107 protein-coding genes, 1 tRNA gene and 1 rRNA gene (1 of these 109 only partly in view) are annotated in these 113,304 nt (G+C 67.1%); 66 read left to right on the top strand and 43 right to left on the bottom strand.

Annotated elements, in window-relative coordinates:
- Positions 1-818, top strand: partial view of a lactonase family protein gene (locus tag CFB49_RS12780; RefSeq protein ID WP_089491514.1) — the 3' portion only. It extends 430 nt beyond the left edge of the window; 818 of the gene's 1,248 nt are visible here — the last part of the coding sequence; the start codon falls outside the window, past its left edge; the stop codon is at positions 816-818.
- A gap of 118 nt (positions 819-936) precedes the next feature.
- Here the strand turns inward: CFB49_RS12780 and CFB49_RS12775 are convergent, their stop codons facing one another.
- Both CFB49_RS12775 and CFB49_RS12770 read right to left on the bottom strand, forming a co-directional pair.
- Complete coding sequence (locus CFB49_RS12775) at positions 937-4,146, bottom strand: DNA translocase FtsK (RefSeq protein ID WP_212195575.1); 3,210 nt, start codon at positions 4,144-4,146, stop codon at positions 937-939.
- A gap of 1,470 nt (positions 4,147-5,616) precedes the next feature.
- Positions 5,617-6,162 (bottom strand): META domain-containing protein, encoded by a 546-nt coding sequence (locus CFB49_RS12770; protein ID WP_069618106.1) that lies wholly within the window; start codon positions 6,160-6,162, stop codon positions 5,617-5,619.
- 216 nt (positions 6,163-6,378) lie between these two features.
- Here CFB49_RS12770 and purT point away from each other — a divergent pair, with 216 nt between their 5' ends.
- The 4 genes from purT to CFB49_RS12745 all read left to right on the top strand — a co-directional run bounded on the left by purT (position 6,379) and on the right by CFB49_RS12745 (position 10,192).
- Positions 6,379-7,593 (top strand): formate-dependent phosphoribosylglycinamide formyltransferase, encoded by a 1,215-nt coding sequence (gene purT / locus CFB49_RS12765; protein ID WP_089435420.1) that lies wholly within the window; start codon positions 6,379-6,381, stop codon positions 7,591-7,593.
- An 18-nt stretch (positions 7,594-7,611) separates the two neighbouring features.
- Positions 7,612-7,797, top strand: a complete 186-nt coding sequence (locus tag CFB49_RS12760; protein ID WP_089435419.1) for a DUF6726 family protein — start codon at positions 7,612-7,614, stop codon at positions 7,795-7,797.
- A 94-nt stretch (positions 7,798-7,891) separates the two neighbouring features.
- Complete coding sequence (locus CFB49_RS12755; RefSeq protein ID WP_069618109.1) at positions 7,892-8,272, top strand: MliC family protein; 381 nt, start codon at positions 7,892-7,894, stop codon at positions 8,270-8,272.
- A gap of 384 nt (positions 8,273-8,656) precedes the next feature.
- Positions 8,657-10,192 carry a DEAD/DEAH box helicase gene (locus CFB49_RS12745; RefSeq protein WP_089491512.1) on the top strand — a complete coding sequence of 512 codons (1,536 nt, stop codon included), beginning with the start codon at positions 8,657-8,659 and terminating at the stop codon, positions 10,190-10,192.
- Between the two features lie 248 nt (positions 10,193-10,440).
- Here the strand turns inward: CFB49_RS12745 and gluQRS are convergent, their stop codons facing one another.
- On the bottom strand, positions 10,441-11,337 hold the full coding sequence (gluQRS, locus tag CFB49_RS12740) for a tRNA glutamyl-Q(34) synthetase GluQRS (RefSeq protein ID WP_089491511.1): 897 nt from the start codon (positions 11,335-11,337) through the stop codon (positions 10,441-10,443).
- 25 nt (positions 11,338-11,362) lie between these two features.
- Positions 11,363-12,217 carry a sulfurtransferase gene (locus CFB49_RS12735; protein WP_089491510.1) on the bottom strand — a complete coding sequence of 285 codons (855 nt, stop codon included), beginning with the start codon at positions 12,215-12,217 and terminating at the stop codon, positions 11,363-11,365.
- A gap of 216 nt (positions 12,218-12,433) precedes the next feature.
- On the opposite strand from CFB49_RS12735, the gene dnaE reads away from it, so the two are divergent.
- The 3 genes from dnaE to CFB49_RS12720 all read left to right on the top strand — a co-directional run bounded on the left by dnaE (position 12,434) and on the right by CFB49_RS12720 (position 18,688).
- A complete protein-coding gene (gene dnaE, locus CFB49_RS12730; protein ID WP_069618113.1) occupies positions 12,434-15,967 on the top strand; it encodes a DNA polymerase III subunit alpha in 3,534 nt (1,177 codons plus the stop codon).
- Between the two features lie 303 nt (positions 15,968-16,270).
- Positions 16,271-17,359: a glycosyltransferase family 9 protein gene (locus tag CFB49_RS12725; protein WP_089435416.1), complete on the top strand. Its 1,089-nt coding sequence runs from the start codon at positions 16,271-16,273 to the stop codon at positions 17,357-17,359.
- 150 nt (positions 17,360-17,509) lie between these two features.
- Positions 17,510-18,688 (top strand): glycosyltransferase family 9 protein, encoded by a 1,179-nt coding sequence (locus CFB49_RS12720; protein ID WP_069618114.1) that lies wholly within the window; start codon positions 17,510-17,512, stop codon positions 18,686-18,688.
- A gap of 139 nt (positions 18,689-18,827) precedes the next feature.
- Here CFB49_RS12720 and CFB49_RS12715 read toward each other — a convergent pair whose 3' ends face one another.
- The 3 genes from CFB49_RS12715 to CFB49_RS12705 all read right to left on the bottom strand — a co-directional run bounded on the left by CFB49_RS12715 (position 18,828) and on the right by CFB49_RS12705 (position 21,956).
- On the bottom strand, positions 18,828-20,108 hold the full coding sequence (locus CFB49_RS12715; RefSeq protein WP_089491509.1) for an O-antigen ligase family protein: 1,281 nt from the start codon (positions 20,106-20,108) through the stop codon (positions 18,828-18,830).
- Positions 20,109-20,240: 132 nt separating this feature from the next.
- Complete coding sequence (locus CFB49_RS12710; protein ID WP_089491508.1) at positions 20,241-21,083, bottom strand: glycosyltransferase family 2 protein; 843 nt, start codon at positions 21,081-21,083, stop codon at positions 20,241-20,243.
- 120 nt (positions 21,084-21,203) lie between these two features.
- Positions 21,204-21,956 carry a glycosyltransferase family 2 protein gene (locus tag CFB49_RS12705; RefSeq protein WP_069618117.1) on the bottom strand — a complete coding sequence of 251 codons (753 nt, stop codon included), beginning with the start codon at positions 21,954-21,956 and terminating at the stop codon, positions 21,204-21,206.
- Between the two features lie 224 nt (positions 21,957-22,180).
- On the opposite strand from CFB49_RS12705, the gene msbA reads away from it, so the two are divergent.
- Positions 22,181-23,932 (top strand): lipid A export permease/ATP-binding protein MsbA, encoded by a 1,752-nt coding sequence (msbA, locus tag CFB49_RS12700; RefSeq protein ID WP_249190624.1) that lies wholly within the window; start codon positions 22,181-22,183, stop codon positions 23,930-23,932.
- Between the two features lie 88 nt (positions 23,933-24,020).
- A complete protein-coding gene (locus tag CFB49_RS12695) occupies positions 24,021-24,410 on the top strand; it encodes an RcnB family protein (protein WP_069618119.1) in 390 nt (129 codons plus the stop codon).
- A 70-nt stretch (positions 24,411-24,480) separates the two neighbouring features.
- Here CFB49_RS12695 and CFB49_RS12690 read toward each other — a convergent pair whose 3' ends face one another.
- The 5 genes from CFB49_RS12690 to CFB49_RS12670 form a co-directional block, all read right to left on the bottom strand.
- Positions 24,481-25,047 (bottom strand): FUSC family protein, encoded by a 567-nt coding sequence (locus CFB49_RS12690; protein ID WP_069618120.1) that lies wholly within the window; start codon positions 25,045-25,047, stop codon positions 24,481-24,483.
- 41 nt (positions 25,048-25,088) lie between these two features.
- Positions 25,089-26,348 (bottom strand): MFS transporter, encoded by a 1,260-nt coding sequence (locus CFB49_RS12685; RefSeq protein WP_069618121.1) that lies wholly within the window; start codon positions 26,346-26,348, stop codon positions 25,089-25,091.
- A complete protein-coding gene (locus tag CFB49_RS12680; protein WP_089491506.1) occupies positions 26,345-27,316 on the bottom strand; it encodes a PRC-barrel domain-containing protein in 972 nt (323 codons plus the stop codon). Before CFB49_RS12680 ends, CFB49_RS12685 begins: the two co-directional genes overlap by 4 nt.
- 91 nt (positions 27,317-27,407) lie before the next feature.
- Entirely contained in the window at positions 27,408-27,599 is a 192-nt protein-coding gene (locus CFB49_RS12675) for a hypothetical protein (RefSeq protein ID WP_143328586.1), read from the bottom strand.
- A gap of 111 nt (positions 27,600-27,710) precedes the next feature.
- Positions 27,711-28,046, bottom strand: coding sequence for a YggL family protein (locus tag CFB49_RS12670; protein ID WP_069618124.1), 336 nt, complete (start codon positions 28,044-28,046; stop codon positions 27,711-27,713).
- 270 nt (positions 28,047-28,316) lie between these two features.
- Between CFB49_RS12670 and CFB49_RS12665 the strand changes: the two genes are divergently transcribed.
- Positions 28,317-28,757, top strand: coding sequence for an STM2901 family protein (locus CFB49_RS12665; protein WP_089435827.1), 441 nt, complete (start codon positions 28,317-28,319; stop codon positions 28,755-28,757).
- Complete coding sequence (locus CFB49_RS12660) at positions 28,750-29,130, top strand: DUF1493 family protein (protein WP_089491505.1); 381 nt, start codon at positions 28,750-28,752, stop codon at positions 29,128-29,130. Before CFB49_RS12665 ends, CFB49_RS12660 begins: the two co-directional genes overlap by 8 nt.
- A gap of 79 nt (positions 29,131-29,209) precedes the next feature.
- On the opposite strand, the gene rng is transcribed toward CFB49_RS12660, so the two are convergent.
- From rng to upp, 9 genes are all read right to left on the bottom strand, one after another.
- A complete protein-coding gene (rng, locus tag CFB49_RS12655; RefSeq protein ID WP_050016390.1) occupies positions 29,210-30,679 on the bottom strand; it encodes a ribonuclease G in 1,470 nt (489 codons plus the stop codon).
- Positions 30,680-30,687: 8 nt separating this feature from the next.
- Positions 30,688-31,320: a Maf family protein gene (locus CFB49_RS12650; RefSeq protein WP_089491504.1), complete on the bottom strand. Its 633-nt coding sequence runs from the start codon at positions 31,318-31,320 to the stop codon at positions 30,688-30,690.
- 51 nt (positions 31,321-31,371) lie between these two features.
- Positions 31,372-31,842, bottom strand: coding sequence for a 23S rRNA (pseudouridine(1915)-N(3))-methyltransferase RlmH (gene rlmH, locus CFB49_RS12645; RefSeq protein ID WP_006484265.1), 471 nt, complete (start codon positions 31,840-31,842; stop codon positions 31,372-31,374).
- A gap of 18 nt (positions 31,843-31,860) precedes the next feature.
- Positions 31,861-32,304: a ribosome silencing factor gene (gene rsfS, locus CFB49_RS12640; protein ID WP_006484266.1), complete on the bottom strand. Its 444-nt coding sequence runs from the start codon at positions 32,302-32,304 to the stop codon at positions 31,861-31,863.
- A gap of 4 nt (positions 32,305-32,308) precedes the next feature.
- Positions 32,309-33,040 (bottom strand): nicotinate-nucleotide adenylyltransferase, encoded by a 732-nt coding sequence (locus CFB49_RS12635; RefSeq protein WP_089491503.1) that lies wholly within the window; start codon positions 33,038-33,040, stop codon positions 32,309-32,311.
- 8 nt (positions 33,041-33,048) lie between these two features.
- Positions 33,049-33,972 carry an oxygen-dependent coproporphyrinogen oxidase gene (hemF, locus tag CFB49_RS12630; protein WP_089491502.1) on the bottom strand — a complete coding sequence of 308 codons (924 nt, stop codon included), beginning with the start codon at positions 33,970-33,972 and terminating at the stop codon, positions 33,049-33,051.
- Positions 33,973-34,090: 118 nt separating this feature from the next.
- Positions 34,091-35,371, bottom strand: coding sequence for a phosphoribosylamine--glycine ligase (gene purD, locus CFB49_RS12625; protein WP_069618129.1), 1,281 nt, complete (start codon positions 35,369-35,371; stop codon positions 34,091-34,093).
- 104 nt (positions 35,372-35,475) lie between these two features.
- Entirely contained in the window at positions 35,476-36,204 is a 729-nt protein-coding gene (locus CFB49_RS12620) for a YebC/PmpR family DNA-binding transcriptional regulator (protein ID WP_006478227.1), read from the bottom strand.
- Positions 36,205-36,410: 206 nt separating this feature from the next.
- On the bottom strand, positions 36,411-37,061 hold the full coding sequence (upp, locus tag CFB49_RS12615) for a uracil phosphoribosyltransferase (protein WP_006481871.1): 651 nt from the start codon (positions 37,059-37,061) through the stop codon (positions 36,411-36,413).
- A gap of 210 nt (positions 37,062-37,271) precedes the next feature.
- On the opposite strand from upp, the gene CFB49_RS12610 reads away from it, so the two are divergent.
- The 16 genes from CFB49_RS12610 to CFB49_RS12535 all read left to right on the top strand — a co-directional run bounded on the left by CFB49_RS12610 (position 37,272) and on the right by CFB49_RS12535 (position 55,063).
- On the top strand, positions 37,272-38,051 hold the full coding sequence (locus tag CFB49_RS12610; protein WP_089491501.1) for an SDR family oxidoreductase: 780 nt from the start codon (positions 37,272-37,274) through the stop codon (positions 38,049-38,051).
- 52 nt (positions 38,052-38,103) lie between these two features.
- Entirely contained in the window at positions 38,104-38,496 is a 393-nt protein-coding gene (locus tag CFB49_RS12605) for a methylglyoxal synthase (RefSeq protein ID WP_006478230.1), read from the top strand.
- Between the two features lie 657 nt (positions 38,497-39,153).
- Entirely contained in the window at positions 39,154-40,128 is a 975-nt protein-coding gene (locus tag CFB49_RS12600) for a quinone oxidoreductase family protein (RefSeq protein WP_069618132.1), read from the top strand.
- 347 nt (positions 40,129-40,475) lie between these two features.
- A complete protein-coding gene (kdpF, locus tag CFB49_RS12595; protein ID WP_006752209.1) occupies positions 40,476-40,568 on the top strand; it encodes a K(+)-transporting ATPase subunit F in 93 nt (30 codons plus the stop codon).
- Positions 40,565-42,370 carry a potassium-transporting ATPase subunit KdpA gene (kdpA, locus tag CFB49_RS12590; RefSeq protein ID WP_089491500.1) on the top strand — a complete coding sequence of 602 codons (1,806 nt, stop codon included), beginning with the start codon at positions 40,565-40,567 and terminating at the stop codon, positions 42,368-42,370. The genes kdpF and kdpA overlap by 4 nt, the downstream gene beginning before the upstream one ends.
- Before the next feature lie 54 nt (positions 42,371-42,424).
- Positions 42,425-44,509: a potassium-transporting ATPase subunit KdpB gene (kdpB, locus tag CFB49_RS12585; protein WP_069618134.1), complete on the top strand. Its 2,085-nt coding sequence runs from the start codon at positions 42,425-42,427 to the stop codon at positions 44,507-44,509.
- A 25-nt stretch (positions 44,510-44,534) separates the two neighbouring features.
- Positions 44,535-45,116: a potassium-transporting ATPase subunit KdpC gene (kdpC, locus tag CFB49_RS12580; protein ID WP_069618135.1), complete on the top strand. Its 582-nt coding sequence runs from the start codon at positions 44,535-44,537 to the stop codon at positions 45,114-45,116.
- Between the two features lie 152 nt (positions 45,117-45,268).
- On the top strand, positions 45,269-48,112 hold the full coding sequence (locus CFB49_RS12575) for a DUF4118 domain-containing protein (protein WP_089491499.1): 2,844 nt from the start codon (positions 45,269-45,271) through the stop codon (positions 48,110-48,112).
- The gene (kdpE, locus tag CFB49_RS12570) at positions 48,105-48,803 is read left to right on the top strand and encodes a two-component system response regulator KdpE (protein ID WP_069618137.1); all 699 of its coding nucleotides are present in this window, start codon (positions 48,105-48,107) and stop codon (positions 48,801-48,803) included. The genes CFB49_RS12575 and kdpE overlap by 8 nt, the downstream gene beginning before the upstream one ends.
- Before the next feature lie 152 nt (positions 48,804-48,955).
- Complete coding sequence (locus tag CFB49_RS12565; RefSeq protein WP_089435825.1) at positions 48,956-49,237, top strand: DUF333 domain-containing protein; 282 nt, start codon at positions 48,956-48,958, stop codon at positions 49,235-49,237.
- 153 nt (positions 49,238-49,390) lie between these two features.
- On the top strand, positions 49,391-49,711 hold the full coding sequence (gene sugE / locus CFB49_RS12560) for a quaternary ammonium compound efflux SMR transporter SugE (RefSeq protein ID WP_069618139.1): 321 nt from the start codon (positions 49,391-49,393) through the stop codon (positions 49,709-49,711).
- Positions 49,712-49,928: 217 nt separating this feature from the next.
- Positions 49,929-50,546, top strand: coding sequence for a DUF4126 domain-containing protein (locus tag CFB49_RS12555; protein WP_069618140.1), 618 nt, complete (start codon positions 49,929-49,931; stop codon positions 50,544-50,546).
- The gene (locus CFB49_RS12550; protein WP_143329283.1) at positions 50,543-53,158 is read left to right on the top strand and encodes an ABC transporter permease; all 2,616 of its coding nucleotides are present in this window, start codon (positions 50,543-50,545) and stop codon (positions 53,156-53,158) included. The genes CFB49_RS12555 and CFB49_RS12550 overlap by 4 nt, the downstream gene beginning before the upstream one ends.
- Before the next feature lie 43 nt (positions 53,159-53,201).
- The gene (locus tag CFB49_RS12545) at positions 53,202-53,612 is read left to right on the top strand and encodes a group II truncated hemoglobin (protein WP_034207992.1); all 411 of its coding nucleotides are present in this window, start codon (positions 53,202-53,204) and stop codon (positions 53,610-53,612) included.
- A 105-nt stretch (positions 53,613-53,717) separates the two neighbouring features.
- Positions 53,718-54,449, top strand: coding sequence for an alanyl-tRNA editing protein (locus CFB49_RS12540; protein WP_089491498.1), 732 nt, complete (start codon positions 53,718-53,720; stop codon positions 54,447-54,449).
- Complete coding sequence (locus tag CFB49_RS12535) at positions 54,446-55,063, top strand: DUF924 family protein (protein WP_069618143.1); 618 nt, start codon at positions 54,446-54,448, stop codon at positions 55,061-55,063. The genes CFB49_RS12540 and CFB49_RS12535 overlap by 4 nt, the downstream gene beginning before the upstream one ends.
- A 177-nt stretch (positions 55,064-55,240) precedes the next feature.
- On the opposite strand, the gene CFB49_RS12530 is transcribed toward CFB49_RS12535, so the two are convergent.
- From CFB49_RS12530 to CFB49_RS12480, 11 genes are all read right to left on the bottom strand, one after another.
- Positions 55,241-57,133: an ArnT family glycosyltransferase gene (locus tag CFB49_RS12530; RefSeq protein ID WP_089491497.1), complete on the bottom strand. Its 1,893-nt coding sequence runs from the start codon at positions 57,131-57,133 to the stop codon at positions 55,241-55,243.
- 228 nt (positions 57,134-57,361) lie between these two features.
- The gene (locus CFB49_RS12525; RefSeq protein ID WP_089491496.1) at positions 57,362-58,123 is read right to left on the bottom strand and encodes an SDR family oxidoreductase; all 762 of its coding nucleotides are present in this window, start codon (positions 58,121-58,123) and stop codon (positions 57,362-57,364) included.
- Between the two features lie 22 nt (positions 58,124-58,145).
- Positions 58,146-58,727 carry a TIGR00730 family Rossman fold protein gene (locus CFB49_RS12520; RefSeq protein ID WP_060312082.1) on the bottom strand — a complete coding sequence of 194 codons (582 nt, stop codon included), beginning with the start codon at positions 58,725-58,727 and terminating at the stop codon, positions 58,146-58,148.
- Positions 58,724-59,482: a TetR/AcrR family transcriptional regulator gene (locus CFB49_RS12515; protein WP_069618146.1), complete on the bottom strand. Its 759-nt coding sequence runs from the start codon at positions 59,480-59,482 to the stop codon at positions 58,724-58,726. The genes CFB49_RS12520 and CFB49_RS12515 overlap by 4 nt, the downstream gene beginning before the upstream one ends.
- A 202-nt stretch (positions 59,483-59,684) precedes the next feature.
- Positions 59,685-60,221, bottom strand: a complete 537-nt coding sequence (locus CFB49_RS12510) for a diacylglycerol kinase (RefSeq protein ID WP_069618147.1) — start codon at positions 60,219-60,221, stop codon at positions 59,685-59,687.
- Positions 60,218-61,252: a glycosyltransferase family 4 protein gene (locus tag CFB49_RS12505; protein WP_069618148.1), complete on the bottom strand. Its 1,035-nt coding sequence runs from the start codon at positions 61,250-61,252 to the stop codon at positions 60,218-60,220. The genes CFB49_RS12510 and CFB49_RS12505 overlap by 4 nt, the downstream gene beginning before the upstream one ends.
- Positions 61,253-61,280: 28 nt before the next feature.
- On the bottom strand, positions 61,281-62,219 hold the full coding sequence (locus tag CFB49_RS12500; protein WP_089491495.1) for a UDP-2,3-diacylglucosamine diphosphatase: 939 nt from the start codon (positions 62,217-62,219) through the stop codon (positions 61,281-61,283).
- Between the two features lie 226 nt (positions 62,220-62,445).
- Positions 62,446-62,952: an RDD family protein gene (locus CFB49_RS12495; RefSeq protein ID WP_069618150.1), complete on the bottom strand. Its 507-nt coding sequence runs from the start codon at positions 62,950-62,952 to the stop codon at positions 62,446-62,448.
- A gap of 6 nt (positions 62,953-62,958) precedes the next feature.
- Complete coding sequence (locus CFB49_RS12490) at positions 62,959-63,720, bottom strand: DUF3106 domain-containing protein (protein ID WP_089491494.1); 762 nt, start codon at positions 63,718-63,720, stop codon at positions 62,959-62,961.
- A 26-nt stretch (positions 63,721-63,746) separates the two neighbouring features.
- Positions 63,747-64,181: a DUF3619 family protein gene (locus CFB49_RS12485; protein WP_069618152.1), complete on the bottom strand. Its 435-nt coding sequence runs from the start codon at positions 64,179-64,181 to the stop codon at positions 63,747-63,749.
- On the bottom strand, positions 64,178-64,741 hold the full coding sequence (locus CFB49_RS12480; protein WP_089491493.1) for an RNA polymerase sigma factor: 564 nt from the start codon (positions 64,739-64,741) through the stop codon (positions 64,178-64,180). The genes CFB49_RS12485 and CFB49_RS12480 overlap by 4 nt, the downstream gene beginning before the upstream one ends.
- A gap of 355 nt (positions 64,742-65,096) precedes the next feature.
- On the opposite strand from CFB49_RS12480, the gene CFB49_RS12475 reads away from it, so the two are divergent.
- The 6 genes from CFB49_RS12475 (at position 65,097) to CFB49_RS12445 (ending at position 72,130) form a co-directional block, all read left to right on the top strand.
- Entirely contained in the window at positions 65,097-66,860 is a 1,764-nt protein-coding gene (locus tag CFB49_RS12475; RefSeq protein ID WP_069618153.1) for an acetolactate synthase 3 catalytic subunit, read from the top strand.
- 111 nt (positions 66,861-66,971) lie between these two features.
- Entirely contained in the window at positions 66,972-67,463 is a 492-nt protein-coding gene (ilvN, locus tag CFB49_RS12470; protein ID WP_006750445.1) for an acetolactate synthase small subunit, read from the top strand.
- A gap of 106 nt (positions 67,464-67,569) precedes the next feature.
- On the top strand, positions 67,570-68,586 hold the full coding sequence (ilvC, locus tag CFB49_RS12465) for a ketol-acid reductoisomerase (RefSeq protein WP_034190794.1): 1,017 nt from the start codon (positions 67,570-67,572) through the stop codon (positions 68,584-68,586).
- A gap of 140 nt (positions 68,587-68,726) precedes the next feature.
- A complete protein-coding gene (locus CFB49_RS12460; protein ID WP_006478253.1) occupies positions 68,727-69,371 on the top strand; it encodes a phosphatidylserine decarboxylase in 645 nt (214 codons plus the stop codon).
- A gap of 14 nt (positions 69,372-69,385) precedes the next feature.
- Complete coding sequence (gene pssA / locus CFB49_RS12455) at positions 69,386-70,258, top strand: CDP-diacylglycerol--serine O-phosphatidyltransferase (RefSeq protein WP_089435395.1); 873 nt, start codon at positions 69,386-69,388, stop codon at positions 70,256-70,258.
- Between the two features lie 327 nt (positions 70,259-70,585).
- On the top strand, positions 70,586-72,130 hold the full coding sequence (locus CFB49_RS12445; RefSeq protein ID WP_069618155.1) for a 2-isopropylmalate synthase: 1,545 nt from the start codon (positions 70,586-70,588) through the stop codon (positions 72,128-72,130).
- Positions 72,131-72,204: 74 nt separating this feature from the next.
- Here CFB49_RS12445 and CFB49_RS12440 read toward each other — a convergent pair whose 3' ends face one another.
- The 3 genes from CFB49_RS12440 to CFB49_RS12430 form a co-directional block, all read right to left on the bottom strand.
- Complete coding sequence (locus tag CFB49_RS12440; RefSeq protein ID WP_069618156.1) at positions 72,205-73,755, bottom strand: SulP family inorganic anion transporter; 1,551 nt, start codon at positions 73,753-73,755, stop codon at positions 72,205-72,207.
- Positions 73,756-73,796: 41 nt separating this feature from the next.
- A complete protein-coding gene (locus CFB49_RS12435) occupies positions 73,797-74,438 on the bottom strand; it encodes a carbonic anhydrase (RefSeq protein ID WP_089435394.1) in 642 nt (213 codons plus the stop codon).
- 382 nt (positions 74,439-74,820) lie between these two features.
- Positions 74,821-75,333, bottom strand: a complete 513-nt coding sequence (locus tag CFB49_RS12430; RefSeq protein ID WP_089435393.1) for a hypothetical protein — start codon at positions 75,331-75,333, stop codon at positions 74,821-74,823.
- A gap of 166 nt (positions 75,334-75,499) precedes the next feature.
- Here CFB49_RS12430 and CFB49_RS12425 point away from each other — a divergent pair, with 166 nt between their 5' ends.
- The 28 genes from CFB49_RS12425 to CFB49_RS12290 all read left to right on the top strand — a co-directional run bounded on the left by CFB49_RS12425 (position 75,500) and on the right by CFB49_RS12290 (position 102,244).
- The gene (locus CFB49_RS12425) at positions 75,500-76,759 is read left to right on the top strand and encodes a branched-chain amino acid ABC transporter substrate-binding protein (protein ID WP_089491492.1); all 1,260 of its coding nucleotides are present in this window, start codon (positions 75,500-75,502) and stop codon (positions 76,757-76,759) included.
- A gap of 107 nt (positions 76,760-76,866) precedes the next feature.
- Complete coding sequence (gene rpsO / locus CFB49_RS12420; protein ID WP_006398792.1) at positions 76,867-77,136, top strand: 30S ribosomal protein S15; 270 nt, start codon at positions 76,867-76,869, stop codon at positions 77,134-77,136.
- A gap of 290 nt (positions 77,137-77,426) precedes the next feature.
- Entirely contained in the window at positions 77,427-79,574 is a 2,148-nt protein-coding gene (gene pnp / locus CFB49_RS12415) for a polyribonucleotide nucleotidyltransferase (RefSeq protein WP_050016459.1), read from the top strand.
- A gap of 149 nt (positions 79,575-79,723) precedes the next feature.
- Positions 79,724-80,743: an NAD(P)H-quinone oxidoreductase gene (locus CFB49_RS12410; protein ID WP_089491491.1), complete on the top strand. Its 1,020-nt coding sequence runs from the start codon at positions 79,724-79,726 to the stop codon at positions 80,741-80,743.
- A 141-nt stretch (positions 80,744-80,884) separates the two neighbouring features.
- A complete protein-coding gene (gene tpiA / locus CFB49_RS12405; protein ID WP_069618162.1) occupies positions 80,885-81,640 on the top strand; it encodes a triose-phosphate isomerase in 756 nt (251 codons plus the stop codon).
- A gap of 72 nt (positions 81,641-81,712) precedes the next feature.
- Positions 81,713-82,105, top strand: a complete 393-nt coding sequence (gene secG, locus CFB49_RS12400) for a preprotein translocase subunit SecG (RefSeq protein ID WP_089491490.1) — start codon at positions 81,713-81,715, stop codon at positions 82,103-82,105.
- A 110-nt stretch (positions 82,106-82,215) separates the two neighbouring features.
- Positions 82,216-82,300: transfer RNA gene (locus CFB49_RS12395), tRNA-Leu, on the top strand.
- 153 nt (positions 82,301-82,453) lie between these two features.
- Positions 82,454-82,813 carry an NADH-quinone oxidoreductase subunit A gene (locus CFB49_RS12390; protein ID WP_006398798.1) on the top strand — a complete coding sequence of 120 codons (360 nt, stop codon included), beginning with the start codon at positions 82,454-82,456 and terminating at the stop codon, positions 82,811-82,813.
- A gap of 62 nt (positions 82,814-82,875) precedes the next feature.
- Positions 82,876-83,355 carry a NuoB/complex I 20 kDa subunit family protein gene (locus CFB49_RS12385; protein WP_006398799.1) on the top strand — a complete coding sequence of 160 codons (480 nt, stop codon included), beginning with the start codon at positions 82,876-82,878 and terminating at the stop codon, positions 83,353-83,355.
- 21 nt (positions 83,356-83,376) lie between these two features.
- A complete protein-coding gene (locus tag CFB49_RS12380; RefSeq protein WP_034207966.1) occupies positions 83,377-83,979 on the top strand; it encodes an NADH-quinone oxidoreductase subunit C in 603 nt (200 codons plus the stop codon).
- Positions 83,980-83,988: 9 nt separating this feature from the next.
- Positions 83,989-85,242: an NADH-quinone oxidoreductase subunit D gene (locus tag CFB49_RS12375; RefSeq protein ID WP_009694120.1), complete on the top strand. Its 1,254-nt coding sequence runs from the start codon at positions 83,989-83,991 to the stop codon at positions 85,240-85,242.
- Positions 85,243-85,426: 184 nt separating this feature from the next.
- On the top strand, positions 85,427-85,912 hold the full coding sequence (gene nuoE, locus CFB49_RS12370) for an NADH-quinone oxidoreductase subunit NuoE (RefSeq protein WP_006478266.1): 486 nt from the start codon (positions 85,427-85,429) through the stop codon (positions 85,910-85,912).
- Entirely contained in the window at positions 85,909-87,231 is a 1,323-nt protein-coding gene (gene nuoF, locus CFB49_RS12365) for an NADH-quinone oxidoreductase subunit NuoF (RefSeq protein ID WP_017331620.1), read from the top strand. Before nuoE ends, nuoF begins: the two co-directional genes overlap by 4 nt.
- A gap of 85 nt (positions 87,232-87,316) precedes the next feature.
- Entirely contained in the window at positions 87,317-89,647 is a 2,331-nt protein-coding gene (gene nuoG, locus CFB49_RS12360; RefSeq protein ID WP_069618165.1) for an NADH-quinone oxidoreductase subunit NuoG, read from the top strand.
- On the top strand, positions 89,648-90,715 hold the full coding sequence (nuoH, locus tag CFB49_RS12355) for an NADH-quinone oxidoreductase subunit NuoH (RefSeq protein WP_069618166.1): 1,068 nt from the start codon (positions 89,648-89,650) through the stop codon (positions 90,713-90,715).
- A 10-nt stretch (positions 90,716-90,725) separates the two neighbouring features.
- Positions 90,726-91,214, top strand: coding sequence for an NADH-quinone oxidoreductase subunit NuoI (gene nuoI / locus CFB49_RS12350; RefSeq protein ID WP_006484869.1), 489 nt, complete (start codon positions 90,726-90,728; stop codon positions 91,212-91,214).
- Positions 91,215-91,326: 112 nt separating this feature from the next.
- On the top strand, positions 91,327-91,977 hold the full coding sequence (locus tag CFB49_RS12345; RefSeq protein WP_011545812.1) for an NADH-quinone oxidoreductase subunit J: 651 nt from the start codon (positions 91,327-91,329) through the stop codon (positions 91,975-91,977).
- A gap of 18 nt (positions 91,978-91,995) precedes the next feature.
- Complete coding sequence (gene nuoK / locus CFB49_RS12340; RefSeq protein WP_089491489.1) at positions 91,996-92,301, top strand: NADH-quinone oxidoreductase subunit NuoK; 306 nt, start codon at positions 91,996-91,998, stop codon at positions 92,299-92,301.
- A 17-nt stretch (positions 92,302-92,318) separates the two neighbouring features.
- The gene (nuoL, locus tag CFB49_RS12335) at positions 92,319-94,379 is read left to right on the top strand and encodes an NADH-quinone oxidoreductase subunit L (RefSeq protein WP_089491488.1); all 2,061 of its coding nucleotides are present in this window, start codon (positions 92,319-92,321) and stop codon (positions 94,377-94,379) included.
- A gap of 17 nt (positions 94,380-94,396) precedes the next feature.
- On the top strand, positions 94,397-95,887 hold the full coding sequence (locus CFB49_RS12330) for an NADH-quinone oxidoreductase subunit M (protein ID WP_089491487.1): 1,491 nt from the start codon (positions 94,397-94,399) through the stop codon (positions 95,885-95,887).
- Positions 95,888-95,926: 39 nt separating this feature from the next.
- Entirely contained in the window at positions 95,927-97,381 is a 1,455-nt protein-coding gene (gene nuoN / locus CFB49_RS12325; RefSeq protein ID WP_175886159.1) for an NADH-quinone oxidoreductase subunit NuoN, read from the top strand.
- Entirely contained in the window at positions 97,381-97,677 is a 297-nt protein-coding gene (locus tag CFB49_RS12320; protein ID WP_006484867.1) for a DUF2818 family protein, read from the top strand. Before nuoN ends, CFB49_RS12320 begins: the two co-directional genes overlap by 1 nt.
- A gap of 39 nt (positions 97,678-97,716) precedes the next feature.
- Positions 97,717-98,307, top strand: coding sequence for an NUDIX domain-containing protein (locus tag CFB49_RS12315; protein ID WP_012328901.1), 591 nt, complete (start codon positions 97,717-97,719; stop codon positions 98,305-98,307).
- Positions 98,308-98,443: 136 nt separating this feature from the next.
- The gene (locus CFB49_RS12310; protein WP_006750470.1) at positions 98,444-98,866 is read left to right on the top strand and encodes a DUF1178 family protein; all 423 of its coding nucleotides are present in this window, start codon (positions 98,444-98,446) and stop codon (positions 98,864-98,866) included.
- Positions 98,867-98,921: 55 nt separating this feature from the next.
- A complete protein-coding gene (locus tag CFB49_RS12305) occupies positions 98,922-100,118 on the top strand; it encodes an acyl-CoA dehydrogenase family protein (protein ID WP_069618170.1) in 1,197 nt (398 codons plus the stop codon).
- Between the two features lie 19 nt (positions 100,119-100,137).
- Positions 100,138-101,271, top strand: a complete 1,134-nt coding sequence (locus CFB49_RS12300; RefSeq protein ID WP_089491486.1) for an acyl-CoA dehydrogenase family protein — start codon at positions 100,138-100,140, stop codon at positions 101,269-101,271.
- A gap of 38 nt (positions 101,272-101,309) precedes the next feature.
- A complete protein-coding gene (locus tag CFB49_RS12295; RefSeq protein WP_069618172.1) occupies positions 101,310-101,771 on the top strand; it encodes a MaoC family dehydratase in 462 nt (153 codons plus the stop codon).
- Positions 101,768-102,244, top strand: coding sequence for a MaoC family dehydratase (locus tag CFB49_RS12290; RefSeq protein WP_089435387.1), 477 nt, complete (start codon positions 101,768-101,770; stop codon positions 102,242-102,244). Before CFB49_RS12295 ends, CFB49_RS12290 begins: the two co-directional genes overlap by 4 nt.
- A 36-nt stretch (positions 102,245-102,280) precedes the next feature.
- On the opposite strand, the gene CFB49_RS12285 is transcribed toward CFB49_RS12290, so the two are convergent.
- Entirely contained in the window at positions 102,281-102,973 is a 693-nt protein-coding gene (locus CFB49_RS12285) for a glutathione binding-like protein (protein ID WP_069618190.1), read from the bottom strand.
- 222 nt (positions 102,974-103,195) lie between these two features.
- Positions 103,196-103,987, bottom strand: coding sequence for an oxepin-CoA hydrolase, alternative type (locus CFB49_RS12280; RefSeq protein ID WP_089491485.1), 792 nt, complete (start codon positions 103,985-103,987; stop codon positions 103,196-103,198).
- A 203-nt stretch (positions 103,988-104,190) separates the two neighbouring features.
- On the opposite strand from CFB49_RS12280, the gene CFB49_RS12275 reads away from it, so the two are divergent.
- Positions 104,191-104,847: a glutathione S-transferase family protein gene (locus CFB49_RS12275; protein ID WP_089435385.1), complete on the top strand. Its 657-nt coding sequence runs from the start codon at positions 104,191-104,193 to the stop codon at positions 104,845-104,847.
- A gap of 39 nt (positions 104,848-104,886) precedes the next feature.
- On the opposite strand, the gene CFB49_RS12270 is transcribed toward CFB49_RS12275, so the two are convergent.
- Both CFB49_RS12270 and CFB49_RS12265 read right to left on the bottom strand, forming a co-directional pair.
- Positions 104,887-106,059: a pyridoxal phosphate-dependent aminotransferase gene (locus CFB49_RS12270; RefSeq protein WP_069618176.1), complete on the bottom strand. Its 1,173-nt coding sequence runs from the start codon at positions 106,057-106,059 to the stop codon at positions 104,887-104,889.
- A gap of 28 nt (positions 106,060-106,087) precedes the next feature.
- Complete coding sequence (locus CFB49_RS12265) at positions 106,088-106,573, bottom strand: putative toxin-antitoxin system toxin component, PIN family (protein WP_089491484.1); 486 nt, start codon at positions 106,571-106,573, stop codon at positions 106,088-106,090.
- A 57-nt stretch (positions 106,574-106,630) separates the two neighbouring features.
- Here CFB49_RS12265 and yaaA point away from each other — a divergent pair, with 57 nt between their 5' ends.
- Positions 106,631-107,413, top strand: a complete 783-nt coding sequence (gene yaaA / locus CFB49_RS12260) for a peroxide stress protein YaaA (protein ID WP_069618178.1) — start codon at positions 106,631-106,633, stop codon at positions 107,411-107,413.
- A gap of 139 nt (positions 107,414-107,552) precedes the next feature.
- On the top strand, positions 107,553-108,707 hold the full coding sequence (locus CFB49_RS12255) for a M14 family metallopeptidase (protein WP_089435382.1): 1,155 nt from the start codon (positions 107,553-107,555) through the stop codon (positions 108,705-108,707).
- 84 nt (positions 108,708-108,791) lie between these two features.
- On the opposite strand, the gene CFB49_RS12250 is transcribed toward CFB49_RS12255, so the two are convergent.
- From CFB49_RS12250 to CFB49_RS12235, 4 genes are all read right to left on the bottom strand, one after another.
- Positions 108,792-109,448: a BspC domain-containing protein gene (locus CFB49_RS12250; RefSeq protein ID WP_069618180.1), complete on the bottom strand. Its 657-nt coding sequence runs from the start codon at positions 109,446-109,448 to the stop codon at positions 108,792-108,794.
- A 139-nt stretch (positions 109,449-109,587) separates the two neighbouring features.
- The gene (locus tag CFB49_RS12245; protein ID WP_089435381.1) at positions 109,588-110,262 is read right to left on the bottom strand and encodes an energy-coupling factor ABC transporter permease; all 675 of its coding nucleotides are present in this window, start codon (positions 110,260-110,262) and stop codon (positions 109,588-109,590) included.
- A gap of 76 nt (positions 110,263-110,338) precedes the next feature.
- Positions 110,339-111,181: a response regulator transcription factor gene (locus CFB49_RS12240; protein WP_069618182.1), complete on the bottom strand. Its 843-nt coding sequence runs from the start codon at positions 111,179-111,181 to the stop codon at positions 110,339-110,341.
- Positions 111,182-111,391: 210 nt separating this feature from the next.
- Entirely contained in the window at positions 111,392-112,609 is a 1,218-nt protein-coding gene (locus CFB49_RS12235) for a DUF2863 family protein (RefSeq protein ID WP_069618183.1), read from the bottom strand.
- Positions 112,610-113,176: 567 nt separating this feature from the next.
- Between CFB49_RS12235 and CFB49_RS12230 the strand changes: the two genes are divergently transcribed.
- Positions 113,177-113,304, top strand: a 16S ribosomal RNA gene (locus CFB49_RS12230); the annotation flags it as partial.

The following is a 113,304-nucleotide window of genomic DNA, read 5'->3' as shown; positions in this document are numbered from 1 at the left end:
ACGACCCTTGCTATCTCGCGCTGTCGCCGGACGGCAAGTACCTCGTGACCGCCAACTACTCGGTCGCGGCAGACCCGGGCGGCAGCTTCGCGGTGTTTCCGCTGCGCGACGACGGCGCGGCCAGCCCGGCCGTGCTGGCGGTCCACCACGAAGGCACCGGGCCCGTGAAGGGGCGCCAGGACGGCGCGCACGTGCATTCGACGGTGTTTTCGCCGGACGGCCGCTATCTGTTCGTGCAGGATCTCGGCGCGGACAAGATCTACGGCTACCGCTACACGGTGGACGGCAGCCGCGGGCTGATCAGCCCGACCGACACGCGCTACACGCCGGTGAAGGCCGGCTCGGGCCCGCGTCACATGGTGTTCGGCGCGGACGGCCGCTTCGCGTACGTGACGAGCGAGCTCAACGCGGCGGTCGAGGTGTTCGGCTATCACGACGGCAAGCTGACGCCGGTCGAGACGGTGCCGATGACGGCGCCTGGCTTCAAGGGCAAGGTCGGCGGCGGCGCGATCCACCTGTCGCCGGACGGCCGCTTCCTGTACGCGAGCAACCGCGGTGACGCGAACGACCTGGTGATCTACGCGGTGAACCAGGCCAACGGCCGGCTGAAGCACGTCGGCCGCCAGTCGAGCCTGGGCAAGACGCCGCGCGAATTCCTGATCGATCCGACCGGCAAGTGGCTGATCGTCGGCAACCAGGACAGCGACACGTTCTACGTGTTCAGTCGCGATGTCGAAACGGGGCAGCTCGGCGCGAATCCGCAGAAGGTCGCGGTCGGCAAGCCGGTTGACTTCAAGCTGGTGCCGGTCGCGCAGTAATCGCGGCCGATTCCCGGTCGATGCAAGAAGGGCGCTGCCGATGCAGCGCCCTTCGTATGTCGTGCAGCCGCTTGCGCGGCGCCCCGTATCGATGCCGGCGGCCGTGCGGCCGGCATGCTCAGTCGGCCGCGGCCGGCACGAGCACCTCGCGGCTGCCGTTGATGCCCATCGCCGACACGAGGCCCGCGGCTTCCATCTGCTCGACGAGCCGCGCCGCGCGGTTGTAGCCGATGCGCAACTGCCGCTGCACCGACGAGATCGACGCGCGCCGCGTGCGCACGACGAACGCGACGGCTTCGTCGTACAGCGGATCGGCTTCCGCATCCGGCGCATCGCCGAACAGGTCCTGCGTCGCGCCGTCGGCGGCCGGCCCGTCGAGAATCCCTTCCTCGTACTGCGGCTCGCCGAACTGCTTCAGGTACTCGACGATCCGGTGCACTTCCTCGTCGGCGACGAACGCGCCGTGCACGCGCTGCGGATAACCGGTGCCCGGCGGCAGGAACAGCATGTCGCCCATCCCGAGCAGCGACTCGGCGCCCATCTGGTCGAGGATCGTGCGCGAGTCGATCTTCGACGACACCTGGAATGCGACGCGCGTCGGGATGTTCGCCTTGATGAGGCCCGTGATCACGTCGACGGACGGCCGCTGCGTCGCGAGGATCAGGTGGATGCCGGCCGCGCGCGCCTTCTGCGCGAGGCGGGCGATCAGCTCCTCGATCTTCTTGCCGGCGACCATCATCAGGTCGGCCAGCTCGTCGATCACGACGACGATCAGCGGCAGCGTCGACAGCGGCTCCGGATCCTCGGGCGTCAGCGAGAACGGGTTGCCGATCTTCTTTTCCTTCGCTTGCGCGTCGCGGATCTTCTGGTTGAAGCCCGCGAGGTTGCGCACGCCGACGGCCGACATCAGCCGGTAGCGTTTCTCCATTTCGCCGACGCACCAGTTCAGCGCGTTCGCCGCGAGCTTCATGTCGGTGACGACCGGCGCGAGCAGGTGCGGGATGCCTTCGTAGACCGACAGCTCCAGCATCTTCGGGTCGATCATGATGAGCCGCACGTCTTCCGGCGTCGCCTTGTACAGCAACGACAGGATCATCGCGTTGATCGCGACCGACTTGCCCGAACCCGTCGTGCCGGCCACGAGCATGTGCGGCGCCTTCGCGAGATCGGTGACGACCGGGTGGCCGGTGATGTCCTTGCCCATCGCGATCGTCAGTTGCGACGGCGAATGCTGGTACTGCCGCGACTCGAGGATCTCCGACAGGCGGATCATCTGGCGCTTCGCGTTCGGCAGTTCGAGGCCCATGCAGGTCTTGCCGGGGATCGTCTCGACGACGCGGATCGACGTAAGGCCGAGCCCGCGCGACAGGTCCTTCATCAGCCCGACGATCTGGCTGCCGCGCACGCCGAGCGCGGGTTCGATCTCGAAGCGCGTGATCACGGGGCCGGCCGATGCGCCGACCACCGTCACCGGCACCTTGAATTCCTGCAGCCGCTGTTCGATCACCTGCGCGGTTTGCGCGAGGTGCTCGTCGGTGATCGTTTCGACGTCGTCGGACGCGGGCTCGAGCAGGTCGAGCGTCGGCAGTTCGACGTTGAACGACGCGGGCGCGTGGAATTCGAACGCGTTCGGGCGCGGCGGGCGGGCGGCGGGAGCGGCCGGGGCCGGTTCGGGCGCCTCGATTGCGTCGGTGGCCGGTGCGCCGATGGGCGGGATCGCGAGGGGAGGCGGCGCGGAAATGATGGTTGCCGGGCTGGCCGGGACGTCCGCGCCGGGAACGGTTGCAGCGGGCGGTGTGGCGGTCGGTGTTGCGGTCACGTCATGTGACACGGACCAGCTCGCCGACGAGGCGGCAGGCGCGGGCTGTGTCGCGGGCGTCTGGGTTGCGACCGCGGCCGGGACGGCCGTAATCGACGGCGCCGGCGTCGCGGCGGCCGCACCGATGGACGTCAGCGATCCGGCTGCAGCGGCAGGCGCGCCTGCGATCGGGTAAGCCTGCGTCGCGGCGGCCGTGGTCGTCGGCGCGATCGTACCGAAGGACGGTGACGCCGCGGCCGACGAGGCTGGCGACGCGGGCAGGCCGATGGCCGGTAGCGGCGCGACCGCGCCCGATGAGCCGGATGGAGCGAAGGTCGTCGTACCGGTCGACGGGGTCGCCGTTTCGGTGGAAAGCGTCGATGCCGACGCGGAAGACGGCGCAGCGATGGGCGCGGACGTGAAAGTCGCGAGTGTCGAGGTGGCGGGCGCCTGCGCAGTCGAACCGAGCGTCGAACCCGACGCGCCGGTCGTCGACGGCGTCACGGCGGGCGTATCGGTCGATCCGGGCGTCGAAGCGCGGGACAGCGAATCGTAGGTAACGCCCATGACATCGGCAGGCGACGCCGACGCGGCGGAAGTAACGGGCGGTGCCGCGGCCGGTTGCGACGGCGAAGCGGACGCCGTGCCGGTCGCGCCGACCGGCGAAACGGCGGCGACGGGCGCGATGCCCGATGCGGAGGCAGTCGAATCAGGCGCCGTGCCGACCTGCGGCGATGCGGCGACAGCCGCAGCCGTCGATGCTGCGGCAAATGGCTGGACCGCCGGCGCTTTCGGCAATTCCGCCGCGACGGTTGTCTGTGTCGCGGCAGGCTGCGTCGTCGGCGCAGTCCAATATGTAGCGGACGTCGCGTGCTGAGCGACGGCCGACAACGGTGCCGCGGGTTCCGTCTCGACCGGCTTGGCAGCTTCCGGTGCGGGCTGCGACAGGTCCGGCGCGGACGTTGCCGCAATCGACGCGGATTCCGAAAGTGCGCGCGCCGACGTTCCCGCCATCGACGAGGAGGGGAGGGCAGCAAACGGAACGATGCTGTCGGCCGGCTTCACGTCGGCATGCGCATCAGCAACCCCTTGACGCAAGTAGGCCGGTGCAGCGCGATCGTTTGCAGGCGCCGGTTGTGCGTCGTCCTTGTCGTCGATATCGACGGACCCGGTCGGCTTGCCGATGCCAAGATCGCGAGCGGCTGCGTCGCGTGCCGGCGCGAAGGCTGAATGAGCGGGCTCCGATTTCGCGTCGTGCGCCAGCGACTCGGCGATCGGGCTTGCGGTCGACACGTCGAGTGCGGAAACCGACGGGCTGACGACGTCTTCCCAAGGCGCGAGGTCGATGGGTGCGTCGATCGACGGCGCGGCGGACGCTTCGTCGACGTGACGGATCTCGTCGTCGGCACGATGCGGGATCGCGGCATCGTCGATGCCGGGATTCGTGCGCGCGTTCGGTTCAGCTCTATCGATTGCAGGGGCGGGCAAATCGCCGACCGAAGCCTGCGCGATGCCGAATTCCGCCGGCATGAAGGCGTCGAGCACGATCGGTGCGTCGTCGTACGCAGGCGAGGCAGCGGATTCGGCCGGAACATTGACGTCCTGGGCTGCGACGCCATGCGCTGTGGAGACGAACGCGCTCGACGCGGCCGCCGATGCCGGCGCGGCGACGCTGGCTGCTGCCGCGGCTACGCCGGCCACGGCACCGGCTGCAGTCGCCGCGTGCGTTGCGTCGGCCGATTGCGCGCCGCCCAGCGTCGCCCACTGCGCGGTGCTGGCTTCGATCGAGCGCAGCGTGTCGTGAACGCTCGGCGCCGGTGTAATCGGCGTGGCGGGCTTCTCGTTCCACGCATAGAGCGGCGCGCGCGCCGGCGCGGGCGGCGCCGGGCGGCGTCGGGCCGCGTCCGGCGACAGGCCGGCTGCCGTCGTGCCCGCGACCGGGCGCACCGGCGGGCGCTGCGGCTGCGTAGCGGCCGGTCGTGGCGTGACCGTGGCGCGCGGCGCCGTTTGCGTCAGCGCGGCGGTGGCCGGCCGCGCGGCGGTCGGACGCGGCCGGACGGGTTCGAATCCGGCCGGAAGCGGAGCCGGCGCGGGGCGCGGCACTTGCGCGTTCGCCGCGGCGCGCGCGAGGCTGGCGGTGCTGCCGGTGGTCGGTGGCGGCATCGCACCGGCCGGGATCGGCGCGGGCGGCGCAGGCGTGCGCTGCGGCACGGTCGGCTTCAGCCAGCCCGACGGCGCGACGGGCTCCGCAAGGGGGCGCGGCGGCGTCTTGCTGCGCGGCTTCGGTCGGGCCTGCGGATCGGGCTTCCATACGGTCGGGCGCGAATACCGGCCGTTCTGGCGCGGCGCCATCGAATTGACGGTATGTGCGGTGGTCGGCTGTACGACATCGTCGTCGCGATGCAGCGCGCTGCGCGGCAGGTCGGCGATTCCGCGTGCGTCGTCGTCGCCGCCGTCGCGCGACAGCTTGACGCCGAACGACGTGTCGACCCACGCGGCGAACTGCCGCCAGCCGATGCCGGTCAGCCAGGGCAAGCCGGCGAGGAACAGCACGACCATCGCGACCGGCGTGCCGATCGGGCCGAGCAGGTGGGCGAAGCCGGCCGAGCACGCATGGCCGAGCGCGTTCGTGTCGGGGCCTGACAGCGGGCTCGTCAGCGTGCAGCTGGCGACGAATACCGCGGCGAAGCCGAGCCACAGGCGGATCGAGCCGCGGCCGGCGAGCCCGCCGCCGCCGGGCAGCATCGCCTGCACGAGACGCCAGAAGAGAAGGAGGAACCAGACGGCGGAGATGCCGAACCAGCCGAAGACAACCGTGTGCATGCTTTGAAACAGGAGTGGGGCGGAGCGCGCGGGGCGCGACCCGCCGAGTTTAACCGGCCGGCGAACAAGACTCTGACGCGGCGTGATTCCGATTCACGCCGCGCGACGCACGTGGATGGCACATGCGCGTGGCGCGCCACGCGAAGACGGTCGGTCGGCCTTCGCGCGCGCCCTGCATCAGGGGCTCCGGTGCGTGAACGTCAGTGTTGCGCCGGCCTGGGTCACGATCTGCAATTGCTGGGGCGCGCGCATCTGCACGCCGGTCTTCTCGATGTGGGCGAGCGCGTCGAGGTACGCGGATTCGAGTTGGCCGCCGAGCGTGTTCGGGCAGGCCATCCGCGTGCCGGCGAGCGGGCCGAAGCTCAGCAGGCCGTTCTTGACCGCGTAGGTGCCCATGTAGCGGTTGCAGCCCGAGAACCCGCTTGCGCGCCGGATGCCCGAGTCGGTCGACAGCGCGAGCTTGATCGGCTCGCCGTTGTCGCCGTGCGGGATCGCGCGTTGCGTGCCGTCGGCGTTCACCCAGCTGGTGAGTTCCCAGCTCGTGTCGTCGAGCAGCTGGACGGCGGCCGGGTTGTACGGGTCGGGTGCGGGGGCGGCGGAATCGGGATGGGTCGGCATCGCGCAGGCGGCGAGAAGCGTGGCAAGCGTCAACGCGCAGAGCGGCGTGCGCAACGGGCGAAGCAGGCCGGTGCGTGCGCGTGCGGCGGCAGACAGGTGGGACATGAGCCTCGTTCCTCTTCGGATTCTGATCAAGGCGTAAGAGTAACGCACCCGCCCCGCGGCAGGCGAGCCGACACTTCGCGTGCGAAAACGTTCGCGGGCCGCCCACGGACCTCGTGCGACTCGGCGCGGGTGCGGCCAAACCGCCCAAACCGGCCCGGATGCCCGTGTTAACATCGAAGCCGTTTTCGTCCTCCAACAGAACCAGCGGGAAATCACATGCAGATCGGTCAGCGGCTCGGTACGCCGCTTTCACCCTCGGCCACACGCGTCATGCTGCTCGGCGCGGGCGAGCTCGGCAAGGAAGTCATCATCGCGTTGCAGCGTCTCGGCGTCGAAGTCATTGCGGTCGATCGCTATCCGGACGCGCCGGGTCACCAGGTCGCGCATCGCGCGCACGTGATCGACATGACGGACCCGGCCGCGCTGCGGGCCATCGTCGAGGCCGAGCGCCCGCACCTGATCGTTCCCGAGATCGAGGCGATCGCCACCGACGCGCTCGCGGCGATCGAGGCGGCCGGTCTCGCCGAGGTGATCCCGACCGCGCGTGCGACGCAGCTCACGATGAATCGCGAAGGGATCCGCCGGCTCGCGGCCGAGGAACTCGGCCTGCCGACTTCCCCGTATGCGTTCGCGGATTCGTTCGACGCCTTCAGCGCGGCCGTCGCGAAGATCGGCATGCCGTGCGTCGTGAAGCCCGTGATGTCGTCGTCCGGCAAGGGGCAGTCGGTCGTGAAGACCGACGCCGACGTGAAAGCCGCGTGGGACTACGCGATGGCGGGCGGGCGCGTGAATCACGGCCGCGTGATCGTCGAGGGCTTCGTCGATTTCGACTACGAGATCACGCAACTGACCGTGCGCGCGATCGACCCCGCGACGCTCGACACGCGCACCTATTTCTGCGAGCCGGTCGGCCACGTGCAAGTGGCGGGCGACTACGTCGAATCGTGGCAGCCGCAGCCGATGAGCGCGACGGCGCTCGGGAAGTCGCGCGAGATCGCGCACAAGGTGACCGAGGCGCTCGGCGGGCGCGGGCTGTTCGGCGTCGAGTTGTTCGTGCGTGGCGACGACGTATGGTTCTCCGAGGTGAGCCCGCGGCCGCACGATACGGGCCTCGTCACGCTCGCGTCGCAGCGCCAGTCGGAGTTCGAGCTGCACGCGCGCGCGATTCTCGGGCTGCCGGTCGATCCGGCGCTCGGCACGCCGGCCGCGTCGGCGGTGATCTACGGCGGGCTCGACGAGCGCGGGATCGCGTTCGAAGGCGTGCGCGACGCGCTCGCGGTGCCGGGCGCGGACCTGCGTCTGTTCGGCAAGCCGGAAAGTTTTGCGAAGCGGCGCATGGGCGTCGCGCTCGCGACCGGCGCGACCGTCGACGAAGCCCGCGAACGCGCGAAGCGCGCGGCCGCGGCCGTGCGGCCCGTGTCGGCGCGCTGACGGAACGAGGAGACGACGATGGCATCGAGGTGGTTGCGTATCGGAAAGCTGGGCGCTGCGCTGGCGCTCGTCGCGGGGCTCGCGGGCTGCGGCCTCGCGGCCGCGCCGTGCCGGGTGGCGTCGGCCGGGCTCAAGATCGTACCGCTCGTCGGTCATGTCGCCGCGGCGCCGACCGATGCGTGCGCGGACGTGATCGATCCCTGATTCCGGCGGCCGGCGCGATTTCCGGCCAGCCTCTAAACATATAACCGCGCGCCCGCCGATGGCGCGCTTCCACCCGTCTCGTGAGAGGACCTGCATGATTCGCTTAACCCTCGCCGTGCTTGCTCTCGCCGGCAGCGCCGTTTCCGTCGCGCATGCCGCGCAACTGACCGTCGAAGAGATCGACGCGGACGCGCGTCAGCCAACCGTCTACCAGTGCGCGAACCACAAGGCCCCGGTGCGCGTGTCGTACTGGCTCGCGGGCAACGGCCAGAGCTTCGCGCTCGTGCCGGTCGACGGCAAGCAGATGCTGTTCGTCGACACCGTGTCGGGGTCGGGCGCGCGCTACCAGGCCGGCCGCTATACGTGGTGGACGAAGGGCAAGGAAGCGACGCTGCGCGACGAGATCGCCGACCCGAAGTCGCCGCCGCTGCTGGGCGACTGCGTGCAGGTCGAGAAGAAAAAGAAGAAGGGCTGAGCGGCGCGCGTGGAGCCTGTTCGCCCGGGTTGACCGGTTGTGCCGGGCTGAAGGCCCGGTACGCGCGGCTGACGGCGGGCATGCCGATGCGAGATTGCTCGATCCTACCCCTGATATTGTTCATCGGCCGATACGGCTACCCCGATCGGCCAGCCGCTCGCCCCCGCAGGCTCGGGCAGACCCGCCGCGCGAATCGCCGTCGCGGCCGTTCGCGGCGTTGTCACGGACAGATTCCCGCACGGTGCTACAATACGGCCCTTTCCGCCGGCATTCGCGCCGAACGGAGTTCGCACGGCCTGGCGTCCAGCGTTCGCATTGAACCGGTCCCAAGCGCCAGAGCGGCGCCGCGCGGCGCGCCGCGGCTCCGTCTATTTCCGAATTGTGATGAGCGCAGGCCCGGCCGGCCTGACGCACGATGTCCCCGCCGCGCCTTTTGAGCGAAACGCCACCATGTCCGATTCTGTCGCCAAGCCCGTCGACGCAACCTTCGATCAATTCGGCCTTGCCCCCGATATCCTGAAAGCCATTGTGGAGCAGGGCTATACGACGCCGACGCCGATCCAGGCGCAGGCCATTCCGGTCGTGCTCGCCGGCCGCGACGTCATGGGCGCCGCCCAAACGGGCACCGGCAAGACCGCGAGTTTCTCGCTGCCGATCATCCAGCGCCTGCTGCCGCAAGCGAACACGAGCGCGTCCCCGGCGCGCCACCCGGTGCGGGCGCTGATCCTCACGCCGACCCGCGAACTCGCCGACCAGGTTGCCGCGAACGTGCACGCGTATGCGAAGCACACGCCGCTGCGCAGCGCGGTGGTGTTCGGCGGCGTCGACATGAATCCGCAATCGGCCGAACTGCGCCGCGGCGTCGAGATCCTGATCGCGACGCCGGGCCGCCTGCTCGACCACGTGCAGCAGAAGACGGCGAACCTCGGCCAGGTGCAGATCCTCGTGCTCGACGAAGCCGACCGGATGCTCGACATGGGCTTCCTGCCCGATCTGCAGCGCATCCTGAACCTGCTGCCGAAGGAGCGTCAGACGCTGCTGTTCTCGGCCACGTTCTCGGGCGAAATCAAGAAGCTCGCATCGACCTACCTGCGCAACCCGCAGACGATCGAGGTCGCGCGCAGCAACTCGACGAACGCGAACGTCACGCAGATCGTCTACGACGTCGCCGAAGGCGACAAGCAGGCGGCCGTCGTGCAGTTGCTGCGCGATCGCGGCCTCAAGCAGGTGATCGTGTTCTGCAACAGCAAGATCGGCGCGAGCCGTCTCGCGCGCAATCTCGAACGCGACGGCGTGGTCGCGTCGGCGATTCACGGCGACAAGACGCAGATCGAGCGGATGCAGGCGCTCGACGCGTTCAAGCGCGGCGAGATCGAGGCGCTGGTCGCGACCGACGTGGCCGCGCGCGGCCTCGACATCGCCGAACTGCCGGCCGTGATCAACTTCGACCTGCCGTTCAGTGCGGAAGACTACGTGCACCGGATCGGCCGTACCGGCCGCGCGGGTGCGACGGGCGACGCGCTGTCGCTGTGCAGCCCGAACGAGCGCAAGCAGCTCGCCGATATCGAGAAGCTGATCAAGCGCCCGCTCGAAATGCAGACGCTCACGCTCGACAAGCCGGCGCGCCAGCGTCACGACGAACGCGGCGGCGAGCGCAACAGCGAACGCGGCGGTCGTCGCGATCGCGACGAGCATCGCGGTGCATCGGGACGCCGGTCGGGCAGCGCCGAGCGCGGCGGCCATCATCGTCGTCACGAAGCGCCGGTCGACGACTTCTTCCTGAAGCCGTACGAGCCGTCGGCGTCGGCGAAGCAGCCCGACGACGCGCAGCCCGCGCAGCAGCCGGAGAAGAAAGGGCCGAAGCGCCAGGTCGCCGCGCTGCTCGGCGGCTTCGGGATGCCGCGCAAGCCGTCGGCGTAACCCGGGCGGCGCGCAGGGGCGCCGCGTCAGCGCTGCCGGACAAGCGGGCGCATGCGATGAGCATGTGCCCGTTTTTCATGGGGCGACGCGATCGGGGCGGGGCGTGCGCGCGGCGGCGAAAGCTTGCCGCGCGGGGCAGGATATTTCGATGCGGTGTCGCAGCGGACGCGGCGCTGAGGCTTCCGTCACGCCTTCATGCGATCGGATGCGCCGCCGACGGATGCCGGGACCGGTGTCGTGCAGGCGGTTCAACCGGCGCGCGGCCCGAAGCGACGTGCCCACGCATCGGTCGCGGCCGCGTAGAACGCGTCGATCGTATGGCCCGGTAGATCGCCATCGTCCGACAGGCCGAGATGCGCGGCCGCGGCCCGCAGCGCCGGCAGCGGGTCGTTGCGTTCGAGCGCCGTCGCGCCCGTCTGCTTGCTGAGCTTTTCGCCGTTCGCATCGACGACGACGGGCACGTGCAGGTATTCGGGAGTCGGCACGCCGAGGCAGCGCTGCAGGTAGATCTGGCGCGCGGTCGAATCGAGCAGGTCGGCGCCGCGCACGACGTGCGTGATGCCGGCGTCGGCATCGTCGACGACGACCGCCAGTTGATACGCCCATTGGCCGTCCGCGCGCTTGAGCACGAAATCGCCGACTTCGGTCGCGAGGTTCTGCGATTGCGTGTGCTGCCAGCGATCGTCGAACGTGACGAGTGCGTCGCTGCCGTCCGGCACGCGCAGCCGCCATGCGCGCGCGGGCTTGCCGTGCAGGCCAGTGCGGCACGTGCCCGGATACGCGAGCGTCGTATGGCGTTCATGGGCGGCGCGCAGCGAATCGGCGATTTCCTTGCGCGTGCAGCCGCATGGATACACGAGCCCGGCCGCGACGAGCCGCTCGAGCGCGGCCGTGTAGGCCGCGTCGCGCGTACTCTGCCAGACGGGCGGCGCGTCGGGCGTCATCCCGAAATGCGCGAGCGTCGCGAGGATGTCGTCGGCCGCGCCGGGCACCGTGCGCGGGCCGTCGAGATCCTCGATGCGCACGAGCCACGTACCGCCATGCGCGCGTGCGTCGAGCCAGCTCGCGAGCGCGCCGACCAGCGAGCCGAAGTGCAGCGGGCCGGTGGGCGACGGCGCGAAGCGGCCGCGATAGCCGTGATTCATCGGCGGGGCGCGGTGCGACGCGCCGTTACGCGGCGCTGGCTGCCTGTGCGCAGGCCGGGCACGACTGGCCGGCCACATAGCTCGGCGATCGTTGCGCTTCCGGCGTGACGACCGCGCGGCACGCGAAGCACGTGACGTTCTCGGTGGGCTGGAGTTGCGGATTCAGCGCGGTGCGGTAGTCGAACACGAAGCAGTCGCCGTGATAGTGCGCGCCGCCGACTTCCTCGAAGTATTTCAGGATCCCGCCTTCGAGCTGGTACACGTTGTCGATGCCGATTTCCTTCATGTGGATCGCCGCCTTCTCGCAGCGGATGCCGCCGGTGCAGAACGACACGACCGTCTTGCCTTCGAGGTCGGCGCGGTTCGCGTCGATCACTTCCGGGAATTCGCTGAACTTGTCGATCCGGTAGTCGAGCGCGTTGTCGAACGTGCCGACGTCGACTTCGAACGCATTGCGCGTGTCGAGCATCACGACGGGGTGGCCGGTATCGTCGTGGCCCTGATCGAGCCACGACTTCAGCGTACGTGCATCGACGAACGGCGCGCGGCCGAGTTCCGGCTTGATCGCAGGCTTCTTCATCGTGATGATCTCGCGCTTCAGGCGCACGAGCATGCGGCGGAACGGCTGCGAGTCGGACAGGCTTTCCTTGAACTGCAACGTCGCGAACTTGCCTTCGAACAGCGGATCGTGGCGGATATACGCGATGAACGCGTCGGTGGCTTCGCGCGTGCCGGCGATGAACAGGTTGATGCCTTCCGGTGCGAGCAGGATCGTGCCGCGCAGGCCGAGTTCGTTGCAGCGGGCGGTGACGAGCGGACGCCATTGCTCGTTCGCGTCGAGCGACACGAAGTGGTAGGCGGCGAGGTTGACGATGGTCATGATGGTCCGACGGGAAAACGGTCGCACGGCGGCCCGCAAAAAAGGGTGCGAAGCCGGGGCGTTGATTCGAAAAACCGTATTATCCCGCAAACGGCGCGGGCATCGGTATCCGGCCGATCGGCCAGCCGCGCGACGTGTCGCCGCGTGCATCGGCCGAACGGCCAAAGCGGGCATTTTTTGGGCAGCCTGCGCGGCGAGGCGGCTACAATAGCGCCCATGTCAGATCCTCGCTTCGTCCATCTTCGCGTTCACTCCGAATTCTCGATCGCCGACGGCATCGTGCGCATTGACGACATCGTCAAGGCGGCGGCCGCGGACGGTCAGGGCGCGCTCGCGCTCACCGATCTCGGCAACGCATTCGGTCTCGTCCGTTTCTACCAGGAAGCCCGCGGCAAGGGCATCAAGCCGATCGCCGGCTGCGACGTCTGGATAGCCAATCCCGACGACCGCGACAAGCCGTCGCGGTTGCTGCTGCTGGTCAAGGACAAGGTCGGTTACCTGAATCTCTGCGAGCTGCTGTCGAAGGCGTGGCTCACGAACCAGTACCGCGGCCGCGCGGAACTCGACGCGAGCTGGCTCGACGGCGCGCTCGCGCAGGGGCTGCTCGCGCTGTCGGGCGCGCAACAGGGCGATATCGGGCTCGCGCTGGCCGCGGGCAACGAAGAAGCCGCGCGCCGCCACGCCGAGCGCTGGGCGCGGGTGTTTCCGGGCGGCTTCTACATCGAGCTGCAGCGTTACGGCCAGCCAGGCGCCGAGGCTTACATCCAGCAGGCCGCGGCGCTCGCCGCGTCGCTGAAGCTGCCGGTCGTCGCGACGCACCCGACGCAGTTCATGACCGACGACGATTTCACCGCGCACGAGGCGCGCGTGTGCATCTCGGAAGGCGACATCCTCGCGAACCCGCGGCGCCAGAAGCGTTTCACGACCGACCAGTATTTCCGCACGCAGGACGACATGGTCGCGCTGTTCGCCGACCTGCCGTCGGCGATCGCGAACACGGTCGAGATCGCGAAGCGCTGCAACCTGAAGCTCGAGCTCGGCAAGCCGAAACTGCCGCTGTTCCCGACGCCGGACGGCATGTCGCTCGACGACTACCTGGTCCAGCTGTCGAAGGAAGGGCTCGAGACCCGCCTCGCGCAGTTGTATCCGGTCGAGGCCGAGCGCGACGCGCAGCGCGACACGTACTACAAGCGCCTCGAATTCGAGTGCGGGACCATCACGAAGATGGGCTTCCCCGGCTACTTCCTGATCGTCGCGGACTTCATCAACTGGGCGAAGAACAACGGCGTGCCGGTCGGCCCGGGCCGCGGCTCGGGCGCCGGCTCGCTGGTCGCGTACGCGCTCGGCATTACCGACCTCGATCCGCTGCGCTACAACCTGCTGTTCGAGCGCTTCCTGAACCCGGAACGCGTGTCGATGCCCGACTTCGACATCGACTTCTGCCAGCACGGCCGCGATCGCGTGATCCAGTACGTGAAGGAGAAATACGGCGCGGACGCCGTGTCGCAGATCGCCACGTTCGGCACGATGGCCGCGAAGGCGGCCGTGCGCGACATCGGCCGCGTGCTCGACCTCGGCTACATGTTCACCGACGGCGTCGCGAAGCTGATTCCGTTCAAACCCGGCAAGCACGTGACGATTGCCGACGCGATGAAGGAAGAGCCGCAGCTGCAGGAGCGCTACGACCACGAGGACGAAGTCCACCAGCTGCTCGATCTCGCGCAGCGCGTCGAGGGCTTGACGCGTAACGTCGGGATGCACGCGGGCGGCGTGCTGATCGCGCCCGGCAAGCTGACCGATTTCTGCCCGCTGTACACGCAGGGCGACGACGGCGGCGTGGTCAGCCAGTACGACAAGGACGACGTCGAAGCCGTCGGCCTCGTGAAGTTCGACTTTCTGGGCCTCACGACGCTGACGATCCTCGACTGGGCCGAGCGCTACATCCGCCGCCTCGATCCGTCGAAGGCCGACTGGTCGCTCGCGCAGGTGCCGCTCGACGATCCGGCGTCGTTCCAGATCCTGAAGAAGGCCAACACGGTCGCGGTGTTCCAGCTGGAAAGCCGCGGGATGCAGGGCATGCTGAAGGATGCGCAGCCCGACCGCTTCGAGGACATCATCGCGCTCGTGTCGTTGTACCGTCCGGGCCCGATGGACCTGATCCCGAGCTTCTGCGCACGGAAGCACGGGCGCGAGAAGGTCGACTATCCGGATCCGCGCGTCGAACCCGTCCTGAAAGAGACCTACGGCATCATGGTCTATCAGGAGCAGGTGATGCAGATGGCGCAGATCATCGGCGGCTACTCGCTCGGCGGCGCGGACTTGCTGCGTCGCGCGATGGGCAAGAAGAAGCCCGAGGAGATGGCCAAGCATCGCGAGATCTTCGCCGAGGGTGCGGCGAAGAACGGCCTCACGCGCGAGAAGTCCGACGAGATCTTCGACTTGATGGAGAAGTTCGCGGGCTACGGCTTCAACAAGTCGCACGCGGCCGCGTATGCGCTGCTCGCGTATTACACCGCGTGGCTGAAGGCGCACCATCCGGCGGAATTCATGGCGGCCAACATGACGCTCGCGATGGACGACACCGACAAGGTGAAGATCCTGTTCGACGACTGCGTCGTGAACAACCTCGCCGTGCTGCCGCCGGACATCAACCAGTCGCATTACCGGTTCGAGCCGGTCGCGGAAGCCGACGGCAAGCGCTCGCGCACGATCCGCTACGGGCTCGGCGCGGTGAAGGGCAGCGGCCAGAACGCGATCGAGGAAATCCTGCGTGCGCGCGAGGAAAAGGCGTTCACCGACCTGTTCGACTTCTGCGAACGGATCGACCGGCGCGTCGTCAACCGCCGCACGATCGAGGCCCTGATCCGCGCCGGCGCGTTCGATTCGCTGAACCCGAACCGTGCGCAGTTGATCGCGTCGGTGCCGCTCGCGATGGAAGCGGCCGACCAGGCCGAAGCGAACGCGATGCAGGCCGGGCTGTTCGACATGGGCGCCGAGTCGCCGCATGCGCACGCGCTCGTCGACGAACCCGCGTGGGACGACAAGCGCCGCCTGCAGGAAGAAAAGGCCGCGCTCGGTTTCTATCTGTCCGGCCATCTGTTCGACGCGTATCGCGAAGAAGTGCGCCGCTTCGTGCGACAGAAGGTCGGCGACCTGAAGGAAGGACGCGACAAGCTCGTCGCCGGCATCATCGCGTCGCTGCGCACGCAGATGACCCAGCGCGGCAAGATGCTGATCGCGCTGCTCGACGACGGTTCCGGCCAGTGCGAGATCACGATCTTCAACGAGCAGTTCGAGGCGAACAAGGCGCTGTTCAAGGAAGACGAGCTGCTGATCGTGCAGGGGCAGGCGCGTAACGACGCGTTCACCGGCGGCATTCGCTTCACCGCCGATACCGTGATGGATCTCGAACGTGCCCGCAGCCGCTATGCGCAGGCCGTGCGGCTGACGATGAACGGCAACGCCGACGCGCTCGCGCTGCGCCGCGTGCTCGAGCCGCACGTGTCGAAGGACGATCCGGCCGCGGCGAACGTGGTCGAAGCGCCCGCGCCGCGCGGCGGCGGCCGCGATGGCGGTCGGCGCCCGCAGGCGCCGCTGCCGAACGGGCTTGCCGTCCAGATCCACTACAGCAACGCGCGGGCGCAAGGCGAAATGCGTTTGGGCGACGCGTGGCGCGTGAAGCCGAGCGACGTGCTGCTGGCGGATCTGCGCGCGGCGTTCGACGGCAGCGTCGTCGAAATCACGTACTGACCGCGCCCCGCTTCGGCGGCGGTCGCGCAGAGGCGGCCCGTCGCATCGCCATCGTGCGGTGCGGCGGGCCGTTTTTACGTGCGAGGGTTGCGGGGGTCTTGGGCTGGCCATCCGGACGCTATACAATCCCGCGCTAACCGTCCGAACGCGGCGTTTGCCGCCGGTTCGCACGGCAAGCAGCGGCGGTAGCGCGCGCGTAACACGGGCGGATCCGTGCCGCGTGCGGCACGGTAGGCCCTCGGACCAGGATGCCGTGGAACGGCCCGTCGCGACGATAAAAACTGATTGTCCCCCCACATGACCATGGTCAATGGAAACCCGACACAGCGGATCCTCGTGATCCGGATTGATTTTCTGGGCGACATGTTGTGCACGACGGCGTTTCTCGGCGCGCTGAAGGCGCGTTGGCCGGGCGCGGAGCTGCATGTGGTCGCGAACCGCTACAACGCGGCCGCGCTGGCCGGAAACCCGGACGTGCACACGATCCACACCTACGTGTACAGCCGCCAGTGCGAGCGCAACGACCGCCCCGGCCGGATGCGCGCATTCTTCGACCGGCTGCGACTCGTGCGCCGTCTGCGCCGCTTGCGGTTCGACCTGGTGATCGTGCCGAACGGCGGCATGCATCGCAGCAGCATGCAGTTCGCGCGCCAGCTTCGCGCGAAGGATTGCCGCTGGCACGATGCGGAGACCGAATTCGACGATCGCAAGCCCGAGCATGTCGCGCGGCGTCCGATGTTCCATGAAGCGTTGTCGGGCTTCCGGCTCGTGCCCGAACTCGGTTGCGCCGATCTCGATCAGCTCGCGCTCTCGGTGCATCCCGATCGCTCGCTACAGGAAACGTGGCATCGGCTGCTCGGCGCGCGCACGAAGCCGCGCGTCGGACTGTTCGTGTCGAACAAGGCGGTCGAGCGGCGCTGGCCCGCCGATCGCTGGCGCGACCTCGGCGAGCGCCTCGCACCGGTTGCCGACGTGATCGTGTTTCGCGATCCGGCCATCGGCCACGCTGCCGACGGCGACATGTGGCGCGACGTGAATGCACGGCATGTCGCGCCTTCCTCGGTCGCCGAGCTGGTGGCGGCCGCGAGCCTGCTCGACGCGATCGTCTCGGCCGACAGCGCGCCCGTGCATATTGCGTCGGCGCTCGGCGTACCGGTGGCCGCCCTGTTCGAGGACCGTCCCGAGAAATACCTGCGCTGGCATCCGCTCGGCGTGCCGCACGTGATCCTGCGTGCGGGCCCGACCGTCGATGCGATCGGTGTCGATGCGGTCGAGCGCGCGGTGCGCCACCTGCTGCCGCAGGCCGGCCGTCGCGACGAAGCCGCGGCCAGTACCGCGCTCGCGCAGCCGGCCGTCGCCACGTCGCCCGTGATCGCGCCGATCGCATCGTAGCGCGGTGCGCGTCGTGCGGCTGCGTACCGCGCGACGCTCCGCTGGCGGAGCCGCATCGCGGCAGCCTGCGCGGCCGGGTGCGCGACGCCGCGCCGGCTACTGCAAAATCCTGTACATTGCCAGCCTTGTTCAGCCAGCCAGACGATCACCGTGGCCCTGTTTTCTTCCACCCGTCCGCCCAGAACCATCCTCGTTGCCGCGCCGCGCCGTATCGGCGACGTGCTGCTGACGACACCGCTCGTACGGTCGCTGAAGGCGCGTTGGCCGGACGCGCACATCGACATGCTGGTGTTTCGCGGCACCGAGGGCGTGCTCGAGCACAATCCGGACGTGCGGCGCGTGATCGTGGTCGCGCAGCGCGCCGGGTTCGGCGAGCGGTTGCGCGACGCGTTGTCGATGTGGCGCCGCTACGATCTCGCATGCGCGGCGCTGAGTTCCGACCGGCCGCGTTTCTACAGCTGGTTCGCCGGTCGCAAGCGGGTCGGCCTCGTCGACCCGAACCGCGTCACGTGGCTCACGCGGATGATGCTGAACGGGATCGCGATCAATCACCATGAATCCGCGCATACGGTCGTCAGTACGCTCGCGCTTGCGCCGGTGATCGGCATCGAGCCGGTGTCCGAGGTCGTCGCGCCCGGCATCGGCGACGATCCGGCGCGGCGCGCGCGTTTCGACGCGTGGCTCGCCGAGTCGCCCGCGATCCGCGCCGGCAAGCCGCTGGTCGTGCTGCATCCGTATCCGATGTTCCGTTACAAGCAATGGCGGCTCGACGGCTGGGTCGACATGATCGGCTGGTTGCGCGAGCAGGGCTTCGCGGTCGCGCTGTCGGGCGGCCCGGCCGATCGCGAGCGCGAGTATGCGGAGCAGGTCGCGGCCGAGGCGGGCGGCGACGTGCTGAACCTGGTCGGCCGCCTGACGTTCGGCGAGAGCGCGGAGCTCGTGCGGCGCGCGCGGCTCTTCATCGGGCCCGACACCGGCGCGACGCACGTCGCGGCCGCGACCGGCACCGACACGATTGCGCTGTTCGGGCCGTCCGACCCCGTGCGCTGGGGGCCGTGGCCGCAGCATTGGCCCGCGACCGAGAATCCGTGGTCGCTGCGCGGCTCGGGCCGGCACGGTAACGTGTGGCTGCTGCAAGGGGAAGGCGATTGCGTGCCGTGCCGGCACGAAGGCTGCGAGCGCCATGTCGACAGCCGCAGCGACTGCCTGGTCCATCTCGGCGCGCAGCGCGTGAAGGCCGCAGCGGCCGAGATGCTCGGGCTGAATCCGCCGGGCCCGGCTGACATCATCGTCGACACGTCGCGGCTGCACCGCGCCGGCTCCGACTGACACGCGGCAAACGCGCGTTTTTCTTCGTTCGTACGGGGCTTGTTTCGCGGGGAGTCACGCGGCTCGCCCGCAGCGATGGTGGATATCCGCTGCCGCCGACCTGGGCCGGGCGGCGCAGCGGAACGTATGGCGGTGTGCGTTACACGCTGCGCCGGATCGCCGACGTTTCGCGCGGCAGCGCTTCGCTGCGTTCACCGCAACCGAGCAGGATGCCGGCCAGCAGCACGATCAGGTGCCCTTCGGCGAAATCCAGCAGCAGCGAATTCGCGAGACTGCCGATCGCGAAGATCGCGAGCCACGCGAGCAGCAAGTGCCGCGAGCGCGGATCGAGCGCACGGCTGCCGCGCGCGATCTGCACGATCAGGTTGACGAACAGCAGCACGCCAAGCGTACCGAGCTGCACGGCCATCAGCAGGTATTCGTTGTGCGGGTTCGACGTGAGTTGCCCTTCGGCGGCCGTCTTGCCGGCGGTGAGCTTTTCGAATTCGGATTCGAGGCCGCCCGCACCGTAGCCGATCACGGGGCGCTGCCGATACAGCTCCAGCCCCTTCTTGTACCACTCGAGGCGCAGCCCGGTCGACGTGGCCGCATCGCTTTGCCGGTATTGCTGCACTTCCGTTACGACTTTCGTCAGCCGGCCGTTGTGAACCGTGCATGCAGCAATCACGAGCGCGACGCCGGCCAATACGAGCACGCCGGCGGCGAGCCCTGCGCGCAGCGCGGACTCCCGGCGCAGCAACAGCACGAAACGCACCGCGACGACGAGGATCAGCAGCAGCGCGATGACCTGTCCTGTGCGTCCCTGCAGCATCACGAACACGTTGACGAGCGACCACGCGGCGATGCCCGCATAGGCGGCGCGCGACAGCGCCGTGCGGGCGGCCAGCGCGAGATCGGCCGCCTGGTAGAACAGCAGCGCGCCGAACATGCCGGCCGCGATGTGGTTCTTGAACACCCACGCGCGCGACAGCGGCAACTGGGTCGCATACGCCGGGCCGATCGCGGTGAGCCCGAGATAGTTGGTCGTCGACAGCAGCAGGATCACGCACAGCGTGCCGAACCAGCAGCGCCGCACGATCGGCGCCCAGTTCGAATGACGGAACGCGAGCACGGCGAACGGCAGCAGCAGCAGCTTGTCGTATTTCGCCACCCAGTTCCACGCCTTGTGATGCGGCGCGACCGTATAGGTGACGCTCACGGCCAGCGCGGCCAGGATCAGCAGCGCCGCGAGCGAAGCCGGGTCGGCGACGAACGAGCGCAGGTCGCGCCAGAATTCGGGGGAGATCACGAGCGCGGCGGCGAACAGCCCGCAGAACACGTTGGTCAGCGCGGTCGAAACGGGCACCATGCAGAGCGCGGCGACGGCGAATGCGCGGGCGGCGGTCAGGCGCCGCGTGGCGGGAGCGGAAAACGAAAGCATCGGAACCTGTCGTATGGACGAATGCGGCTTGCGGGCATCTGCGCCGCGTCGCATGTCCCGGTGAGCGATCCGGGACGAACGGCGCAGTATACGCGAAGCAGGGCGGGTTTCCGTGCGGTTTTCGGGGATGGATCAGCTGAACGCGCGCTTGATCCGCGAGCGCAGCAGGGCGCGCTTGAGGCGGCCTTCCACGGCCGGCGTATCGAGCGCGATCTGCGTGCCGACCGGCTCGCCGCGATGCAGGTAGTAGCGGTCGAACGTCGCCTGCGTCATGCCCCATTTGTTCAGGAACTGGCGGCGGCCGTCGTTCTTGACGATCTTCCCGGTGCTCTTCTGCTGGAAGTGGTACACGAGGCTGTCGCCGACGCCGACGAAGATCCGGCAGCCGGCGTCCCAGAATTTCATCGAGAAGTCGTTGTCGCTGCTCATGCCCGGCGACAGCTCGCTGCTGTAGCCGCCGATGCGGTTCCACCAGTCGCGGTGCACGAGCGTCGGCGGCCAGGTCGAGCCGAGCCAGTCCGCGCGCGCCAGCTTCGGGGTCGCGGCGACGAGGCCCGCCGCGTCGAACTGCTCGGCGTCGCGGCCGAAATTGCTGACGACCACGCACGGGTTGCGCGTGTCGACCGGCTCGACCATCGTGCCCGACAGCATGAACAGGTCGGTGGGCATTTGCTCGATGCGGCGCACGAGCGCCGTGTCCCAGCCCGGGCAGCAGAACATGTCGTCGTTCATGTAGACGACGTAGTCGCGCGTGGCGCGCGCGGCGGCGAGGTTGACCGCATGGCAGATGCCGATGTTGGCCGGCGATGCCGTGTGTTCGATCCCTTCGTTGCGCACCCAGTCGAGCGTGCCGTCCGAGCCGTCGTTCACGTGCACGATGATCTGGTGGTCGTACGCGGAATGCCGGCGCAGGCTGTCGACGACGAGCTTGAGGTACGGCAGGTTGTTCCAGGTCGGAATGATGATGGAGAACATGGCGGTCGGATTCGGTGGTCGTCGTGACGGGCGGCGCGCAGTGCAGCCGCCCGGGCGGGCACGCGCGGTGCGCGCAACCCGGCATTGTAACGCCGGGCCGGTCGCGCACCGGGCGGGTGCCTAGCGGGCCGGCTCGTGACCGAGCTTCAGGAAGCGGTAGTACACGGTTTCCGCGTTGAACACCGCGATCATGAAGCCCGCGCGGCCGTCGAGGAACCCGCGCCGCAGCACGTAGGTGCGTACGAACGCCCATGCGCCGCGGCCGAGCGCCTTGCCGAAGCCGCCGCGCTGGCCGGCCGCGCGGCGCTGGCGCGCGCCGGCCGTCGAATACGCGTCGAGCTTGCGCACGACCGTTTCGAAATCCTCGTACGAATAGTGCATCAGCTTGCCGGTCAGGCGCTGCGCGGCGGTATCGAACACGAGGCGCTCGTGCACGAGATCGTCCGAGAATCGCGCGGTGCCGCGCCGGAACAGCCGCGGCACCCAGTCCGGATACCAGCCGCTGTGATGAATCCACTGGCCGCAGAAGCTCGACAGCCGGTCGAGCGCGTAGACCTGCGCGGCCGGCGCGCGGATCGCGTCGCGGATCGACTGCGCGAGTTCCGGCGTGACGACTTCGTCGGTATCGAGCGACAGGATCCAGTCGGTGCCGAGCGCGTCGAGCGCGCGGTTCTTCTGCGGGCCGAAGCCTGGCCAGTCGCGCTCGACGATCACGCGCGCGCCGTGCGCCTGCGCGATCGCGACGGTATCGTCGGTGCTGCCGCCGTCGACGACGACGACATCGTCGGCGAACGACAGCGCATCGAGACACTGCGCAAGCCGCGCGGATGCGTTGAGGGCGATGAGGGCGACGCCGAGGGAGGGTTCAGCCATGAAATCGTCGGAAAGGCGGAGAAAACGGTGAGCGGCAGTATACCTTCGGCCCGGTCGCGGCCCGCATCGGCGACGGGCGTGCCCGCGGGGGCGGTGCGGCTATAATGTTGAGCCCTTTCCGGCACCCGCCCGACAGGGCGCACACCCGGGCGGCCACGCGCCGGGCGCCGCGTCGCGGCTCAAGAAGGATTGCCTTGGAAACCCAGAACACACTTCGCAAACCGATGGACGGCACCGGCACCTCGCCGCTCACGGTCCTCAAGCGCCTGTGGCCGTACATCCGGCCGCTCGTCGGCATCGTGGTGCTCGCCGTGATGACGATGGGCGTCGTCGCGGCCACCGAAGCCGGCATTCCGGCGCTGCTCAAGCCGCTGCTCGACCACGGCTTCGGCTCGCACGGCAGCGACAGCGCGAAATGGTACGTGCCGATCGCGGTGATCGGCCTCGCGCTGGTGCGCGGCGTATCGCAGTACACCTCGAATTACCTGCTCAACTACGTATCGAACCGCATCCTGCTGCAGCTGCGGCTCGAGATGTTCCAGCGGATGCTCCACACGGGCGCGTCGTTCTTCCAGCGCGAAACCGCGAGCACGGTGATCAACGCGATCGTGTTCGAGGTCAACCAGATCCTGTCGGTGCTGACGGGCGTGATGGTCACGCTCGTGCGCGACTCGCTGACGGTGATCTTCCTGCTCGGCTACCTGTTCTACCTGAACTGGCGGCTCACGCTGATCGTCGCGGTGATCCTGCCGGGCATCGGCTGGCTCGTCAGCAAGATCAACCGCCGGCTGCGCCGGCTGAACCGCGAGCACCAGACGCTGACCAACGAGCTGTCGTACATCGTCGAGGAGACGGTCGGCGGCTACAAGGTCGTCAAGGTGCATAACGGCGAAGCGTACGAGATGGACCGCTTCACGACGATGAGCAAGCGCCTGCGCGGCTATGCGATGCGGATGACGATCTCGGGCGGCCTCGCGCAGCCGCTCACGCAGTTCCTCGCGTCGATCGCGCTCGCGGTCGTGATCACGATCGCGGTCGTGCAATCGTCGAACGACCAGACGACGGTCGGCGGCTTCGTCGCGTTCGTCACGTCGATGCTGCTGGTGATCTCGCCGCTCAAGCACCTGATCGACGTCAACCAGCCGCTGCAGCGCGGAATGACGGCCGCCGAGCTGATCTTCGGGCTGATCGACGAGCCGGCCGAGCCGCAGGGCGGCGGGCGGCTGCTGCCGCACGCGCGCGGCGAGATCGAGTTCCGCGCCGTGTCGTTCGATTACGGCGCGGCCGAACGGCCGACGCTCGACCGCATCTCGTTCAAGGTCGCGCCGGGTGAAATGATCGCGCTGGCCGGCCCGTCCGGCAGCGGCAAGACGACGCTCGTGAACCTGCTGCCGCGCTTCTTCGACCCGACGGACGGCACGATCCTGGTCGACGGCGTACCGGTTGCCGACTACGACCTGCACGCGCTGCGCGGCCAGATGGCGATGGTCAGCCAGGACGTCGTGCTCTTCAACGACACGATCGCCGCGAACGTCGCCTACGGGCAGACGCCCGACCGGGCGCGCGTGCAGGCCGCGCTCGAGGCCGCGAATCTCGCCGATGTGGTCGCCGCGATGCCCGACGGGCTCGATACGCTGGTCGGCGGCAACGGGATGCGGTTGTCCGGCGGCCAGCGCCAGCGGCTCGCGATTGCGCGCGCGATCTACAAGGACGCGCCGATCCTGATCCTCGACGAAGCGACGTCGGCGCTCGATTCGGAGTCGGAGCGCCACGTGCAGGCCGCGCTCGAGCGGCTGATGGAAGGCCGGACGACGCTGGTGATCGCGCACCGGCTGTCGACGATCGAGCGCGCGGACCGCATCCTCGTGCTCGAGGCCGGCAAGATCGTCGAAGAGGGCAGCCACGACGAACTGCTGCGCCACGGCGGCCTCTACGCGCACCTGCACCGGATCCAGTACCAGCAGCAGGCGGCGTGACGCGCGGTCATGCGGCCGCGATGCCGTGTGCTACATCGGGCAGTCCCGGTCGTTTCTTGTTCGACGTGACACCACGGAGGGAAGGACAATGAAGAGGATGCACGGCATGATGCTGGCCGCACTGATCGCGGCCGGCTGCGCCGCCACCGCGGCGATGGCGCAGGATCACGGCAACCACGGCAATCGCGACGACCGCGGCGGCCACGGGATGCAGCACGGCCATGGCCCGAAACACGTGCCGCCCGGGCACGCGATGCATCGCGACGACGTACCGCCGCGCTGGGCCGACGGGCCGCGCCGCGACTGGCACAAGGGTGACCGGCTGCCGGACGAGTTCCGCGATCGCCAGTATGTGGTCGACGACTGGCGCGGCTACCACCTGAGTGCGCCGCCGCGCGGCTATCACTGGGTCGGCGTCGGCGGCGACTACCTGCTCGTGCAGATCGGCTCGGGCATCGTGCTGCGGGTCGGTCCGTAACCCGGTCCGTAATCGTCACGCAGCGTTCCGATCGTTCATCCGGCTGCCGGGCGCGTGGCCCGGCGCCGCGTCACTTTGCCGCCGCGCGGCGGAACCAGCGCCGCTCGATTCTCGACATCACCCAGCACACGCCCAGTGCGCACACCGTGCCGAGCGTCACTTCGCCGAGCCGGATCAGCGGAACGTCCCACAGCGGGCCGTTGCCCGGGAACAGCAGCACGATCGTCGCGGTCACGCCGCCGAGCCGTGCCGCGCTGCCGATGTTCAGGCACCAGCAGCAGACGATCACGACCGCGACCGTGATCGCATACGCGACGAGGCGATCGCCGCCCAACGCCGCACCGGCGAAGCCCAGGACGCCGCCGACCATCGCGCCGATGAACTGGTCGCGCGACAGCGACATCGTGTCCGAGTAGTTGTGCTGCGTGACGGCGATCGCGGTGATCGCCGCCCATACCGCCTGCTCGCTATGCATCGCGCGGCCGATCGCATACGCGAGGCACGCGCCGCAGACGGCCTGCACCGCCATCAGCCCGCCTTGCGCGAGCCGTTCGCCGAATGACAGCCCCTTGAACAGATCGAAGATCGACTGCTGGATCTGCTGGCGGGCTTCGTTGAGTGTCCTGATCGTATCCATCGTGCGTCGGCCAAGAAGCGGGGAGCGGCGGCACGCCGCCGTCAATGCGCCTGTTCGGGCGAGGCGGGCGCCGGTTCGTCGGCCGTCGCGTCGCCGTTCCCGACGCGCGTTTCGGGCATCACGAGCCAGACCAGCAGCACCGCGAGCGCGCCTGCCGCGGCGAGCCCGAAGAAACTGACCGCGTTGCCGAAGTGATCGGCGACGTAGCCGGCCACGGCCGTGCTGAGCGTCGCGCCGATCCCGGCCGCGAGCCCGAACAGCCCGATGCACAGGTTGTAGCGGCCCTTGCCGCCCGCGACGTCGGCCGCGATCAGCGGCAGCATCACGCCGAACACGGCCGCGCTGATGCCGTCGAGCATCTGGACCGGCACGAGCAGGTACGGGCTGCTGACGCCGGCGAACAGCAGCGCGCGCACCGGCAGCGCGGAGAAGCCGAGCAGCAGGATCGGGCGGCGCCCCCAGCGCTGCGCGGAACGGCCGACCCACGGCGACAGCATCGCGACGATCGCCTGCGGCACGATGATGCACGCGGCGATCACGAGCTGCACGTTCTCGCCCATCCCGGCCGTGACTTCGCCGGCCGCGAGGTTCAGCATCGCGGCGTTCGACAGATGGAACAGCACGACGCAGGCCGCGAAGATCAGCATCCGGCGGTCGCGCAGCAGTTCGAGCAGCGTTTCGCGCTCGCCGGCTTCGTCGAGGTCGTCAGGTTTCGACGACTGCGGAATCACCTGGTGCGTCGGCTGGATCATCGCGAGCGCGAACAGCGCGGGCAGCGCCAGCACGGCGGTCAGCCAGAACACCGCGCGCGCGGAGAAGTATTCGCCGGTGAGCCCCATCAGGCCCGCCGCGACCGCGCTGCCGATCGACGCCCAGCGCGCGTTGCGGCCCAGCCGGTCGCCGAGGTCGGCGCGGCCGACGAGCGAGAACGAGATCGCCGCCATCGCCGGCACCAGCATGCAGCTGGCGAAACCGTGGAACACCTCGGCGGCGATCACCGGCACGATCGTCGGGCTCGACGCGAGCAGTACCGCGGACAGGATGATGGCCGCGATCGCCCACGCGGCCGCGCCTTTCTTGTTCTTCAGCGCATCGACGGCCGCGCCGCCCGGCACCTGGCTGACCATCGCGCTGATCGTGCCGATCGACAGCACCATGCCGATCTCGCCCTGCGTCCACTTGTGCGACGCGAGGTAGGACGCGATGAACGGACCGAACCCGGTTTGAACGTTTGCAACGAAAAAGTTGAGCCAGTCGAGGGCCCGGAGACTGCGAACGCTGACGGAATGCTTGATCGTCATCGGGTGGCACTCGCAGACGAAGCCGGCACCGCTGCCGCCGGGGCAACGGGCGGAAAGACCGCGACGATCGGCTTGTCGGCCGCATACGGCGGCGATGCCTTGATCTGCGCGTCGTTCAGGTCGAGCTGCGGGTGCAGCGCCTTGTCGCGCGTGACGAAGCGCAGCGCGCCCCAGCTCGCGGCGATCGAACGGCGATCGGTATTGACGAGCCCGCCGAGGTCGAGCACGACGGCCTGCGGCTGCGCGCCGCGGTCGATCAGCACGTCGACGATGCGGCCGATCTTCGTGCCGTTCGGGCGCTCGACATCGCTGTCGAGCATCGGCAGCCGCGTCGCCGGCGACGCCGCGGCCGAGCCTGACAGCGGCACGGCTTTCGGCCGCGCGGCCGGCGGCAGATCGCCCGACGGCACGTCGAGCACGATCGGCTCCTGTTTGCCGCCCGGCGTGAAGCGGAACACGTTCCACGGGAAGACGACCTTGCGGTCGCCGATCCCCATGAAGCCCTGCAGGTTGACGATCATCTCGCGCGGCTTGCCGCTCGCATCGACCACCATGTCGACCGCGCGGCCGACCACCTTGCCGTTGCGGCGCGCGACTTCGCTGTCGAGCAGCGCATGGATCTGGGTGCGGTCGAGCGCGCGCGTCGCGACGAGCGGCGGGGGCGGCGGCGGCGGCGGGGTCGGCGATTCGGGGCGCTGCACGGGCTTCGGCCGTGCCACTTCGCGGTGCGGCTTCTTCGGCGCTTCCGGTTCCTCCGGTTGCGTCGGCGCGGGCACGGGCGGCATCGTCAGCGGCTCGCCGGCGGTTTCCTCGACGGGCTCGACGAGCGCCTCGCTGATCGGCGCGGGCGGGTTCTGGACCGGCAGCAGCCCGCAGCCGGACAGCAGCGCGGCGACGGCGAAGATCAGGAAGACCGTCGAGGACGGCAACGACTTGCGGGATGCGGGAAACGGGAGTCCGCCGCTCATTGACACTCACTCCATGGGTCGGGGCGGCCCGAGGGCACGCGGCTGGCGATGGATGGCGGGTGCGGGCGGCGCACCACGCGAGGGTGAGAGTTTAACGTGTCTTGCTTTCAGGACCGATTTCGATGGCGGATCGCAGGCGGACCGTCGGGAAAAGGAAGGGATCGGCGGCCGGTCCGAGGCCTGGCGGCGGCGCGTGGTTGATGACGATGCGGGCACCGGCGCCGCTACCGGCGGTGTGCTGGTGCGGCGAGTTCGAGCCGTCGTACGCGGACAGCGACATCAACGCCGCAACGCCAGCGGCCGTGATGATCGTTCGGAAGAAGCGACGCCCGCCGCGCCCGCCGTGGTGGCGGGCAGGGGCGGGCGCTACCTGAAGCAGCGTGAACCCGGGAAATCAGGCGTCCGGATACCATGCGTCGGCGAATTCGCTGACCTGGACGTCCTTCAGTTCCGGACGGGCGGCCAGCCATCCGCGCACGAGTTCGCGATCGGCGTCGGTCGTCGTGCCGCGCGGCGCGCCGGAGATCACGTACGCACCGATGCCTTCGTCCGCGGACGCGACGGTCAGCAGCCCGTTCGCTTCGACGAAGTCGATGAATGCATCGATCAACTGGCCGCGCTCGAGGTCGGTCATGTCGTTGCGGTAATGCGCGGTGGCGTTGAACGAGAGTTCCTGGAATTCGCCGATGTGGAGTTTCTTGCGCTGACGGCGGTTGTGGCCTTGGCTCATGGTGTGTGCTGAGTGAATGAGAGGTGAGAAAGGATAGCGCGGCGGATGGCGCGGGCGCCCTGTCGACATGCTGCATGGGTGACGCTGGCGGCGAAAGCGGGCGTATCGCGGGACCGTTTTCGAAACTGTTCTTAAACAATTGCGCGATGCGCTGTTCGCCGTGCGGCCTGGTCAAGCGGCCTATTGCACGCCTGACCGAATAATACAGGGATGGCGAGCGTGTTCGGCTTGGCTAAGGTCTGCGGTCATTCGAACAACCACGAGGGCCGTGTGTCGGACAATCGCTATTCGTACGAGGGGCGTCAGGATCTCACGCCGGGGGATCTGTTTTTCTGGGGTGCCGTGAATCAGGTTTGCAAACGGTTTGGCTTTCACGACCTTGGTGCTGCGGCTGCCGTTCTATTGGGGCAGAACGATGTGCCGGTTCCCGGCAAGCCGCGCGGCGCAGTGGCCGGCACCTCCGTTGCGTCGCTTGCGGCGCGCAAAGCGCTGCCGTTCAACGTCGGAATTCGGATGCCGACCATCACGAAAGCCGGTGCCGGTGGTATGCGGATCGCGACGACTCGTAACCTCGGTGCATTCGTCGGGCGTGCAGTGCCCGTTGTCGGCACTGTCATGCTCGCCACGGATGCGGCAGTCGTCATGTGGAATACGGTGCAGGTCTACAACAGCACTGCAAAACCGGAAGACAGAGTGCTCCGATATGGCTGACACGGCATGGGATCGGCTCGAAGCATTTGCTCGGGAGGAATTGGGGCGTCCGCTCTTTGGCGGTCCGCTGAAGCTGTCACGTTCAAGCCGGATGGAAGAGGATCTCCGCATCACGGGAATCGACGCGATCGAATTTATCGACAAGTGGGGCGAGACCTTCGGGATCGATGTAGAGCATTTTCCGTATCAGCAATACATCGGCCCGGAAACGCTTGATATGGTCAGAACGTTCCTTGGGCTGTTTTCGTCGAAATATCGTGACCCGGAGCTCGTACCGCTCACGCTCGGCATGCTCGAAGAAGCGATGCGTGTCGGCCGATGGGATACCGTAGCGATCGAGCGCTTCGCACGGAAAGCGGCCGACGACGAATAGCCGTTCGGCGATGCATGCGGGTTGCGCGAAAGCCGTGCCGCGCCGGGCAGGCTTCGCGTAACCGCAAAAGAACGCGCCGTCACATCAGCACGATGTCGTACTGCTCCTGGCTCAGGTTCGACTCGACCTGCAGCGACACCGGTTTGCCGATGAAGTCGATCAGCATCGCCAGATGCTGCGATTCTTCGTCGAGGAACAGGTCGATCACCTGCTGCGCGGCGATCACGCGAAACTCGCGCGGATTGAACTGGCGCGACTCGCGCAGGATCTCGCGCAGGATGTCGTAGCACACGGTGCGCGACGTCTTCACCTGGCCCTTGCCCTGGCAGGTCGGGCACGGTTCGCACAGCACGTGCGCGAGCGATTCGCGCGTGCGCTTGCGCGTCATCTCGACGAGTCCGAGCTGCGAGAAGCTGTTGACCGTCACGCGCGTGCGGTCGCGCGACAGCGCCTTCTTCAGCTCGGACAGCACCGCGTCGCGATGCTCGGCGTTCTCCATGTCGATGAAGTCGATGATGATGATCCCGCCGAGGTTGCGCAGCCGTAGCTGCCGCGCGATCGTATGCGCGGCCTCGAGGTTGGTCTTGAAGATCGTGTCGTCGAAGTTGCGCGCGCCGACATAGCCGCCCGTGTTCACATCGATCGTCGTCATCGCCTCGGTCTGGTCGATCATCAGGTAACCGCCCGACTTCAGGTCGACGCGGCGCGACAGCGCGCGCTGGATCTCCGTCTCGATGTTGTACAGGTCGAACAGCGGCCGCTCGCCCGTGTAGTGATGCAGCTTCGGGCTCACGGCCGGCGTGAACTCGCCGGCGAATTCCGACAGGCGCTGGTAGGTCTCGCGCGAATCGACCTGGATGCGCGTCGTGTCGTCGTTCGCGAAATCGCGCAGCACGCGCTGCGCGAGATCGAGATCCTGGTACAGCAGGCTCGTCGCCGGCAGCCGCTGCGCTTGCGCGACGATCGTCGCCCAGGTCTTGCGCAGGTACGCGACGTCACCGGCCAGTTCGTCGGACGTCGCATCCTCGGCGATCGTCCGCACGATGTAGCCGCCTTTCTCGTCCGGCGGGATCACGGCGGTCAGGCGCGCGCGCACGGCCTCGCGTTCGGCCTCGCTCTCGATCTTCTGCGAGATGCCGATATGCGGCTCCTGCGGCAGGTAGACGAGCGTGCGGCCCGCGATGCTGACCTGCGTCGACAGCCGCGCGCCTTTCGTGCCGATCGGATCCTTGATCACCTGCACCATCAGCGTCTGGCCTTCGAACACGATCTTCTCGATCGGCTGGTGCGGCGCGCCCGACTGCGGCTCGCCCGCGAGGCGCGGATGCCAGATGTCGGCGACGTGCAGGAACGCCGCGCGCTCGAGGCCGATGTCGATGAATGCCGACTGCATGCCGGGCAGCACGCGCACGACCTTGCCGAGATAGATGTTGCCGACCCGTCCGCGCGACAGCGTCCGCTCGACGTGAAGCTCCTGCACCGCACCTTGCTGGACGAGTGCGACGCGCGTTTCCTGCGGCGTGAGGTTGATCAGGATTTCTTCGTTCATGGTGCGGTTCAGAAGGCGACGCGTGCGGCACGCAGCAGCGCGGCAGTCTCAAAAAGGGGCAGACCCATGATACCTGAATGGGATCCGTCGATTCGCTCGATGAATTCGGCCGCGCGGCCCTGGATCGCGTACGCGCCGGCCTTGCCGAACGGCTCGCCGGTTTCGACGTAGCGCGCGAACGCGTCGCTCGGTGCGTTTGAAAAGCGCACCGACGAGCGCGACAGCGCGGGCGGCAGCAGTTCGCCATCGGCGCCGATCACGGCGACGGCCGTCAGCACCTCGTGTTCGCGGCCCGCGAGGCGGGTGAGCATCGCGAGCGCATCGTCGGCGTCGGCCGGCTTGCCGAGGATCGCGCCGTCGATGGTCACCGTGGTGTCCGCAACGAGCACCGGCGCGGGCGGCTTGCCGCTCGCGACGAGGCGCGCACGCGCGGCCTCGGCCTTCGCGACGGTCACGCGCCGCACGTACGCGTCGGCGGCTTCGCCGGGCAGTTCGGCTTCGAGCGCCTCGGCGTCCTCGTCGGGGCGCGGCAGCAGCAGCTCGAAGCGTACGCCGATCTGCTGCAGCAGCTCCTGGCGGCGCGGGCTTTGCGAGGCGAGGTAAAGGATCGGGAAAAACGCGGGGGACGTGCTGGACGGCATGGTGTCGTTATCTCGTTAGGCGCGCGCGGCGCGCGTCTCGAGGACGACACGTCATGCGCGGTGGTAGGGGTGATTCTGCGTGATGCTCCACGCCCGGTAAAGCTGTTCGGCGAGCAGCACGCGCACCATGCCGTGCGGCAGCGTCATGCTGGAGATGCGCAGCAGTACGTCGGCGCGCGCTTTAAGTTCCGGATCGAGCCCGTCGGCGCCGCCGATCACGAACGCGACGTCGCGGCCGTCCTGCTGCCAGCCGGGCAGCGCCTGCGCGAGCTGCATCGTGGTCCAGTCGCGGCCGCGCTCGTCGAGCGCGACGAGGCGCGCGCCCTTCGGCAGCGCGGCCTCGATCTTCTGCCGCTCGGCCGCCATCACGCTTTCGGCGCTGCGGCCGCCCGAACGCAATTCAGGCTTGATTTCGCGCAACTCGATGCGCAGTTCGGGCGGCATCCGCTTCGTGTATTCGTCGAAGCCGGATGCGATCCAGCCCGGCATCTTGTGGCCGACCGCGAGGATGAAAAGCTTCATCGGGGCATGCGTGACGGCTTAACGGCGGCGGGCGGCCGTCTTGCGCGCCGGGCGTGCGGGCGCTTCTTCCTCTTCCTCGTCGTCTTCGCTCGCCGTCGCGAAACCGTTGCCCTTGCCGCCGCCGAGCTTCATCCGCACGGGCTTGTCGCCCCAGATTTCCTCGAGGTTGTAGTACTGGCGCAGCGCCGGTTGCAGGATGTGCACGACCGCGTCGCCGCAGTCGACCAGCACCCATTCGCCGGTGTCCTCGCCTTCGGAGCTGACGACATCGCCGCCGGCTTCCTTGACCTTGTCGCGCACGTTCGACGCGAGCGCCTTGGTCTGGCGGTTGGAGGTGCCCGAGGCGACGACCACGCGGTCGAACAGTTCGGTCAGGTGGCTGGTGTTGAACACCTTGATGTCTTGCGCCTTGACGTCTTCGAGGGCGTCGACGATCACGCGCTGCAGTTTGCGAATATCCATGGATTCAGGAATGGTAGAGGCGATGTTGAAGAATATAGGCCCATACGGCGGCCGGCACATGTTCTGCCGACGCGTCGGGCATTTGCGCATGGCGTGCGATGCATTCGCGCAGGTGCGCGCGGATGTCGGTCGCGGCGATGTCGAACGAAAGGGTCGTATCGATCAGCAGGCGGCCCGCCGGCGTGGCCTTCAGCACGTCGGCGCCGGCCTCCCGCGCGGCGATTTCCCGTGCGACGTCCGGCGGCGCCGCGCCGAGCTCGAAGCCCGGGCGCGTCGACACGCCGATGTGCGCGTAGTCGAACAGCGTGCGCCAGTCGCGCCACGTATCGAGGCGCACGAGCTGGTCGGCGCCGATCAGCAGCGACAGCGACGCATCCGGGCCGATCCGCTCGCGCCAGCGCGCGAGCGTCTCGACCGTGTAGGTCGGGCCGCTGTGCTCGATCTCGTCGGTGGCGACGGTCACGGTCACGCCCGGCACGGACAGCGTGGCGGCGGCCGCGCGCGTCATCGCGAGCCGGTGCTCGGCGGCCGACACGTCGCGCTTCTGGTACGGCTGCCCGGCCGGCAGCAGCACGAGTTCGGTCAGGTCGAGCAGCGCGGCGAACCGGCGCGCGAGCGCGAGGTGGCCGTCGTGGATCGGGTCGAAGGTACCGCCCAGCAAGCCGATACGACGCGGCAGCGGGGCGGGGCGGGCGGTGGTGTCCAGAAACGCGTCCTTTCGTTGGGGCAGCGGCACGCCCGGGCTCAGACCCAGTCGCGCGGCACGAGGAAGTCGCTATACAGGCGCGCTTCCGGCGAACCCGGCTCGGGTTGCCAGTTATAGCGCCAGTTCGCGACCGGTGGCATCGACATCAGGATCGACTCGGTCCGGCCGCCGCTTTGCAGGCCGAACAGCGTGCCGCGGTCGAACACGAGGTTGAATTCGACGTAACGGCCGCGGCGGTAGGCCTGGAAGTCGCGCTCGCGCTCGCCGTACGGCAACCCGGCGCGGCGCTCGACGATCGGCAGGTAAGCGCGCAGGAACGCGTCCCCTACGCTTTGCATCATGTCAAACGCGCGTTCGAAACCGGGCTCCGAGAAATCGTCGAAGAAGATCCCGCCGATACCGCGCGTTTCGTTGCGGTGCTTCAGGAAGAAATATTCGTCGCACCATTGCTTGAAGCGCGGGTAGAGCTCGGCGCCGAACGGGTCCAGCGCATCCTTGCAGGTCTGGTGGAAATGCCGCGCGTCGTCCTCGAAGCCGTAAACCGGTGTCAGATCCATGCCGCCGCCGAACCAGAACACGGGGTCTTCACCCGGTTTCGTCGCGATCAGCATCCGCACGTTCATGTGCACGGTCGGGCAGTACGGATTGCGCGGGTGCAGCACGAGCGACACGCCGAGCGCCTCGAAGCCGCGGCCCGCGAGCTGCGGGCGCGCCGCGCTCGCCGACGGCGGCAGCGCGTCGCCCGCGACGTCGGAAAAGCCGATTCCCGCGCGTTCGAACACGCGGCCGCCTTCGAGAATCCGCGTGCAGCCGCCGCCGCGCAGGCGTTCGGCCGGCCCGCGCTGCCACGTGTCGGTCGCGAGCGGCGTGCCGTCGAGTGCGCCGAGCGCGTCGGCGATGCGTGTCTGCAGGCCCTGGAGGTACGTGCGCACGCGCGTCACGTCGTAGGTCGGATCGGTCATGTCTGGACTGGCTGCCCCCACTCTGGGCGGGGGCCGTAAAAAAAGCGTCTGCCGGGCATTCTATCGAACGCCGGCAGACGGGCCGCCGCCGCGAGCGCGCGGGACGGCGAGGGCGACGTCACGCGCTCTTGCGATTGAGCGCGCGAAAGCCGATGTCGCGGCGGTACTGCATGCCTTCGAAATTGATCTGGTTGATCGTGTCGTACGCATGCTGCTGCGCTTCGCGCACCGAATCGGCGAGGCCGACCACGCACAGTACGCGTCCGCCCGACGTCACGAGCTTGTCGCCGTCGGCGAGCGTCGTGCCCGCATGGAACGTCACGGCCTGTTCGGTCTCGGCCGGGATCCCGTTGATGCGGTCACCCTTGCGCGGCGCGTCCGGGTAGCCGTGCGCGGCGAGCACGACGCCCAGCGCGGTGCGGCGATCCCAGTCGAGCTCGACGGTGTCGAGCGTGCCCGCGATCGCCTGCTCGACGACCTTCGAGAAATCGCTCTTCAGGCGCGCCATGATCGGCTGCGTTTCCGGGTCGCCCATCCGGCAGTTGAATTCGAGCGTGCGCGGATTGCCGTCCTTGTCGATCATCAGGCCCGCGTACAGGAAGCCGGTGAAGCGGATGCCGTCCTTCTCCATCCCGCGCACGGTCGGCATGATGATTTCGCGCATCACGCGGGCGTGCATCTGCGGCGTGACGATCGGCGCGGGCGAATACGCGCCCATGCCGCCGGTGTTCGGGCCGCGATCTTCGTCGAGCAGGCGCTTGTGGTCCTGGCTGGAAGCCAGCGCCAGCGCATGCTTGCCGTCGACCATCACGATGAAGCTGGCCTCCTCGCCGTCGAGGAATTCCTCGATCACGACGCGCGCGCCGGCATCGCCGAGCTTGTTGCCCGACAGCATCATGTCGACGGCCGCATGGGCCTCTTCGAGCGTCATCGCGACGACGACGCCCTTGCCGGCCGCGAGGCCGTCGGCCTTCACGACGATCGGCGCACCCTTCGCGTCGATGTACGCGTGCGCGGCGGCCGCATCGGCGAAGGTCTCGTAGTCGGCCGTCGGAATGTTGTGGCGCTTCATGAACGCCTTCGCGAAATCCTTCGAGCTTTCGAGCTGCGCGGCTTCGCGGGTCGGGCCGAACACCTTCAGGCCGCGTGCGCGGAACAGGTTGACGATGCCGGCCGCGAGCGGGGCTTCCGGCCCGACGAGCGTGAACGCGACGCCTTCGCGTTCCGCGAAATCGGCGAGTTCGTCGAGCGCCGTGATGTCGACGTTCTTCAGACGCTCGTCCTGCGCCGTGCCGCCATTGCCGGGCGCGACGTAGACCATCTGGACGCGCGGCGACTGCGCGAGCTTCCACGCCAGCGCATGTTCGCGGCCGCCGGAACCGACGACGAGTAGTTTCATGGGATTCCCCGCAGACTAGAAAACAGGGCGGCCGGCACGCTCAGGCGCGCCGGCCGCGAAATCGGTCGGGCCGCCGCCGCGACAGCTGCGCGGCGGCCGGCATCTCATTCCTCGACGATGACGGCGTTCGTATACACGTCCTGCACGTCGTCGAGGTTCTCGAGCGCGTCCAGCAGCTTCTGCATCTTCGCCGCGTCGTCGCCGGTGAATTCGACTTCGTTCTGCGGCTTCATCGTCACTTCGGCGAGTTCGGCCTTGAAGCCCGCGGCTTCGAGCGCGTCCTTCACCGCCGAGAATGCCTGCCAGTCGCACAGCACTTCGATCGAGCCGTCGTCGTTCGTGTTCACGTCGTTCGCGCCGGCTTCGAGCGCGGCTTCCATCAGCGCGTCTTCCGACGTGCCGGGCGCGAACAGGAACTGGCCGACGTGATCGAACATGAACGCGACCGAGCCGTCGGTGCCCATGTTGCCGCCGAACTTCGAGAACGCGTGGCGCACTTCCGCGACCGTGCGGGTGCGGTTGTCGGTCAGCGTGTCGACGATGATCGCCGCGCCGCTGATGCCGTAGCCCTCGTAACGGATCTCTTCGTAGTTCGCGCCGTCCGCACCGCCGACGCCGCGATCGATCGCGCGCTTGACGTTGTCCTTCGGCATGTTCGCGTCGGCTGCCTTGTCGACCGCGAGACGCAGGCGCGGGTTCGAGTTGACGTCGCCACCGCCGAGGCGCGCCGCCACCTGGATTTCCTTGATCAGGCGGGTCCAGATCTTGCCGCGCTTCGCGTCGGCCGCAGCCTTCTTATGCTTGATGTTGGCCCATTTCGAATGACCAGCCATACCTTTCTCCGTGCCCGGGCGCGCAGCGCGGGCGATTGTTGCAATGTGTCGTTGAATCGGCGGCCGTGTCGGCGGGCATGAAGCCGCGGGGCCGCGCGTGTCGAGTGGATCGTGATTTTATCACGCGGCGACCGCCGGTTCGGGGCCGCCGCGCATGGCCGAACGGCCAGGGCGGCCGTCGCGGCGTGCCGGGCCGCTCGGTGCGGTCAGTTCTTGGTGCCGAACAGGCGGTCGCCGGCGTCGCCCAGGCCCGGCACGATGTACGCGTGCTCGTTCAGGTGCGAGTCGAGCGACGCGACGAACAGCTTCACGTCCGGGTGCGCGTCCTGGAACACCTGCACGCCCTCGGGCGCGGCGACCAGCGCGACGAACATGATGTTCGCGGCCGGCACGTTGCGGCGCTTGAGCACGTCGACCGCGTGCACGGCCGAATAGCCGGTCGCGACCATCGGGTCGCACAGGATGAAGATGCGGTCTTCCAGGTCCGGCAGGCGCACCAGGTATTCGACCGGGCGGTGGTCGTCGGCGCGGTACACGCCGATGTGGCCGACGCGCGCGGACGGCACCAGGTCGAGCAGGCCGTCCGACATCCCGATGCCCGCGCGCAGCACGGGCACGATCGCGAGCTTCTTGCCGGCGATCACCGGCGCGTCGACCGCGACCAGCGGGGTTTCGACCCGCTTGGTCGTGATCGGCAGGTTGCGGGTGATCTCGTAGCCCATCAGCAGCGTGATCTCGCGCAGCAGTTCGCGGAACGTGCGCGTGGACGTGTCCTTGTCGCGCATGTGCGTGAGCTTGTGCTGGATCAGCGGGTGATCGGTGATGAAGAGGTTCGGGAAACGGCTGTCCTGTTTCATGACGGGGTGCCTTGGCGGCAAAAGGGGATCGGGGGCGGCGGCGGGTACGGGCCGGCCGTCGCTCATGGCCGCAATTTTACCAAGGCGCGCCGCGCGATCCGGATATTATCGACGTCTCACGACAATCCGCGTGCCGCGCACGCCCGTTTGTCCGCCTCGCCGGCGGCCACGCGGGGCCGCGCCGGCACGCGCGCCACCAGGGAAGCGACGATGGATCTCGGTATCGAAGGAAAGACCGCGCTCGTGTGCGCGGCCAGCAAGGGTCTCGGGCGCGGCTGCGCGGAAGCGCTGGCCGCCGAGGGCGTGAACCTCGTGATCGTCGCGCGCACGCGCGACACGCTGGAGGAAACCGCGGAAGAGATCCGCGCCGGCGCGAACGTGTCGGTCACGGCGGTCGCGTGCGACATCACGACGCCGGACGGCCGCGCGGCCGCGCTCGCCGCGTGCCCGCGGCCGGACATTCTCGTGACGAATGCCGGCGGGCCGCCGCCTGGCGACTTCCGCGATTTCTCCCACGACGACTGGATCCGCGCGCTCGAGGCGAACATGCTGACGCCGATCGAGCTGATCCGCGCGACCGTCGACGGGATGATCGGCCGCGGCTTCGGCCGGATCGTCAACATCACGAGTTCGGCGGTGAAGGCGCCGATCGACGTGCTCGCGCTGTCGAACGGCGCGCGCTCGGGGCTGACCGGCTTCGTCGCGGGGCTGTCGCGCAAGGTCGCGGGGCAGGGCGTGACGATCAACAACCTGCTGCCGGGGCTGTTCGACACCGACCGGATCGCGACGACGCTCGCCGCGTCGGCGAAGGCGCAGGGCGTGTCGGTCGACGAGATGCGCGCGCGGCGCACCAAGGACATCCCGGCCGGGCGGCTCGGCACGCGCGCCGAATTCGGCGCGGCCTGCGCGTTCCTGTGCAGCGTGCATGCCGGCTACATCACCGGGCAGAACTGGCTGCTCGACGGCGGCGCGTATCCGGGTACGTTCTGACCCGCGCTTTTCGATTCACGACGACAACAACCGAACGACAAAGGAGACGGAGATGAGCAAACCCCGCATCGCACTGATTGCGCACGATGCGAAGAAGGACGAGATCGTCGCGCTCGCAGGCCAGTATCGCGAGACGCTCGCGCAATGCCGGCTGGTGGCGACCGGCACGACGGGCGGCCGGATCGCCGCCGCGCACGGGCTCGAGGTCGAGCGCAAGCTGTCCGGGCCGCTCGGCGGTGACCTGCAGATCGGCGCGGAACTGGCCGACGGCCGCGTCGACATCGTCGTGTTCCTGCGCGATCCGATGACCGCGCAGCCGCACGATCCCGACATCACCGCGCTGGTGCGCGCGTGCGACGTGCACGACGTGCCGGTCGCGACCAACGTCGCGACCGCGCGGATGCTGCTCGACGATCTGGCGCGGAACATGCAGGATGTTTGCTAGGCAGCTGTTGAAGAGCGCCGCGCTTTAGCGGTCGGGGGCTTCGTTCAAGAAGTTGCCGTATGTGATCGGCCGCGGAGTGTCGGACGGATCGTGCCGAATGCTTCGCTGTCGAGCGCGCTTGCGCATTCGGCGAAGCCGTCGGTGGCCGACTACGGCGTAGACCCAGGCACGTCCCTCCGCGCGCGAGGGCCTCGATTACGGTGAATGGCTCGTTCCGCTGAACGATAGAAGGGATTCGATTCCTTGTAGCAGTTCGGGCAAGATGGACTGATCCAGCCCGCAATGCCCCGTGACGCATGCTCCATCGGGAAGGATTGGCTGAAAGCGCCAGTCTCCTACGATTGCCCCTCGATCGAGCATTCGTAACGTGAGTTCAAACCCCGGTGCGGCCGGCCTCAGTCAATGCGAACCGAGCGGAAATTCATACGACCCAAACGCCCTGATAGGAACGTGACCAAGTGTGACGGCGGCCCATGCAATCCCTTTCCCGCGAAAACCCTACCAATGTGAAGGGATTGCAACGACGCGCTGCGTGAGCGCGCACGACGCGCGAGAATCCTCCGCTACGACCCGTGTTCACACGCATCGCCGCAGCGGCAATGTCGATGCACTCGCCGAACCGGATTTCCAGATTCCAGACAGAAGAGGAGCAAAACGATGCCGAAAGCAATCCGATACGACCAACCGGGCGGCCCGGACGTGATGAAGTGGGTCGATGTCGAGGTCGGCGCGCCGAAGGCGGGCGAAGTCCGTATCCGGCAACACGCGGTCGGGCTCAACTACATCGACGTGTATTTCCGCACGGGCCTGTATCCGCAGCCGCTGCCCGGCGGCCTCGGGATGGAGGCGGCGGGCGAGGTGACGGCCGTCGGCGACGGCGTGACCGCGTTCAAGGTCGGCGACCGCGTCGCGTACGTCGGGCAGCCGCCCGGCGCCTATGCGCAGGAGCGCGTGATGCCGGCCGAGCGCGTCGTGAAGCTGCCGGACGGGATCAGCTACGACGACGCGGCGTCGGTGATGCTGCAGGGGCTGACCGCGCACTACCTGCTGCGCCGCACGTACCCGGTGAAGGCCGGCGACACGATCCTGATCCACGCGGCGGCCGGCGGCGTCGGGCTGCTCGTGTGCCAGTGGGCGAAGGCGCTCGGCGCGACCGTGATCGGGACGGTCGGCTCCGACGAGAAGGCCGAGCTCGCGAAGGCGCACGGCTGCGATCATCCGATCGTCTACACGCGCGAGAACTTCACGCAGCGCGTGAAGGAGATCACGAACGGCGCGGGCGTGCCGGTCGTCTACGATTCGATCGGCAAGGACACCTACGTCGGTTCGCTCGACAGCCTCGCGCCGCTCGGCTACTTCGTCAGCTTCGGCAACGCGTCGGGCCCGCTGCCGCCGATCGACTCGAAGGAATTCTCGTCGCGCGGCTCGCTGTTCTTCACGCGCCCGACGCTGTTCTCGTACATCGCGAAGCGCGCCGATCTCGACGTCGCGGCCACCGAGCTGTTCGACGTGATCCTGTCGGGCAAGGTGAAGACGAGCATCAACCAGCGCTACCCGCTCGCGGAAGTCGGCCGCGCGCATGCCGACCTCGAGGCGCGCAAGACCACTGGCTCGACGATCCTCGTTCCCTGACGCATCCCGTTCGTGCTGGCGCCACGCCGGCACGTCCCGTCGCGGACGGGCGCCGGCGTGCCGCCCGTCTTGTCTCCCGACCGCTCTCCCGACCCGGCCGAAGTCCCGCCGCACGTTCGGTCCGTCGTTCCCTGCCGCACGCGTTTACGCGTTTTTTACACCCGCCCCGATAGCTTTGACCCGCCCTTTACACGCGTTCCCATAAGGTTCTAGTCGTCCGATTTCGACGACGGAGAACAAAAAATGGATGGGGTTTTCATCGGCGCACTGGTGCTCTTCACCGCGCTGATCCTCGGTTTGCTTGCCGGTTGCGACAAGCTCGTGCAATACGGTCGCGGGGGGCGCGCATGACCTGGATGCTTTGGCTGGCGGGCGCTTCGACGGCCCTGCTGTTCGCGTATCTCGTCTTTGCGCTGCTGCGCGCGGAGGACATCGAATGAACGCGAACAACCTGTTGCAGACGCTGCTGTTCATCGTCGTGCTGCTCGCGGCGGCCGTGCCGGTCGCGCGCTACCTGAGCGCGGTAATGGACGGCAGCTCGCGCGTCGTGCGCGTGTTCGGGCCGCTCGAACGCGCGCTGTACCGCGTCGCCGGCGTCGATGCCGGCACCGAGATGAACTGGAAGCAGTATGCGCTCGCGACGATCGCGTTCAACGCGCTCGGCGCGCTGTTCCTCTACGGGCTGCTGCGCCTGCAGGGCTTCCTGCCCGGCAACCCGCAGCAGTTCGGCGCGATGACGCCCGATGGCGCGTTCAACACGGCCGTCAGCTTCGTCGCGAACACGAACTGGCAGGACTACGCGCCCGAGCAGACCGTCAGCTATCTGTCGCAGATGCTGGGCCTGACCGTGCAGAACTTCCTGTCGGCGGCGACCGGCATCGTCGTCGTGATCGCGCTGATCCGCGGCTTCGCGCGTCACACCGCGCAGACGATCGGCAACTTCTGGGTCGACCTCACGCGCGTGACGCTGTACGTGCTCGTGCCGATGGCGGCGCTCGTCGCCGCGCTGCTGATGAGCCAGGGCGTGCTGCAGAACATGAAGGCGTACCAGGACGTGCCGGTGCTCCAGGCGAGCACCTATGCGGCGCCGAAGCTCGATGCGCAGGGCAGCCCGGTGAAGGACGACAAGGGCAACCCGGTGACGGTGCCGACACCACTCATGAAGCAGACGCTCGCGATGGGCCCGGTCGCGTCGCAGGAAGCGATCAAGATGCTCGGCACCAACGGCGGCGGGTTCTTCAACGCGAACTCCGCACACCCGTTCGAAAACCCGACGCCGTTCGCGAACTTTCTGCAGATCTTCTCGATCCTGATCATCCCGGCCGCGCTGTGCCTCGTGTTCGGCCGCATGATCGGGGACCGGCGGCAGGGCATCGCGGTGCTCGCGGCGATGACGGTCGCGTTCGCGGTCGCGACCGGCGTCGAGGTGAGCGCCGAGCAGGGCGGCAACCCGACGCTCGCCTCGCTGCACGTCGACCAGTCGGCGAGCGCGCTGCAGCCGGGCGGCAACATGGAAGGCAAGGAAACCCGCTTCGGGATCGCGCAGACCGGCATCTTCACGGTCGCGACGACGGCCGCGTCGTGCGGCGCGGTCGATGCGATGCACGATTCGCTGACGCCGGTCGGCGGCCTCGTGCCGATGCTGCTGATGCAGCTGGGCGAGGTGGTCTACGGCGGCGTCGGCTCCGGCCTCTACGGGATGCTCGTGTTCGCGCTGCTCGCGGTGTTCGTCGCCGGCCTGATGATCGGCCGCACGCCGGAATACGTCGGCAAGAAGATCGAGTCGTACGAGATGAAGATGGTGTCGATCGTCGTGCTGCTCACGCCGCTGCTCGTGCTGGTCGGCACGTCGATCGCCGTGTTGGCGGACGCGGGCAAGGCCGGCATCGCCAACCCGGGCCCGCACGGCTTCTCGGAAATCCTCTATGCGTTCAGCTCGGCCGCGAACAACAACGGCAGCGCGTTCGCGGGCCTGACGGTCGGCACGCCGTTCTACAACTGGATGACCGCGATCGCGATGTGGTTCGGCCGCTTCGGCACGATCGTGCCGGTGCTGGCGATCGCCGGCTCGCTCGCCGCGAAGAAGCGCATCGCGGTGACGGGCGGCACGCTGCCGACCCACGGCCCGCTGTTCGTCGTGCTGCTGCTCGGCACCGTGCTGCTGGTAGGCGCGCTGACCTACGTGCCGGCGCTCGCACTCGGCCCGGGCGTCGAGCACCTGATGATGTGGCTGGGCGCGTGACGCGCGCCCGCATGGCGACACACCGAAAAGACTGAAGAGCTTGAAGAGATCGCAATGACTCAACATTCCGCAACACGGTCCATGTTCGATCCGGCGCTGCTGCGCCCGGCGATCGTGGATTCGTTCAAGAAACTCACGCCGCGCACGCAGTTCCGCAACCCGGTGATGTTCTGCGTGTACGTCGGCAGCATCCTGACCACGATCCTGTGGATCGCGGCGCTCTCCGGCCAGGCCGAGGCGCCCGCGGGCTTCATCCTCGCGATCGCGCTGTGGCTGTGGTTCACGGTGCTGTTCGCGAACTTCGCCGAAGCGCTCGCCGAAGGGCGCTCGAAGGCGCAGGCCGCGTCGCTGCGCAGCGCGAAGAAGGACGTGATGGCGAAGAAGCTCAACGAGCCGCATCCGAAGTCGCCGATCCGCATCACGACCGCATCCGACCTGCGCAAAGGCGACGTCGTGCTGGTCGAGACCGGCGACGTGATCCCGGCCGACGGCGAAGTCGTCGACGGCGTCGCGTCGGTCGACGAATCGGCGATCACCGGCGAATCCGCGCCGGTGATCCGCGAATCGGGCGGCGACTTCTCGTCGGTGACGGGCGGCACGCGCGTGCTGTCCGACTGGATCGTCGTCAGGGTCACCGCGAACCCCGGCGAGGCGTTCCTCGACCGGATGATCGCGATGGTCGAAGGCGCGAAGCGCAAGAAGACGCCGAACGAGGTCGCGCTGACGATCCTGCTCGTCGCGCTGACGATCGTGATGCTGCTCGCGACTGCGACGCTGCTGCCGTTCTCGATGTTCTCGGTCGACGCGATGAAGGCCGGCCACGTGGTGACGATCACCGCGCTCGTCGCGCTGCTCGTGTGCCTGATCCCGACGACGATCGGCGGGTTGCTGTCCGCGATCGGCGTGGCCGGGATGAGCCGCATGATGCAGGCGAACGTGATCGCGACGTCGGGCCGCGCGGTCGAAGCGGCCGGCGACGTCGACGTGCTGCTGCTCGACAAGACCGGCACGATCACGCTCGGCAATCGTCAGGCATCGATGTTCGTGCCGGCGCCGGGCGTGACCGAGGAAGCGCTGGCCGATGCCGCGCAACTGTCGTCGCTCGCCGACGAAACGCCGGAAGGCCGCAGCATCGTCGTGCTCGCGAAGGAGCGCTTCAACATCCGTCAGCGCGACATGGCGCAACTGCATGCGACGTTCCTCGGCTTTTCCGCGCAGACGCGGATGAGCGGCGTCGATCTGCCCGGCCGCGAGATCCGCAAGGGCGCGGCCGACGCGATCCGCCGCTACGTCGAAACCCACGGCAGCCGCTTCCCGGAAGAAGTGCGCCGCGCGGTGGACGACGTCGCGCGCCGCGGCAGCACGCCGCTCGTCGTGGCCGACCTGCAGGCCGGCGCGGCGCGCGTGCTCGGCGTGATCGAGCTGAAGGACATCGTGAAGGGCGGCATCAAGGAGCGCTTCGCGGAACTGCGCAAGATGGGCATCAAGACCGTGATGGTGACGGGCGACAACCGGCTGACGGCCGCGGCGATCGCGGCGGAAGCGGGCGTCGACGATTTCCTCGCGGAAGCGACGCCGGAAACCAAGCTTGCGACGATCCGCGAGCACCAGGCGGCCGGGCGGCTCGTCGCGATGACGGGCGACGGCACCAACGACGCGCCGGCGCTCGCGCAGGCCGACGTGGCGGTCGCGATGAACACCGGCACGCAGGCGGCGAAGGAAGCCGGCAACATGGTCGACCTCGACTCGAACCCGACGAAGCTGATCGAGATCGTCGAGATCGGCAAGCAGATGCTGATGACGCGCGGGTCGCTCACGACGTTCTCGATCGCGAACGACATCGCGAAGTACTTCGCGATCATCCCCGCCGCATTCGTGACGACCTATCCGCAACTGCGCGTGCTCGACATCATGCATCTGACGTCGCCGGCGTCCGCGATCCTGTCCGCGGTGATCTTCAACGCGCTGATCATCGTCGCGCTGATCCCGCTCGCGCTGAAGGGCGTGACCTACCGGCCGCTCGGCGCCGCGTCGCTCTTGCGCCGCAACCTGCTGGTCTACGGCCTCGGCGGCGTGCTGCTGCCGTTCCCGTTCATCAAGCTGATCGACATGACGCTCGCCGCGCTCGGCTGGGCCTGAGCCGGCCGTCCTTGAAGGAACCATCATGAAATCGTTGATTCGCCCCCTCGTCGTGCTGTTCGTCATCCTGACCGCCGTGACGGGGCTCGCTTACCCGGCCGTGATGACCGTGTTCGGTCAGGCCGTGTTCCCGTCGCAAGCCAACGGCAGCCTGATCGAGCAGGACGGCAAGGTCGTCGGCTCCGCGCTGATCGGCCAGTCGTTCGACGCGCCGAAGTATTTCTGGGGCCGGCTGTCGGCCACCGCGCCGATGCCGTACAACGCGGCCGGCTCCGGCGGCTCGAACCTCGGCCCGCTGAACCCGTCGCTCGCCGACCAGGTGAAGGCGCGCATCGCCGCGCTGCGCGACGCGGGCACCGACCTGTCGAAGCCGGTGCCGGTCGACCTCGTGACGGCGTCGGCGAGCGGCCTCGATCCGGAGATCACGCCGGCCGCGGCCGCGTACCAGGTCGCGCGCGTCGCGAAGGCGCGCAACCTGGCGCCGGACGCGGTTGCACGGATCGTCGCCGCGAACACGACGGGCCGCCAGTTCGGCGTGCTCGGCGAGCCGCGCGTGAACGTGCTGAAGCTGAATCTCGCGCTCGACGCGGCGCAGGCCGCGCGCTGAGCGAGCGTGCGTGCAGGCTCCCCGGCGCGGCTGGCTGCGCGCCGGGCCCGACTTCGTTTCGACGGCGCGCGCGCCGTCTTTGCCTTTTGCGGCGATTTGGAACCACAATGGCTGTATCTCGCGCGCCATCCGGCGCGCCGCCCTTCTGACGCATGAACCGTCCCGATCCCGACCAACTCCTCGACAAGCTGCAACGAGACGAAGAAAAGCAGCGGCGCGGCCAGCTCAAGATCTTCTTCGGCGCGTCCGCCGGCGTCGGCAAGACCTACGCGATGCTGCAGGCCGCGCGCCAGCGCCGGCAGGAAGGCGTCGACGTCGTCGTCGGCATCGTCGAGACTCACGGCCGTGCCGAAACCGCCGCGCTGCTCGACGGCCTCGACGTGCTGCCGCCCGCCCGCATCGACTATCGCGGCCGCCCGCTCGCCGAATTCGATCTCGACGGCGCGCTCGCGCGTGCGCCGCAACTGATCCTCGTCGACGAGCTCGCGCATTCGAACGTGCAGGGCGCACGGCACCTGAAGCGCTGGCAGGACGTCTACGAGCTGCTCGACGCGGGCATCGACGTGTATACGACCGTCAACGTCCAGCACCTCGAAAGCCTGAACGACGTGGTCGGCGCGATCACCGGCATCCGCGTGTGGGAGACCGTGCCCGATCGCGTGTTCGACGCGGCCGACGAAGTCACGCTCGTCGACCTGCCGGCCGAGGAGCTGCTCGAGCGGATGCGCGACGGCAAGGTGTATCTCGCGCAGCAGGCCGAGCGCGCGGTGCGCAACTTCTTCCGCAAGGGCAACCTGATCGCGCTGCGCGAACTCGCGCTGCGGCGCACGGCCGATCGCGTCGACGCGCAGATGCGCGAGTACCGCGCCGATCGTTCGATCCAGCGCATCTGGCAGGCGCGCGAGCGGCTGCTCGTGTGCGTCGGCCCGGGCGCCGAGGCGCCGACGCTCGTGCGCGCGGCGGCGCGCCTCGCCGCGAGCCTGAAGGCCGACTGGATCGCCGTATACGTCGAGACGCCGCGCCTGCAGCGGCTGCCCGACGCGCGGCGGCAGCGCACGCTCGACGCGCTGAAGCTCGCGGCCGAGCTCGGCGCGGAGACGGCCACGCTCGCCGGCGCCGACGCGGTCGCCGCGCTGATCGGCTATGCGAAGGTGCGCAACGTGTCGAAGCTCGTCGCGGGCGGCTCGCCGAAGGTCGGGCTCGCGCGCCGCTTCGCGCGGCCGTTCGGCGAGCAGCTGGCGGAGCGCGCGGGCGACGTCGACCTGATGCTGATCCGCGCGTCCGCGAGCGACGAGACGCGCGCCGCGCCGCTCGACGCGCGGGCGCGCGTCTGGCGCGACGCGTTCGCGCAGTTCGGCACGCATCGCTCGCCGCCGCGCCACTACGCGTATGCGGCCGCGATCTGCGCGGCGATCACCGGCGTCGCGAGTGTCGTGTCCGGGCGGCTCGACCTCACGAACCTCGTGATGCTGTACCTGCTCGGCGTGGTGTTTTCGGCGGTGCGGCTGGGGCGCGGCCCGGGCGTGCTGCAATCGTTCCTGTCGGTGGCCGCGTTCGATTTCTTCTTCGTGCCGCCGCGCATGTCGTTCTCGGTCAGCGACACGCAATACCTGCTGACCTTCTTCGGGATGCTGCTGACGTCGCTCGTGATCAGCCACCTGACGTCGACGCTGACGCGCCAGGCGAGCGTCGCGCAGCGCCGCGAGCGTCGCACGGGCGCGATCTACGCGATGGCGCGCGAGCTCGGCGCGGCGCTGACGACCGAGCAGATCGTCGAGATCGGCAGCCGTCACGTGGGCGAGGTGTTCCGCGCGCGCGTCGCGTTCCTGCTGCCCGACAGCGCGGATCAGGTGCGGCAGAAGATCGAGGAGCCCGACGCGGCCGTCACGCTGACGGGTGCGGAGCTCGACAGCGACGTCGGCCAGTGGGTGTACGACCAGCAGAAGCCGGCCGGGCGCGGCACGGATACGCTGCCGGCGACGGCCGCGCTGTACCTGCCGCTGAAGGCGCCGATGCGCACGCGCGGCGTGCTCGCGGTCGCGTCGCGCGAGCCGCGCGAACTCGAGGTCCCCGAGCAGCATCGGATGCTCGACGCATTCGCCGCGCAGATCGCGCTCGCGCTCGAACGCGTGCACTACGTCGAGATCGCGCGCGACGCGCTCGTCAACATGGAATCCGAGCGGCTGCGCAACTCGCTGCTGTCGGCGATCTCGCACGACCTGCGCACGCCGCTCACGACGATCGTCGGTTTTTCGTCGATGCTCGCGAACGGGCGCGCGGCCGCGCAGGCTGGCGATGCCGCGGCGGCCGGCCGGCTCGCGCAGCGCGAGGGCGAACTCGTCGACGCGATTCACGACGAGGCGCTGCGCATGACGGGCATCGTCACGAACCTGCTCGACATGGCACGGCTGCAGGCCGGCAGCCTGCAGCTCAAGCGCCAGTGGTCGCTGCTCGAGGAAACCGTCGGCGCCGCGCTCGCAGCCTGCCGGCGCGTGCTCGCGCGCCATCCCGTGCGCGTCGCGCTGCCGGCGGACCTGCCGCTGCTGCAGATGGACGCGGTGCTGATGGAGCGGCTGTTCACCAACCTGTTCGAGAACGCGGCGAAGTACACGCCGCCCGATACGTCGCTCGACATCGGTGCGGAGCGCGTGACCGACGACGGCCAGCCATTCGTGCGCGTGCACGTCGACGATCACGGCCCGGGCCTGCCGGCCGGGATGGAAGTGCGCATCTTCGACAAGTTCACGCGCGGCGAGAAGGAATCGGCGACGCCGGGCATCGGGCTCGGCCTCGCGATCTGCCGCGCGATCGTCGAGGCGCACGGCGGTAAAATCGGCGCGCTCAACCGCACCGCGCCCGACGGCCGCGTGACGGGCGCGCGCTTCTGGTTCACGCTGCCGGTCGACACGCCGCCAGCCGCGCCGGCCGTGCCCGACGACGAATCCGACCTGCCGGACGCATCGCCCCCATCCGAGTCATTGCCCGACCATGAGTGAACCCACCCTGACCGTCGTCCTGATCGAAGACGAAAAGCAGATCCGCCGCTTTGTGCGCGCCGCGCTCGAAGAGGAGGACATCGCGGTGTTCGAAGCCGAGACGGGCAAGCAGGGGCTGATCGACGCGGCGACGCGCAAGCCCGACCTCGTGATCGTCGATCTCGGTCTGCCCGACACCGACGGCCTCGACGTGATCCGCGAGCTGCGCGGCTGGTCCGAAGTGCCGGTGATCGTGCTGTCCGCCCGCACGCAGGAGGACGAGAAAGTCGCGGCGCTCGACGCGGGCGCCGACGACTACCTGACCAAGCCGTTCGGCGTGTCCGAACTGCGTGCGCGGATTCGCGCGCAACTGCGCCGGCGCAACCAGGGCGGCGCGAACGAGTCGCCGAAGGTGAGCTTCGGCGGCGTGAGCGTCGATCTCGCGCTGCGCCAGGTCTGGCGCGACGGCGAGATCGTGCACCTGACGCCGCTCGAATACCGGCTGCTCGCGACGCTCGTGCGTCACGCGGGGCGCGTGCTCACGCACCGGCAACTGCTGCGCGACGTGTGGGGGCCGTCGCACGTCGAGAGCCATCACTACCTGCGCATCTACATGGCGCATCTGCGCCAGAAGCTCGAGGCCGATCCCGCGCAGCCCGAGCACATCGTCACCGAGACGGGCGTCGGCTACCGGCTCGTCGGCGCCGTGTGACGGGCGGTGCGCGGCCGCGCATGCGGCCGCGACGTCGCGCCCCGGCAGGGTTGCGCCGGCGCGACAGCCGCGCGACCGGCGCCGGCCTTGCACACCGGCTGCGCAATCCCCGCTATCCTGACCGTTGCGCGAACGAAATCGAGGAGCGTGCAATGTCCGTCCGTCTGGTCGTCATCTGTGCGTTGGCGCTGGTTGCGCCCGGCGCGTTCGCCCAGCCGCTGCCGCCCGGGCAGCATCCGCCCGCGCCGGCGGCGCTGGCCAATCCCGCGTCGGTCAACTGCGAGAAGCTCGGCGGCCGCCACGTGATCCGTAACCTGTCGAGCGGGCAGGTCGGCATGTGCGTGTTCAAGGATGGCCGCGTGTGCGAGGAATGGGCGCTGTACCGCGACGACCGCTGCGTCGGCGGCGGCGCGCCGAAGCGCGTGGCGAACTGACCGCGTCCGGCCGGTCGCGCCGCGCCTCGACCGACGGCATGCCCGGCCGCCGGCAGGTCTGTAAGCTGCTTGTTATACTCGGCGCCGCCCGGGGACGACCCCGGGCCATTCGCTTCAACGGGGACGGCCCCATCCGATACGGAGTACGTCGAGATGGCGTGGGTATGGTTGTTGATTGCCGGTTTGCTGGAAGTGGCCTGGGCGGCCGGCTTGAAATCGTCGGACGGCTTCACGAAGCTCGGTCCGTCGGTGTTCACGATCGTGACGGCGCTGGCCAGCTTCGGGCTGCTCGCGGTCGCGATGCGCCAGTTGCCGCTCGGCACCGCGTACGCGGTGTGGACGGGCATCGGCGCGGTCGGCGCGTTCGTGTTCGGCATCGTGATGATGGGCGAGGCGCTGAGCGTCGCGCGCGTCGCGAGCGCGGCGCTGATCGTCGCGGGGCTGGTCGGCCTGAAATTGTCGTCGGCCGCCTGACGACGGTATGCGGGGCGCGCATGTGCCCGGGCGCCGCCCCGCGCCGCGGAATTGCGCCGGTCGCCTGGCCAGCCTGTCTATAATGGAACGTATTCGGGCCTGAATCCCGTCGTGCCGCTCGCGGCACGCGGTGCCGGTCGCCATGCGCCGCGCGGCCGGTCTGTCCGACCCGATCCGATCAATCGGCAAAACGCACGGAAAGTGCAAGGAGAGGGCCATGATCGAAGCCATTTCGCTCGGCGCGGGGCTCGCGTGGGCGAGCGGCCTGCGCCTGTACCTGACGGTGCTGATCGCCGGCATGCTGGCGCGGTTCGGCTGGCTCCATCTGCCCGACACGCTGGCGGTGCTGATGTCGCCGTGGGTCATCGGCGCCGCGGCCGTGCTCGCCGTCACCGAATTCCTTGCCGACAAGATCCCCGCGTTCGACTCGCTGTGGGATGCCGTGCATACCTTCATCCGCATTCCGGCGGGCGCCGTGCTCGCGGCCGGCGCGCTCGGCCATGCCGATCCGGCCATGCTGGCGGTCGCGGGGCTCGCCGGCGGCTCGCTCGCCGGCGCCGCGCACGTCGCGAAGGCCGGCACGCGCGCGCTGATCAACCTGTCTCCCGAACCGATTTCGAACTGGTTCGCGTCGTCGACCGAGGATGGTCTCGTGGTCGGCGGGCTCGTCCTCGCGTTCTTCGTTCCGCTCGCGTTCCTCGTGTTGCTCGCCGCGTTCATCGCCGCGTCGGCGTGGGCGCTGCCGCGCCTGTGGCGCGGCGTGTCGGGCGGCTTTCGCGGAATGGCGAACCACATGGTGTCGCGGCTCAACTCGATCGGAGGGAAGCGCGATTGAAGGGGCCGCAACACGCGGCGCAGCCGCCGGCCGGGCACCCCGGCCATGACGGGCATGCGCATGCCGGCCGCTTCGGCCTGCGCGACCTGATCCATCAGGCTGCCCGGATGACCGCGCGCGACTGGCGCGCGGGCGAATTGACGCTGCTGGTGCTCGCGCTGGTGCTCGCGGTCGCGGCGCTGACGAGCGTCGGCTTTCTCGCCGATCGGCTGCGCCAGGGGCTCGAGCGCGACGCGCGCCAGATGCTCGGCGCCGATTTCGTCGTGCGCGCCGATCGCCCCGTCGATCCGTCGTTCGACCGCCAGGCTCGCGCGCTCGGCCTGCGTACCGCGACGACCGCCATCTTCCCGAGCATGATCGCGTCCGCCGCGGGCGGGCAGGCCGCCGATGCGGCGCCGTCGCGCCTCGCGGCCGTGAAGGCCGTGTCGCCCGGCTATCCGCTGCGCGGCGCGGTCGAGATCCTGCCGGCCGGTGCGACCACCGCGCAGAAGGCGTCCGCGATCCCCGCGCCGGGCACCGTGTGGGCCGACCCGGCGCTGCTCGACGCGCTGCACCTGAAGGCGGGCGATACGGTGCGCGTCGGGCTGCGCACGTTCACGGTCGCCGCGGCGATTGCCCGCGAACTCGATCGCGGCTTTTCGTTCGTGAATTTTTCGCCGCGGCTGATGATGCGCGCGGACGAGCTCGCCGCGACGGGGCTCACTGGCTATGGCAGCCGCGTCACGTACCGGCTGCTGGTCGCCGGCGACGCAGCGGCCGTCGCGCGCTTCGAAACCTATGCGCATGCCCGCGTCGACGGCGGGAAGCTGCGCGGCGTCGGGCTCGAGTCGTTGCAGGAAGGGCAGCCGCAGGTGCGGCAGACGCTGGATCGCGCGCGCCATTTCCTGACGCTCGTGGCATTGCTGACCGCGCTGCTCGCGGCCGTCGCGATCGCAATGGCCGCGCAGCGCTACATGCGGCGTCATCTCGACGGCTGCGCGACGATGCGCTGCCTCGGCGTGAGCCGCCGCACGCTCGGCGCGCTGTTCGCGCTCGAGTTCGCCGGTGTCGGCATCGTATCGGGCGCCGCGGGCGCGGTGCTCGGCTACGGCGGCCACTGGGCATTGCTGGCCGCGCTCGGCAGCCTGATCGACGTCGCGCTGCCGTCGCCCACGTTGTGGCCGGCGCTGATCGGCATGGGCGCCGCGCTCGTGCTGCTGCTCGGTTTCGCGCTGCCGCCGCTCGTGCCGCTCACGCGCGTGCCGCCAGTACGCGTGCTGCGACGCGAGTGGGGCGATGCGTCGCGCACCGCGTGGGCCGCGTATGCGGTCGGCGTCGTGCTGTTCGCGGGGCTGCTGATCGTGGCCGCCGGCAACCTGAAGCTCGGCCTGATCGTCGCGGGCGGCTTTGCCGGCGCGCTCGTCGGGTTCGCGCTGATCGCCCGGCTCGTGCTGTTCGCGGCCGCCCGCGCGGTGCGCAATGCGCGCGTGGCCGCGGGCGTCGGCTGGCGTTACGCGCTGGCGTCGCTGCACCGGCGCGGCACGGCCAGCGCGCTGCAGATCACCGCGCTCGCGCTCGGCCTGATGTGCCTGCTGCTGATCGCGATCACGCGCAACGACCTCGTGGCGGGCTGGCGGCAGTCGACGCCGCCCGATGCGCCGAACCAGTTCCTGATCGACATCCAGCCCGACCAGCGTGCCGAGGTCGCTGCCTATCTGGCCGCGCACGGCGTGCACGACGCGGTGCCCGCGCCGATGGTGCGTGGCCGCCTCGTCGCGATCAACGGCAAGCCGGTGAATCCGGACGCGTACCCGTCGGAAGAGGCGCGCCGGCTCGTCGATCGCGAATTCAACCTGTCGTATACGACCGAGCTGCCGTCCGACAACCGGATCGTCGAAGGCGACTGGTTCGGCGCCGCGGCCACGCCGCAGATCTCGATCGAAGCCGGCCTCGCGAAGACGTTGAACGTGAAACCCGGCGACACGCTGCGCTTCGACGTGACGGGGCTGACGGTCGGTGCGCCAATCACGAGCGTGCGCAAGCTCGACTGGGGCTCGTTTCGCGTCAACTTCTTCGTGCTGATGCCGCCGCCGGTGCTGAAGGATTTCCCGGCCGTCTACCTGACGAGCTTCCATCTGCCCGCATCGAACGCCGCGCTGCTCGATCCGCTGATCGCGCGCTACCCGAACCTGACCGCGATCGACGTCGCGCCGATCCTCGCGCAGTTGCAGCGGATGATGCTGCAGGTGGTCGGAGCCGTGCAGTTCCTGTTCGCGTTCACGCTCGCGGCCGGCGTGCTCGTGTTGTACACGGCGCTTGCCGGCTCGCGCGACGAGCGCGTGCGCGAGGCCGCGCTGCTGCGCGCGCTCGGCGCGTCGCGCGCGCAGGTCAACGCGGTGCAGCGCGCGGAATTCGTCATGGTCGGCGCGCTGGCCGGCGTGCTGGCGTCGGTGGGCGCGATCGCGGTCGGCTGGGTGCTCGCGTCGCGCGTGTTCGACTTCCAGCTCGCCGTCGATCCGTGGCTCGTGCCGGCCGGCGTCGCGGCCGGCGTCTTCTGTGCCGGTGCGGCCGGCTGGCTGAGCCTGCATAATGTGTTGCGGCGCCCCGCGCTGCAGTCGCTGCGCGACGCGTGAGCGTCGCCTGCGGCCCCGAAGATCCCGTTTCCCGACTATCCGTATGACCGATGTGAATGACGATGCGCCGTCGCAGCCGACGGCGTTCGAGCTCGTGGGCGGCGAAGCCCGCGTGCGCGACATGGTGGACCGCTTCTACGACCTGATGGACCTCGAGCCCGAGTTCGCGCAGATTCGCGCGCTGCATCCGCCGTCGCTCGACGGTTCGCGCGACAAGCTGTTCTGGTTCCTGTGCGGCTGGCTCGGCGGCCCTGACCACTACATCAGCCGGTTCGGCCATCCGCGCCTGCGTGCGCGGCACCTGCCGTTCCCGATCGCGTCGGTCGAGCGCGACCAGTGGCTGCGCTGCATGGCGTGGGCGATGGAGGATGTCGGGCTGCCGGAGCCGCTGCGCGAGCGGCTCATGCATTCGTTCTACGACACGGCCGACTGGATGCGCAACCGGCCCGGTTGATCGACCGGTACGCCGCTGCCCGCGCGCGGGACGATCTGCGTCTGGGCGTACGTGCGGCCCGGCGCGACACTGGCCGTTTCCCCCATCGATACGAGGCTCATCCCGATGACGACACAGGCGCTGTTTCGCGAAGACGCGTATCTCATGCAATGCGACGCGATCGTCGAGGCCGTCGGCGACGACGGCATCCGGCTCGATCGCACCGTGTTCTACCCGCTCGGCGGCGGCCAGGCGGGCGACACCGGCACGCTGACGCTGCCCGGCGGCAGCACGATCGCGGTTGCCGATACGCGCAAGGCGAAGTTCGACGGCGCGACGCCCGACGACGCCGTGCATCTGCCCGCGCCGGGCCAGGACGCGCGCGTCGCGACGCTTGCTCCCGGCATGCGCGTGGTCGCGGCGATCGACTGGCCGCGCCGCTACCGGCACATGCGCCTGCATACGGCCGCGCACCTGATGTGCGCGGTGCTGCCGTACGCGGTCGACGGCTGCAGCGTGACGGCCGACTACGTGCGGCTCGATTTCGCGACGTCCGACGCGATCGACCGCGACGACGTCGAGCGTCGCCTCGCGGGTTTCGTCGCCGGCGCGCATCCGGTCACGACCGAATGGATTACCGACGACGAGATGGCCGAGCGGCCCGAACTCGTACGCACGATGAGCGTGAAGCCGCCGATGGGCCTCGGCCGCGTGCGGCTGCTGCGCATCGAGAACGTCGACCTGCAGCCGTGCGGCGGCACGCACGTGCGCAACACGTCCGAAATCGGCGGGCTGCGGGTCGCGAAACTGGAAAAGAAGAGTGCGCGCACACGGCGCCTCGTACTGGAGCTTGCATGACGATCGATACCGGGAAAGCGGGCGAGGCGGCGCTCGATCCGCGGGCGCGGGAGATTCTCGATTTCTGGTTCGGCGAGCCGGGCTCGGCCGAGTTCGGGCAGAACCGCAAGGTCTGGTTCAACGGCGGTGCGGCGTTCGACGACGTGCTGCGCACGCGTTACGGCGCGCTGCTCGATGCTGCATGCGACGGCGCATGCGATCACTGGGCCGATTCGCCGTCGGGTGCGCTGGCGTTGATCGTCGTGCTCGACCAGTTCTCGCGCAACATCCATCGCGGTACGCCGCGCGCGTTTGCCGCCGATCCGAAGGCGCTCGCGCTGGCCCGCCGCGTCGTCGCGGCCGGCTGGGACGCTCGCTTGCCGAGCGGACATCATCGTGCGTTCGCGTATCTGCCGTTCGAGCACGACGAGTCGGTCGAGAGCCAGCGCGAGGCCGTGCGCCTGTGCGCGGGCATCCGCGACGAGGCCGGGTGCGAGAGCTATCACCGTTACGCGTTGCTGCATGCGGCGGTCGTCGAGCGCTTCGGCCGCTTTCCGCACCGGAACGCGATTCTCGGTCGCACGTCGACCGACGAGGAAGCGGCGTTTCTGCGGGAGCCCGGTTCGTCGTTCTGACGTTCCGTCCATTGGCGAGACGACGGAACGGGGCGGCGAACCCTGGGACGCTTGCGGGTTCGTGCCGGCGCCGGTATCGCAGCAAAGGCTGCGCACCGGTCGATCGGACGGATGAACGCGGCCCGTGCCGAAGAAGCAAGTGAAGGCGGGCAGGGCGGCGCATCGCGCCGCCCGGTGTCACTGCTGGTGCCGTTCGGGCGTGCGCACGTAGACGCGCAGCAACTCGTCGTTGTCGCCCGGGCGGGCGCCGGTCCAGAACAGCTTCCATTCGTCGCCGGGCGCCGGATCGACGGCCCGCACGCCCTGCACGATCATCCACGTGCAGCGCGTCGTCTTCGCGTCGTCGATCGGCGTGTGCTGGATGCCGGAGAAGTAATACAGCATCGGCGCTTCCGATTCGCCGAGCCCGTGCAGGCTCGCCATGCAGTCGCCGTCGTTCCATTCGAGCGCGAGATGCGCGTTCAGGTCGTCGAACACCGACCGGTAGCTCTTCGCGACGTCCAGCCACGGCAGCAGCAGCGTATAGATGAGCCCCCACGCGACGAGCGCGCCGGCGCCCCACGACAGCGCGCCGCGCCACGGCCCCGTCGTGCGCAGCTTCGGCAGCAGCGTCAGCCAGCCGACCGTCAGCGCGAGCGCGCCGGTCACGAGCGCGGGCCGGATCGGCATCGTCCAGTCGAGCGGCAGCCAGCGGCCGAGCAGCGCGAGATCGGCACGCGACGCGGCCGGATCGGCCATCACCGCCCAGATCGCCCACGCGAGCACGACGACCGTGCCGAACAGGACGCGGCTCAGGTAATCCCATGCAAGATGCAGCCGGCGCGGCAGTCGGTCGATCGCCTGCGCGGCGACCAGCGCGAGCGGTGCGAAGAACGGCAGGATGTAGAGTTGGCGCGACGTCGCGGACACCTGCAGCACCACGAGCCCGATGCCGGCGAACAGGACGGGCAGCGCGATGCGCGGCGTACGCCAGTCGCGCCACGCGCCGCGGGCGAGCGCGGCGATCGCGAGCGGCGCGACCGGGAAGCCGACGAGCAGGAACGCGCGCAGGATGAAGAACGGCTTGTCGTTTTCCGCGCCCAGTTCGGGAACGGAGAAGCCGAAGAAGCGGCCGACGTTGTTGTCCCAGAACCACGTCATGAACAGCGTTTCCGAGCGCAGGAACAGCGCGGTCGGCCAGATCAGCGCGAACGGCGCGAACACGAGCGCGGCGACGCCGAGCGCGCGCGCGAACGCGCGGGTGCGGCAGGCCGGGTACAGCACCAGCGTGCAGACGAGCGTGGCCGCGAACACGAGCGGCACGAACAGCCCCTTCGCCATCAGCGCGATGCCGACACCCGCGCCGAAGATCGGCGCGGCCCAGCGGCCCGCCGGGTGCGCCGGCAGCCCGTGACGCATCGGCTGCGCGCGCGCGACGTGCTGCATCACGAGTTCGAGCAGCCCGCAGAACGCCATTGCGGTGCCGGCAAACAGCGCGACGTCCGTCATCATGTCGTGCACGTGCTTGATGACGACGAGCGTGCCCGCGCTCAGCACGACCGGACCGGTCGCGCGCAGGTCGAACCAGCCGTCCGCGCGGCTGGCCACGCGGGCCGCCCGCGCGATGAAGCCGAACGCGAGCGCGGCGAACAGGGCGCTCGCGAGGCGCGCTGCGTCGTGCAGCGGCATCACGCGCTGCAGCAGCCACGCGAGGCTGGTCGCGACCCACGCGTAAAGCGGCGGCTTTTCCATGAACGGCAGGCCGGCATTGGTCGGGACGATGAAATCGCCGGTCTCGAGCATGTGCTGGACGATGCCGAACGTATAGGTTTCGTCCTGTTTCCACGGATCGTGCCCGAGCACGCCCGGCAGCGTGTACGCGCACACCAGCGCGACGACGAACAGCCATGCGCGCCAGCCGAGCAGCAGCGAGCGGTCGCGCGGGGGGCTGATGGCGGCGGTCGAGGCCGCGACGGGCGTGCCGGCGACGTCCAGCGTCGCGATGACGTCGGTATCGGCGGTCGAGCGGGTGTGCGCGGCCGGGGCGGGCACGGACGTGCGTCGCCGGCTGGGCGCTGCGGTTCCAGGCATGGAAAAGATCTCGGGTCGAGTCGAGCCGGTCCGGCGACATGGGCTGGACCGATAAGGGGCTACATCCGGGGTAACGGACAGCGTGTTTGAGACACCTGTCTGAATGGCCGCTAGTAGAGCACGGAATTGTTACGGATGTTTACTGGAAGTGTCACGGAATTGTGGAGATTTGTGGCGCCGTGACCAAGGGGCGGTTTCGACCGCTGTATTGTTGCGCCGCGCGTCAGTTTAGCGGCCGCCGCCGACGTCGAGCAGGGCGCCCGTCGTGTAGGACGCCGCATCGCCGAGCAGCCAGACGATCGCCTCGGCGATCTCCTGCGCTTCGCCCGCGCGGCCGAGCGGCGTTTGCGCGCCGAGACGGGCCGCACGGCCCGGCTGGCCGCCGCTTGCATGAATGTCGGTCTCGATCAGGCCCGGGCGCACCGCGTTGACGCGCACGCCGTGCGGGCCGAGTTCCCTGGCCAGGCCGATCGTCAGCGAATCGACCGCGCCTTTCGAGCCCGCGTAGTCGACGTACTCGTTCGGCGAGCCGAGTCGAGACGCGATCGACGACACGTTGACGATCGCGCCGCCGCGCCCGCCGCGATCGGTGGACAGCCGCCGCGCCGCTTCGCGCGCGCACAGGTAGGCGCCGAGCACGTTGGTATCGAACATCCGCCGCAGCCGGTCGACCGGCATGTCGGCGAGCGGCATCGACGGCGCGACGATGCCGGCATTGTTGACGAGCGCGTCGAGGCGCCCGAACTCGGCCGCAACGGTGTCGAACATCGCGACGACGTCCGCCTCGTTCGTGACGTCGCCCGCGACGATGCACGCGCGGCCGCCCGCGTCGCGCACGGCCTGCGCGGTCAGCTCGGCCGCGGCCGCGTCGCGCGCGTAGTTGATGCCGACGTCCCAGCCGCGTTCGGCCGCGAGCACGGCGGTCGCGCGGCCGATGCCGCGGCTCGCGCCGGTGATGAGGACAGCCTTGCGGTCGGACGGTGCGGTCATCGCGTGCGGTTTCCGGTGACGTTTACTTCGCTGCGTCGGGCGCCCACTTGTCGCGGGTGGGCGGCTGATAGCGGCGCAGCCGTTCGATCAGCGCGACGGGTTCCGATTCGACGCACAGCGCGTCGAAATAGGCCGGCCGCATGAAGCCTTCGTCGACCGTATGGCGCAGCAGCGCGATCAGTGGATCGTAGAACGAATCGATGTTGTAGAGCGCGACGGGCTTGCGGTGATAGCCGAGCTGCGCCCACGTATAGACCTCGAAGAGCTCCTCGAGCGTGCCGGCGCCGCCGGGCATCGCGACGAACGCGTCGGAGAGGTCGGCCATCATTTTCTTGCGATGGTGCATGTCGGGCACGACGTGCAGTTCCGACAGCCCCGTATGGCCGACTTCCTTGTCGACGAGCAACTCGGGGATCACGCCGACCGCACGGCCGCCGGCCGCCATCACTTCGTCGGCGATCACGCCCATCAGGCCGACGCGGCCACCGCCGTACACGAGCGTGAGGCCCGCATCGACGAGCGCGCGGCCGAACGCGCGCGCGGCGTCGGCATAGACGGGCCGCACGCCGGACGACGAGCCGCAGTAAACGCAGACCGCCTTCATTGCTTCGCGTCCTTGGCGGAGGCCTGTCCGGTGGCGACGGGGCCGCCCGCCGGGCGCGGCGAACCGTCGCGCGGCGGCAGGTAGTCGGTGAACTGGCGCTTGGGCAGCTTGCCGGACACGAGATCGTCGAACAGCTGGCGCGAACGGCCGCGCAGGTACGGGGCCATGATCGAGATCACGTGCATGCTCACCTGGTGCAGCTCTTCGCGGATCGCGTCCTGGTCGTTGTACTTGCGCGGATGCATCACGTACTGGTACGACAGCCAGTACGTCGAGATCACCGCCATGTTGGTCGCGATGACCTCGATCTCGGCGGGCGTCGCGACCATCTCGGCGTCGGAGACGAGCAGCTCGCACATGTCGTGCGCGAAGCGCACCTTGTGGCTGATGATTTGCTTGAAGTGCGTCTCGAGCGTGCGGTTGCGTGCGAGCAGGTCGTTGAGGTCGCGATACAGGAACCGGTAGGTCCACATGAAATCGGCCATGTACTGCAGGTACGACCAGGTTTCGTCGATCGTCGGACGGTGATCTTCGGGGAAGCGCAGCCGCCGTTCGATCTGTTGCTCGAACTGCGCGAAGATGCTGTTGATGATGTCGTCCTTGTTGCGGAAATGGTAGTACAGGTTGCCTGGACTGATTTCCATTTCCTCGGCGATCGTCGTGGTGGTGACGTTCGGCTCGCCGATCTCGTTGAAGAGTTTCAACGACAACTCGAGAATCCGTTCGCGGGTGCGGCGGGGAGGTTTCGCTTCCATGTCGTCCGGCCCTGTATGTGCCGGACTGGCGGGCGCTGCAATCGATGCTGCGTGATTCGTCCGGCGCGGGTTGCTGTTCTATGTCTGGCGGACGATTATAAACCGGGGTTTCGCCACGCCGGGGCATTTCGTGATCGCGGCCCCCGCGCGGCGCATGGTGCGGCGCCGCATGCAGGCGTGGCGAAAGGCGCCCGGCGGTGGCCTAGAAGCCGAGCCAGCGTGCGACGACCGGGCCGAGCACGAAGCCCCACGTCGTCACGCACGCGAACAGCGCGACGGTCACGGCCGCGCTGCCGAGGTCCTTCGCGCGCTTCGAGAGTTCGTGGCGCTCGAGCGAGATGCGGTCGATCGCGGCTTCGACGCTCGAGTTCAGCAGCTCGACGATCAGCACCAGCAGCACCGAGCCGATCAGCAGCGCGCGCGACGCGGCGGGCACCGGCGAGAATGCGCCGACCGGCAGCATCAGCGCGGCGAGCGTGAGCTCCTGGCGAAACGCGCTTTCCTCGCGGATCGCGACGCGAAAGCCGTTCAGCGAATGCTTGAGCGCGAACCACGCACGCGTGATGCCGCGGTGGCGCTTGTACGGATTCGGCGGCAGCGGCGCGAGCCGGTCGTCGGGGCCGAGCGGCTCGTGCGGGTGCGCGTCCGCGTCGGCATGCGGCTCTTCCTCGTCGAACGGGCGGTGCCGTGACGGCGTCGCGGCGGGGGGCGGGATCTTGTCGTTCAGGTCTCGTTTCAAACGGCTGCACCTTCGGCTGGCGAGTACGCGGTCTTCGGCAGCGGCTTCAGATGCGACGCGAACTGCTCGGATGCGGCGCGCCACGAGAAGCGTTCCGCCCACGCGCGCGCAGTCGTGCGTTCGATCTTCAGCGCCTCGAGGCAGGCTTCCTGCAGGTCCTCGTGCATCGCGCCGGCATCGCCACCGCCGAGCACGTCGATCGGGCCGGTTACGGGATACGCGGCCACCGGCGTGCCGCAGGCGAGGGCTTCGAGCAGCACGAGGCCGAACGTGTCGGTGCGACTCGGGAATACGAACACGTCGGCCGCAGCATACACCTTCGCGAGCTCCGTCTGTGACAGCACGCCGAGATAGTTCGCCTCCGGATAGCGCGATTTCAGTTCCGCGAGCGCGGGGCCTTCGCCCGCGACCCACTTCGAGCCGGGCAGGTCGAGGCGCAGGAACGCCTCGACGTTCTTCTCGATCGCGACGCGGCCCACGTACAGGAAGATCGGCCGCGCGGTATTGAGCACCTTCGAGTCCATCGGCCGGAAGGTGTCGAGGTCGACGCCGCGGGTCCACAGCACGACGTTCGTGAAGCCGAATTTCTCGAGGTCCTGCTTGACGACCGGCGTCGGCGCCATCACCGCGAGCGACGGGCCGTGGAACCAGTGCAGGAACTTGTAGGTCGCCGCCAGCGGGATGCCGAAGCGCGCCTGCACGTATTCCGGAAAGCGCGTGTGGTACGCGGTCGTGTACGGCAGCTTGCGGGCGCGCGCATAGCGCCGCGCGGCCAGGCCGAGCGGGCCTTCGGTCGCGATGTGCAGCGCGTCGGGTGCGAACGCATCGATCCGCGCGCGCAGCTTGCGATACGGCAGGATCGACAGGCGGATCTCGGGGTAGGTCGGGCAGGGCACCGTGCGGAATTCCAGCGGCGTCAGCAGTTCGACGCGGTGGCCGAGCGCCGTGAGTTCGCGCGACGTGCTCTTCAGCGTGCGTACGACGCCGTTGACCTGCGGTTCCCACGCGTCGGTGACGATCATGATCTTCATCGCGGCATGTCCTGTAAGTAGGGTTGTGTCAGGCAGCGGCCTTGGCCTTGCGCGACGTGGTCTCGGATGGCGTGGTGCGCATCACCGTCCAGTAGACGATCTTCAATTCGCCTTCCATCGTTTCGACGAGCGCGGACAGGCTTTCGACCCAGTCGCCGTCGTTGCAGTACAGCACGCCGTCGATGTCGCGGATCTCGGCCTTGTGGATGTGGCCGCACACGACGCCGTCGCAGCCGCGGCGGCGCGCCTCGTCGGTCATCACGGTCTCGAACTGCGAGATGAAGTTGACCGCGTTCTTGACCTGGTGCTTCAGGTATTGCGACAGCGACCAGTACTGGAAGCCGAGCCGGCTGCGGATCCGGTTGAACCAGCGGTTCAGCACGAGGATCAGCGTGTAGAGCGTGTCGCCGAGGTACGCGAGCCATTTCGCGTGCTGGATCACGCCGTCGAACAGGTCGCCGTGCACGATCCACAAACGTTTGCCCGCGAGCGTCGTGTGGAACGCCTCGCCGCGCACCTGGATGTCGCCGAACGCGAGATCGCAGAACTGCCGCGCGCCTTCGTCGTGGTTGCCGGGGATGTAGACGACCTGCGTGCCCTTGCGCGCCTTGCGCAGGATCTTCTGCACGACGTCGTTGTGCGCCTGCGGCCAGTACCAGCCTTTTTTCAGCTGCCAGCCGTCGATGATGTCGCCGACGAGGTACAGGTACTCCGAGTCGTTGTGACGCAGGAAATCCAGCAGGTAGGGCGCCTGACAGCCGCTCGAGCCGAGGTGGATGTCGGACAGCCAGATGGTGCGGTAGCGATGGGCGGACGGCTCGGGGTCGTCGTGCTGCGTGGTGTGCGCGACCGGCGGCTTGTGCGACACCACGCCGTCGGTTGCCCCCGAGCCGGACAGGAACGCTGTGGCGGCGCGGGCGCCGATCGGATGACGAAACAATGAAGTCGCGGACGTTTTCTGGCCCATGCATGACTCGCGCCGGTTGACATTACCGGCATTCCGCCATGCGGGCGTGACTGTGCCGTGACAGTCACGAGACGTTCTTATTACGGTCGTCGAAGGATGTTTAGCAGTAAATGAGCGGGCGTTGCGTAAGCTGCCCCACTGAACGGTCGGCGCGTGTCCGGCAAGGCTGTCCGGCTCGATCGGGAACGGGCCGGGCGAGCGGTTTTCGTCGGACGAATGCGGCGCGTCAGCGCGGTATCGCGACGACGCGCGTGCGCGCGATCCGGTCGTGCGGGAACTGGCGGCCGGCGTGCAACCGGGCGGCGCCGGCCCACACGACGATCCATGCGGCGGCGAGCGCGAGCGTGACGGGCACCGACAGGCCGAGGAGCGGGTGCAGCGCGAGCGGCGGCAGGAACCACAGCCAGCCCAGCGCGTAGCGGACGAGCGCGTGGCCGGCGCTCAGCGGCCGGCCGCTTGACGATTCGAGCCGCAGCCGCCAGGTTTTCATCGGCAGCGTCTGGCCGCCGTGCGTCCAGAACCACACGAAATACGCGCCGACGACGAGCGCGATCCACGCGGCAAGCAGGTTGTGATGAACGAGGCCGTTGCGTTGCTGCGTCGCGAGACTGAACGCGAGCCCGGCGAAGAACACGACGCCGAACAGCAGCACGCCTTCGTAGAGCAGCGCGGCGAGGCGCCGCCGCACGGACGGCGCGGCGGCCGGGGTCTCGGGAGCGCGGGCGTTCGCCACGGCCGCTCAGGAGCCCTTGAACAGCGAAGGCGCGTCGGCGGGCGACACCGGCACGACCGCGGCCGGTGCCGATGCGGTGCCGGACGTCGACGATGCAGGCACCGGCTGCACGACGACGCCGGCCGACGCGGGCGCCGGGGTGGCGGCCGCGCCGCTCGCCGGATGTTCGTGCGAGTTGACGAGGCGGCGGACGTCACGGTCGGCGACCGTCGGCGGCGCGCTGACGACGCTCGGCCTGCGGCGGCGCTCGGCGGCGGCAAGCCGTTCCTTCTGTTCCTCGGGGAGCTGCTGATAGGCCTTCCACGCGCGCTCGCGCGCCTGCGCGGACAACTCCTTCGCGCTCTGGTAGTTCTCGCGCGCGACGCGGCGCTGTTCGGGCGTCATCTTCGCCCATTCGGTCATCCGGTCCTGCAGCCGCTTCTGGTCATCTGGCGACAACTTCGCGAAACGCGATGCGATCTTCAGCCATTTGCGCTTGCGGGCGTCGCTGAATCCGTCCCACTGGTCGGCGAACGGCGCGAGGGCCGCGTGCTGCGCCGGCGTAAGGCGTGCCCACGACAGCGGGCCGGCGGCGGCCGGCAGCGGAAGGGGAAGCGGCGGGAGTTCGGCGGTCAGCCCGGTCGCGGTTGACGCGGGCGCGGCGGGGCTGGTGGTCGCGACGGGTGCCGTCGCGGGGGCCGGGTGGAATCGGGAATACGTGGCGACGTAGGAAACGGCGATCGCGATCACGCATCCGAAAAATACGGCCAGGCCGCGCTTCTGACTCACCCGTGCGATCCCCTCGTTATTGTCTGTTAGTGAGCGCGCGAAAGATACGCGTTGAACCCGTGATCGAGATACGCATTGAGCGGCAGGTCGTCGCTGAGCATCGCCGCGTCGATGTCGGCGAGTTCGGCGGTGCGCTGCATGTCTTCCCAGTACGCGATGCCGACGAGCCCCGCGAGCAGCAACGCGAGCGGCCACGCACGCAGCAGGCGGCGGGCAAACGACGCGTACGGGCGGCCGGCGGGCGGGCGGTTCCCGGGCGTCGAGCCGTAGGCGCCGGCCGCGCCGGCGAAGGCCGGCACGAACACCGGCGCGCTCGCGGCTTCGGGCTTCTTGCGCGCGAGCGCGGCCCGGCGGGCGACGGCCAGCCGATCGGTGGTCGCGGCAGGCAGCGCGGCCGCGCGCTCGTCCAGCGCGCGGCGCACCTTCAGCGCGAATTCGTGTTCTCGGTTTGCGGAGCTCATAGCGTGATTCCTTTGGCCTTGAGCGCTTGCGCCAGGGTGTGAGTGGCTCGCGAGCAGTGCGTCTTGACGCTGCCCTCGGAGCACCCCATTGCGGCGGCAGTCTCGGCGACATCCATATCTTCCCAATAACGCATCAGGAACGCTTCCCGTTGACGCGTCGGAAGCTTCTGGATTTCTTTGTCGATCAGGGCCAGAACCTGCTCTCTTTCGAGGCGGTGCTCGCTGCTCTCGACGCCCGCGTTGTCGTCCGCGGATTCGAGCGTTTCGAGCGGGTCGAAGTCGTCGTCGTCGGTGTTGTTCAGCGACGAGAAGAGCGTCACCCACGTGTTGCGGACCTTCTGCCGGCGGAACCAGTCGTGGATCGCGTTCTGCAGGATCCGCTGAAAAAGCAGCGGCAGCTCGGCCGACGGGCGGTCCCCGTACTTTTCCGCGAGCTTGATCATCGCGTCCTGCACGATGTCGAGCGATGCATCGTCGTCACGTACGGCGTACGCAGCCTGCTTGAACGCGCGCCTTTCGACGCCCGCCAGAAAGTCGGCGAGTTCCTTGTCTGATGCCATTCCGTGAAGGTATGCGCTGCGGCCCGCTGCGTGGTGTAAAAGGTCGAAAAATTTCGTAAAACCCGCGGATGCTATCAAATTTTCATGCGGCTTGGCACCGGGTCGGCCGCCGCACGTTGCGCGCGAACCGCGCCGGCCGGGCGCCAGGCGGCGCGCATGATGCGCTGCGGGATATTTTGCTTGACGGCCCAGCTTCGACCCGCTATTGTCGGCGATTCGCAACATGAAGTGATGGTCTCATTTGAGGCTGGCCCAAGAAGCCCGCCCTTCAAACTGGACGCGCCGCTTGAACCCGAGCCACAAGCCCGGCAGAGAGCACCCGATCAATTTTTTGCCGAAAATTCGAAAGGTCAAAATGAACATGCCCAGCGCGGAATTCTCCACGTCGGAACCCCTTTCCCCTCCCGATAGCGACTCCATCGGCGGTACCGTGCTCATGAAGGCACTGGCCGACGAAAACGTCGAATTCATCTGGGGCTACCCCGGCGGCTCGGTTCTCTACATCTACGACGAGCTGTACAAGCAGGACAAGATTCAGCACGTGCTGGTGCGCCATGAACAGGCAGCCGTGCACGCAGCCGATGCGTATGCGCGCTCCACCGGCAATGTCGGCGTCTGTCTCGTGACGTCCGGCCCCGGTGTCACCAACGCGGTGACCGGCATCGCCACGGCGTACATGGATTCGATCCCGATGGTCGTGATCAGCGGCCAGGTGCCGACCGCCGCGATCGGTCAGGATGCGTTCCAGGAATGCGACACCGTCGGCATCACGCGCCCGTGCGTGAAGCACAACTTCCTCGTGAAGGACGTGCGCGACCTCGCGGAAACCGTCAAGAAGGCGTTCTATATCGCCCGCACCGGCCGTCCGGGCCCGGTGCTGATCGACATCCCGAAGGACATCTCGAAGACGCCGTGCCAGTACGAGCCGGTGAAGAGCGTGTCGCTGCGTTCGTACAACCCCGTCACGAAAGGCCATTCGGGCCAGATCCGCAAGGCCGTGTCGCTGCTGCTGACGGCCAAGCGCCCCTACATCTACACGGGTGGCGGCATCATCCTCGCCGACGCGTCGCGCGAGCTGAACCAGTTCGCGGACCTGCTCGGCTACCCGGTCACGAACACGCTGATGGGCCTCGGCGGCTATCGCGCGTCGGACAAGAAATTCCTCGGCATGCTCGGCATGCACGGCACCTACGAAGCGAACATGGCGATGCAGCACTGCGACGTGCTGATCGCGATCGGCGCCCGCTTCGACGACCGCGTGATCGGCGACCCGGCGCACTTCGCGTCGCGCCCGCGCAAGATCATTCACATCGACATCGACCCGTCGTCGATCTCGAAGCGCGTGAAGGTCGACATTCCGATCGTCGGCGACGTGAAGGAAGTGCTGAAGGAACTGATCGAGCAACTGCAGACGGCCGAGCATGGGCCCGACACCGACGCGCTCGCGCAATGGTGGACGGACATCGAAGGCTGGCGTGCGAAGGACTGCCTGAAGTACGACCGCGAAAGCGAGATCATCAAGCCGCAGTACGTGGTCGAGAAGGCGTGGGAGCTGACCGACGGCAATGCGTTCGTGTGCTCGGACGTCGGCCAGCACCAGATGTGGGCCGCGCAGTTCTACCGTTTCAACAAGCCGCGTCGCTGGATCAACTCCGGCGGCCTCGGCACGATGGGCTTCGGCCTGCCGGCGGCGATGGGCGTGAAGATGGCCCACCCGGACGACGACGTGCTGTGCATCACGGGCGAAGGCTCGATCCAGATGTGCATCCAGGAATTGTCGACCTGCCTGCAGTACGACACGCCCGTGAAGATCATTTCGCTGAACAACCGCTACCTCGGCATGGTCCGCCAGTGGCAGCAGATCGAATACAGCAAGCGCTATTCGCATTCGTACATGGATGCGCTGCCCGATTTCGTGAAGCTCGCCGAAGCGTACGGCCACGTCGGCATGCGGATCGAAAAGACTTCGGATGTGGAGCCGGCGCTGAAGGAAGCGCTGCGCCTGAAGGACCGCACCGTGTTTCTCGACTTCCAGACCGATCCGACCGAAAACGTCTGGCCGATGGTACAGGCCGGCAAGGGCATCACCGAGATGCTGCTCGGATCGGAAGATCTGTAACGGCGCGACGCGCGCTCAGGCCCGATGCGGCCGCCTTCACGAAGGGCGGTGCGGCACGCGGCGGCGCGCGGCGCGAGTGAATCGACACGGCACATTCTGGAAGAAGCGAACATGAGACACATCATTTCCGTCCTGCTGGAGAACGAACCGGGCGCGCTGTCGCGCGTGGTCGGCCTGTTTTCCGCACGCGGCTACAACATCGAAACCTTGACGGTGGCGCCGACCGAAGACCAATCGCTGTCGCGGCTCACCATCGTTTCCATTGGCTCCGACGACGTGATCGAACAGATCACGAAGCATCTGAACCGCCTGATCGAGGTGGTGAAAGTGGTGGACCTGACCGACGGTGCACACATCGAACGCGAGCTGATGCTGATCAAGGTACGTGCAGTGGGCAAGGAGCGCGAAGAAATGAAGCGGATGTCGGATATTTTCCGCGGCCGCATCATCGACGTGACCGAAAAGACCTACACGATCGAATTGACGGGCGCGAGCGACAAGCTCGACGCATTCATCCAGGGGCTGGACGCGAGCGCGATCCTCGAGACCGTGCGCACCGGCAGCTCCGGCATCGGACGCGGCGAGCGCATCCTGAAGGTGTGATGCCGACATAGCCAAAAATGGCACGCCGGGTGCGCCGTCATGTCCCGGCCCGCAGTACTCCATCCGAACGAATTATTGAATTTTTTGAATTAGCGAAGGAACCATCATGAACGTTTTCTACGACAAAGACGCCGACCTCTCCCTCATCAAGGGCAAGCAAGTCACGATCATCGGCTACGGCTCGCAAGGCCATGCGCACGCGCTGAACCTGAAGGAGAGCGGCGTGAACGTGACGGTCGGCCTGCGCAAGGACGGCGCGTCGTGGAGCAAGGCTGAAAACGCCGGCCTGTCGGTCAAGGAAGTCGCCGAAGCAGTGAAGGGCGCGGACGTCGTCATGATGCTGCTGCCGGACGAGCAGATCGCCGACGTGTACGCGAAGGAAGTCCACGCGAACATCAAGCAGGGCGCGGCGCTCGCATTCGCGCACGGCTTCAACGTCCACTACGGCCAGGTGATTCCGCGCGCCGACCTCGACGTGATCATGATCGCGCCGAAGGCGCCGGGCCACACCGTGCGCGGCACGTACTCGCAAGGTGGCGGCGTGCCGCACCTGATCGCGGTTGCGCAGAACAAGTCGGGCGCGGCGCGCGACATCGCGCTGTCGTACGCGGCGGCGAACGGCGGCGGCCGTGCCGGCATCATCGAGACGAACTTCCGTGAAGAAACCGAAACCGACCTGTTCGGCGAGCAGGCCGTGCTGTGCGGCGGTACCGTCGAGCTGATCAAGGCCGGTTTCGAGACGCTGGTCGAAGCCGGCTACGCGCCGGAAATGGCGTACTTCGAGTGCCTGCACGAACTGAAGCTGATCGTCGACCTGATCTACGAAGGCGGCATCGCGAACATGAACTACTCGATCTCGAACAACGCCGAGTACGGCGAATACGTGACCGGCCCGCGCGTCGTCACGGAAGAGACGAAGAAGGCGATGAAGCAGTGCCTGACCGACATCCAGACGGGCGAGTACGCGAAGAGCTTCATTCTCGAGAACAAGGCAGGTGCGCCGACGCTGCAGTCGCGCCGCCGCCTGACGGCCGAGCACCAGATCGAGCAGGTTGGCGCGAAGCTGCGTGCGATGATGCCGTGGATCGCGAAGAACAAGCTCGTCGATCAGACGAAGAACTAAGCACCGTTCAGCAGCAAAACGTGCTGTTCCGGCCCTTCAAGCGGAGGGCCGGCATCAAAAAGCCGTCCGAAGGCAGCAGTGCCCCGGGCGGCTTTTGTTATGCTACGGGCTTTGCAATTCACCGAACACAGAACGAATCCATGAACTATCCTCATCCGATCATCGCGCGCGAAGGCTGGCCGTTCATCGCGATTGCAGCCGTCGTCGCGCTGTTGATCCATGCCGTCGGGGGCTTCGGCTTCGCGTGGCCGTTCTGGCTGCTGCTCGTTTTCGTCGTCCAGTTCTTCCGCGATCCGCAGCGCCCGATCCCGGCGCAGCCGAACGCGGTGCTGTGCCCGGCGGACGGCCGCATCGTCGCGGTCGAGACCGCGCAGGATCCGTACGCGAACCGCGAAGCGCTGAAGATCAGCGTGTTCATGAATGTCTTCAATGTGCATTCGCAGCGTTCGCCGGTCGATGGCGCGATCAGCAAGGTCGAGTACTTCCCGGGCGCGTTCCTGAACGCGGCGATCGACAAGGCGTCGACCGAGAACGAGCGCAATGCGGTCGTGATCCAGACGGCGAGCGGCAAGACCGTCACGTCCGTGCAGATCGCCGGCCTGATCGCCCGCCGGATCCTCTGCTACGTGCGCGCCGGCGAGCCGCTGTCGCGCGGCCAGCGCTACGGTTTCATCCGCTTCGGTTCGCGCGTCGACGTGTACCTGCCGCTCGGCAGCCGCGCGAAGGTGTCGATCGGCGAGAAGGTCTACGCGTCGTCGACGATCCTCGCCGAGCTCGAACAGTAAGCGGCGGGGGCACAATGGCCGCATTCAAACCGCGTCGGCCGCGTAACGGCTCCGGCCAGACGCCACGCCCGTTCCGCCGCAACAAGGTGATGGCGCCCGATGCGGCGCCGCTCGAAAGCCGCCGCGCCGCGCGCCAGCGGTTCCTGAAGACGCGCGGCATCTATCTGCTGCCGAACGCATTCACGACCGCCGCGCTGTTCTGCGGCTTCTTCGCGGTCGTGCAGGCGATGAACGTCCGCTTCGAGATCGCCGCGATCGCGATTTTCGTGGCAATGGTGCTCGACGGCATGGACGGGCGCGTCGCGCGCATGACGCATACGCAGAGCGCGTTCGGCGAGCAGTTCGACAGCCTGTCCGACATGGTGTCGTTCGGCGTCGCGCCCGCGCTGGTGATGTACGAGTGGGTGCTGAAGGATCTCGGCCGCTGGGGCTGGCTCGCCGCGTTCGTCTATTGCTCGGGCGCCGCGCTGCGCCTCGCGCGCTTCAACACGAACATCGGCGTGGTCGACAAGCGCTTCTTCCAGGGGCTGCCGAGCCCGGCCGCCGCCGCGCTGATCGCGGGCTTCGTGTGGCTCGCGACCGACAACCGCGTGCCGATGAAGCTGGGCTGGCTGCCGTGGGTCGCGTTCGTGCTGACGATCTACGCGGGCGTGACGATGGTGTCGAACGCACCGTTCTACAGCGGCAAGGCGCTCGACGTGCGGCACCGCGTGCCGTTCGCCGCGATCCTGCTCGTCGTCGTCGCGTTCGTGCTCGTGTCGTCCGATCCGCCGCTGATGCTGTTCTGCCTGTTCGTGCTGTACGGGCTGTCCGGCTACGTGTTCTGGGCCTACATGGCCGTCCGCGGGCGTGCGAATCCGGCGCGCTCGTCGCAGCGCGATCACTGACGCCGACGCGCGATCCGCGATCTGCCCGGAACGGCGGCCTTGGGGCCGCCGTTTTTATTTGCCCCTTTTTTGGGGCCGGGCGCGTCGATTCCCGGGTGCCGTCCGATTGCGCGGCCAACGGAATGTCGCTATAGTCTTTGGCATGACTGCATTTCCCCGCCTCTCCCTCCTTCTAGCCGGTGCGCCGCTACGCGCGCTAGCATTGGCGCGCCTGCCGCGCTGACCGTTCTCGCCCTCCGTCTCAAGCCTCGTCTGTTGTTGAGCGTCGCCAGCGGTGGCGCGATCTCATTACGTTTGACTTCCGTATAAAGAGCCCTGGAGCCCCCCATGACAGACAAGCTGATCATTTTCGATACGACGTTGCGCGACGGCGAGCAATCGCCGGGTGCGTCGATGACGAAGGAAGAGAAAATCCGCATCGCCAAGCACCTCGAGCGGATGAAGGTCGACGTGATCGAGGCCGGCTTCGCCGCCAGCTCGAACGGCGATTTCGACGCGATCCACACGATCGCCGGTCTCGTGAAGGACAGCACGATCTGCTCGCTGGCGCGGGCCAACGACAAGGACATCCAGCGCGCCGCTGACGCGCTGAAGCCGGCCAACAGCTCGCGGATCCACACGTTCATCGCGACGTCGCCGCTGCACATGGAGAAGAAGCTGCGGATGACGCCCGACCAGGTGTTCGAGCAGGCGCGTCTCGCGGTGCGTTTCGCGCGCAAGTTCACCGATAACGTCGAGTTCTCGCCGGAAGACGGCAGCCGTTCGGACCTCGACTTCCTGTGCCGCGTGCTGGAAGCCGTGATCGCCGAAGGCGCGACGACGATCAATATCGCCGACACGGTCGGCTATGGCGTGCCGGAACTCTACGGCAACCTCGTGAAGACGCTGCGCGAACGCATTCCGAACTCGGACAAGGCGATCTTCTCGGTGCATTGCCACAACGACCTCGGGATGGCGGTCGCGAACTCGCTCGCGGGCGTGAAGATTGGCGGTGCGCGCCAGATCGAGTGCACGATCAACGGCCTCGGCGAGCGCGCGGGCAACACGTCGCTTGAAGAAATCGTGATGGCCGTGAAGACGCGCAAGGACTACTTCGGCCTCGACGTCGGCATCGACACCACGCAGATCGTGCCGACGTCGAAGCTCGTGTCGCAGATCACCGGTTTCGTCGTGCAGCCGAACAAGGCAGTGGTCGGCGCGAACGCGTTCGCGCACGCGTCGGGCATTCACCAGGACGGCGTGCTGAAGGCGCGCGACACCTACGAGATCATGCGCGCGGAAGACGTGGGCTGGACCGCGAACAAGATCGTGCTCGGCAAGCTGTCGGGCCGCAACGCGTTCAAGCAGCGCCTGCAGGAACTCGGCGTATCGCTCGACAGCGAAGCCGAATTGAATGCCGCGTTCATGCGCTTCAAGGATCTGGCCGACCGCAAGGCGGAGATCTTCGACGAGGACATCATCGCGATCGTGTCCGAGGAATCGGCGCTCGCGCAGGAGCAGGAGCACTTCAAGTTCGTGTCGCTGTCGCAGCGTTCGGAAACGGGCGAGCAGCCGCAGGCGAAGGTCGTGTTCGCGGTCGAAGGCAAGGAAGTGACCGGCGAGGCCCGCGGCAATGGCCCGGTCGATGCGACGTTCAACGCGATCGAGGGCGAAGTCGGCAGCGGGTCCGAGCTGCTGTTGTATTCGGTGAACGCGATCACGACCGGCACGCAGGCGCAGGGCGAAGTGACGGTCCGGCTGTCGAAGAGCGGGCGGATCGTCAACGGCGTCGGCACCGATCCGGATATCGTCGCCGCGTCCGCGAAGGCGTACATTTCCGCGCTGAACAAGCTGCACTCGAAGGACGACAAGGTCAACCCGCAGCGTTCGTAAGCGCCGCGCGCATGACGTAGCCCCGAAACGCCCCGTGCGGCCCTGCGCCGCCGGGGCGTTTTTTCATTGGCCGCTCATTCGGCGGCCGGCGCGCGGAACAGCCAGCGGCGTGCCGCCGCGCGTGCCGCCGGCTGGCGACGGCGGAACTCGACCGCGATCCCGCGCCGCGGCGCATCGGCGACGAACGCATCGAGCAGCTCGAGCACGTCGTGATCGATGTAGTCGGCGCGCGTCGCATCGATGATCACCGCCGCCCGGTCCGGAATGTGCCGCAGGTGGTGCTTGACCTGCACCTTGCCCAGAAACGACACGTCCTTGCGGAACGACAGCAGGAAGTGGTCGTCATGCTGCGCGAGCGTGACGGGGCTCTTCAGGTTCGCGACGGCGACGGCCAGCACGCTGCACGCGAGGCCGAGCGCGATGCCGAACAGCAGATCGACTGCGAGCACGCCGACGATCGTCGCGGCGAACGGCGCGAACGCGGCCGGGCCTTGCTTCATCACCGAGCGGAACAGCGCCGGTTTCGCGAGCTTCAGACCGGTGTGGATCAGGATCGCGGCCAGGCTCGCGAGCGGGATCAGGTTGATCAGGCCGGTGAGCGCGAACACGCTCGCGAGCAGCAGGATCCCGTGCACGATCGCGGACATCCGGCTTTGCGCGCCGGCGTTGACGTTGGCCGAACTGCGCACGATCACCGACGTGATCGGCAGGCCGCCGACCGCGCCCGCGACCAGATTGCCGACGCCCTGGGCCTTCAGTTCCCGATCGGGTTGCGTCGGCCGCCGCTTCGGATCGATCTGTTCGACTGCTTCGAGGCACAGCAGCGTCTCGAGGCTCGCGACGACCGCGAGCGTGATCGCAACCCGCCAGACGTCCGGATTGACCAGGTGCGCGAAGTTCGGACCGAGTTCCGCATGCTTGAGCGATGCCGCGAGCGCCGCGAACGAGTCGAATTCGGGCAGCGTGACGCGATGTGCGGCGCCCGGTGCGGCCGCCGGTGCGACCATGCCGAGCACGAGCGTCGCGCCGATGCCGAGCACGACGACCGCAAGCGGGGCGGGTACCGAACGTACCCATGCGAAGCGCTTGAGTGCCGGCGTGTCCCACGCGATCAGCAGCGCCAGCGACGCAAGCGCGATCGCCGTGGCGGCCCATGCGGTCGGCTGCGCCAGCCAGTTCGCAAACGATTGCGAGGCCGTGCCGCCGATGCCGAATGCGAACGGAACCTGCTTCACGATCAGCAGCAGGCCAATCGCGGCGAGCATGCCCTTGATGACGGGCGACGGCACGTAGGCGGCGAAGCGGCCGGCACGCAGCATGCCGAAGCCGAATTGCAGCACGCCGGACAGCAGCACCGCGAGCAGGAACGCGGAGAAGCTGCCGAGTTGCGCGATGCCTTCGACGACGATCACGACGAGGCCGGCGGCCGGCCCGCTGACGGACAACGAGGACCCGCTCAGCAGCGCGACGACGATGCCGCCGACGATGCCGGACACGAGCCCGGCGAATGGTTCGACGCCGGAGGCATTGGCGATGCCGAGACAGAGCGGCAGCGCGACGAGGAAAACGACGATGCCGGCGACGATGTCGCGCGGCAGGGTGGACAGGCGCTCGTTCAGTTTCATGGTTGGGCGGTTTCGTTGGCGTGGAGGAGGCAGGGCGCGGGTCAACCGAGCGCGGCGGCGGCAGCAACGGGCTCGGGCTCGGCTTCGGCCGGCGGTGCTGCATAGCCGGAATCGAGCTCCTTCAGGCGGCCGTCGGCGAGCGAAAAGATCCAGCCGTGCACGAGCGGCGGCCGTTCGCGGCCGCGCACGATCGGCGACGCGCGCAGCAGCCGCACCTGCTCGAGCACGTTCAGCTCGGCGAGGCGATCGGCGGCGGCCAGGTCGTCGAGCCCGTCGAGCGTGTCGCGATGGCGCCGCGCGAGCGCGCAGAGCGGCGCGATGCGGCGCGCGACGTGCGGCAGGTCGGCGGGGGGCGGCAGCAGCGATGCGCGCACGCCGCCGCACCCGTAGTGACCGCACACGATCACGTGGTCGACCTTCAGCACCCGCACTGCGTACTCGAGCACGCTGGCGGAATTGTCGTCGTCCGGTTGGAACAGGTTCGCGATGTTGCGATGGACGAACAGCTCGCCGGGCGCGCAGTGCGTGATGGTTTCGGCCGGCACGCGGCTGTCGGCGCAGCCGATCCACAGTACGCGCGGGTTCTGGCCGCGCGCGAGCGCGTCGAAGAAGCCGGGCGCGTGTTCGCGCGTCTCGCGGGCCCAGGCAATGTTGGCAACCAGCATGCTCTTGGGGCGGTTCATGAGGACTCCTTTATGAACAAGGCGAATAAATATCGATCGAAATGGCGTACCGACATTCTTTCTAAGTTGAAAGGTTCGATTTCGACTGATATTAGGGGTATGCCCTAGCACTCCGGGTGGGTTGAAACAAATTGTTTCAAATTGACTGGGCGTAGTGCATTGCATGCACCAGCGAGACGCATGAGATGCGCGGGGTATGCTTGTTTATGCGCAGGCGCCGCATGACGGGAGGTTCAGGGTATTGCCATCGAAACGTTAATGATCGGAAAAGTTTTCCGTCTTATTCGTGAAATTAAATAAGGCGACGGAAAAAATGAAATGGCCATTCACGCAATTATTCGTGAATGGCCATTGCGACAATTGCGCGTCAATGCGCAATCGGTCAGAACAGATTGCGGCGATCGGGATCGTGCAGCGGATCCGGCGTTTTCTGCGTGGTGCGCAGGATGCCCTGCGGATCGAAGTAGAAGCTGTACATCATGTACCAGACGTTGTCCTCGAGATACCGGTACGTCCACACCTCGCGCTTCATCAGCGGAAAGTAGGAGGTCTCGACCGGGCGTCCGAAATTGACGAGGACGTCGGTCTTCGTCCACTTGCCGATCTCCGCGCGATAGAACTCGCTCGGCTGCAGCACCTGGCGCACGTTGACGATCCGGTGGGCCGCGTCGACGTCGGCCGCGACCGTGATCTCGCCCATCGGCTGGGTCGGCCACATCAGGCGCTTGCCGCCGCCCGGCAGGTCGTAGATCTCGCGCGGCGGGCCCATGCGCGCGACGATCGCCGATTCGTCCTGGCCGGCCTGGTATTGCTGCCACGGTTGCGCGCAACCGGCCAGCAGCGCGGCCGCGCAGGCGGCCAGCACCGGCAGGCGCGCGGGAATGCGAAAGCGCATCGGATTCTCCAGAACACGGAAACAAGTCCCGTTTTATCACGGACGGCGCGCGATCGCGCATCGGGCGGAAAAAATCGGTGCGGGTCGCGGGCCGTCGCGCTTGCGGGCGACGGGCGCGGCGGCCTATGATCCGCGCTTCTCGGGCAGATTGAAGGGCAGGTGGCCGATGCAGGGATGGAAGCGATGCGCGCTCGCGTGGAGCGCGGGGTGGATGCTGGTGTCGTCCGCGTTTGCCGGCGGCGAGCCGGTGCGGATCGCGCTGATCGAAGGGATGTCGGGCCCGTTCGCGAACGCGGGCGCGGCGGTCGAGCGCAACCTGCGCTTCGGCGTCGAGCAGGTCAACGCGGCGGGCGGCGTGAAGCTGCGCGACGGCGCGCATCCGCTCGAGCTCGTCGTGCTGGACAGCAAGGGTAGCCCGGAGGAGGCGCTCGTGCAGTTGCGCGCGGCCGCCGACCGGCATGTCGGCTTCGTCGCGCAGGGCAACAGCTCGGCCGTCGCGGCCGCGCTCGTCGAGGCGCTCGACAAGCTGAACGCACGCGATCCGGACAACCGGATGCTGTTCCTGAACTACTCGGCCGACGATCCGGCGCTGACCGGCGCGCGCTGCAGTTTCTGGCATTTCCGCTTCGATGCGCATGCCGGCATGCGGATGGCGGCGCTCGCGGACGTGATGGCGCGCGATCGGGCGCTGCGCAAGGTCTATCTGTTGAACCAGGACTACAGCTTCGGTCACGACGTCAGCACCCTCGCGCGGCAGGCGCTGGCCGCGCGGCGCCCGGACGTGACGATCGCCGGCGACGAATTCCATCCGATCGGCCGGATCAAGGATTTCTCGCCGTATATCGCGAAGATCCGTGCCAGCGGCGCGGACGCCGTCGTGACCGGCAACTGGGGCAACGACCTCACGCTGCTCGTGAAGGCGGCGCGCGAACAAGGGCTGAACGCGAAGTTCTATACGTTCTACGGCAACAGCCTCGGCGCGCCGGCGGCCTTGGGCGACGCGGGTGTCGGCCGCGTCGTGGCGGTGGCCGACTGGCACCCGAACGCGGGCGGCGCCCCGTCCGACGCGTTCTACCGCGCGTTCCGGACCCGTTTCCCTGCCGCGCAGGACGACTACCCGGTGCGGCGGATGAGCCAGATGATCCAGATGCTGGGCGCCGCGATGAGCCGCGCGGGGTCGGCCGACCCCGTCGCGGTCGCGCGTGCGCTCGAGGGGCTGTCGTTCGACGACGGCTTCCACGCGTCGCGGATGCGCGCGCAGGATCACCAGCTGATCCAGCCCCTTTACGTGATGGAAATGGACAAGGCCGGCACGCCGGGCGTGCGCTTCGACAACGAGGGGGCGGGCTACGGCTTCCGGACGGTGCTCGCGGTGCCGGCGCAACGCACGGAGATGCCGTCGACGTGCTCGATGACGCGCCCGTGACGGGAAGCGCCAAGAATGGCGCCGAGTTGTGCTACAATGCGCGCCGGTTGTAAGTCACGGCACGGCCATTCTTCCGTGTCCGCCTGTTCAGTTAGAAAGGAAATCACATGTCTGTTGCAGATATCAAGAAGTCGGAAGTCGTTGCTCAGTTCGCCCGCGGTACCAACGACACGGGGTCGCCCGAAGTCCAGGTCGCACTGCTGACCGCACGTATCGTCGAACTGACGGGTCACTTCAAGACCCACGCGAAGGATCACCACAGCCGCCGCGGCCTGCTGCGCATGGTGAGCCGCCGCCGCAAGCTGCTCGACTACCTCAAGGGCAAGGATGCCGACCGTTACCGCGCACTGATCGAGAAGCTGGGTCTGCGTAAGTAATCGAGGCGATTGCCGCCAGCAAGATGCCTGTGTCAGTCCGCTGATACAGGCATTTTGTTTTTGCGCGGTGCGTAGCGTCACACGCATCGCAGGCGGTCCCGCACGTTCGTACGGGGTCGCCGCCACGACCGATACCGGGGCAGGATTTGTGTCATTCCAGCGCGTCGCTGCATGAGCGCCGCGCTGGAATGGCATAAAAAACACACCTTGCTCCGGGTGATTCGGTCGGGACGCCGCCGCGCGGGAAGGCCGGCGCGGCGAATGAAATGCATGAATACAAAGGAGCAACCATGTCCATGTTCAACAAGGTCGTGAAGGAATTCCAATGGGGCCAGCACAAGGTGCGCCTCGAAACCGGTGAAGTCGCCCGCCAGGCGAGCGGCGCCGTGATCGTCGACGTCGAAGACACCGTCGTGCTGGCAACCGTCGTCGGCGCGAAGTCGGCGAAGCCGGGCCAGGATTTCTTCCCGCTGACCGTCGACTACCTCGAGAAGACCTACTCGGCCGGCAAGATCCCGGGCGGCTTCTTCCGCCGCGAAGGCCGTCCGTCGGAGCATGAAACGCTGACGTCGCGCCTGATCGACCGTCCGCTGCGCCCGCTGTTCCCGGAAGGCTTCTACAACGAAGTCCAGGTCGTGATCCACGTGCTGTCCGTGAACCCGGAAATCCCGGCGGACATCCCCGCGCTGATCGGCGCATCCGCCGCGCTCGCCGTGTCGGGCCTGCCGTTCAACGGCCCGGTCGGTGCCGCGCGCGTGGCGTACATCGACAACGCGTACGTGCTGAACCCGACGCGTGACCAGCTCAAGGCATCGAGCCTCGACCTCGTCGTCGCGGGTACGGAGCGCGCCGTGCTGATGGTCGAGTCGGAAGCCGATCAACTGTCGGAAGAAGTGATGCTGGGCGCCGTTGTGTTCGGCCACGAGCAGATGCAGATCGCGATCGACGCGATCCACGAACTGGTGCGCGACGGCGGCAAGCCCGAGTGGGACTGGCAGCCGGCGCCGAAGAACGAGGCGCTGATCGCACGCGTGACCGAGCTGGCGCAGAACGATCTGCTCGCCGCTTACCAGCTGCGCGACAAGCAGGCGCGTTCGGCGAAGCTGAAGGAAGTCTACGCGGCGACGTCGGCGAAGCTCGAGGAAGACGCGCTGGCGGCCGGTACGGTCGCGGCCGACAAGGCCACGGTCGGCAACGTGCTGTTCGACATCGAGGCGAAGATCGTCCGTTCGCAGATCCTGAACGGCGAGCCGCGCATCGACGGCCGCGACACGCGCACCGTGCGCCCGATCGAGATCCGCACCGGAGTGCTGCCGCGTACCCACGGCTCGGCGCTGTTCACGCGCGGCGAAACGCAGGCGCTGGTCGTCGCGACGCTCGGCACGAAGGGTGACGAGCAGATCATCGACGCGCTCGAAGGCGAATACCGCGAGCGCTTCATGCTCCACTACAACATGCCCCCGTTCGCGACCGGCGAAACGGGCCGCGTCGGCTCGCCGAAGCGTCGCGAAATCGGCCACGGCCGGCTGGCTAAGCGCGCGCTGGTCAAGTGCCTGCCGAGCGCCGACGAATTCGGCTACTCGATCCGCGTCGTGTCGGAAATCACCGAATCGAACGGTTCGTCGTCGATGGCGTCGGTGTGCGGCGGCTGCCTCGCGCTGATGGACGCCGGCGTGCCGATGAAGGCGCACGTCGCGGGTATCGCGATGGGCCTGATCCTCGAAGGCAACAAGTTCGCGGTGCTGACCGACATCCTCGGCGACGAAGATCACCTCGGCGACATGGACTTCAAGGTGGCCGGCACGGAGCAAGGCGTGACGGCGCTGCAGATGGACATCAAGATCCAGGGCATCACGAAGGAAATCATGCAGGTCGCGCTCGCGCAGGCGAAGGAAGGCCGCATGCACATCCTCGGCAAGATGACGTCGGCTGTGTCGGGTGCGAACACGCAACTGTCGGAATTCGCGCCGCGCATGATCACGGTCAAGATCAACCCGGAAAAGATCCGCGACGTGATCGGCAAGGGCGGTTCGGTGATCCGCGCGCTGACCGAAGAAACGGGCACGACGATCGACATCTCGGACGACGGCGTCGTGACGATCGCGAGCACGAGCAGCGAAGGCATGGCCGAAGCGAAGAAGCGCATCGAGCAGATCACCGCTGAAATCGAAGTCGGCCAGGTGTACGAAGGCACGGTGCTCAAGCTGCTCGATTTCGGCGCGATCGTGAACCTGCTGCCGGGCAAGGACGGCCTGCTGCACATCTCGGAAATCGTCAACGAGCGCGTGAAGGACATCAACGACTACCTGAAGGAAGGCCAGCAGGTGAAGGTCAAGGTGATCCAGACGGACGAGAAGGGCCGCGTGCGTCTGTCGGCCAAGGCGCTGCTGAATGAAGCAGCGGCGGCAGCGCAGTCGGATACGCCGCCGCAGCAGTAAGCGGACAGGCGGACCAACGGCCGGCAGTGCGAAAGCGTGCCGGCCGTTTTTTCTGTAGCATCGTTGTGCGGCGCAGCAGCGCCGGCGAGGCGCCCGCCGCCGTGCGCACGGGTGCGCCATCCGATTCCGATCCTGGAGCGATTTTCACCATGAAAGCCATCGAAATCACCGAATTCGGCGCCCCCGACGTGCTGAAGCTCGCGGAGCGTCCGCGCCCCGAACCGAAGCGCGGCGAGGTGCTGATCAAGGTGGCGGCTGCCGGCGTGAACCGGCCCGACGTGTTCCAGCGCAAGGGCGCCTATGCGCCGCCGCCGGGTGCGTCGGATCTGCCGGGCCTCGAGGTCGCGGGCGAGATCGTCGGCGGGGATGTGTCCGATGCGGCGTTGAACCCGTTCGGCCTGAAGCTCGGCGATCGCGTGTGCGCGCTGCTTGCGGGCGGCGGCTATGCCGAATACGCGGTCGCGCCGCTGCCGCAGTGCCTGCCGGTGCCGGAGGGCCTCACCGATATCGAGGCCGCATCGTTGCCCGAAACGTTTTTCACCGTGTGGAGCAACGTGTTCGACCGTGCGCGGCTCGGCGCGGGCGAGGGCGGCGAGCAGGAGACGCTGCTCGTGCAGGGCGGCTCCAGCGGCATCGGCGTGACGGCGATCCAGATCGCGCATGCGCTCGGTTTCCGCGTGTTCGCGACGGCCGGCACCGCCGACAAGTGCCGCGCGTGCGAGGCGCTTGGCGCGGAGCGCGCGATCGACTACAAGACCGAAGACTTCGTCGAAGTCGTGAAGTCGCTGACGCACGATCGCGGCGTCGACGTGATCCTCGACATGGTGGCGGGCTCGTACGTGCCGCGCGAGCTGTCCGCGCTCGCGGACGGCGGTCGTCTCGTGCTGATCGCGCTGCTCGGCGGCGCGAAGGCCGAGGTCAACCTGAGCGAGATCCTGCGCCGCCGGCTGACGGTGACGGGCTCGACGCTGCGCCCGCGCCCGGTCGAGTTCAAGGCACGCATCGCCGCGCAGTTGAAGGCGCGCGTGTGGCCGCTGCTGGCCGACGGTCGCATCAAGCCCGTGATTTATCGTGTGCTGCCGGCCGGCGACGCCGCGCAGGCGCATGCGCTGATGGAGAGCGGCGAGCACATCGGCAAGATCGTGCTCGATTGGGGCGCGAACGCGTGACGGCCCGCGCAGCGGCGCTTGACATACGCGGTTTGACCGGTTCAAGCCGCGCGCAGTAAAATCGCGGGTTTGCTTCGCCAGATCCAACCTGACGGCCGGGTTCCGGCACGTTAATGACAAGATAGTGACGAGACAGACACGATGTCGAAACAACGAACAAAGCGAGTGATCGGCAACTGGAAGATGCACGGCCGGCTGGCCGGCAACCAGGCGCTGCTGAGCGAAGTGGTGCAGGGTGCGGGCGCGGTGACGGCTGAAACGTCGATCGGCGTGTGCGTACCGTTCCCGTATCTCGCGCAGGTTCAGGCGCAACTCGGCGGGGGGCGTGTCGCGTTCGGTGCGCAGGACGTGTCCGCGCACGAGCAAGGCGCGTTCACCGGCGAGGTGGCGGCCGCGATGGTGGCGGAGTTCGGTGCGCAGTATGCGATCGTCGGCCATTCGGAGCGTCGCGCGTATCACGGCGAAAGCAGCGAGACGGTCGCCGCGAAAGCGCAACGCGCGCTCGCGGCAGGCCTCACGCCGGTCGTGTGCGTCGGCGAGACGCTCGACGAGCGCGAGTCGGGTGCGACCGAGCAGGTCGTCGGTGCGCAGCTCGACGCGGTGCTGGCCGTGCTGACGGCTGACGAAGCCGCCCGCATCGTCGTCGCGTACGAGCCGGTCTGGGCGATCGGTACGGGCAAGAGCGCGACGTCGGCGCAGGCGCAGGACGTGCACGCGTTCCTGCGTACGCGTCTCGCGGCGAAGGGGGCGGCGGACGTGTCCGTGCTGTACGGCGGCAGCGTGAAGCCGGACAACGCGGAAGAGCTGTTCGCGCAGCCGGACATCGACGGCGGCCTGATCGGCGGCGCGTCGCTGAAGGCGGAAGATTTCCTGGCGATCTGCCGGGCCGCGCGTTGAGCGGTCCGAGATCGAATTGAACCATGACGGCGGCCGGTCGGTCCGGTCGCCCGATCCAATCGGGTGGGTGTGATGCTGTTATTCAAGACGTTGATTATTGTGGTGCAGGTGCTGTCTGCGCTCGGTGTGATCGGGCTCGTGCTGCTGCAGCATGGCAAGGGTGCCGACATGGGCGCCGCGTTCGGCAGCGGCGCGTCGGGCAGCCTGTTCGGTGCGACGGGCTCGGCGAACTTCCTGTCGCGCACGACGGGCATTCTCGCGGCGATCTTCTTCGTCGCGACGCTCGCGCTGACGTACCTCGGTTCGTACAAGTCGACGCCGTCGGCAGGTGTGCTCGGCATGGCAGCGTCCGCGCCGGCATCGGCGCCCGCCGCATCGGCGCCCGCCGCATCGGCGCCGGCGGTCGCGGCGTCCGCTGCAGCCGGTTCGGCCGCAAGCGCGCCGGGCCAGGATGTCCCGAAATAAAAAGTTAATTTTTTTGCGGTTGTGCGTTGAACAAATCCTGAACTCGGGTTAGAATTTAATTCTTGAAGCGATTCGCGGGAACGAGCAGCACAACCCGAGTTGCATGCAGTGCCGACGTGGTGAAATTGGTAGACACGCTATCTTGAGGGGGTAGTGGCGAAAGCTGTGCGAGTTCGAGTCTCGCCGTCGGCACCAAAGTTACTCAATGCCAGCCGCTTCCAGTGGCTGGCATTTTTCATTTGTGGGGTGGGCTTGCGGTTGTCTTGCGATCGCCTGTACTCCGAAATGATTCCTTCCGCCGGAAGTGGTATTCTCCGGACGCTCAGAACCAACCGATAGAGGATTGCCTTGAACCTCGCAGCCTATTACCCCGTCTTGTTGTTCCTCCTCGTGGGCACTGGTTTAGGTATAGCGCTGGTCAGCATCGGCAAGCTCCTTGGTCCCAACAAGCCGGACGTCGAGAAGAACGCACCGTACGAGTGCGGCTTCGAGGCCTTTGAAGACGCCCGGATGAAGTTCGACGTTCGGTATTACCTCGTCGCCATCCTGTTCATCATCTTCGATCTCGAAACCGCATTCCTGTTCCCGTGGGGCGTCGCGCTCCGGGACATCGGCTGGCCGGGTTTCATCGCAATGATGATTTTTCTGCTCGAATTCCTGCTGGGCTTTGCCTATATCTGGAAGAAAGGCGGCCTCGACTGGGAGTGATGGGTTAATCGCCGGTTTGCATGGGCGGCCACGCTCGGTCGCTCGTCTGGAGTGGAAAGCAAATGAGTATCGAAGGGGTCTTGAAGGAAGGGTTTGTCACCACGACGGCTGACAAGCTGATCAACTGGACGCGTACCGGCTCGCTGTGGCCGATGACGTTCGGGCTCGCGTGTTGCGCCGTCGAGATGATGCATGCGGGCGCGGCCCGTTACGATCTGGACCGGTTCGGGGTCGTGTTCCGTCCGAGCCCGCGTCAGTCGGACGTGATGATCGTCGCCGGCACGCTGTGCAACAAGATGGCGCCTGCGCTGCGTCGCGTGTACGACCAGATGGCCGAGCCGCGCTGGGTGATCTCGATGGGGTCGTGCGCGAACGGCGGTGGCTACTACCACTACTCGTACTCGGTGGTCCGCGGCTGCGACCGGATCGTGCCGGTCGACGTCTACGTGCCGGGCTGTCCGCCCACGGCCGAGGCGCTGGTCTACGGCGTGATCCAGCTTCAGGCGAAGATCCGCCGCACCAATACCATCGCCCGTCAATAAAGCCCCGAGCGTCCCCTCAATATGGCAAGCAAAATCGAGACTCTCAAGGCAAACCTCGAAGCCGCGCTCGGCGCGCGCGTGGTGAGCCTCACCGAAGCGATCGGTGAACTGACGCTCGTCGTGAAGGCGAGCGATTACCTCGAAGTCGCAAAGACGCTGCGCGACGATCCGAAGCTCCGTTTCGAGCAACTGATCGACCTCTGCGGCGTCGACTACCAGACCTTCGGCGACGGCGCCTACGACGGCCCGCGCTTCGCGGCCGTGTCGCACCTGCTGTCGGTCACGAACAACTGGCGCCTGCGCCTGCGTGTGTTCGCGCCGGACGACGATCTGCCGATCGTGGCGTCGCTGGTCGACATCTGGACCTCGGCGAACTGGTACGAGCGCGAAGCGTTCGACCTGTACGGCATCGTGTTCGAAGGCCACCCCGACCTGCGCCGCATCCTCACCGACTACGGCTTCATCGGCCACCCGTTCCGCAAGGACTTCCCGGTGTCGGGCTACGTCGAAATGCGTTACGACCCGGAAGAGAAGCGGGTCGTGTACCAGCCGGTGACGATCGAGCCGCGCGAAATCACGCCGCGCGTGATCCGCGAGGATCGCTATGGCGGTCTGAAACATTAAGGGGGCGTCATGGCAGAAATCAAGAACTACACGCTCAACTTCGGCCCGCAGCACCCGGCAGCGCACGGCGTGCTGCGCCTCGTGCTCGAGCTCGACGGCGAAGTCATCCAGCGCGCCGATCCGCACATCGGCCTGCTGCACCGCGCGACGGAAAAGCTCGCGGAATCCAAGACCTTCATCCAGTCCGTGCCGTACATGGACCGTCTCGACTACGTGTCGATGATGGTCAACGAGCACGGCTACGTGCTCGCGATCGAAAAGCTGCTCGGCATCGACGTGCCGGAGCGCGCGCAGTACATCCGCGTGCTGTTCGACGAAATCACGCGCGTGCTGAACCACCTGATGTGGATCGGCGCGCACGCGCTCGACGTCGGCGCGATGGCCGTGTTCCTGTACGCGTTCCGCGAACGCGAAGACCTGATGGACGTGTACGAAGCGGTGTCCGGCGCCCGGATGCACGCGGCCTACTATCGTCCGGGTGGCGTCTACCGCGATCTGCCTGACGCAATGCCGCAATACAAGGCGTCGAAGATTCGCAACGAGAAGGCGCTCGCGAAGATGAACGAAGCGCGCAGCGGCTCGGTGCTCGACTTCATCGACGATTTCTTCACGCGCTTTCCGAAGTGCGTCGACGAATACGAAACGCTGCTGACCGACAACCGGATCTGGAAACAGCGTCTGGTCGGGATCGGCGTGGTGAGCCCGGAACGTGCGCTGCAGATGGGCCTGACGGGCCCGATGCTGCGCGGCTCGGGCATCGCGTGGGACCTGCGCAAGAAGCAGCCCTACGAAGTGTACGACCGGCTGGATTTCGACGTGCCGGTCGGCGTGAACGGCGATTGCTACGACCGCTATCTGGTGCGCGTCGAAGAAATGCGCCAGTCGATCCGCATCGCGAAACAGTGTATTGAGTGGCTCCGCAAGAATCCGGGCCCGGTGATGACGGACAATCACAAGGTTGCCCCGCCGTCGCGCGTCGGCATGAAGACCAACATGGAAGACTTGATCCACCATTTCAAGCTCTTCACCGAAGGTTTCCATGTGCCGGAAGGCGAAGCGTACGCGGCGGTCGAGCATCCGAAGGGCGAGTTCGGCATCTATCTCGTGTCGGATGGCGCCAACAAGCCGTATCGCCTCAAGATTCGCGCGCCGGGTTTCGCGCACCTGGCGTCGCTCGACGAAATGGCGCGCGGTCACATGATCGCCGACGCCGTCACGATCATCGGTACGCAGGACATCGTGTTCGGCGAAATCGATCGCTAATGGTTGCGCCGCTCGCGAGTGCGGGCGGCGAGCAGTCAGTCACACGCGGAGTCACAAGCGGTATGCGCCGAACCGGCGCGGCTTCGCAAGCTGTCAACAGAGTGAGCGCCAGGTCTGCCGTCCATGCACCCCAGTGTGCGGCAGGTTGTTCGTTCGGTAGGAATTGAAAGAGTCGTGTCTGAAAATGATCTCAGCTGAAGGCCTGAAGGAAATCGATCGAGCGTTGACGAAGTATCCCGCCGATCAGAAACAGTCCGCCGTGATGTCGGCGTTGGCCGTGGCTCAGGAAGAGCATGGCTGGCTGTCGCCCGAACTGATGCAGTTCGTCGCGGACTATCTCGGCATGCCGGCCGTCGCCGTGCAGGAAGTCGCGACGTTCTACACGATGTACGAGCTCAAACCGGTCGGCAAGCACAAGATCACGCTCTGCACGAACCTGCCGTGCCAGCTCGGCCCGCACGGCGGCGCGGAAGCGACTGCCGACTACCTGAAACAGAAGCTGGGCATCGGCTTCGGCGAGACCACGCCCGACGGCAAGTTCACGCTGAAGGAAGGCGAATGCATGGGCTCGTGCGGCGATGCGCCGGTGCTGCTGGTGAACAATCACAGAATGTGCAGCTTCATGAGCCGCGAGAAGATCGACCAGCTGCTTGAGGAGCTCTCGAAATGACGTCCCTCCACGACCGTCACATCAAACCGCTGATCCTCGCTGGTCTGAACGGCGAGAACTGGCACCTCGAAGACTACGTTGCGCGCGGCGGCTACAAGCAGCTGCGCCGCATTCTCGAAGAAAAGATTCCGCCCGAGCAGGTGATCGCCGACGTGAAGGCGTCGGGCCTGCGCGGCCGCGGCGGTGCGGGCTTCCCGACCGGCCTGAAGTGGAGCTTCATGCCGCGCCAGTTCCCGGGGCAGAAGTACCTCGTCTGCAACTCGGACGAAGGCGAACCGGGCACGTTCAAGGATCGCGACATCCTGCGCTGGAACCCGCACGCGCTGATCGAAGGCATGGCCATCGGCGCATACGCGATGGGCATCACCGTCGGCTACAACTACATCCACGGCGAGATCTTCGAAGTGTATCGACGCTTCGAAGCCGCGCTGGATGAAGCGCGCGCGGCCGGGTTCCTCGGCGACAACATCATGGGCTCGGAATTCTCGTTCCAGCTGCACGCGCACCACGGTTACGGCGCGTACATCTGCGGCGAGGAAACGGCGCTGCTCGAGTCGCTCGAAGGCAAGAAGGGCCAGCCGCGCTTCAAGCCGCCGTTCCCGGCGAGCTTCGGCGTGTACGGCAAGCCGACCACGATCAACAACACCGAGACGTTCGCCGCGGTGCCGTTCCTGCTGTCCATCGGGCCGCAGAATTACCTCGAGATCGGCAAGCCGAACAACGGCGGCACGAAGATTTTCTCGGTGTCGGGCGACGTCGAGCGTCCGGGCAACTACGAAGTGCCGCTCGGCACGCCGTTCGCGACGCTGATGGAGCTCGCCGGCGGGATGCGCGGCGGCAAGAAGATCAAGGCCGTGATTCCGGGCGGTTCGTCGGCGCCGGTGATTCCGGGCGACATCATGATGCAGACGGATCTCGACTACGATTCGATCGCGAAGGCGGGCTCGATGCTCGGTTCCGGCGCGGTGATCGTGATGGACGAGACGCGCTGCATGGTGCGCTCGCTGCTGCGCCTGTCGTACTTCTACTACGAGGAATCGTGCGGGCAGTGCACGCCGTGCCGTGAAGGCACCGGCTGGCTGTATCGCGTCGTGAACCGTATCGAGCACGGCGAAGGGCGGCAGGAAGATCTGGACCTGCTGAACTCGGTGGCCGAGAACATCATGGGCCGCACGATCTGTGCGCTCGGCGATGCGGCGGCGATGCCGGTGCGCGGGATGCTCAAGCACTACTGGGACGAATTCGCGTACCACGTCGAGCACAAGCATTGCATGGTCGGCGGTCACGCGCCGCATGTGGCTTCGGCTGCGGCGGCCTGAAGCGAAACACCCGGTTGCGGAATTTGAGCGCACGGTCGGGCGAACGCGCGAACGGGCGGAAATAGGTTAAGGACCATTCACCATCATGGTTGAACTTGAAATAGACGGCAAGAAGGTCGAGGTGCCCGAAGGCAGCATGGTGATCCAGGCTGCGCACAAGGCGGACACGTACATTCCTCACTTCTGCTATCACAAGAAACTGTCGGTCGCGGCCAACTGCCGGATGTGTCTCGTCGAAGTCGAGAAGATGCCGAAGGCCGTGCCTGCCTGCGCGACCCCCGTGTCGGCCGGCATGATCGTCCGCACGCAGTCCGACAAGGCCGTCAAGGCGCAGCAGTCGGTGATGGAATTCCTCCTCATCAATCACCCGCTCGATTGCCCGATCTGCGATCAGGGCGGCGAATGCCAGCTGCAGGATCTGGCGGTCGGCTACGGCAAGTCGTCGTCGCGCTACTCGGAAGAAAAGCGCGTGGTGTTCCACAAGAACGTGGGCCCGCTGATCTCGATGGAAGAAATGTCCCGCTGCATCCACTGCACGCGCTGCGTCCGCTTCGGCCAGGAGATCGCCGGCGTGATGGAGTTCGGCATGCTGGGCCGCGGCGAGCATTCGGAAATCACGACGTTCGTCGGCAAGACGGTCGACTCCGAACTGTCGGGCAACATGATCGACCTGTGCCCGGTCGGCGCGCTGACCAGCAAGCCGTTCCGCTACAGCGCCCGTACGTGGGAACTGTCGCGCCGCAAGTCGGTGAGCCCGCACGATTCCGTCGGCGCGAACCTCGTCGTGCAGGTGAAGAACAACCGCGTGATGCGCGTGCTGCCGTTCGAGAACGAAGCGATCAACGAATGCTGGATCTCGGACAAGGACCGCTTCTCGTATGAAGGCCTCAACAGCGAAGAGCGCTTGACGAAGCCGATGCTGAAGCAGGGCGGCCAGTGGATCGAAACCGACTGGCAAACCGCGCTCGAATACGTCGCGAAGGGCCTGAAGGGCATCGCCGCGGATCACGGCGCGAACGCGCTGGCGATGCTCGCGAGCGCGCACAGCACCGCGGAAGAGTTGTTCCTCGTGAAGCAGCTCGCCAGCGAACTGAAGACGCCGAACGTCGACTTCCGTCTGCGCCAGCAGGATTTCTCGGCGCCGGTCCAGGGCGCACCGTGGCTCGGGATGCCGATCGCCGACCTGTCGAACGTGGACGCCGCGTTCGTCGTCGGTTCGTTCCTGCGCCGCGACCACCCGCTGTTCGCATCGCGCCTGCGTCAGGCTGCGAAGAACGGCGCGAAGCTGCACTTCCTGCACGCGACCGGTGACGATGCACTGATCCCGACCGCGCAGCGCATCGTTGCTGCACCGTCCGCATGGCTCGACGAGCTGGCCGGCATCGCCGCCGCCGTCGCGCAACTGCGCGGCGTCGCGCTGCCCGACGCGCTGGCTGGCGTCACCGCATCGCCGGCCGCGCAAGCTGTCGCACAGTCGCTCGCGAACGGCGACCGCCGCGCGGTGCTGCTCGGCAACGTCGCGGTCCGTCATCCGCAATTCGCGAAGCTGCACGCCGTCGCGCAGTGGATCGCCGAGAACACCGGCGCCACGTTCGGCTTCCTGACGGAAGCGGCGAACACGGTCGGTGCGCACGTCGTGGGCGCACTGCCGGGCGAAGGCGGCCTGAATGCACGCGAAGCGTTCGCGCAGCCGCGCAAGGGCTACGTGCTGCTGAACGTCGAGCCGGAATTCGACACAGCCGATCCGGCACAGGCGCTGGCCGCGCTTAACCAGGCGGAGATGGTCGTCGTGATGTCGCCGTTCAAGCACGGCCTCGACTACGCCGACGTGCTGCTGCCGGTCGCGCCGTTCACGGAAACGGCCGGCACGTTCATCAACGCCGAAGGCACCGTGCAGAGCTTCAACGGCGTCGTGCGTCCGCTCGGCGACACGCGTCCGGGCTGGAAGGTGCTGCGCGTGCTCGGCAGCCTGCTCGGCCTGCCGAACTTCGAATACGAGACCGCGGAAGAAGTGCGTGTCGCCGCGCTCGGCGACGCCGGCGTCGCGGGCCGTCTGTCGAACCAGACGTCGGTCGCGCCGGTTCGCGCTGCGGCGAATGCCGCGAACGGCGGCTTCGAGCGCCTGGCCGATGTGCCGATCTATCACGCCGACGCGCTCGTGCGCCGTGCAGGTGCGCTGCACCTGACGGCCGCCGCGAAGGCGGCGAATGCCGCAGCCCTGCCGGCCGCGCTGTTCGACAAGCTGGGCTTGAAGGAAGGCGACGCGGTGCGCGTGCGCCAGGGCGAGCGTGCGGTGCAGTTGCCGGCCGTGCGCGACGCGAATCTTGCGGAGACGGTCGTTCGCGTGTCGGCGGCAACGCCTGCCGGCGCAGCGCTCGGCAGCCTGTCCGGTGAACTGGTGGTGGAGAAGGCGTAAATGAGCTTGTTCGATACGATCAACGCGGGCGGGTCCCAGCTTCTCGGCTTCGCATGGCCGACGGTATGGGCCGTCGTGCGCATCCTCGTCGTCTCCGTCGTCATCCTGCTGTGCGTCGCGTACCTGATTCTGTGGGAACGCAAGCTGATCGGCTGGATGCACGTGCGTCTCGGCCCGAACCGCGTCGGCCCCGGCGGCCTGCTGCAGCCGATCGCCGACGTGCTGAAGCTGCTGCTGAAGGAAGTCATCCAGCCGAGCGCCGCCAGCCGCTGGCTGTACCTGATCGCGCCGGTGATGACCGTCGTGCCGGCATTCGCCGTGTGGGCAGTGATCCCGTTCCAGGCCGAAGCCGTGCTCGCGAACGTGAACGCGGGCCTGCTGTACGCGATGGCGATCTCGTCGATCGGCGTGTACGCGGTGATTCTCGCCGGCTGGGCGTCGAACTCGAAGTACGCGTTCCTCGGTGCAATGCGCGCCGCGGCACAGATGGTGTCGTACGAAATCTCGATGGGCTTCGCGCTGGTGCTCGTGCTGATGACGGCCGGCAGCCTGAACCTGTCGGAAATCGTCGGTTCGCAACAGCACGGCTTCTTCGCCGGCCACGGCGTGAACTTCCTGTCGTGGAACTGGCTGCCGCTGCTGCCGGCGTTCGTCGTCTACTTCATCTCGGGCATCGCCGAAACGAACCGTCACCCGTTTGACGTGGTGGAAGGGGAGTCGGAGATCGTCGCGGGTCACATGATCGATTACTCGGGCATGGCGTTCGCGCTGTTCTTCCTCGCCGAGTACATCAACATGATCGTGATCTCGGCGCTGGCGGCGACGCTGTTCCTCGGCGGCTGGGACGCACCGTTCGAATTCCTGTCGTTCATCCCGGGCATCTTCTGGCTCGTGCTGAAGGTCTTCGCGCTGCTGTCGGTGTTCATCTGGGTGCGCGCGACGTTCCCGCGCTACCGTTACGACCAGATCATGCGTCTGGGCTGGAAGGTGTTCCTGCCCGTCACGGTGGTCTGGGTGGTCGTGGTCGGCTTCTGGATGATGTCGCCGCTGAACATCTGGGTGAAGTAAGGACGAAATCATGACGGCTATCCAACACTTCTTTAAGACCTTCTTCCTGACCGAGCTGCTGAAGGGGCTCGCGCTGACCGGTCGCTACACGTTCAAGCGCAAGTTCACCGTGCAGTTCCCGGAAGAGAAGACGCCGATTTCGCCGCGTTTTCGCGGGCTGCATGCACTACGCCGCTACGAGAACGGCGAAGAGCGCTGCATCGCGTGCAAGCTGTGCGAGGCCGTGTGCCCCGCGCTGGCGATCACGATCGAATCGGAAACGCGCGCCGACAACACGCGCCGCACCACGCGCTACGACATCGACCTGACGAAGTGCATCTTCTGCGGTTTCTGCGAAGAGAGCTGCCCGGTCGATTCGATCGTCGAGACGCAGATTCTCGAGTACCACGGCGAAAAGCGCGGCGACCTGTATTTCACGAAGGATATGCTGCTCGCGGTGGGCGATCGCTACGAGAAGGACATCGCCGCGGCGAAGGCTGCCGACGCGCCGTATCGTTGATTGTGTTTGCAGTGCCGGCCCGGCATGAACGATGAACGGGCCGAGCCGCCGCGACGGGTGCGGGCGTTCCGCAAGCCGCGCCTGACTATGGCCTAACGATGAACCGGTAATCATGGAATTCACGACCGTACTGTTCTACATCTTCGCGCTGCTCCTGGTGGTATCAGGGCTGAAGGTGATCACTTCGCGCAACCCGGTGGCGTCTGCGCTTTTCCTTGTGCTGGCGTTCTTCAACGCCGCCGCGATCTGGATGCTGCTCGAAGCGGAGTTCCTCGCGATCCTGCTGGTTCTGGTCTACGTGGGCGCGGTGATGGTGCTGTTCCTGTTCGTCGTGATGATGCTGGACATCAACATCGACTACCTGCGCCGCGACTTCAAGCGCTTCGTCCCGATGGCGACCGTGGTCGGCGCGATCATCGTGATCGAAACCGCGCTGATCCTGTGGCGCGGCTACGGCGACACGCACACCGTGCATGCGATGGCGACGGGCGAGATGGCCAACTGGTCGAATACGCGCCTGATCGGCAAGGTGATCTACACCGACTACATCTTCGCGTTCGAAATCGCCGGCCTCGTGCTGCTGGTCGCGATCATTGCCGCGATCGGGCTGACCGAGCGCAAGGGCAAGGACAGCAAGCGCCAGCGCGTGTCGGATCAGGTCAAGGTGCGTCGCAACGACCGCGTGCGCCTCGTGAAGATGGAAGCGGACAAGCCGCAGCCGGAGACGGCGCAGAGCGAAGCCGGTTCGGGCACCAACGGCTAAGCGGAGGAAAAGAAAACCATGCTGACTCTTGCTCACTACCTTGTGCTCGGCGCGATCCTGTTTGCGATCGCGATCGTCGGGATTTTCCTGAACCGCCGCAACGTCATCATCATCCTGATGTCGATCGAACTGATGCTGCTGGCGGTGAACACCAACTTCGTCGCGTTCTCGCATTACCTCGGCGACGCGCACGGCCAGATCTTCGTGTTCTTCGTGCTGACCGTCGCCGCAGCGGAAGCCGCGATCGGCCTCGCGATTCTGGTGACCCTGTTCCGTAAGCTCGACACGATCAATGTCGAGGATCTCGATCAGCTCAAAGGTTAATTTCAGGCAACGCTGTTATGTCAACGACACTCAATGAAAACCTGCTGCTGGCGATTCCGCTCGCTCCGCTGGCCGGCTCGCTGATTGCGGGGCTGTTCGGGAACGCAGTCGGGCGCAAGGGCGCACACCGGATCACGATCCTCGGCGTGATGATCGCGTTCCTCCTGTCGGCGAAAGTCTTCTTCGACGTGATGGGCGGCGCGAGCTTCAACGCGACCGTCTACGAATGGATGAACGTCGGCTCGCTGAAGCTCGAGGTCGGCTTCCTCGTCGATTCGCTGACCGCGATGATGATGGTCGTCGTGACCTTCGTCTCGCTGATGGTGCACGTGTACACGATCGGCTACATGGCGGAAGAAGATGGCTACCAGCGCTTCTTCTCGTACATTTCGCTGTTCACGTTCTCGATGCTGATGCTCGTGATGAGCAACAACTTCCTGCAGCTGTTCTTCGGCTGGGAAGCGGTGGGTCTGGTGTCGTACCTGCTGATCGGCTTCTACTTCACGCGTGAGAGCGCGATCTACGCGAACATGAAGGCGTTCCTCGTGAACCGCGTGGGCGACTTCGGCTTCCTGCTCGGCATCGGCCTGCTGCTCGCATTCGCCGGCTCGATGAACTACGGTGAAGTATTCGCGAAGCGCGCGGAACTCGCGAGCCTGCACTTCCCGGGCACCGACTGGGGCCTGCTGACCGTTGCCTGTATCTGCCTGTTCATCGGTGCGATGGGTAAATCCGCGCAGTTCCCGTTGCACGTGTGGCTGCCGGACTCGATGGAAGGCCCGACCCCGATCTCGGCGCTGATTCACGCGGCGACGATGGTCACGGCCGGCATCTTCATGGTGTCGCGCATGTCGCCGCTGTTCGAGCTGTCGGATACCGCGCTGTCGTTCATCACGGTGATCGGCGCGATCACGGCGCTCTTCATGGGCTTCCTCGGCATCGTCCAGAACGACATCAAGCGCGTGGTCGCGTACTCGACGCTGTCGCAGCTCGGCTACATGACGGTCGCGCTCGGCGTGTCCGCTTACCCGGTCGCCGTGTTCCACCTGATGACGCACGCGTTCTTCAAGGCGCTGCTGTTCCTCGGCGCCGGCTCGGTCATCATGGGCATGCACCACGACCAGGACATGCGCAACATGGGCGGCCTGCGCAAGTACATGCCGATCACGTGGATCACGTCGCTCGTCGGTTCGCTCGCGCTGATCGGCACGCCGTTCTTCTCGGGTTTCTACTCGAAGGACTCGATCATCGACGCGGTGAAGCTGTCGCACCTGCCGGGTTCGGGCTTCGCGTACTTCGCGGTCGTCGCGAGCGTGTTCGTCACGGCGCTGTACTCGTTCCGCATGTACTTCCTGGTGTTCCACGGCGAAGAGCGCTTCCGCCATGCGAAGCATCCGGAATCACCGATGGGCATGGCTGCCGCACATGGCCACGACGATCACGGCCATGGCCACGACCACGGTCACGACGACCACGCGCACGAGCCGCACGAGACCCCGTGGGTCGTGTGGGTGCCGCTGGTCCTACTGGCGATCCCGTCGGTGATCATCGGCGCGATCGCGATCAGCCCGATGCTGTTCGGCGATTTCTTCCAGCACGGCGTCGCATTCGACAAGGTGATCTTCATCGGCGAAAACCACCCGGCGCTGGCCGAGATGGCCGAGGAGTTCCACGGCTGGGTCGGCATGGGCCTGCACTCGGTGTCGGGCCTGCCGGTGTGGCTCGCGCTCGCCGGTGTGGTCGTCGCGTGGTTCCTGTACCTGAAGCGTCCGGAGCTGCCGGCGTCGATCCGCCGCGCGTTCGGCCCGATCTACACGCTGCTGGACAACAAGTACTACATGGACAAGATCAACGAAGTGGTGTTCGCCCGCGGTTCGGTGGCGATCGGCCGCGGCCTGTGGAAGGAGGGCGACGTCGTGGTGATCGACGGCCTCGTCAACGGCAGCGCCCGGTTCATCGGCTGGTTCGCCGGCGTGATCCGCTTCCTCCAATCCGGTTACATCTATCACTACGCGTTCGCCATGATCATCGGCATGCTGGGGCTCCTGACCCTGTTTGTAACGCTCGGCGGCAAATAAGGCGGGAGACAACACTAATGCACGCTTTTCCGATTCTCAGTACCGCGATCTGGCTGCCGATCGTTTTCGGCCTCCTCGTGCTGGCGGTGGGTAACGACAAAAATCCGGGGACGGCCCGCTGGGTCGCGCTGATCGGCGCGCTGCTCGGCCTCGCGGTCACGATCCCGCTGATCACGGGCTTCGACTCGAGCACGGCTGCGCTGCAGTTCGTCGAGAAGTCGACCTGGATCGAACGCTTCGACATTGCGTATCACCTCGGCGTCGACGGCATCTCGATGTGGTTCGTCGTGCTGACCGCGCTGATCACGGTGATCGTCGTGATCGCCGCCTGGGAAGTGATCACCGAGAACGTCGCGCAGTACCTCGCGGCGTTCCTCATCCTGTCCGGGATCATGATCGGCGTGTTCTCGGCGGCCGACGGCCTGCTGTTCTACGTGTTCTTCGAGGCGACCCTGATCCCGATGTACATCATCATCGGCGTGTGGGGCGGCCCGAACCGCGTGTATGCGGCGTTCAAGTTCTTCCTGTACACGCTGGCCGGCTCGCTGCTGATGCTGGTCGCGCTGATCTACCTGTACACGCAGACGCATTCGTTCGACCTCGCGACGTGGCAGAACGCGAAGATCGCGATGACGCCGCAGGTCCTGCTGTTCATTGCGTTCTTCCTCGCGTTCGCGGTGAAGGTGCCGATGTGGCCGGTGCACACGTGGCTGCCGGACGCGCACGTGGAAGCGCCGACGGGCGGCTCGGTCGTGCTGGCGGCGATCATGCTGAAGCTCGGCGCATACGGTTTCCTGCGCTTCTCGCTGCCGATCACGCCGGACGCGAGCCACTTCCTGGCTCCGGTCGTGATCACGCTGTCGCTGATCGCGGTGATCTACATCGGCCTCGTCGCGATGGTGCAGGCCGACATGAAGAAGCTGGTCGCGTATTCGTCGATCGCACACATGGGCTTCGTCACGCTCGGCTTCTTCATCTTCAACCAGCTCGGCGTCGAAGGCGCGATCATCCAGATGATCTCGCACGGCTTCGTGTCGGGCGCGATGTTCCTGTGCATCGGCGTGCTGTACGACCGCGTGCACTCGCGCCAGATCGCCGACTACGGTGGCGTCGTCAACGTGATGCCGAAGTTCGCGGCATTCGCGATGCTGTTCTCGATGGCCAACTGCGGCCTGCCGGGTACGTCGGGTTTCGTCGGCGAGTTCATGGTGATTCTCGCGGCCGTCCAGTACAACTTCTGGATCGCCTTCGGCGCGGCCTTCACGCTGATCCTCGGCGCGGCCTACACGCTGTGGATGTACAAGCGCGTGTACTTCGGCGCGGTCGCGAACGATCACGTCGCCAAGCTGAAGGACATCGGCCGTCGCGAATTCGTGATGCTGGCCGTGCTCGCCGCGTTCACGCTGCTGATGGGCCTGTATCCGAAGCCTTTCACCGACGTGATGCACGTTTCCGTCGAAAACCTCCTCTCCCACGTCGCGCAGTCGAAGCTGCCGCTGGCCCAGTAATCGCGAGCGGAGGAACTCAAGATCATGCAAAACGCCCCTATGAATGTCCTGTTGCCTGACGCGCTGGTGCTGGCCGCCATCGTCGTCGCATGGCTGAACGACACCTTTACCGGTGCGTCCGGCCGCCGCCTGACCTATCTGATCGCGGTCGTCTCGTCGGTCGTCGCCGGCGTGTGGTTCTCGGTCCAGGCGCTCGACCCGCAGCAGTACTACTTCTTCTCGAAGATGGTCGTCGTCGACTCGTTCGCGAGCACGATGAAGGCCGTCGTGTCGTTCGGGTTCGCGGTGTCGCTCGTCTATTCGCGCAAGTACCTCGAAGACCGCGACATGTTCCGCGGCGACGTGTTCCTGCTCGGCATGTTCTCGCTGCTCGGTCAGCTGGTCATGGTGTCGGGCAACAACTTCCTGACGCTGTACCTCGGCCTCGAACTGATGTCGCTGTCGCTGTATGCGGTCATCGCGCTGCGCCGCGACGCCGCCCAGTCGAGCGAAGCCGCGATGAAGTACTACGTGCTGGGCGCGCTCGCGTCGGGCTTCGTGCTGTACGGCATCTCGATGCTCTACGGCGCGACCGGCTCGCTCGAGCTCGGCGAGGTGTACAAGGCGGTCGGCGGCAACACCGACGCGGCCGTGCTGATGTTCGGCGTGGTCTTCATCGTCGCCGGTATCGCGTTCAAGCTGGGCGCCGTGCCGTTCCACATGTGGGTGCCGGACGTCTACCAGGGCGCACCGACCGCGATGACGCTGTTCGTCGGCGGCGGCCCGAAGGTGGCCGCGTTCGCGTGGGGCCTGCGCTTCCTGGTGATGGGCCTGCTGCCGCTCGCGCAGAACTGGCAGACCGCGCTCGTGATCCTCGCCGCGCTGTCGCTGATCGTCGGCAACATCACCGGTATCGTCCAGCGCAACATCAAGCGGATGCTCGCGTACTCGGCGATCTCGAACATGGGCTTCGTGCTGCTCGGCCTGCTCGCCGGCATCGTGAAGGGCGACGCGGCGGCACCGGCGAACGCGTACAGCTCGGCGATGTTCTACGCGATCGTCTACCTGATCACGACGCTCGGCTCGTTCGGCGTGGTGATGCTGCTCGCGCGCCGCGATTTCGAAGCGGAAACGATCGACGACTTCAAGGGCCTCAACAAGCGCAGCCCGGTGTTCGCGTTCGTGATGATGGTCATGATGTTCTCGCTGGCCGGCATCCCGCCGACCGTCGGCTTCTACGCGAAGCTCGCCGTGCTCGAGGCGACCGTCAACGCAGGTCTCACGTGGCTGGCCGTACTGGCCGTGATCACGTCGCTGTTCGGCGCGTTCTACTACCTGCGCATCGTGAAGCTGATGTACTTCGATGCGCCGCAGGATTCGACGCCGATCTCGGGCGATTTCTGCAAGCGCACGATCCTCGTGCTGAACGGCCTGGCCGTCGTCGTGCTCGGCCTCATTCCGAGCCCGCTGCTGACCGCCTGCCTGCAGGCAATCCGTCACACGCTGCCGCTGTAATGTCGGCAGCCGGCTGGTTCATCGTGCTGTTGGCGCTCGTCTGCGCCAACCTGCCGTTCCTGAACCAACGCCTCTTCGCCGTCGTGCCGTTCGGCGCGACGAAGAAGAACGCGTGGGTGCGGATCGGCGAGCTGATCGTGCTGTACTTCATCGTCGGCGCGCTCGGCTTCTGGCTCGAGTCGCGCGCCGGCAACCGCTTCGAACAGGGCTGGCAGTTTTACGCGATCACGTTCAGTCTCTTCGTCGTGTTCGCGTTTCCCGGCTTCACGTTCCAGTATCTCGTCAAACGACGCTGACGGCTTCGGCCGTCCGTCGTGCTCATTCAGGAGCCGCCGATGGCCGAACTACCCAATCACGACGCCGCACTGACCGAAACCTGCCTCGAGAGCGAGGCGATCTTCGAAGGCGCGTTCCTCAAGCTCAAGCGCGACACCGTCCGCCTGCCGGACGGCAAGAAGGCCACGCGCGAATACGTGCAGCACCCGGGCGCGGTGATGGTGATCCCGCTGTTCGACGACGGCCGCGTGCTGATGGAGAGCCAGTTCCGCTATCCGATCGGCAAGGTGATGGCCGAATTCCCGGCCGGCAAACTCGACCCGAACGAAGGCGCGCTTGCGTGCGCGGCGCGCGAACTGCGCGAGGAAACCGGCTACACGGCGCGCGAATACGTGTTCCTGGCCCGCATTCATCCGATCATTTCCTATTCGACCGAATTCATCGACCTGTACCTCGCGCGCGGGCTCACGGCCGGCGAGCGCAAGCTCGACGAAGGCGAATTCCTCGAAACCTTCACCGCGACGCTGGCCGACCTGCAGGAATGGGTGCGCACGGGCCAGATCTCCGACGTGAAGACGATCATCGGTACGATGTGGCTCGACAAGGTGCTGTCCGGCACGTGGCCGCTCGGGCCGGTCGTCACGCCCTGAGCACGGCGTCAGCGGCGGGCGGGGTGCCGCGTTACAATCCGGTGACGCGGTGCGTTCGCGCCGCGCGATCCGGATTTAGCACGACCGTTCACAAAACGGCTTTTTGCGCTACACTCGTCACACGCCCTGATTCAGCATGAAGGTCCTCGATTTACAGTGTCCGCACGGTCATCGGTTCGAAGGCTGGTTCGCTTCCGCCGATGAATTCGAAGCGCAGTTGTCCCGCAAGCTGGTCGAATGCCCGGTGTGCGGAACGACGGAGATCAACCGGATGCCGTCGGCGCCGCGCCTGAACCTGTCGGGCGCGACGCAGGCGCAGCCGGCCGATCCGCGTGCGCTGCAGGCGCAGGTGATGCGCGCACTGCGCGAGGTGCTGGAGAAGACCGAGAACGTGGGCGAGCGCTTCGCCGAGGAAGCGCGGCGCATTCATTACAACGAGGCGCCGGCACGCAGCATTCGCGGCGTCACGACGCCGGAGGATGCGCAGTCCTTGGTCGAAGAAGGCATCGACGTGATGCCGCTGCCGATTCCTGCCGCGCTGAAAGAACCGCTGCAATGACGTACGCAGTGTGTCCTTGGCCGGGCCGGACGGCCGCGGACAGGAGACACTGCGCATGGATCTGGATTACTCCCCCGCCGACGACGCGTTCCGCGCCGACGTCCGCGCCTGGCTCGAGGCCAACCTGCCTCACGCACTGCGCGCCAAGGTACTCGATCACAAACGACTCGACCGCGAGGATTTCGCGAGCTGGCACCGGATTCTGGGCCAGCGCGGCTGGTCCGCGCCCGCCTGGCCGGTCGAATACGGCGGCCCGGGCTGGAACGCGACGCAGCGGCACATCTGGGACGAAGAGTGCGCACGGATCGGGGCGCCCACCGTACTGCCGTTCGGGGTGTCGATGGTCGCGCCGGTCCTGATGAAATACGGCAGCGAAGCACAGAAGCGCCACTATCTGCCCCGCATTCTCGACGGCACCGACTGGTGGTGCCAGGGCTATTCGGAGCCGGGCTCCGGGTCGGACCTGGCATCGCTGCGCACGCGTGCCGAACGTCACGGCGATCACTACGTCGTTAACGGCCAGAAGACATGGACGACGCTCGGCCAGTACGCCGACATGATGTTCTGCCTCGTGCGCACCGATCCGGCCGCGAAGAAGCAGGAAGGCATCTCGTTCCTGCTGATCGACATGAAGACGCCCGGCATCACGGTACGCCCGATCATCACGCTCGACGAGGATCACGAAGTCAACGAGGTGTTCTTCGAGGACGTGAAGGTGCCCGTCGAGAATCTCGTCGGCGACGAAAACCGCGGCTGGACCTACGCGAAATACCTGTTGGGCCACGAGCGCACCGGCATCGCGCGCGTCGGCGCGTCGAAGCGGGAGCTCGCGTTCCTGAAGCGCGTCGCATCGAACCAGCGCAAGAACGGCAAGCCGTTGCTCGCCGATCCCGTGTTTGCCGCGAAGGTCGCGGCGCTCGAAGTCGAGTTGATGGCGCTGGAAGTGACGGTGCTGCGCGTCGTCAGCCGCGAAACGAGCGGCAAGGGGCCGGGCCCCGAGGCGTCGATGCTGAAGATCAAGGGCACCGAGGTGCAGCAGGCGCTCACGGAGCTGATGGTCGAAGCGATCGGTCCGCTGGCCGCACCGTTCGACGTGCCGTTCCTCGACGGCGAGCGCGAACACAGCATCGCTGGCGACGACGATGCGGCGCCGCTCGCCGCGTACTACTTCAATTACCGGAAGACGTCGATCTACGGCGGATCGAACGAGATCCAGAAGAACATCATCGCGCAGATGATTCTGGGGCTGTGATCACGGAACGGAGACAACCATGGATTTCAGCTTTACCGATGAGCAGCAGCAGTTCGCCGACGCGCTGCGCCGGTATCTCGGCGAGCAATACGGCTTCGACGCGCGCCAGGCGATCGTGCACGGCGATACCGGCGTGTCGGAAGCACAGTGGAGCGCATTCACCGAACTGGGCTTGACCGCGTTGCCCGTGCCGGACGCGCAGGGCGGCTTCGGCGGTGGGCCGGTCGACATGCTGGTCGTGATGCAGGAGCTCGGCCGTGCGCTCGTGGTCGAGCCGTACTGGGCCACGGCGGTTGGTGTCGAGGCGTTGCGGATCGCCGGCTCTAGCGCGGGCGACGATGCCGCGCTGCTGGAGGCGGTCGCGCAGGGGCACAAGCGCGTGGCGGTCGCGTTCCACGAACCACACGCGCGCTACGCCCTGTACGAACTCGACACGCACGCGCGCGGGCAGGGCAGCACGTACCGGCTGACCGGCACCAAGTCGGTGGTTCAGCACGGCGCCCAGGCGCACGCGTGGATCGTGCCTGCGCGGGTCGACGGCGGCGGCATCGGTCTCTTCGTCGTCGAATGCGATGCGGCCAACGCGAAGGTGGTCGACTACCGGACCATCGACGGCCAGCGCGCCGCGACGATCATGTTCAACGACACGCCGGGCCGACTACTGACGGGTGGGGCGCGCGACGCGGCGGCGCTCGAGCAGATCGCCGATTACGCGACCTTCCTGCTGTGCGCGGAAGCAGTCGGCGCGCTCGACGAACTGAATCGCGCGACGGTCGAATACACGAAGACACGCGAGCAGTTCGGCGTGCCGATCGCGCGTTTTCAGGCGCTGCAGCACCGGATGGTCGACATGCTGATCCATGCGGAGCAGGCGCGTTCGCTGACCTATCTCGCGGCGGTGCGCTATGCGAACGGCGATGCCGATGCGCGGCGCAAGGCCGTGTCGGCCGCGAAGGCGCGGGTCGGCGCGGCCGCGCGCTTCGTCGGCCAGCAGGCGGTCCAGCTGCACGGCGGCATGGGCGTGACCAACGAAGTGGCCGCCGCGCATTTATTCAAGCGGCTGTCGATCATCGAGACGACGCTCGGCGATACCGATCATCACCTCGCCCGCATCGCGGCGCTGCCCGATTTCGCGCAGACCGACGTAGCATGACGGCGACGCGCGAGCGCGCCAGACAAGGAGACTTATCAGTGGGCATCAGCTACGAAGACCTGGTGGTCGGCAGTACCACCGAAGTGGGCCGCTACACGTTCGAGGCGGACGACATCAAGACGTTCGCGAAGCGCTACGATCCGCAGCCGTTCCATGTCGACGAGGAAGCAGGGAAGGCGTCGCATTTCGGCGGGCTCGTCGCGAGCGGCTGGCATACGTGCTCGGTGTTCATGAGCCTGCTGGTCCAGAAGCTCGGGCCGGATTCGACCAGCATGGGCTCGCCGGGCATCGATTCGATCCGCTGGCTGAAGCCGGTGCGCGCCGGCGACACGATCACGATGTACCAGAAGGTGCACGACAAGCGCGTGTCGGAGAGCAAGCCCGACCGCGGCATCGTGTCGACGGAATGGATCGGCGTGAACCAAGCCGGCGAGACGGTGATCTCCGTGCATACCAAGGTGATTTTCGGGCTGCGCCATCCGGGGGGCGCGAACCCATGACCGACGTGACCTTGCCGCTGATCGCCTCGGCGCAGGCATTGCAGGCGCGGGTCGGCGCGGAGCCGCTCGCGAGCGGCTGGATCGAGATCGACCAGCCGCGCGTCGACGGGTTCGCCGACGCGACCGGCGATCATCAATGGATTCACGTCGACCCCGAACGTGCGCGGCGCGAGTCGCCGTTCGGCGGGCCGATCGCGCACGGGTTCCTGACGCTGTCGCTGATTCCTGCATTGATGACCGACGCGATGCGCTTCGAGCAGAAGATGGGCGTGAACTACGGGCTGAATCGCGTGCGGTTTTTGAAGCCGGTGCCGGTCGGGGCGCGCGTGCGCGCGCTGTTCGCGGTGAAGGAAACCGCCGACGCCGCGCGCGGTGGCATCCAGGTGACGTGGTCGGTATCGATGCAGGTCGAGCGCCCCGACGCGCCACTGCCGGTATGCGCGGCGGAGTTCATCACGCTGCATTACTTCTGAAGCACGGAGCGGCATGCACGGATGCCGCTCCGCTCGTCAGTGCTTCGCGTATTGCGTTGCGCCGAACAACACCTCGCGTGCCTTGTCGTCCTGCAGCGCCTTGCGCATCGACGCGAGCACCTCGACGCCGCGCTGCACGGCTGGTCGCGCGGCGATCGCCTCGTGCCAGCGCTTCACGTTCGGCAGCGCGTCGAGCACGATGCCCTGGTTCTGCCACGAGCGCGTCCACGGGAACGTCGCGATGTCCGCGATCGTGTACGTGTCGCCCGCGAGATACTCGGATTCGCCGAGCCGCTTTTCCATCACGTTGTACAGGCGCTTCGCTTCGTTCGTGTAGCGGTTGACCGCATACTCGATCTTCTCCGGCGCATACAGCCGGAAGTGGTGCGCCTGGCCGAGCATCGGGCCGACGCCGCCCATCTGGAACATCAGCCACTCGAGCGTCGCATAGCGCGCGGCCGGATCGGTCGGCAGGAACTTGCCGGTCTTCTCCGCAAGGTAGATCAGGATCGCGCCCGATTCGAACAGCGAGATCGGCTGGCCGCCGGGGCCGTCCGGATCGACGATCGCGGGGATCTTGTTGTTCGGGCTGATCTTCAGGAACTCGGGCGCGAACTGGTCGCCGGCACCGATATCGACCGGATGCGCGCGATACGCGAGGCCGGTTTCCTCGAGCATGATGTGCACCTTGTGGCCGTTCGGGGTCGCCCAGCTATAGACGTCGATCATCGTCAACTCCTGTGTGGCATGCGCGAAAACGGCGCCGGCGGCGCCGCGACAGGCGGTCATTAGAGCATGGATCGACACCGGCTGCTGGCGACCGAAACGCGCGTGCCGACGGGCATGCGCGGCCGGGCCGGAGATCGCTGCCGGCGTGGCGTGCGGCGTCGACGGGCCGCATCGGATGGACGCGGCGTGGCGCGGCGTCGGTTCGAAGCCCGACGCGGCGGATCAGCGCTTGTAGCGCGGCTGGCGCTTCTCGAGAAAGGCGGTGATGCCTTCGAGCCCGTCCGCATGATGCAGCGACGCGACGAAATGATCGCGCTCGGTGCCGAGGTGCGCGTCCAGTGGCTGCGCGGTCGCGTCGTCGAGCAGCGACTTGATGCGCGTGAGCGCATTCGGCGAGATGCCGGCGAGCGTGTCGGCCCAAGCCAGTGCGTCGCTCAGGGCCGTGCCGGGCGCGGCGAGTCGGTTGACGACGCCGAGCACATGCAGGCGTTCCGCGGCGACCGGCTTGCCCTCGAACAGGATCTCGGCCGCGATCGCACGCGGCAGCGCGCGGGCGAGAAACCACGAGCCGCCGCCGTCGGGCGTCAGGCCGACGCGCGCATACGACATCACGAATTTCGCATCGTGTGCGGCGACGATCAGGTCGCACGCGAGCGCGAGCGAGAAGCCCGCTCCGGCCGCCGCGCCTTCGACGGCCGCGATCACCGGCTTCGTCGACGCGCGGATCGCCGTGGCCCATGCCGCGAGCTGATCAATGCTGTCGGCCTGGAAGGACGGATCCTTCGAGCGATTCTCGAGCAGCCGGTTCAGGTTGCCGCCTGCGCAGAAGAAACGATCGGCGCCCGTCAGCACGACGGCGCGAATCGCCGGATCGCGCTCGGCGGTGGCGAGCGCTTCGATGCCGGCCGCGTACATGTCGGGATGCAGCGCGTTGCGCGCGCCGGGATTGGACAGCGTGAGGACGAGCGTCGATTCGCTCTCGGGCGGACGCGAGGCCAGCAGTTCAGCACTCATGCGAGCGTGTCTCCATCGGATGGCGCGGCGGCGACGCCGCGTGTGTCGTGCGGACGGACAGAGTCGACGCCGCAGCGGAGGTAATGTTGTCGTGACGAACGCGCAACTTGCTTTAGACTAGCACGGACGTGCTTTTCAGCGCGATGAGTCCCGATGCGGCCTGCGGTCGATGCGGCCGCGCTTCAGCAACGAAGGAGACACCGATGCTACAGCTGTGCGGTATTCCGTTGTCCAACTATTACAACAAGGTGAAGTTCGTCCTGCTCGAGCATGACATTCCGTTCGAGGAAGCGATGTGCGGTCTGCCGATCAGCGATCCGGCGCAGCTTGCCGATTCGCCGCTCGGCAAGATTCCGTTCCTGAAGACCGAAGAGGGCGCGCTGTTCGAGTCGCAGGCGATCATCGAATACCTGGCGGCTCGCTATCCCGATAAAGGCATTTTCCCGCCAAGCCCGTTCGCGGCGGCGAAGGTGCGCGAACTCGTCGAGACGCTCGAGCTGTATCTCGAATGGATGGCGCGCGAGGTGTACACGGAAGCGTTTTTCGGCGGCAAGGTGAGCGACGGGATGAAGGCGCACGTCGAGAAGCGCCTGCCGCGCGCGATCGATGCCTTCAAGCAGATGACGCGGTTTTCGCCGTATGTGCTCGGGGAATCGTTCGGCCTCGCGGACATTGCCGCGTGGGTTCATCTGCCGGTCATCGGCATGGCGACGAAGGCCGTCTTCGGGCGCGACTTCCTGCTCGAGGCCGGTATCGACTGGAAGGCGCACGCGAAGACGGTGAGTGAACGTCCTGCCGCGCAGCGCGTGGCAGCCGAGCGCAAGGCGTATGTCGAAGCGGCGAACGTCGTGCGTTCGTAAGCGTTTCTGACGGGCGGCGCGTGGCCGCCCGTGCCGGGCTTACAGGCGGGCGAGCCGTTCGAGCGCGGATGCGAGCGTGCTTTCCTGCTTCGCGAAGCAGAAGCGCACGACGCCCGATTCGTGCGGCTCGTGATAGAACGCCGACACCGGAATGGCGGCCACGCCGATCTCCGACGTGAGCCACTTCGAGAATTCCGCTTCGGGCAAGTCGCTGATCGCCGAGTAATCGACGCACTGGAAGTACGTACCCGTGCACGGCAACAGCTTGAAACGCGTGCGCTCGAGGCCGGCCCGGAAGAAGTCGCGCTTGCGCTGATAGAAGCCCGCGAGCGACAGGTACGGCGCCGGGTCGCGCAGGTAGTCGGCGAGCCCGATCTGCATCGGCGTGTTCACCGTGAACACGTTGAACTGATGGACCTTGCGGAATTCCGCGGTCAGCGCCGCGGGCGCCGCGACGTAACCGACCTTCCAGCCCGTCACGTGATAGGTCTTGCCGAAGCTCGACACGATGAAGCTGCGCGCGGCGAGCTCCGGGTAGCGCGCGACGCTCTCATGGCGCGCGCCGTCGTAGACCATGTGTTCATAGACCTCGTCGGACAGGATCAGCACGTTGGTGCCGCGCACGATGTCCTCGAGCTTGCGCATGTCGGCCTCGCGCCACACGGTGCCCGTCGGGTTGTGCGGCGTGTTGATCAGGATCATCCGCGTCTTCGGCGTGATCGCGGCCGCGAGACGGTCGAACGGGATCGTGTAGTCGGGTGCGTCCAGCGTGACGAACACGGGCTTGCCGCCGGCAAGCTCGATCGACGGCAGGTAGCTGTCGTAGGTCGGCTCGACGACGATCACTTCGTCTCCCGGATGCACCGCGCACAGGATCGCCGTCAGCAACGCCTGCGTCGCGCCGGCCGTCACGGTGATTTCGGTGCCCGGATCGTAGCGCCGGCCGTACACCTGCGCGATCTTGTCGGCGATTGCGTCGCGCAGCGGCGCGACGCCGGCCATCGGCGGGTACTGGTTGTGCCCGTTGCGCATCGCGGCTGCGACCGCATCGACGATGCGCGGATCGCAATCGAAATCCGGGAAGCCCTGGCCGAGGTTCACCGCGCCTTTTTCGGCGGCAAGCGCGCTCATGACCGTGAAGATCGTCGTGCCGACGTTCGGCAGGCGCGACGGGAAAACGGGAGTCGTTGGCATATCTGAAGGAGCGTTCATCGATACGGTCGAATTCGGGTGGGAGGCGTCAGGCCGGCGTCGCCGTGGCGTCGAGTGCGCAGGCTTCCACGAACGGCGCGGGTTGCGCGATCCGGAAGCCGAAGTCGCGTGCGGTGCGTTTCGCGAGCTTCAGCAGCGCGCGGTCTTTCGACACGAGCCACTCGGCCTGCGCGGCGCGGGCGAGTTCGAGGAATTTCTGGTCGTCGCGGTCCTTGCATTTCGGCAGCGGCGGCGCGTCGGCGTCGACGGGCGACGGTTCGACGAGGCTTGCGAGCCGGACAACGGTCGCGAGCGCGGCAGCCTTGTCGATCGCGCGCGACTGGAACTGCGGATAGTCGAGCACGTATTCGAGCTCGGTCAGGCAGCGGCCGTCGATCACGGCGGCCAGCGTGCCGCGCTCCAGCGCGGCCCGGATCGGGCGCGTAGCGGGGTCGTCGAATACGAGGATGTCGATCCAGACGTTCGAGTCGAGCACGACGCGATGTACGGCATGCGGGGCGAGAGAGCGGGTCATTCGTTACAATCGGTGGTTTTCGTCTGACCGCAAGGCACGGCGTGCCAGCGAGCCTCTATGATAATCGTTCTCTCTCCCGCCAAATCCCTCGACTACGAGACGCCCGCGCACGTCCAGTCTTACACGAAGCCTGCATTCGTCGACGACGCGTCGGAGCTGATCGACGGCCTGCGCAAGCTGTCGCCGCAGGACATCGCGGCGCTGATGGATATCTCCGATCCGCTCGCGCGCCTGAACTTCCAGCGCTACGCCGACTGGTCGCCGACTTTCACGCCGGCCAACGCGAAGCAGGCCGTGCTGGCGTTCAACGGTGATGTCTACGAGGGTTTCGACGCGAAATCGCTGTCGCCGACCGATCTCGACTATGCGCAGCAGCACGTGCGCGTGCTGTCGGGCCTGTACGGGCTGCTGCGTCCGCTCGACCTGCTGCAGCCGTACCGGCTCGAGATGGGCACGCGTTTCGCGAACGCGCGCGGCAAGGATCTGTATGCGTTCTGGGGCGACCGCATCACGCGGGCGCTGAACGAGCAGCTCGAGACGCGCAGCGGCGCGGCGCGCGTGCTCGTCAATTGCGCGTCGACCGAATACTTCAAGTCGGTCAAGCCGAAGCTGCTGGCCGCACCGGTCATCACGCCGGTATTCGAGGACTGGAAGGGCGGCCGCTACAAGATCATCAGCTTCCATGCGAAACGCGCGCGCGGGCTGATGGCGCGTTTTGTCGTCGAGAACCGTATCACCGACCCGAAGGCGCTGAAGGCATTCGCGACCGAAGGCTATGCGTTCGATGCGGCGGCGTCGAACGATTCGACTTACGTATATCGCCGGCGCATCGGCGAGTGACCCAGCCGGCCGTTCACGAGACGGTCGGCGCATGCATGAGGCCGGACGGACGGTACGCCGCCTGCTTCGGTCGACAGCTTTGCATGGGACCGCCGTAAGCGTTAAAGCGCTAACGCCGGTCGACAAAGGAGATAAACAGATGGCCGTTTCGATCACCAGTAATTTCGACGCAGGCGCAATCGACGTCGTGTCGTGCGATAGCGCCGACGCTATCCGCCTGCGCGTGCGCGGCGACAATCGCTCGGAATTCGCGCAATGGTTTTACTACCGCTTGACGGGTGCGCGCGGCGAACGATGCGTGATGACGTTCGAGAACGCAGCCGAATGCGCGTATCCGTCGGGCTGGCGCAACTACCACGCGGTAGCGAGCTACGATCGCGTCGACTGGTTCCGGGTGCCGACGACGTTCGACGGCAAGACGATGACCATCGACCATACGCCGGAGTTCGACAGCATCTATTACGCATATTTCGAACCGTACTCGGAAGAGCGTCACGCGGCGTTTCTCGGCGCGGTCCAGCAGTTGCCGCAGGCGAGCGTCGTCGAGCTCGGCCGCACGGTCGAAGGCCGTCCGATGTCATTGCTGACGCTCGGCACGCCGGAAACCGATGGTGCGCTGAAGAAGAAGGTGTGGATCATCGCGCGCCAGCATCCGGGCGAATCGATGGCCGAGTGGTTCGTCGAAGGGCTGGTCAAGCGTCTGGCCGGATGGGGCGACTGGGCGGGCGATCCGGTCGCGCGCAAGCTCTACGATCGCGTGACGTTCTACATCGTCCCGAACATGAACCCGGACGGCAGCGTGCACGGTAACCTGCGCACCAATGCGGCCGGCGCGAACCTGAACCGCGAGTGGATGGCGCCCGATGCCGAGCGCAGCCCCGAAGTGCTGGCCGTGCGCGATGCGATCCACGCGATCGGCTGCGACATGTTCTTCGACATTCACGGCGACGAGGATTTGCCGTACGTGTTCGTCGCCGGCTCGGAGATGCTGCCGAGCTTCACCGAGCAGCAGGGCAAGGAGCAGGCCGCGTTCATCGACGCGTTCAAGGTCGCCAGCCCCGACTTCCAGACCGAGCATGGCTACGCGGCGAGCAAGTACAAGGAAGATGCGCTGAAGCTCGCGTCGAAGTACATTGGTCATCAGTTCGGCTGCCTGTCGCTGACGCTCGAAATGCCGTTCAAGGACAACGCGAACCTGCCCGACGAACGCGTCGGCTGGAACGGCGAGCGTAGCGCGGCGCTCGGCGCGGCGATGCTGGCCGCGATCTTGGTGCACGTCGACACGTTCGCGTAAGCGCAGCCGTCGTCGCATGAAAAAGGCCGGCGCATCTTGCGATGCACCGGCCTTTTTTGCTGCTGTCGTCGCCGCTCCGCCGTATCAGGACTTCTTCGCGGTTTTTTTCTTCACGGCTTTTTTCTGGCCGCCTGATTTCTTCGTCGCGACGGCCTTCTTGCTGCCGGTGCGCCCCGATGCCTTCGCCTTGGCTTTGCCGCGGTGCGACTTGCCCTTGAACTTCTTCGTCGAAGACGACGAGCGCTCGACGCGCGGCTTCAGTGGCGGAACCGGGTCGTTCCAGCTGAACGCGAGCATTTGCTGGCCGACATAGCCGCAACGGAATTTCAGCGGCGTCGGATCGCTGCCGTCGCTGTGGATCCCGAGCCCGTCGACGGTGACGATGTTGTCGACTTTCACGCGCTGCTTGCCCTGGTCGAACGAGTCGTTCCACGGCGTGATCGTCGCGTTGCCGCCGTCGAATGCGTTCGGCGCGAAGTCGACGCGATCGAACGCCGTCGACGTGCTGGCGATGAAGCTGCCGTGCGCTGCACAATCGGCGGCGAGCGGATCGGCATGCATCTCGTTGACGAATTTGTTGATCAGTTCGGAACGCTGGTCGAGCAGGTCGGCGAATACCGGTGCGGGAAACGCAAGCGACAGGCCCGCGATACAGGCTGCCAGCTTGCCGAGCGCCCGGAAAATCCGGAGCGAGGCAGGTGAGCTGTCCATCTGGTTATTGGTGAGGAGCGAAGAAGACATCGGGCACGTATAGATGCCCGATGAAGAACAGGAGTTCAATCTTAGCGTAAAAAAGTTGTGCGGCAGTAGGTGACGCATTCGGCGCGCGCAGCGGAACTGCCGCCGGTATGGGTGTGCGCCGGACCGATGCGGAGGAAATTCAGGCGCGCGGGCCCCCGAGGCGGTACCGGCGGACGTCGAAAGTCGTGACCCACGCGGGGCGATAGACGGCGATGAGGGCCGTTGCCATGCCGGTGAACCAGGCTTCGCCGAGCGCGAGCAGCGCGGTGTTCAGCAGATAGCCGGCGGGAATCACGACGGGAACGCCGTCCGCGAGCGCGAGCTGGACACCGGCCGCCGCCGCGGCGACCGCGACGATCGCGATGGCGGGTGACAGGAAGCCCTGCCCGGTGATGAACGACGCGAGGTTGTGCGGCAGCCAGGCGAGCGCGGCGCGTTGCAGCAACGCCGACACGCCGACAGGCAGCGCACCGTAGATCAGATAGGTCAGACCGATGCCTTGCCACGGCGCGTCGAAGATGACCGCGGCAATCGCCGTGACGGCGCCCATCGCCACCAGGGCGAGTGTCCAGTCGAATAGCGTGACGAGCAACGTTGCGCCGAGCAGATGCATGACGATGCCATCTTCGAGCCATGCGTTCGAGGCCCACAGGACCGCGATCGCTGTGACGAGCGCGAGCCACACGTGCTGAAGCGTAGCGTCTTGCAGGCGTACGAAGGGGCGATTCCAGATCGCGAGCGCGAGCAGGGCCATGGCGGCGATCCAGCCACCGACGCCAACCCAGAGCGGAAGCGGTGTGAAAAGAAAACCCATGCATCCATATTACTCGTTGAGCATCAAAGGTGGGAGCCTGCACATGCCCGACCGTCGCAATATCGAGACTGTTTGCCTAGCGTCCGCGCCGGAATCGTGCCGGCGGCTCGGCGGCGAGCGGCAGATCCTGCGTGCCGGTATTCGCGATGGGTAACGGGTACGGACGGTCATGCCGTTGTGTACGCAGCGGAGCCGGGCCGTGTTCTCCGATGACCGGTTTGCGGGCGCGGTTGCGGTTCGCCAGCAGCACCTCGAGATGGGGCGACAGCCAGCCGTTGTAGATCGCGACCGCGGCGGCGCGATTCGCGGCGCCGAGCTGCTGGAAGATGCTCGCGAGGTGGATCTTCACGGTGCCTTCGCTGATGCCGAGCGTACGCGCAATCATCTTGTTCGTGCTGCCCATGTGGACGAACCGCATGATCTGCGCTTGCCGCGGCGACAGGAGGCCGCTCGGCGGGCGCCGGGGCAGCGAGCCGGCGAGCGTCTGGAAATGGGCGTCGTGGCGGGCCGTCATCGTCGCCGTGGACGGCAACAGGCTGAGGGCGATCGGCGGAATGTAGTGCCCGCCCAGCAGGACGATCTCGAGCGCACGCACGATCAGGTGCGGCCTCGTGGAATGTGGGATCACGCCCGCGACGCCGTAATTGAAGAAGCGCTGGATGGCTTCGGGCGAGATGTCGTCGACCAGGACGGCGACCGGTGTCGGCGAGCACGCGTTGCCGAGTGCCTGAAGCTCGCTGATCCGGCCCACGTCCAGCCAGTCGATCGCGACGAGGTCGAAACGCTGGGTGCGCAGCAGCCGGCGTGCCTGGAAACCGTCAGGCGCATCGTTGATGCTGGCGTGCCGGTCGATCTGCCGCAACAGGGTCTTCAGTCCGTCACGCCGTTCGGCGTCTGAGTTAAGTACCAAGAACCGCATATTCAACCTCCGTGAAGTGAGTCATTGATTGCCGTCGGGGATAAGCTGGCCCCGATAATGACAAAGACCTTACACGATGTCTGCTTGGCTGAAAGGCTTAGGAAAAGTTCGAAATTTTGAGCGACCGGGCATCGGAGAAGAAAAAAGCCGCTTCGGCAGGAACCGAAAGCGGCTTTGAGCGGGGGCAGGCTGTCCGGGCCTGCGGTGCGGTCAGTGGAAGTGTGGCTGGGCGGGCGACGCGTCTTCCGGCATTTCCGCATGGACGATTTCGCCGAGCGGATCGGCGTAAAGCGGCACGCCGCAGTCGTCGCAGTATTCGGGTTCGAAGCGGCCCGCGTGCCGCCGGACGTCGGTTACGCCGCATTCCTTCAGCAGGCTCACGATTTCCTCGAGCGGCCCTTCGATCGGCGCTTCGCCTTCGAGCGTCGCGTTGTCGACCGATACGTCGCCGTTTTCACGGCCGTAGAGCGGCCACACGACACCGTAGATCACGTCGTTGCTGGCACGTCGCGTGAAGCCGACGCGATACTCGTCGATACGACGTTCGCCAAAGCCGGCGACCACCGCGCGCAGCTCTTGCGGCGCTGCACCAAGTGTGTCGAATAGATAACGAATGGCCGTTCGGACGGTGTGCGGACGTACGCGTTCGTCCGCATCGCGACAAGCCGAGTAGTACGCGTCCGGAAGCAGGCATTCGAACTCGCAGCCGGGCAGCGCGATCGACAGGTTCGGGCCGCCTTGGGCCGTCCATTGTTCGAGGCACTGGCCGCGCTCGATCCGGCTGCCGTTTTCTTCTTCCTGCCAGCGGAACAGCGGCGCGCCGGCCGGCGCGGCGACAACCGCCAGCAGGAAGCGCGGATCGGCCAGGATCGGCGAAGTTTCCGGCAGGTCCCCCAAGCTCAGCTTCGGGGCGTGCTGTCCGATTGCCGCATGGGCGAGCTGCTGGGCCAGCCGGTAGGTTTCGACGTGGTGCCGCGGCAACTGGTCGATGCTGTAGAGGAACGGTGCGAGCCCGACGAGGGTGCCGTTCGCGAGTACGTGCGCCTGCAGGTGCGTTCGCAGCGCGTCGGCAACGTCGGCCTTGAGCGGGCCCGACGGAATCATGTAGCGCGTCCAGGCGAGAACCGGGACGGCGACCAGCAGCGCATCGTACGGTTGGCCGTCGTGTTCGATCACCATCGACTCGCTGTGCGTCTCGGCCATGTCGGCGAGCGCGCCGTAGGCGTCGGGATGATTCTGCTGAAGATGGTCGAGCGCGGCGTCGAGCGTAGTCTGATTGCCGTTGCGGACAATCTTGGCGAGCAGCGCATCGAGCTTCGCTTCCCAGAAGCGATCCTCGATGCGGCTGCCCGACGCGAAGAGCGCAAGTGACAGACCGACCAGTTTGTCGGCATCGGGGGGGAGGCGTTTGGCGATTCGCTGGCGCATATTAAAGACGTATATAGAAAGAGGCGAAGAACCTCACATTCTAGTCCGTTCTTTGCACCATAAGCGGTCTCGCGGCCAAGCATGGCCGGACGGCCGAATTGCGGCGTGTGTAAAAAAGTTGCTGCGAACCCCTTGCACTCACGACGTGAGCTGCTTAGAATCACGCCTCTTTCGCGCTAACGGAAACGCGGCGCGGAGGAAGGGAAGCGGTGTTGTCGGGGTTCGGGATGTAGCGAGCCGTGGCGGCGCAGGAAGATGGCCCGGCAGTCGCAACGAAGTCGTTCAGAAAGTTGTTGACGAACTGCGAAACACGGTTCATAATCTCGTTTCTCTGCTGCTGAAAACGCAGCGCTGCCGGGAAACACGAAGTTCCTCGCAGAATGCTCTTTAAAAATTAACAGCCGATAAGTGTGGGCGCTTGATGGTAGCGAGCTGATCCTCGGATCAGATAGCAAAAGTATCAAGAGTCTCACACTAAAGTAAGTCAGGTTTATGAAGTGATTCATATTCCTGTCAGCTTTGAGTGAGCGACCGGTTCTTAACTGAACCGAAAACAGTAACAGGTTTAAACTGAAGAGTTTGATCCTGGCTCAGATTGAACGCTGGCGGCATGCCTTACACATGCAAGTCGAACGGCAGCACGGGTGCTTGCACCTGGTGGCGAGTGGCGAACGGGTGAGTAATACATCGGAACA

The sequence above is a fragment of the Burkholderia sp. AU17457 genome, assembly GCF_002223255.1.
Taxonomy (GTDB): domain Bacteria; phylum Pseudomonadota; class Gammaproteobacteria; order Burkholderiales; family Burkholderiaceae; genus Burkholderia; species Burkholderia sola.
Note: the sequence above shows the minus strand (reverse complement) of the source record. Positions and strands in the feature narration are given on the sequence as shown.

What these genes read in the sequence shown, in the direction of transcription:
- CFB49_RS12775 (WP_212195575.1), bottom strand. Translation starts at nt 4,146, where the DNA reads ATGCCGGCGGAATTCGGCATCGCGCAGGCTTCGGTCGGCGATTTGCCC.
- CFB49_RS12770 (WP_069618106.1), bottom strand. Translation starts at nt 6,162, where the DNA reads ATGTCCCACCTGTCTGCCGCCGCACGCGCACGCACCGGCCTGCTTCGC.
- purT (WP_089435420.1), top strand. Translation starts at nt 6,379, where the DNA reads ATGCAGATCGGTCAGCGGCTCGGTACGCCGCTTTCACCCTCGGCCACA.
- CFB49_RS12760 (WP_089435419.1), top strand. Translation starts at nt 7,612, where the DNA reads ATGGCATCGAGGTGGTTGCGTATCGGAAAGCTGGGCGCTGCGCTGGCG.
- CFB49_RS12755 (WP_069618109.1), top strand. Translation starts at nt 7,892, where the DNA reads ATGATTCGCTTAACCCTCGCCGTGCTTGCTCTCGCCGGCAGCGCCGTT.
- CFB49_RS12745 (WP_089491512.1), top strand. Translation starts at nt 8,657, where the DNA reads ATGAGCGCAGGCCCGGCCGGCCTGACGCACGATGTCCCCGCCGCGCCT.
- gluQRS (WP_089491511.1), bottom strand. Translation starts at nt 11,337, where the DNA reads ATGAATCACGGCTATCGCGGCCGCTTCGCGCCGTCGCCCACCGGCCCG.
- CFB49_RS12735 (WP_089491510.1), bottom strand. Translation starts at nt 12,217, where the DNA reads ATGACCATCGTCAACCTCGCCGCCTACCACTTCGTGTCGCTCGACGCG.
- dnaE (WP_069618113.1), top strand. Translation starts at nt 12,434, where the DNA reads ATGTCAGATCCTCGCTTCGTCCATCTTCGCGTTCACTCCGAATTCTCG.
- CFB49_RS12725 (WP_089435416.1), top strand. Translation starts at nt 16,271, where the DNA reads ATGGTCAATGGAAACCCGACACAGCGGATCCTCGTGATCCGGATTGAT.
- CFB49_RS12715 (WP_089491509.1), bottom strand. Translation starts at nt 20,108, where the DNA reads ATGCTTTCGTTTTCCGCTCCCGCCACGCGGCGCCTGACCGCCGCCCGC.
- CFB49_RS12710 (WP_089491508.1), bottom strand. Translation starts at nt 21,083, where the DNA reads ATGTTCTCCATCATCATTCCGACCTGGAACAACCTGCCGTACCTCAAG.
- CFB49_RS12705 (WP_069618117.1), bottom strand. Translation starts at nt 21,956, where the DNA reads ATGGCTGAACCCTCCCTCGGCGTCGCCCTCATCGCCCTCAACGCATCC.
- msbA (WP_249190624.1), top strand. Translation starts at nt 22,181, where the DNA reads ATGGACGGCACCGGCACCTCGCCGCTCACGGTCCTCAAGCGCCTGTGG.
- CFB49_RS12695 (WP_069618119.1), top strand. Translation starts at nt 24,021, where the DNA reads ATGAAGAGGATGCACGGCATGATGCTGGCCGCACTGATCGCGGCCGGC.
- CFB49_RS12690 (WP_069618120.1), bottom strand. Translation starts at nt 25,047, where the DNA reads ATGGATACGATCAGGACACTCAACGAAGCCCGCCAGCAGATCCAGCAG.
- CFB49_RS12685 (WP_069618121.1), bottom strand. Translation starts at nt 26,348, where the DNA reads ATGACGATCAAGCATTCCGTCAGCGTTCGCAGTCTCCGGGCCCTCGAC.
- CFB49_RS12680 (WP_089491506.1), bottom strand. Translation starts at nt 27,316, where the DNA reads ATGAGCGGCGGACTCCCGTTTCCCGCATCCCGCAAGTCGTTGCCGTCC.
- CFB49_RS12670 (WP_069618124.1), bottom strand. Translation starts at nt 28,046, where the DNA reads ATGAGCCAAGGCCACAACCGCCGTCAGCGCAAGAAACTCCACATCGGC.
- CFB49_RS12660 (WP_089491505.1), top strand. Translation starts at nt 28,750, where the DNA reads ATGGCTGACACGGCATGGGATCGGCTCGAAGCATTTGCTCGGGAGGAA.
- rng (WP_050016390.1), bottom strand. Translation starts at nt 30,679, where the DNA reads ATGAACGAAGAAATCCTGATCAACCTCACGCCGCAGGAAACGCGCGTC.
- CFB49_RS12650 (WP_089491504.1), bottom strand. Translation starts at nt 31,320, where the DNA reads ATGCCGTCCAGCACGTCCCCCGCGTTTTTCCCGATCCTTTACCTCGCC.
- rlmH (WP_006484265.1), bottom strand. Translation starts at nt 31,842, where the DNA reads ATGAAGCTTTTCATCCTCGCGGTCGGCCACAAGATGCCGGGCTGGATC.
- rsfS (WP_006484266.1), bottom strand. Translation starts at nt 32,304, where the DNA reads ATGGATATTCGCAAACTGCAGCGCGTGATCGTCGACGCCCTCGAAGAC.
- hemF (WP_089491502.1), bottom strand. Translation starts at nt 33,972, where the DNA reads ATGACCGATCCGACCTACGACGTGACGCGCGTGCGCACGTACCTCCAG.
- purD (WP_069618129.1), bottom strand. Translation starts at nt 35,371, where the DNA reads ATGAAACTACTCGTCGTCGGTTCCGGCGGCCGCGAACATGCGCTGGCG.
- CFB49_RS12620 (WP_006478227.1), bottom strand. Translation starts at nt 36,204, where the DNA reads ATGGCTGGTCATTCGAAATGGGCCAACATCAAGCATAAGAAGGCTGCG.
- upp (WP_006481871.1), bottom strand. Translation starts at nt 37,061, where the DNA reads ATGAAACAGGACAGCCGTTTCCCGAACCTCTTCATCACCGATCACCCG.
- CFB49_RS12610 (WP_089491501.1), top strand. Translation starts at nt 37,272, where the DNA reads ATGGATCTCGGTATCGAAGGAAAGACCGCGCTCGTGTGCGCGGCCAGC.
- CFB49_RS12605 (WP_006478230.1), top strand. Translation starts at nt 38,104, where the DNA reads ATGAGCAAACCCCGCATCGCACTGATTGCGCACGATGCGAAGAAGGAC.
- CFB49_RS12600 (WP_069618132.1), top strand. Translation starts at nt 39,154, where the DNA reads ATGCCGAAAGCAATCCGATACGACCAACCGGGCGGCCCGGACGTGATG.
- kdpF (WP_006752209.1), top strand. Translation starts at nt 40,476, where the DNA reads ATGACCTGGATGCTTTGGCTGGCGGGCGCTTCGACGGCCCTGCTGTTC.
- kdpA (WP_089491500.1), top strand. Translation starts at nt 40,565, where the DNA reads ATGAACGCGAACAACCTGTTGCAGACGCTGCTGTTCATCGTCGTGCTG.
- kdpB (WP_069618134.1), top strand. Translation starts at nt 42,425, where the DNA reads ATGACTCAACATTCCGCAACACGGTCCATGTTCGATCCGGCGCTGCTG.
- kdpC (WP_069618135.1), top strand. Translation starts at nt 44,535, where the DNA reads ATGAAATCGTTGATTCGCCCCCTCGTCGTGCTGTTCGTCATCCTGACC.
- CFB49_RS12575 (WP_089491499.1), top strand. Translation starts at nt 45,269, where the DNA reads ATGAACCGTCCCGATCCCGACCAACTCCTCGACAAGCTGCAACGAGAC.
- kdpE (WP_069618137.1), top strand. Translation starts at nt 48,105, where the DNA reads ATGAGTGAACCCACCCTGACCGTCGTCCTGATCGAAGACGAAAAGCAG.
- CFB49_RS12565 (WP_089435825.1), top strand. Translation starts at nt 48,956, where the DNA reads ATGTCCGTCCGTCTGGTCGTCATCTGTGCGTTGGCGCTGGTTGCGCCC.
- sugE (WP_069618139.1), top strand. Translation starts at nt 49,391, where the DNA reads ATGGCGTGGGTATGGTTGTTGATTGCCGGTTTGCTGGAAGTGGCCTGG.
- CFB49_RS12555 (WP_069618140.1), top strand. Translation starts at nt 49,929, where the DNA reads ATGATCGAAGCCATTTCGCTCGGCGCGGGGCTCGCGTGGGCGAGCGGC.
- CFB49_RS12545 (WP_034207992.1), top strand. Translation starts at nt 53,202, where the DNA reads ATGACCGATGTGAATGACGATGCGCCGTCGCAGCCGACGGCGTTCGAG.
- CFB49_RS12540 (WP_089491498.1), top strand. Translation starts at nt 53,718, where the DNA reads ATGACGACACAGGCGCTGTTTCGCGAAGACGCGTATCTCATGCAATGC.
- CFB49_RS12535 (WP_069618143.1), top strand. Translation starts at nt 54,446, where the DNA reads ATGACGATCGATACCGGGAAAGCGGGCGAGGCGGCGCTCGATCCGCGG.
- CFB49_RS12530 (WP_089491497.1), bottom strand. Translation starts at nt 57,133, where the DNA reads ATGCCTGGAACCGCAGCGCCCAGCCGGCGACGCACGTCCGTGCCCGCC.
- CFB49_RS12525 (WP_089491496.1), bottom strand. Translation starts at nt 58,123, where the DNA reads ATGACCGCACCGTCCGACCGCAAGGCTGTCCTCATCACCGGCGCGAGC.
- CFB49_RS12520 (WP_060312082.1), bottom strand. Translation starts at nt 58,727, where the DNA reads ATGAAGGCGGTCTGCGTTTACTGCGGCTCGTCGTCCGGCGTGCGGCCC.
- CFB49_RS12515 (WP_069618146.1), bottom strand. Translation starts at nt 59,482, where the DNA reads ATGGAAGCGAAACCTCCCCGCCGCACCCGCGAACGGATTCTCGAGTTG.
- CFB49_RS12505 (WP_069618148.1), bottom strand. Translation starts at nt 61,252, where the DNA reads ATGAAGATCATGATCGTCACCGACGCGTGGGAACCGCAGGTCAACGGC.
- CFB49_RS12500 (WP_089491495.1), bottom strand. Translation starts at nt 62,219, where the DNA reads ATGGGCCAGAAAACGTCCGCGACTTCATTGTTTCGTCATCCGATCGGC.
- CFB49_RS12485 (WP_069618152.1), bottom strand. Translation starts at nt 64,181, where the DNA reads ATGAGCTCCGCAAACCGAGAACACGAATTCGCGCTGAAGGTGCGCCGC.
- CFB49_RS12480 (WP_089491493.1), bottom strand. Translation starts at nt 64,741, where the DNA reads ATGGCATCAGACAAGGAACTCGCCGACTTTCTGGCGGGCGTCGAAAGG.
- CFB49_RS12475 (WP_069618153.1), top strand. Translation starts at nt 65,097, where the DNA reads ATGAACATGCCCAGCGCGGAATTCTCCACGTCGGAACCCCTTTCCCCT.
- ilvN (WP_006750445.1), top strand. Translation starts at nt 66,972, where the DNA reads ATGAGACACATCATTTCCGTCCTGCTGGAGAACGAACCGGGCGCGCTG.
- ilvC (WP_034190794.1), top strand. Translation starts at nt 67,570, where the DNA reads ATGAACGTTTTCTACGACAAAGACGCCGACCTCTCCCTCATCAAGGGC.
- CFB49_RS12460 (WP_006478253.1), top strand. Translation starts at nt 68,727, where the DNA reads ATGAACTATCCTCATCCGATCATCGCGCGCGAAGGCTGGCCGTTCATC.
- pssA (WP_089435395.1), top strand. Translation starts at nt 69,386, where the DNA reads ATGGCCGCATTCAAACCGCGTCGGCCGCGTAACGGCTCCGGCCAGACG.
- CFB49_RS12445 (WP_069618155.1), top strand. Translation starts at nt 70,586, where the DNA reads ATGACAGACAAGCTGATCATTTTCGATACGACGTTGCGCGACGGCGAG.
- CFB49_RS12440 (WP_069618156.1), bottom strand. Translation starts at nt 73,755, where the DNA reads ATGAAACTGAACGAGCGCCTGTCCACCCTGCCGCGCGACATCGTCGCC.
- CFB49_RS12435 (WP_089435394.1), bottom strand. Translation starts at nt 74,438, where the DNA reads ATGAACCGCCCCAAGAGCATGCTGGTTGCCAACATTGCCTGGGCCCGC.
- CFB49_RS12430 (WP_089435393.1), bottom strand. Translation starts at nt 75,333, where the DNA reads ATGCGCTTTCGCATTCCCGCGCGCCTGCCGGTGCTGGCCGCCTGCGCG.
- CFB49_RS12425 (WP_089491492.1), top strand. Translation starts at nt 75,500, where the DNA reads ATGCAGGGATGGAAGCGATGCGCGCTCGCGTGGAGCGCGGGGTGGATG.
- rpsO (WP_006398792.1), top strand. Translation starts at nt 76,867, where the DNA reads ATGTCTGTTGCAGATATCAAGAAGTCGGAAGTCGTTGCTCAGTTCGCC.
- pnp (WP_050016459.1), top strand. Translation starts at nt 77,427, where the DNA reads ATGTCCATGTTCAACAAGGTCGTGAAGGAATTCCAATGGGGCCAGCAC.
- CFB49_RS12410 (WP_089491491.1), top strand. Translation starts at nt 79,724, where the DNA reads ATGAAAGCCATCGAAATCACCGAATTCGGCGCCCCCGACGTGCTGAAG.
- tpiA (WP_069618162.1), top strand. Translation starts at nt 80,885, where the DNA reads ATGTCGAAACAACGAACAAAGCGAGTGATCGGCAACTGGAAGATGCAC.
- secG (WP_089491490.1), top strand. Translation starts at nt 81,713, where the DNA reads ATGCTGTTATTCAAGACGTTGATTATTGTGGTGCAGGTGCTGTCTGCG.
- CFB49_RS12385 (WP_006398799.1), top strand. Translation starts at nt 82,876, where the DNA reads ATGAGTATCGAAGGGGTCTTGAAGGAAGGGTTTGTCACCACGACGGCT.
- CFB49_RS12380 (WP_034207966.1), top strand. Translation starts at nt 83,377, where the DNA reads ATGGCAAGCAAAATCGAGACTCTCAAGGCAAACCTCGAAGCCGCGCTC.
- CFB49_RS12375 (WP_009694120.1), top strand. Translation starts at nt 83,989, where the DNA reads ATGGCAGAAATCAAGAACTACACGCTCAACTTCGGCCCGCAGCACCCG.
- nuoE (WP_006478266.1), top strand. Translation starts at nt 85,427, where the DNA reads ATGATCTCAGCTGAAGGCCTGAAGGAAATCGATCGAGCGTTGACGAAG.
- nuoF (WP_017331620.1), top strand. Translation starts at nt 85,909, where the DNA reads ATGACGTCCCTCCACGACCGTCACATCAAACCGCTGATCCTCGCTGGT.
- nuoG (WP_069618165.1), top strand. Translation starts at nt 87,317, where the DNA reads ATGGTTGAACTTGAAATAGACGGCAAGAAGGTCGAGGTGCCCGAAGGC.
- nuoH (WP_069618166.1), top strand. Translation starts at nt 89,648, where the DNA reads ATGAGCTTGTTCGATACGATCAACGCGGGCGGGTCCCAGCTTCTCGGC.
- nuoI (WP_006484869.1), top strand. Translation starts at nt 90,726, where the DNA reads ATGACGGCTATCCAACACTTCTTTAAGACCTTCTTCCTGACCGAGCTG.
- CFB49_RS12345 (WP_011545812.1), top strand. Translation starts at nt 91,327, where the DNA reads ATGGAATTCACGACCGTACTGTTCTACATCTTCGCGCTGCTCCTGGTG.
- nuoK (WP_089491489.1), top strand. Translation starts at nt 91,996, where the DNA reads ATGCTGACTCTTGCTCACTACCTTGTGCTCGGCGCGATCCTGTTTGCG.
- nuoL (WP_089491488.1), top strand. Translation starts at nt 92,319, where the DNA reads ATGTCAACGACACTCAATGAAAACCTGCTGCTGGCGATTCCGCTCGCT.
- CFB49_RS12330 (WP_089491487.1), top strand. Translation starts at nt 94,397, where the DNA reads ATGCACGCTTTTCCGATTCTCAGTACCGCGATCTGGCTGCCGATCGTT.
- nuoN (WP_175886159.1), top strand. Translation starts at nt 95,927, where the DNA reads ATGAATGTCCTGTTGCCTGACGCGCTGGTGCTGGCCGCCATCGTCGTC.
- CFB49_RS12320 (WP_006484867.1), top strand. Translation starts at nt 97,381, where the DNA reads ATGTCGGCAGCCGGCTGGTTCATCGTGCTGTTGGCGCTCGTCTGCGCC.
- CFB49_RS12315 (WP_012328901.1), top strand. Translation starts at nt 97,717, where the DNA reads ATGGCCGAACTACCCAATCACGACGCCGCACTGACCGAAACCTGCCTC.
- CFB49_RS12310 (WP_006750470.1), top strand. Translation starts at nt 98,444, where the DNA reads ATGAAGGTCCTCGATTTACAGTGTCCGCACGGTCATCGGTTCGAAGGC.
- CFB49_RS12305 (WP_069618170.1), top strand. Translation starts at nt 98,922, where the DNA reads ATGGATCTGGATTACTCCCCCGCCGACGACGCGTTCCGCGCCGACGTC.
- CFB49_RS12300 (WP_089491486.1), top strand. Translation starts at nt 100,138, where the DNA reads ATGGATTTCAGCTTTACCGATGAGCAGCAGCAGTTCGCCGACGCGCTG.
- CFB49_RS12290 (WP_089435387.1), top strand. Translation starts at nt 101,768, where the DNA reads ATGACCGACGTGACCTTGCCGCTGATCGCCTCGGCGCAGGCATTGCAG.
- CFB49_RS12285 (WP_069618190.1), bottom strand. Translation starts at nt 102,973, where the DNA reads ATGATCGACGTCTATAGCTGGGCGACCCCGAACGGCCACAAGGTGCAC.
- CFB49_RS12280 (WP_089491485.1), bottom strand. Translation starts at nt 103,987, where the DNA reads ATGAGTGCTGAACTGCTGGCCTCGCGTCCGCCCGAGAGCGAATCGACG.
- CFB49_RS12275 (WP_089435385.1), top strand. Translation starts at nt 104,191, where the DNA reads ATGCTACAGCTGTGCGGTATTCCGTTGTCCAACTATTACAACAAGGTG.
- CFB49_RS12270 (WP_069618176.1), bottom strand. Translation starts at nt 106,059, where the DNA reads ATGAACGCTCCTTCAGATATGCCAACGACTCCCGTTTTCCCGTCGCGC.
- CFB49_RS12265 (WP_089491484.1), bottom strand. Translation starts at nt 106,573, where the DNA reads ATGACCCGCTCTCTCGCCCCGCATGCCGTACATCGCGTCGTGCTCGAC.
- yaaA (WP_069618178.1), top strand. Translation starts at nt 106,631, where the DNA reads ATGATAATCGTTCTCTCTCCCGCCAAATCCCTCGACTACGAGACGCCC.
- CFB49_RS12255 (WP_089435382.1), top strand. Translation starts at nt 107,553, where the DNA reads ATGGCCGTTTCGATCACCAGTAATTTCGACGCAGGCGCAATCGACGTC.
- CFB49_RS12250 (WP_069618180.1), bottom strand. Translation starts at nt 109,448, where the DNA reads ATGTCTTCTTCGCTCCTCACCAATAACCAGATGGACAGCTCACCTGCC.
- CFB49_RS12245 (WP_089435381.1), bottom strand. Translation starts at nt 110,262, where the DNA reads ATGGGTTTTCTTTTCACACCGCTTCCGCTCTGGGTTGGCGTCGGTGGC.
- CFB49_RS12240 (WP_069618182.1), bottom strand. Translation starts at nt 111,181, where the DNA reads ATGCGGTTCTTGGTACTTAACTCAGACGCCGAACGGCGTGACGGACTG.
- CFB49_RS12235 (WP_069618183.1), bottom strand. Translation starts at nt 112,609, where the DNA reads ATGCGCCAGCGAATCGCCAAACGCCTCCCCCCCGATGCCGACAAACTG.